Source organism: Bacillus sp. G402 (assembly GCF_051172515.1).
GTDB classification, from domain to species: Bacteria; Bacillota; Bacilli; order Bacillales; family Bacillaceae; genus Bacillus; species Bacillus altitudinis.
In genome coordinates, this window is sequence record NZ_JBPIZC010000005.1 from 115,344 (window position 1) to 228,754 (window position 113,411).

The following is a 113,411-nucleotide window of genomic DNA, read 5'->3' on the forward strand; positions in this document are numbered from 1 at the left end:
AGAGCCGCATCTTTAAACAATGTTTTCTTCATCCATATCCCCCTTTTCAAATAAAGAGAATGAGTCACTCACCCTCTCTGTCATTTTAAGACATAACAGGTTCAAATTAGAAGAAAAGTGACTCAAGGAATGTGGTTTTATGAGCTGATATTCCGAAAATAGTTGTATATCCGTTTTAATTTCACGTCATGCTTCCCTTTTGGACTTTCCATCATGCCAAATTCAAAGAACTTCACCGGTTTAATCCCGACATATTGTAAAAGAGCTCGTTTCATTAAGATTTTGTGGGCATTTTGCAAAAAGAAGAAAGGATAGTGGGTCGGTCCTTGCATTGTCGAAACACATACAGCCCTCTTTCCTTTTAACAAGCCTTCTGGAAGCAGCCCGCCTGTTTGACGATAAGCAAAATTCGCTGCAAACATGCGATCAATAAAACCAAGTAGCATGGCTGGCGGCCGCCCCCACCAAATCGGATAAACAAACACGATGTTGTCTGCCCATTTGATTTTCTCTTGATATTCTTGAATCTCAGGGTCCTTATGCATATCACGTCTTTTTTTCTCTTTATTAAAAATAAGTACAGGATCAAATTTGTCTTGGTATAAATCGATGCTTCTCACTTCTTGAACGTTTGGATTTTCTTCACTGCCCTTTAGGATTTCTTTAAAAAAAGCACCATTTAAACTATTGTGATGAGGGTGAGTATAAATAATGAGTACATTCATGGTTTGTCTCCTTTAGTTATCATTTGATAATCAAAAGCATACACCCCTCTTTTTTAGTTGTCAAATGATAATTGTTTTTTGATAATAAATTTGGTATGGTACGTAGGAGGTGAAACATGATGAAAAACCCACATTTTTTCAAAGAGTTTGTCACATTTGCTTCTACTTTTTCTGAGCTGAAACATGCTATGATGAGCAAGATCAAACCATCTGATCTAACCACTCTACAATATTTGATTCTGGAGCAGTTAGCCGTCAGTGAGCCGCTAACACCTAGCGAAATCGCCGATTGTCAGCACATGTCTCTTCCGAATGTCAGCAGAGAATTGAAAAAGCTTCACGAAAAACAATTCATTGATAGACAAGAAGATAAAGATGACAAGCGAAAACATGTCATTATGCTGTCTAAAAAAGGCCGCGAGTGTATGGACAAAGCATTTCAACAAATTGAATCCATGCTCATGGACAGCCTTTCTTCCTCTGACCAAAATCAAATGGATGATATCGTACAAGCTCTCCGTCTATTAAATCAAACCATCTTCAAAAAATGATCGAATGAAAAAAGCATGAGCGTATCGCTCATGCAAATGATTTTTGAACACATTAGTAAAGAGATGCTAAAAGATACGTGATGAAACCTACTATGTTTTATTCGTATTCTTATATAAATTCCACAGCAAAACTGGTACACCAAACGTCAATGTATCAAAGACAGCAAGCACTGCCCCTTTATGCTGTTCTTTATGAGCCATTTAAAACCTCTAAATTACATTTTTATAATGTAGCATAGATCCTATTTTGATCATTTCCTACAGGTAATTGAACCGTCAGCATGTCTGATAAAAATGAACAGGATGTAACTGAAGCTTCTCCCGAAATAGTAGTCAACAAAAAAGCGCCAGATGTTTTCCATCCAACGCTTTTTCCCATGACATGTTCAGCACTCATTTTCATGCATCACGTCTCTTTTGCTCTATGTATCCTTTATCCAATAAGCTGATAGGCGATATATAATGCAACCAGCCAGATCATGACGGCTGATGCTTTATTGATCCGGTTCATCCACTTGCCGTTTGTATCTAGCTTTCCTAACATTTTCCCGAGAAGGGCAAGACCCATAAACCATAACCACGAGACAATGATACAGGCTGCGGTAAATGCCACCTTTTCCGCCCCATGATATTGAAGAGAGTTCGTCCCTATCACTCCTATTGTATCGAGAATCGCGTGAGGGTTTAAAAGTGAAACGGAACAGGCAAATATGATTTGTTTTCTCATAGGCATCAAGTCCACCTTTTCTTGATTACCTGATGCACAGCTCGTGTTCCAAACTGACCACCCCATATAAAGTAAAAAGAAAAATCCAATGATAAAAAGAGCTATTTGCAAGATCGGAATGGTGAGAACAACAACCGAAACCCCAATGACAGCTAAAGTGATTAAAAGTGTGTCGCAGAGGGCGGCTGTGATGACCACAGGCAGCACGCGATATAATCGAGGCTGAAGGGCTCCTTGCTGAAATACAAATACATTTTGCGCGCCCAAAGGTAAAATAAGACCAAAGGCAAGCACAATTCCATGAATAATCGCAATCGACATCTTCAGAACATTCTCCTTTTCAAGTCATCCTTACACATTTTAACATAAAACATCATGAACGAATTTTACATATTTGATTTGTCCAATAAAAAAAGCGCTGGATGATTTTCCATCCAGACGCTTATTGTTTCTACTGTTATGATGATTTTCGTGCAAGCTCTCTTTCTCTCAGCTCGACACGTCGAATTTTCGCTGACGGAGTTTTTGGTAGCTCGTCAATGAATTCGATTTCTCTTGGATATTTGTACGGTGCTGTTGTATTTTTCACGTGTGTTTGCAGTTCTTTAATCAGCTCATCGCTTTGTGTAGATGCATCACGCAGGACGACGTATGCTTTCACGATTGATCCTCTGATTTCATCTGGACTTGCCACGACCGCACATTCTTTCACTGCTGGGTGTTTAATCAGTGCATCTTCGACTTCAAACGGGCCAATTGTATAACCTGAGCTGACGATGATGTCATCCCTGCGGCTTTCAAACCAAAAATACCCGTCTTCATCTTTTTTCGCACGGTCACCGGTAATAAAGTAATCCCCGCGGCGCTGCGCCTTTGTACGCTCTGCATCTTTGTAGTATTCCTTGAATAAAGCCGGCGTTTCAAGATGAACGGCAATGTCACCTATTTCTCCTGGAGCACAGATCTGGCCATTCTCATCAATGATCTCTACTTCATTGCCAGGTGTTGGTTTGCCCATGCTACCTGGCTTGATGTCCATTCCTTTCAGCACCCCGACTAGCAGCGTGCTTTCTGTTTGCCCGTAACCATCTCGCACTTCGATATCGAAATGTTTTTTGAACGTATCGATAACTTCACGGTTAAGCGGCTCTCCCGCAGAAACAGCACTATGCAATTTCGGCAGCTCGTACTGACTGAGGTCATCTACTTTTGCCATAAACCGATATTCCGTTGGTGTACAACATAAAACATTGATTTCATTTTTTTGAAGCAGCTCTAAGTACGTATCCGGATTAAATTTCCCTCCATAAACAAAACCTTCTGCTCCACTTCCTAAAACAGATAAGAGAGGACTCCACACCCATTTTTGCCAGCCTGGTCCTGCTGTTGCCCATACTTTATCCCCTTCATTAATGGAGAGCCATGCTTTGGCCGCAGTACGTAAATGTGCATACGCCCAGCCGTGTGTATGAACAACCCCTTTTGGGTTACCTGTTGTGCCTGATGTATAAGATAGAAACGCCATGTCCGTACGTGTTGTGTCTGCCAATTTCAACTCGCTTGACTGCTCTTCCTTTTGCGCAACAATGTTTGTCCAGCCATGATCATTCTCACCAATCGAGAATGTTTTAAAATCTTTTGGCTGGTTGGTTCCTTCAAACGATTGAATGAATGATGCGTAAACAATCGCTCCTTTTGCTTCTGCATGTTCAATTCGGTAATCTATATCTTTAGCGCGAAGCATTTCTGAACAAGGAATTACAACCATCCCTGTTTTTAAAATCGCTAAATAAATGCTGTATGCCTCTAGCATACGCGGCACCATCACAATGATTTTATCGCCTTTTTTAAAGCCTGCATTTAATAGAACATGACCAATTTTATTCGCCTCTTCTACTAATGCTGCATATGTCACGTGCGCTTCCTGACCATTTCCGTCCTGCCAGTGCAGGGCGATTTTCTCCTGGTCATGACTGAATGCTTCAATCTCACTGACTAAGTTATATTGTTCTGGTGCAATTAAGTCTTCTCTTTTCATGGTACAGCTCCTTTTAGCCTCTTTCTATGAAACGAATCATGTTTCAATTTACCTATTCTAACACTCATAACTGAAAAATGCTTGAATTAGGACCTACTCCTAGTATTATGCCATAATTTTTTCATTTCGTCTTCTTTTTTAAAAATATTCTAACAATTTATGTACAAAAAAAAGAGCGGGAATAAACCCGCTCATAAGCCATAGCTTTTTAATTGTGTGTCTTAGAAAGATCCGCCACCCATATGTTGTTGAGCGTAAGATACAAGACGCTTAGTGATTTCTCCACCAACTGATCCGTTAGCGCGAGCTGTTGTTTCTGGTCCAAGGTTTACGCCAAATTCTGAAGCGATTTCGTACTTCATTTGGTCGATCGCTTGTGCAGCGCCTGGAACGACTAATTGATTAGAACTGCTTTGTCTGTTTTGTTGAGCCATGTGTTCTCACCTCCTTGTGAATATAGAATGTGTAGAAACACATGACTTCATGCGATTGATTTTATGGTAATTATTATGAAATTTTTTATTTAGAATAAATCAGCGAATTTGTCAGCTGCTTTCTTTTCATTTGTGACAACGATTGTTTCGATCTGCTCCACTGCCTCATCAAGCATTGGCTCGAATTCAGCAAAGCTTTCGTAGCGTTCTACTTTTTCAAGCTTTGGTTTTGTTTTTGGAGATGGCGGCGTAAAGATCGTGCAGCAATCCTCAAATGGCTGAATGCTTGTCTCATATGTGCCAATTCGTCTCGCTTCTTCGATAATGTCATTCTTATCCACGGCAATCAGTGGGCGAATGATCGGTGTGTTTGTGACATGATTAATGGCATACATGCTTTCAAGTGTCTGACTTGCCACTTGACCAAGGCTTTCACCTGTAATAATGGCAAGCGCATCACGCTTGGCTCTTATTTTATCTGCAATTTTGAGCATCATTCTTCTCGTTGAAGTCATCGTATAGTTTTCTGGTACTTGTTTGTGAATGAGCTCTTGGATTTTTGTAAAAGGAACGATGTGAAGCTTGACTTCGCCTCCATAGGCAGCTAAGCATTCCGCTAGATCAATGACCTTTTGCTTAGCACGTTCACTTGTATAAGGTGGGCTAAAGAAATGAACAGCTTCAATTTGAATGCCTCGTTTCATTGCCTGATAGCCGGCCACTGGGCTGTCAAAGCCGCCAGAGAGCATCAGCATCGCTCTTCCGCTTGAACCAACTGGCAGTCCGCCTGCACCTTTTACATCTTTAAATGTAATGTACGTCGCGTGTTCTCTTATTTCAATTCGCAAGTGAACATCTGGCTGTTTCACATTAACGGTTAAGTTGTCTGTATTCCTTAAAACATGTCCACCAATTTCTCGGTTCATTTCATTTGAATCAAGCTCAAATTGTTTATAAGAGCGTTTCGTTGAGACCTTAAATGTATTTCCTTGTTCATACACTTCCTGAACCGCTGAGAGTGCCGCTTCTTTGATGGCATCAAGATTTGTCTCACATTTTACAGCCAGGCTAAAGCTTTGAATGCCAAATACACCTTTAAGCTGTTCTGAAATCGGTTCAGGGTCTTCTCCGTTTAGCATGATCGTAATGCGGTCTCTATCAGATGCATACTTTAATGCTTCAAAGTCTTTTAATACAAACCGGATATGCTGTCTTAGTTTTTCGATAAATTTCTTTCTATTTTTCCCTTTTGTTGAAATCTCACCAAAACGGACTAAAATATGGTCATACTTCATGTTGTTATCTCATTCCTTTTAATTTTTTCACACTTTGTGCGATCGATGTGATGATTTGCGGCGCTAGCTCTGGTCCTTGTCCATATGTCAAACTGATTCTCATGCTGCTTTTGGCTGCTTCTTCTGATTTCCCCATCGCCAGCAGGACACGGCTTGGTTCCTTTTTCTTTGCAGAACAAGCAGACGTTGTCGAAACGTAAATGCCTTCTTTTTCGAGCATATGCAGAAGGACTTCAATTTGAATACCTGGCACTGAAAAATTCACAATGTGCGGTGCGCTATGCGTCAGCGGTGTGTTTATAACGACGCCTTCTATCTTTCCAAGCTGCTGCTCTAGCTCCGTTTTTAAAGCGATCATCTCGTCATGATGCTTGTTTAAATGTTCAAATGATTGCTTGATGGCTTTTGCTAAGCTGACAGCTCCAGCAGGATTCTCAGTCCCTGAGCGAAGGCCAAGTTCTTGCTCTCCTCCTGTGATAAAAGGCGCAAGCACGATCTCTTTCTTTAAAAAGAGGGCACCTGTTCCCTTCAAGCCGTGAATCTTGTGGCCTGACATCGTTAAAAGATCAATATCCATCTCTTTAGGCAGCGGAACCTTGCCAATTCCTTGTACGCCGTCGACATGAAAAATCGCCTCTTTGGCATACGTCCGAATGATGCTTGCCGCTTCCTCTATCGGCTGAATCGCGCCTGTTTCATTGTTTACATGCATGAGACTGACAAGCACTGTATCAGGGCGAAGCACTTCTTTTAAATGCGTCATATCTGCACGGCCATGCTCATTTACTTGAATATAGGAAATATCAAAGCCAAATAATGTTTTCAGCTGTTCAAACGATTCGATGACAGATGGATGCTCAATCGCTGTTGTGACAATATGTCTGCCTCGGTTCATCTTGGCAAGAGCAGCCCCTTTGATGGCTATGTTATTTGCTTCTGTTGCACCTGAAGTAAAAATAATCTCATATTGTGTAAAGCCTGTATAGTGAAGGATTTGTTTTCGCGTTTCACTTAATAGACGGCTCGCATCAATTCCAAGTTGATGCAGCGAAGACGGATTCCCAAAAAAACGCTCACTCACTTGCTGATGTACTTGTAAAACCTCTGGATAAGGCTTTGTTGTGGCACTATTATCAAGATAAATCATATCTTAAACTCCTTACAAAAAAACTTTAAAAATAAATGCATTTATATGTTACCATAATGAAGTCAGACAGAGAATTTTCTGAAAATGGCAGTTGACAACTTTTCATTTTCACTATATCATCCATAGTGCAATTGTCATATAAACACCTAAATTGTCAGAATATTTAAATTTGACACAATACACTGATTGAGGAGGGACTATTTTGAAAAATAGTTTAAGTATAAAAGAAACATTGGCTATTGGACTAATGCTTTTTGCATTATTCTTTGGCGCAGGAAATATGATTTTCCCGCCTGTTCTTGGACAATATGCTGGTGAAAACGTATGGCTTGCCATCGGCGGATTCCTACTTACAGGCGTAGGTCTTCCACTATTAGGGGTTATTGCTGTCGCCCTTACTGGTACCGGAGCCAAAGGCCTTGCCGATAAAGCACACCCTAAATTCGGGACTATCTTCACCGTGATTCTGTATTTATCCATTGGACCATTTTTCGCCATTCCGCGAACTGGTACGGTTTCGTATGAGATAGGATTAGCTCCATTTCTCTCAGGTGCCCAAGCCACTTCATGGGTACCACTATTCATCTTTACCGTAGTGTTTTTCACTATTTCATACTTGCTTGCGTTAAATCCTTCAAAGCTGGTTGATCGTATTGGTAAAATTTTGACACCGATCTTATTAACTGTTATTGCTATTATTGTCATTAAAGCCATTGCTACGCCAATGGGAATGATCGGTGCTCCAGATAAAACATATGAGGCAAATCCGCTTTTCACTGGATTTTTAGAAGGCTATAAAACAATGGATGCACTTGCTTCTATCGTATTTGGAATCGTCGTGGTGACAGCTGTTAAGGACAGAGGCATCACAGAGCGAAAATCTCTTGCAGCAGCTTGTATTAAGGCAGGACTCGTAGCAGCTGTTGGACTGGCACTCGTGTACATTTCACTTGCTTATGTGGGTGCTTCAAGCCCTAATGCCACGGGAATGGTTGGAGCAAATGAAGGAGGAAAACTACTTTCACTTTCTGCCAACTTTTTATTCGGTTCTGCTGGTAACATTGTTCTTGGCGCAGCCATTTTATTCGCTTGTTTAACGACTAGTGTTGGACTTATTTCATCTTGTGGAGAATATTTTTCAAAGCTCTTCCCAGCACTTTCTTATCGTACCGTCATTCTAATTGTTTCTTTGTTTAGCACATTCGTTGCAAACCTCGGACTCGCACAAATCATTTCTCTGTCGGTGCCTGTACTCGTAGCGATCTATCCACTGGCCATTGTCATTATTTTATTATCGTTCCTTGACCGCTGGATTAACGGCAGAAGAATCATTTATATCACTTCTCTCATCTTTACTGGTTTCTTTGCCATCATTGATGGATTATTAGCTGCTGAAGTGAATCTAGGCGGATTGCCTGGCATCTTGAAATCAATTGTTCCGTTTTACGATTTAGGCATTGGCTGGATCATACCAGCTATTATCGGTGCTTTGATTGGTGTACTTATTTCCATGTTTACCAGCCCACCAAAGCAACTTGCCTCATAATCATCGCAAATCAAAACATCCCCTTCCAAAGAAGAAGGGGATGTTTTTTTATTGTTCTTCATATACTAAAATAGAAAAATTCATGACTTTTGTACGAAAACACATGTTGACATCAGGCGTACATCCTTTATAATTAGTGATTGTTAATGATGAACGGTTACCTAGCAACTAATTAACAGAATATTTCAACATAATAATGGAGGCTTTAAATGCAATGAAGGCAACTTTGTCGACGAAAGATACGGTTATCATAGGTTTTATGCTGTTTGCTCTATTCTTCGGCGCCGGTAATATGATTTATCCACCAGAGCTTGGGCAATATGCTGGGCAAAATGTGTGGAAAGCAATGGGCGGATTTTTATTAACAGGTGTCGGTTTACCTCTTCTAGGGATTATTGCAATCGCTTTGACAGGTCGAGATGCGAAAGGATTAGCTGATAAAGCTCACCCAGCTTTTGGAACAGCATTTACCGTCATTTTATATTTATCTATCGGGCCACTTTTCGCTATTCCTCGTACAGGAACGGTTTCATATGAAATTGGTGCACTACCCTTTTTAGCTGGTGTACCAGCTTGGCTCTCACTTTTTTTATTTACACTGGCCTTTTTTGGTATTACGTATTATCTTGCGCTAAATCCAACGAAAATTGTGGATCGTGTAGGGAAAGTGTTAACACCGATTAAATTTACGATCATTTTGATTATTATCGTCAAAGCCATTTTGACACCGATGGGCGTCATTGGCACACCTGATGTGTCCTATAGCAATGGATCATTTTTCAAAGGGTTTTTAGAAGGCTATAAAACCATGGACGCTCTTGCATCTATTGTGTTTGGGGTTGTTGTCATCAACGCCATTAAAGGACGTGGTGTAACAAGTAAAAAGGCACTCACTTCTGCTTGTATCAAAGCAGGTCTAATTGCAGCTTGCGGATTAACATTTGTTTATCTATCACTTGCTTATTTAGGTGCTTCAAGTACACACGCCATTGGTTTTGTTGGAGATGGTAGTAAAATCTTGGCTCAGTCTTCACAATTTCTTTTTGGCAGTTTAGGTAATATTGTGTTAGGCGCGGCGATTACGGTTGCCTGTTTAACCACAAGTATCGGTCTTGTGACATCGTGCGGAGAGTATTTCTCAAATTTATTACCTAAACTTTCTTATAAAATGGTCGTTACACTCGTCACATTATTCAGTTTTATCATTTCAAATTTTGGACTTGCTCATATTATCGCTTTTTCAGTACCTGTGTTAACTGCGATTTACCCGTTAGCAATTGTGATTATCGTTTTATCACTTGCTGACAAATGGCTTGGTCATAGAAGACCTGTGTATGTCCTTACTTTGATTTTAACTGGCTGCGTCAGTCTGTTTGACGGTTTAGCAGCGGCTAAACTGCCTATCGGTCCTGTGAAAGATCTCTTTCAAACGATCTTGCCGCTATATGACCTTGGCATTGGCTGGATTGTACCTGCCATACTCGGAATCGTGATTGGATTTGTTATCTCTCTATTCACTTCTTCTGCTTCAGAAGAACGCCAAAAACAAGTTTCATAACATGGAAAAAGCTGAAGTCCTAAAATGGACTTCAGCTTTTTTATTGATGCTGATATTCTTTTTCTTGCTGAGTTAAAAGCTTCTGGACGGCTCCAGGTGATGCTTTTTCGACAGCTGCTGCTGCCACTTCAAATGAATCGTTATAATCATAGGCATAAAATCTTCGTTCTGCCTCTTTTAATTGCTCTGAAAGAATGTGGTTTTGACTTCTAAACCGGTTGCCGTATTGTATAATCCGTTCAATTTGATCCACTTTACGAAGCATGTCATGTGTTTCATCAACCACATGTCTGACTGTTTCAGAGGCTTCTTTTAATTGCTGGTTCACTGCTGGCATATTCAACGGCAAATTCTCTAGCTGCTCCTGCACTTGCTGAATCATCTCCTGCGCTTTTTCAGCACGATCTTTGATGTCAGCAGGTACACCTGGAATGTTGCTTTTGTGCAGCTGGCGCACTGTATCTGTCAACATGGTTTTAAGTTCAGCCAATGTTTCTCTTGCCTGTAATTCTTCTTTTCGTAACGATTGAAGGTGATCTTTAAACGCTTCATGAAGTGTTTTGGCATCCTCAATAAAGGTCTCAAGCTGATTGATTTCATCCATTAATAATGTGTATGCGACATGGTCACGATCAAGCTTCTCTCGTATTTGCTTCATAAGCTTTTCAATTTCTTCTAATCGTTTTTCGAATGCTTTCTGCTGATCCAGCTCTCCTGCTGTCAGCTTGTAGCTTTCTTTCACAAGAGCCGTTTCTGCCTTTGTCTGCGTGTGGTCTTGTTCAAGTTTTTCAAATGCTTCGGTCAGCTCAGGCATTTTGCTCTTGATTTCCTGACCTGCTTCTACTTCTGCTTCTAACTGATCATACAGCGTCTGAATCGCATCATCAATCATTTGCAGAATGCTTGATGCTTCATCTAAGTTGAGTTCATCAATCAGCAGCTTCTCCGCACGGGTCAGCTGTTTATTCAAGTTCTCCAGCTCTTTTGTGATCTGGATGTGCTCTAGCTTGTAGCCTTTGTCTGTCATTTCTTTATAACCGTCTTTCAGCTTCGTCAGCTGACCTGGCACAGTTTGTTTACAGTCTGCGATGAGCTTCGGTACATCATTGATATATAATTGCAGCTGATCGAGTCTGCGGTCTTGCTCAAGCAAAATTTTCCTTGCTGTCATGTAGTTTCCGTTTTCTGTCTCTTCTTCATACTGCTTGATCCCTTCCCAGGCCTCATCTAAGTCCTGCTCCATTTTGTCATAAAGGGTGCCATATAAATGGCTGTAAGCAAGTAGATTTTTTCGTACCGTTTGATATTGCTCTTTGACCTTCTCGATGTCTTTTCGGTTTTGCTCTTCACTTGTGACAAGGTCTGCAATCTCTTTTAAAATGTCTTCGATGTTTGAATCAGCAGCGGTGAGCAGATCTCCTATATGTGCAAGAACTTGCTTCGCTTTGGAGAATCGATATTTATCAGAATACTCCTCTGCATCATATAATAGCTCCTCTACCTTTGGAAGATGGGCTGTGACGATATCGTCCCACTCTGCACGCCATCTTTCAAAAAACTGCTCTGTTTCTCCGGTCATTTTTAAATGTTTGATTTTTGAAATTTCTTCTACAATTGATCTGTTTAAAATTTCAATTTTCCATGCTTCCAATCGGTCAATCTCTTTATATATATTTTTTCTGAGGAAATAACCGACTGAAAACAAAGCAAGCAAAATGACAATTAAACCGATGATAAACTCCATAATGAGCCCCCTTGTTGTGATCTAAGTGATGTCAGGGTAGTGTCCCGAGTAGACCTGAGAACCCTTTCGTGTCCGCTTTGCATTTGTTTTTTATAAGCAGGATTGTATTTTTGCCAATACGATCCATTCACGGTTTTATGTATGTTTTTTCAAGAAAGTCATTCAGGCTTTCTATCATTTGATCACATGTATTGATGTGACCTGTTTTTATGTATGCGGAAGCTGTCGTTTTCATTGTTATTATGATACCATGTAACCAGCATTTTTGGTCATGATTTTTCATTATTTTCGCTGATAAACATGACGTTTTTCAAAATATCGACAAGAGGTGACGACATGTTGAAACAAGATGCACATTTACATACGCCATTTTGCCCGCACGGTACGCTTGATCCTATTCATTCTTATATTGAAAAAGCAATGAAAAAGGGATTTGATTCCATCACCTTTACCGAGCATGCCCCGCTGCCTCCTTCGTTTCGAGATCCAACGCCTGAGCAGGATAGTGCCATGAAGCTTCAAGACCTTGAAGCCTATTTGACGAAGCTGGATCAGCTGAAACAGGAATACAAAGGACAGTTAATAGTAAAAACTGGGCTTGAGGTCGACTATATCAAAGAGTATGAAGAGGAAACAAGTGCCTTTTTAGACTGCTACGGCCCTGAACTAGACGATAGCATTTTATCTGTTCACTTTCTTCCTGCTGGCAATGATTATATTTGTCTTGATTTTGATGAGCACGCCTTCAAGCAGCTGATCAGCATCTATGGCAGCACCGAACACGTCTATCAAAGCTACTATGAACAAATTCATTCTTCTATTCTATCATCTTTAGGTCCATATAAGCCAAAGAGAATCGGTCATATCACCCTTGTCCAGAAATTCAAACAACTTTTCCCATACGAAATGTCGCCAGAACTATGTCAAAGGGTTACCCTTTGTCTTGAAGAAACGGCAAAAAAAGGCATGTCCTTAGATTTTAATACATCAGGTCTTCGTAAAACATATGCCAGAAGTATCTATTTAGATCAATGGATGATCGATCTTGCAAAACAGAAAAAAATTCCGCTCATATTCGGGTCTGATGCCCATCAAGCGGAAGATCTCGGATATGCGTATGATCAATTTGAAGACATCATGAGTTTCAGGTGAGGATCAAGTGCGGGTTCATTTGGTTCTAACAGATGATGAAGCGACCGGCTCAGTTCCTTATAGTACGTTTGATAAAAGTAAGGCTCGTTTGGGTTGATATAAAGCACCTCTGTTAAATATTGCGGCTGCAGATATGGCATCATCAGAAGTGATTTTAGCTGGATCATAAATGATGAGAGTGACAGCTGCTTACAAATCACATGGGTGCTTTTTCCTTTTTCAATGATGAGCTGAAACAAGTATTTTTCCTTTGTTAAATAGGTGGACATGATTTCCCTGATCAGCGTTGAATCGATGGTCACTTCTCGATAAACGAAACGGGTTAATTGACGATTTTCATGCTGATAAGATAAAATATCAAAAACCACATGAAGTAAACATTCTTTTGCATGACGGGTTTCCATGTGCTGGATGTGCGATTCAATCATCTGAATATAGCCTTCATAAAAATCGGATACGAGCTGCTCAAGCAGCCCTCCTTTTCCTTGAAAGTAATAAGATATATGGGCAACGTTGACGTTTGCTTCCTTCGCAATCTCACGGACAGAGGTTCCAGAAAATCCTTTTTGGTTAAAAAGTCTGATGGCAGCTTCAATAATACGGTCTTTTGTTTGCACGGTTGTTGATGTTTTCATCCGCTCACCCCTCTTCATGTGTACATACTTCAAGGTGAAGGCGGAAGTTCCTTTAATCATTGCTCGACAAATCCCACATGCGAAGCGCAAGTTATGTATTTTTGAGATAGAAAGTAGGAGATTTTCATGTTTCATGTCGAAAAACAGTCTGGCGATCCATCGAAAGACTATCAATTACTCATCAAGCAAGTAGAAGCGATTACGGATGGTGAACCTGATCTCATTGCCAACCTAGCCAATGCTGCGGCGCTGCTTTATCACTCGCTTCCTGAAGTCAATTGGGCTGGATTTTATTTAGCAAAAGACGGAGAGCTTGTGCTTGGTCCATTCAACGGACTGCCCGCATGTGTACGCATTCCTTCTGGAAAAGGGGTTTGCGGTACAGCATTTGCGACAGGTGATGTACAGCGTATCGCTGATGTGCATGCATTCCCTGGTCATATTGCATGTGATGCAGCATCGCAATCTGAAATTGTGATCCCACTTAAAGTAAATGGACAAATCATTGGGGTACTCGATATTGACAGTCCAGTGAAAGATCGTTTCAATGCAATAGATGAAACGTACTTAGTTCAATTTACAGAGGTTGTCCAAAATGCGTTATCAGCATCTACTGATGTGTCATGATACTTGAAAAGCAGACAATGCGTCTGCTTTTTTGTTTTGCTTTCTTCCCGAATGAATGCCGACCACGTTTGACCTTCTCCTCTTTAAATAGGTTGACTTCTCCTATCTGGCGTCATATAATAGAGTTTGTGTGAAATATGGCAGCCTTTTTGTTCGGCTTTTTTGTATCATTTTGTTCCTTCTATATGGAGGTGCATCTTGTAACTCCCTGCTGCTGGAGCGAGGATGCATGAAAACATAATGACGGAAAAGACAAAGAACAGACGGTTTTTATTTTTCACAAATAAAAACAATAAGGAGGAGTCACATTATGGCTCGCTATACAGGTCCAAGTTGGAAGATTTCCCGCCGTTTAGGCATTTCATTAAGCGGAACAGGTAAGGAACTTGAAAAACGCCCTTACGCTCCAGGCCCACATGGTCCAGGACAACGCAAAAAACTATCTGAATACGGTTTACAATTACAAGAGAAGCAAAAGCTTCGTCACATGTACGGTGTCAACGAACGTCAATTCCGTACTCTTTTTGACAGAGCTGCTAAACTTCCTGGTAAACAAGGTGAAAACTTCATGATCCTTCTTGAAACTCGCCTTGACAACCTAGTATACCGTCTTGGCCTTGCTCGTACGCGCCGCCAAGCTCGTCAGCTAGTAAACCATGGTCACATCCTTGTTGATGGAAGCCGTGTAGACATCCCATCTTTCTCTGTGAAACCAGGTCAAACGATTGCTCTTCGTGAGAAATCTCAAAACCTTGCAGTTGTGAAAGAATCAGTTGAAGTGAACAACTTCGTACCTGAATACCTTACTTTCGATGCTGAAAAGCTTGAAGGAACTTTCACTCGTCTTCCAGAGCGTTCTGAATTAGCGCCTGAAATCAGCGAACAACTAATCGTTGAGTTCTACTCTCGTTAATTTCATGACTCTCTCAGAGAGTGATCAAACAAACCCTAGAGACCTTGATTGTTCAAGGATTTCTAGGGTTTTTTGTTTGGTCTTTTGTACGATACTCTCTAGCTACAAATTTACACACAAGAAAATTAGAACACCGATTACTCTTTACTCTTTTTCGTTTTCCTCTTACAATTACATTTACTGGATAACTCACAACTTAAAACAATAATGTAAAGAACGTTAAGGAGGAAAGCAATTTGTCGATTATTTCATTTATGTTAGCACTTATGCTCATTTCAATTGTTATCTATGCGATTTTGAGAAAGACAAAAGTTGTCGATGAAGCGCCTGGAGCTATCGCTGAAATTCTCCTCATTTTACTCATCTTTTTTTCGATTAGTTTTGTCATCATCATTCCAAGTTCTGTACTTTATGTTGTTTCATTAGGAGTGAATTTTCTTTTTGGAGAATATATTACCTATGCATCATTTCTTTCATTATTGACCTTCTGTCTATTCGTCAGTGGGATTGTTCTTTTTTGGTCGATCTTTTTAGTATTCATTGGTAAAGGAATTTCCTCTTTGCTAAGATTTCCTCAATGGTTCACGTTTATCTTTGAATTTTTACTCTCATGGATCGTTGTGCATTTCTCAATTAAGTTTGTCCTTAATATGAACATAGTCAATGTCTCCATTTGGGAGCACGGCACACTCATTTTATCTTTCTTTGTCAGCTTCTTATTTATTGGAATTGATCTCATCTACTCAAGTATTGAACAACGAAAACAGCCGCTGGATGAACAAGCAAAAAGCTCCTAGAGATGATTCTAGGAGCTTTTGCTTGCCCAATTTGTGATCAGCTGCTCAGTTGTCAGGATAGTCGCAAATTCGTCATGCAGTGTTGCAAGTGAAAGGCGATGGATCGTTTCTGGATCATAGTATGTACCGGTTTGATCTGCGAGTCCAAAGGCGGCTGTTGCATCCGACATGAGGTATGTCTCAAAGCCTAGGTTTCCACTCATTCTTGTTGTGGTAGATACGCAGTGCGGTGTTGCAAGTCCAGCAATCACAACAGTGTCGATCTCGTTTGATCTTAGTTGTTCCTCTAAGTTTGTACCTATAAAGCTACTGTTGACTTTCTTTTGTATGACCGTTTCTTCATCTAGCGGTTTGGCGATCTCTTTGAAGGAGTGCCCTTCATTTGCTGGATGAAATAAGGAGTGCGGCTGATCCGATGTATGCTGAATATGAATGACTGTCCAGCCTTTTTCTCTCCAAAACGTCAATAGACGACTGATATTCTTCTCTGCATCTAGGTTATTCCGTTCTCCCCATTTTTCGTGCTCGAATGCTTTCTGTACATCAACCATAATCAAAGCCTTTTGATGTTGTTGCACAAATCCCCACCTCCAAAGAATCTGAATCATTACTTGTAGTGTAAGGAATGGTGGTTGATTTGTACATGTTTTTATTTGGCTATGTACGATGTTTTGTCTGTTTTTGCAGTAAAAAGACAAACCACACACTGGCTATTAAGTAATAGATACCAATGATGGATGTACAATTAGATATGACTTCTGCCCATTGCACTGATTTGACGATTGCCATCCAGATCATATAGATAATCAGAAATGAACATGGGAAATAGAGAAAGTAGCCTAAGAAATATTGTTTGAGTTTTTGCGTCATCTTTTATCCTCCTAAAAACCTTCTGCAACACCTAGTAGACCCTATATAACCATGACATCAAAAAAGACAGCACAAATCGCTGTCTTTTTCATTTTTTAATTCGTATTCTGTCCTCCGCCATTCAATCCTTCTTTCACATAGCCCTTGACTTGGCTTGAGGTTAATAGACCGATATGTCCAACGCCGTGGATGAGGACGTTTCTCGCGCCAATTAAGCGTGAGAGGCTGTTGACGACAATGAGATCGGCTGAGCTATAGACAGATGTGTAAAGAATTTTTTGATTTGGATCGGTGCCTGGTAATGCTCTGAGTGATACGAGTCCATTCGCTCCACCAAGTGTGACGACGTTTTCAATTTTATCTCCGCCGTCTAGGTTTTTAATATAGTATAACGTGTTCGCACCACCCATACTATGAGCCACAATATCTACTTTTTTGGCGCCCGTTTTGGCTAGTACATCTTTCACGAATCTAGAGAGCCTCGGGCCATTGTTCAGGTTATTGCCTGTTTTGTCTATGAAATCGATTGCAAAAAGTTGGTTTTGATCCCAGCCCTGTGATACTAAGTATCGTTTGATCGAAGCAAAGTTATAAGACGCACCGCCCATACCATGCACCATCACAACCGGATTATGCGCAGCCGCTTTGACTTCTTTCGGCTGGATGAAGGCCATTGAACCTAGCACTAAGGCAAGGGCAACAAGAATTTGCAAACTCTTTTTCTTAAATCGAATCACTTTCATTCCCCCTTATTCATCTTATTCGACTCTATTTTATACAAGAAAAATATGTCAGAAAAGTGAACAAGGTAATGTTTTATGAGATGATTTTACAGAAATATAAATAATCATAAAGCACCTTGGACTTTTTTAAATTAAAACAAAAAGACTACGAGCCTCTCTATCTTTCATATATAATGTGAATAGACAAAAGGAGGTTCTACTAGATGCTATTTACCCAAACACCTGCACCACCTTACTATGCAGTCATTTTCACATCAAAACGAACGAATGTTGAGCAGAAAGAATACGCTGCTGCTGCTCAAAGAATGGAACAATTAGCGAAAGACCTAGACGGGTTTCTTGGAATTGAGAGTGTACGAGATGAGCATGGTGTTGGGATCACTGTATCGTATTGGGATTCATTAGCAGCAATTAAAGAATGGAAAGCACATACAGCACATCAGCGTGTTCAAAAAAAAGGAAAAAAAGATTGGTATGAATCCTATACAACCCGAATTTGTAAGGTAGAACATGCTTATAAAAACGAAGATTCACTTCTTGAATAAGAAACAGACAAATGAGAGAAAACCGCTCTGTAAAAGCTTAATTCCTACTTCTGAATAAAAAAGAAAAGCACCTCAATGTATATGAACATTTGAGGTGCTTTTCATGATACTTACTGTTTCATAAGGATTTATTTATACGTTACAAGGAAGTATTTCTTTTTCCCTCTTCTTAAGACTGTAAATTGGTTTTCAATTCGGTCTTCAGCTGAAAGGACATAGTCTTTGTCGGTTTGTCTCTCTCCGTTGATGTAGATGGCACCGTTTGTGATATCTTCACGTGCTTGACGTTTTGATGGAGACAGTTTTGATTCGACAAGAACATCAACAAGTGTTAATTCTTCTGCACTGTCTTTCTCCATTGATGGCACATCTTTAAAGCCTACTTTCACTTCTTCTGCTGTAAGAGATTTGATCTCGCCTTTAAATAGCGCATTTGAGATGTTGACAGCCTGTTCTAGTGATTCACGGCCATGCACAAGTGTTGTGACTTCTTCTGCCAAACGGCGCTGTGCTTCACGCTTTTCAGGGGCTGTTTGCACTTTTTCTTCGTACGATGCGATCTCTTCTTTTGATAGGAACGTAAAGTATTTTAAGTATTTCACGACATCACGGTCATCTGTGTTAATCCAGAATTGGTAGAATTCATATGGTGATGTTTTTTCTTTATCTAACCAGATGGCACCACCTTCTGTTTTCCCAAACTTCGTGCCGTCTGCTTTTGTGACAAGCGGCATGGTGAGACCGAATGCTTTTGCGCCTTCTGCTTCAGACTTACGGATCAACTCAAGTCCAGATGTGATATTTCCCCACTGGTCACTTCCGCCGATTTGCAGCTTACAATTTTCATTTCTGTAAAGGTTCAAGAAGTCTAACGATTGTAGTATCACGTAGCTGAATTCTGTGTACGAAATCCCTGTTTCAATACGGGAGCTGACGATATCTTTTGCGAGCATGAAGTTGACACCGAAGTTCTTTCCAATATCACGAAGGAACGTGATGACATTCATTTGACTGATCCAGTCATAGTTATTCACGATGACAGCTGGGTTGTCACCTGCTTCAAAATCAAGGAATTGAGAGAGCTGGCCTTTGATTTTCTCTGACCACTGTTCGACGATTTCTGCTGGGTTTAGTGAACGTTCTGCTTTTTTGAAACTTGGGTCACCAATCAGTCCAGTTGCGCCGCCAACAAGTGCAATCGGATGATGACCTGCTTCTTGGAATCTGCGCAATGTTAAAATTGGCAGTAAGTGACCAATGTGCAAGCTGTCAGCTGTTGGATCAAAGCCGGAGTATAGCTTGATTTTTTCTTCTGCTAATAATTTTGTTAAACCTTCTTCATCTGTTTGCTGCTGAATTAATCCTCTGAACGATAAATCTTCCATCAATTGACTCATATCCAAATCTCCTTTTTTTACAATTCAACATAAAAAACGCCCCTTCGAATGAACGAAGGGACGATATATATCGCGGTACCACCCTGCTTAAAAGACAAAACAACACGTCTTTTCACTTACACTGATAACGGACAGATCCGTTCTTTCACTAATCAGATAGCATATGCTCCTTTTCGTAAAAGCGGTTCGTGAGGGTAATTCGAATATCTCTTTGTACTGACTCGCACCAGCCGTCAGCTCTCTTGGACAGGGAAAGATGATTCTACTGAATCTCAGTCAAAACCTTTTCATATTCAACTAAAGTCATTTTTAACATACTTTTGATATCAAGTCAACTGACGGAAGTGATTAATCTTCCATTGTCGAGAGATCGCCAGCAGGTAAATTCAGTTCCCACGCTTTTAGCACACGTCTCATAATTTTACCGCTGCGTGTTTTTGGCAGTTTGTCTTTAAACTCAATTTCTCTCGGTGCTGCATGTGCAGCGAGTCCTTTTTTCACAAACGTACGAATCTCTTCTTTTAGCTCATCTGTCGGTTCGTATCCGCTTCTAAGCGCTATAAATGCTTTAATAATTTCACCGCGCACAGGATCTGGTTTTCCGATGACACCAGCCTCTGCAATGGCCGGATGTTCCACCAGTTTACTTTCTACCTCAAATGGACCGACCCGCTCTCCTGACGTCATAATGACATCGTCGACACGTCCCTGGAACCAGAAGTATCCGTCTTCATCCATATAAGCTGAATCTCCTGAAACATACCAATCTCCCGGCATAAAGTAAGATTCATATTTTTCAGGATTGTTCCAGATCGTATGCATCATAGACGGCCAACCTTTTTTGATGGCAAGGTTCCCCATCCGGTATGGCGGAAGTTCATTTCCGGCATTATCTACAATCGCAGCTTCAACGCCTGGAATTGGTTTCCCCATTGACCCTGGTTTGATATCCATGCATGGATAGTTACAAATCAGCTGTGCACCTGTTTCTGTCATCCACCAAGTATCATGAATTCGTTTACCGAATACAGCGTCTCCCCAGCGGATCACTTCTGGATTAAGTGGCTCTCCTACACTTAACACATGACGGAGTGAGCTGAGATCATATTTTTGAATGAGATCGTCTCCTGCTCCCATCAACATTCTGAAGGCTGTCGGTGCACTGTACCAAACGGTCACACCAAGCGATTCAATGGTTTCGTACCACGTATCAGGGTTGAACCGGCCGCCTAAAATGACATTCGTCGCTCCATTCAGCCACGGAGAAAAAATACCGTACACCGTTCCTGTTACCCAGCCTGGATCAGCTGTACACCAGTAGACATCTTCTTCTTTCAAATCAAGTACCCATTTACCCGTCTGGCCTTGCTGCACCATTGCGCCATGAACATGGAGCACACCTTTTGGCGTACCAGTGGACCCTGACGTGTAATGAAGCAGATATCCATCTTTTTCATCCATCCACTCGATTTCAAGTTCCTTCGCTGCCTGCTCAAATGCTTCTTCAAAGTGAATCGTCCGCACACCACCTGCATCCTCTTTTTCACCACCGACAATGATGACGGATTCAAGCTTTGGAAGTTCTGCAAACGGAATCCGCTCAAGCAGATCAGGCGTTGTCACAATCACTTTTGCCTCACTATTTTCTAAACGATCTTTGACGGCACCTTCCATAAATGCCTCAAATAACGGACCGACGATCGCACCAATTTTGACAGCACCAAGCAGTAGAAAATAGAGCTCAGGTGATCTTGGCATAAAGATAAACACGCGATCCCCTTTTTGCACATGTGCCTGTTCTCTTAATAGATTTCCTGCTTTGTTTGTCTTGATTTTCATATCCCTGAACGTATACTTTTCATCCCGCTGTGAATCTTTGTAGTGAAGCGCCACCTTGTTTTTACGAAACGAGTCCGCATGTCTGTCAATCGCTTCATAAGCTGCATTTACTTTTCCTGTTTCATACCAAGAGAAATTTTTTCTCGCTTCCTCCCATGAAAATTCTTTGTATGCTTGCTCATAATCATTTAAATGATAGTCCCCTTTTACTGATGGTAGCGTTTCCACTTTCATCAAACAGTCCCCCTTTGCATACGTTTACAATGACCATTATAGTATAGATGACTTTTTTTCTCAATTTTTAAAAAACTTCCGATGAAACCGTTTTAATTATTGCAAGATTTAAGATAGAATAGAGACGACTCACTAGAATTTGAGGCGGTGGATACGTGGAGCATCCTAAAACTTATTATTCAAAAACCATTAAGCGAGAAACAGGCACCATCCTGATTGAAGGACCGGTACCTGCATCAGAGCTTGCGAACTATACGTTTCATGAAGGACTAACGGCATTTCGCACGCCTGAGGAACAGAAACAAGCACTTGTTGAAATAGCAGATCTTCCTGAAGGACGTATTATCATTGCTAGGGTGGATGAGCTTGTCGTAGGCTATGTCACGTATTTGTACCCTGATCCGCTTGAACGCTGGTCAGAAGGCAACATGGACAATTTAATTGAGCTCGGTGCCATTGAAGTCGCTCCTCCATTCAGAGGCTGTTCACTTGGCAAGCATTTACTGGATGTGAGCATGATGGATGAGCAAATGGAGAATTACATTATCATTACAACCGAATATTACTGGCATTGGGATTTAAAGGGGACGAAGAAAAACGTGTGGGAGTACCGCAAAATGATGGAGAAAATGATGAACGCCGGCGGTCTTGTCTGGTTTGCAACAGACGAGCCAGAGATTAGCTCACATCCAGCCAATTGTTTAATGGCACGGATCGGAAAAAATGTAAGTCCTGATTCGATCGAGCGTTTCGATCGTCTTCGCTTCCATCAGCGCTTTATGTATTAACGTTCAATTCGTTTTTTTGGCAAAGGGGATTGGTAAACATGATGATTGAACAAATTATGGAGCGTGATGTGATCACGCTGCGAAAAACCGATACGATTGAAGAAGCCATTCAAAAAATGAGTGCACATCACATTCGGCATATTCCCATCGTATCTGAGCAGGGATCTGTCATTGGGATGGTGACAGATCGGGATATTAAAAATGCCAGTCCAAGTATTTTTGAAACAGAGAAAAGGCAGCTTTTTATTCAGCGGCCGGTTGAAGACATCATGGTGCTAGAGACGATTACCGCTCATCCGCTTGATTTCGTTGAGGAGATTTCAAGTGTCTTTTTTGAACACGGAATTGGCTGTCTTCCCGTTGTGAGACGCGGCAAGCTTGTAGGGATCATCACAAAAACAGATTTACTTCGTACGTTTGTAAGACTAACAGGTGCAGATCAGCCTGGATCACATTTAGAGGTTGAAGTAGCGCAAGTGACAGAGGGTCTTGCAGACATTACGTCCATTTTAAAAGAGCAGCATATTCAAATGCTGAGTGTACTCGTGTACCCACATGCCAATGAATCCTCTAAAGTGCTCGTCTTCCGCCTTCAAACGATGCATGCTGATCATGTGACGAAGCTAATTCGTGCAAAAGGCTATAAGGTGCTATGGCCTATGGAGCAGACGATCAAATGAAGGAAGCGACCTTTGTTTTTTCACCATCTTTTCAAACGTACCAGTTTCACCAAGATCATCCCTTCAATCAGCTTCGCGTCTACTTAACTTATGATCTTCTTCAAAAAATGAAGGCGTTAACGGATGATGAGATTGTCGCACCTCGTATGGCGACGCTGGAGGAATTAAAGCTTGTCCATACAGCAGACTACATTCAAGCAGTACAGCGAGCAAGTGAAGGAAAACTGTCCACCGCAGAGGGGGAACGTTATGGTCTTGGCACTGAGGACACCCCGATGTTTGCAGGGATGCACGAGGCAGCTTCTCTCCTTGTTGGCGGGACATTAACAGCGGTTGATCAAGTGATGCTTGGGCATTCGCAGCATGCGCTCAATCTTGGCGGCGGGCTTCACCATGGATTTAAAGGGCGTGCTTCTGGCTTTTGTATTTATAATGACAGCTCTGTGGCCATTCAGTATATTCAAAAGACATATGGCGCTAGAATTTTATATATTGATACCGATGCTCATCATGGCGATGGTGTACAGTTTAGCTTCTATGATGATCCAGAGGTATGTACTGTTTCCATTCATGAAACAGGGCGCTATTTGTTCCCTGGAACTGGACAAGTACAGGAAAGGGGTCATGATAAAGGCTATGGCTATGCATATAATATCCCGCTTGACGCATTTACAGAAGACGAATCATTTTTAGAAGCCTATCGAACAGCAGTGACAGAGATTGCTGCTTTTTTTAAACCAGATGTCATTTTGACGCAAAATGGAGCAGATGCCCACTATTATGACCCTTTGACGCATTTATCTGCTACCATGAAAATATATGAGGAAATTCCTAGAATTGCCCATGAGCTGGCGCATCAATATTGTGATGGAAAATGGATCGCTGTGGGCGGAGGCGGCTATGATATTTGGCGTGTCGTCCCAAGAGCATGGAGCCACATTTGGCTTGAGATGAAAGGCATTACACCACCAGATGTGCTTCCTCTGGAATGGATTCGTGCATGGGAAAAACAATCACCTGTTCCGCTTCCATCCACATGGCTAGATCCTGACGATTTATATCCACCGATTCCAAGAAGAGCAGAAATTACAGAAAAAAATGCGCAAACGGTAGAAAAAGCACTCATGCCTGTTCGACGAGAAAAGAAAAAGGCATAAAAAAAGCAGGCGTCCACTGATCAAGTGAGCCTGCTTTCTTTTTTATTTCGTCGATTGTCTTTCTTCAATTCTATGTGGTAATTCAACAATTTGATCTTCTACTTGTTCTTTGTTCATGAGCTTTGTCAAAAGTCTCATCGCAACAGCGCCAATATCGTAAGTCGGCTGAACAACTGTTGTCAATTGAGGGCGCACCATGAGGGATAGTCTTGTGTTATCAAAGCCAATCACTTCTAAATCTTCAGGAATTGATACGCCTCTGTCCTGCGCTCCATGAATGACACCTAGCGCCATTTCGTCAGTCGCTGCAATCACAGCCGTCGGCTTGTCAGATTGCTCAAGCAGATTAGCGAGCGCTTCAATACCAGAGTCATATGAGTAGTCTCCTTCAGCAACAAGCGCTTCGTCAAACGCGATACCAGCTTCTTCAAGCGCACGCTTATAACCAGCAAGCTTTCTCATAGAGTTAATTGGTTCTGACATTGGTCCAGATACAAACGCAATTCGTTTATGTCCTTTTTCAACTAATAGCTGAACTGAATCATAAATGGCTTGTTCATAGTTAATGTTGACTGATGGTGTTTGTGCCTGCTCTTCAACAGATGCAGCAAGTACAATTGGTACAGGAGAGCGCTTAAATTCTTCCACATGCACATCTGTAATGTTTCCGCCCATAAAAACGATTCCATCTACTTGTTTGCCAAGCATTGTGTTTAACAAATGAAGTTCTTTATCAGTATTTTGGTCTGAGTTGCTCAAAATAATGTTGTACTTGTACATCGTCGCAATATCTTCAATTCCTCGTGCAAGCTCTGAATAGAAGATACTTGAAATATCAGGGATGATAACCCCAACTGTTGTAGTCTTTTTACTTGCAAGGCCTCGTGCGACTGCGTTCGGACGGTAGCCGAGACGATCAATTGCTTCAAGCACCTTTTTTCTTGTTGTTGGTTTTACGTTTGGATTACCATTAACAACGCGTGATACCGTTGCCATACTTACGTTTGCTTCTCTTGCTACATCATATATTGTAACATTATTCACATAAATCACTCCTTCAAATACACTTCATATCTATAGCATTCACCAATTGGATAGAGACATGTCAGATACGAGGAAAATAATATCCTATTTGTCATTAAAACGATGAAAAGAGACACATAATTTTTCAATCTACATCAAAATGACATTCTTTTATGAAATTATACACGTTTTTTCTTCATATGAAAACGTTCCCTTTCTTTTTATAACTAAATTAAACAAACTTTAATGAGCTTGTTACCTGTAAATTGAATCATATTTCACCAAAAATCGTCGCGAACGTCAGCTATGACAATGATCTTAGCAGATTCTATCGAATTTTAAAAATGAAAACATTGTGAACAAGCATATTTTTAGCTTGCAATGTGCTCTCTTCCTTTCATTGCCAATCTTAATCGTATTTTTTCATGAAAAAACCGCCGGGCTGTCATCCGGCGGCTTTTCTATTTATGATTATGCGTGAATGTTGACAAGTGGTCTTAACGCATCTAACCATTTTTCGAATTGTGGAATGTCCATTTGCTGCGCTGAGTCAGATAGGGCAACAGATGGATCTGGATGCACTTCTGCCATCACACCGTCTGCTCCAATCGCAAGAGCTGCTTTAGCTGTTGGAAGAAGTAGATCTCTGCGTCCTGTTGAGTGTGTCACGTCAACAAAGACTGGTAAATGTGTCTCTTGTTTCAAGATTGGCACAGCCGAGATATCTAGTGTATTTCTTGTGGCTGTTTCGTATGTGCGGATGCCTCGCTCGCAAAGGATGATTTGGTCATTTCCTTGTGCGATGATGTATTCAGCTGCATTGATGAATTCTGAAATTGTTGCTGCTAGACCGCGTTTTAAAAGAACTGGTTTGTTCACTGATCCAGCTTCTTTTAAAAGCTCGAAGTTCTGCATGTTACGTGCTCCAATTTGGATGACATCGATATGCTCAATCGCTTCTTCAATATGAGCAGGATTCACGATTTCACTAATAACTGCAAGACCGTATTCATCTGCTACACGTTTTAGAATTTTTAGACCGTCTACGCCAAGTCCTTGGAAGTCGTATGGACTTGTGCGAGGCTTAAATGCGCCGCCACGAAGAAGTTTTAGTCCCTGCTGTTTCGCTGCTGCCGCTACTTCTGCAACTTGCTCGTAGCTTTCAACGGCACATGGTCCAACGATGAAACGTTGTTTTCCGTCACCGATCGCTTCTCCATTGATATTTACAATTGTATTTTCAGGTTTTTTCTTACGAGAAACAAGAAGTGCTTTGCTGTGGTCATCTTCTTGAAGCTCTAAACCTGCTTTGAAAATTTCTTTGAAAATATGTTGAATCGTTGAATTTTCAAATGGGCCATCATTTTCTTCAAGAATTTGATTAAGCATTGTGCGCTCTCTGACAGGGTCATAACGGTTGACACCTTGCGCTTCTTTTGCCTTTCCAATTTCTTTTACAATGTTTCCTCTTTCATTGATCAGTTTTAAGATTTGAAGATTTAGTTCATCAGCTTGCTGTCTCAATTGTTCCAATTCATTGTTGCTCATTTTTGTCATCCTTTCCTCTGCCCGCTCTCGCTTTTTATTTTTGATCTCTTATAATAGGGTTTATTATAAACAAAGATTTCGGAATTGTCACGAAAAAATTCTTTATTACCCAAACGCTTTTAAGCGATAAAGTATTATGTGTAAGATTATAGCATACTTTTGATGCAAGTAAACCTTTTTTATAAAAAAAACGTCAGCTATCGCTGACGTTTCAGCGGGTAGACAAACCCTCGCATTCTTTGTCAGTCCTGCGCGCTGGTACTCACGAATGACAAATTCGCTCCGTGCCAGTGCTCGTCCTTCCTAGACTGCAAAGGTTTTCTATCACGCTGAAAAGAAGACAAAGGGCTAAAATAAAATTCATTTTAGCCCTTTGTCCACAATCTTGAACGTCAGCAATCGCTGACGTTTTTCTACATGTTATGTTCAAGCGCTTCTTTTGTAATGCTTGAGTGAGAAGCATGCCACTTTACTTTGCCATCGCTAAAGATGAGTGCCTGCGGGCTTTCGTGCTTGATCCCTGACTTTTCAGTCACATAGGATGAAAGCTCTCTTGTGTTTTGAATTTGCAAGAAATAAGCAGGAACATCCTCATGTTCTGACGCAAACGCTTCAAACTCTTGAAAAGCAGCTTGGCTAATTGGACATGTCAAACTGTGCTTAAAAAAGACAAAGGTTCCGTCTTGATTCGTTAGTTGATCAAACTGTTCTTCTGTTTCTATGAGTTGTTTAGACATGATGTGCTCCTTCCTAACTTAAGCAGCGAGTTAGCCTTTCGTAGATTGTTCTACTTTTGCTTTGACATCTTTGATGCCGTCTTCAATGTCTGCTTTTGCTTCTTGTGCTCTTACTTTTGCTTCATCTGCTACATCTGAAGCTTCATTTGCAATGTTTGCTGCAGCATCTTCTGCTTCGCTTTTTACTTGTTTAGCTTTTCCAGCTGTACGATCTTTTATGTCTTTTACTTTGTCTAAAATCTGGTTTGACTGCTCTGCTACGAGCTGAGACAATTCAGATGTTTTGTCTTTCGCAATCGTCACATATTCAGTGCCTTTTTCCTTTGCATCTGTTGTGAGACGATCTGTTTTTTCTTTTAGGGCATTCGCTTGGGTGTTCAAATCATCGCGAAGCTCTTTCCCTGACTTTGGTGCTAAAAATAATGCCGTTGTTGCACCGATAATGCCACCGATAAGTGTTCCGATCAAAAAGTCTTTGCTATTGATTCCGTCTTTGCTCATGATTATTCCTCCTATGCGAAAATGGTTGATTATTGTTGTTTACGCTGTTTCCATTTTTTATAGATTTCAAGTGCTGCGTTACTCCAGCTTACCACATCCGTGACTTTCTCTTGATTTCGTTCAACGGATGAAGAAACCGCACCAGCTGCCTGCTTTATGCTTGTATTAAATTGGTTGATCGAGCCACCAATTCCCTGCACCGCATCCACAACTGTGTTAAGTTTTGCCGATTTGTCTTGAATATCTTCAGCAAGCTGATTGGTCTTATGTAGCAACTGTGCTGTCTCTGTGGTGATGCCTTGCATCTGTCCTTCAAGACCTTCTAAAGTTGATGCGACATTCTTTAATGTCAGCTGTAAGGATTTCAATGTTTTGGACAAGTAGATGACAAGAATGAGGAAAGCGATTGCGATGAGTGCAACGCTTAAATAGAGAATAATAATCATCTGATACCTCCTTTGCTGCGGGCATATTCAATTCAATACCCTCTCGTTGTATCATTCAAACATCGCCTAGAATGACCGATTGAATAATAATTCTACACTTATTCGCCAATTCCTGTCCACAGCGAACGAAAAAAAGCGGCACATCTTGTCACATTTAGCCCCTTTGTCACATTTTATTCAAAATAAAAAAGCGCCGATTGAATCGGCACTTTTTGACAGGCAATTATACTGCGACTTTCTCATAAGCACGAAGATACTTTTGAATATCTCCTGCTCCCATAAAGACCAAGATCGCATTTTCATGTGTTTTCAGCACAGATGTCTCTTCTTCTTCAATCAATTGGGCTTGCGGAATTTTTTCCCGCAAATCTTCAATGCTTAGTTTCCCAATGTTTTCACGAGCTGAACCGAAAATATCACAGAGGTATACATAGTCTGCTTTTTTCAGACTGTCCGCAAATTCACTTAAAAATTGCTGTGTACGAGTGAAAGTGTGCGGCTGGAAGACTGCTACAATATCACGGTCTGGATACTTTTGGCGAGCTGCTTCGATCGTGACTTCAATTTCAGTCGGATGGTGCGCATAGTCGTCAATTAAGACTTGTTCACCGACTACTTTTTCATTAAAGCGTCGTTTCACACCGCCAAATGTCGTTAAAGCACCTTTGATGAGCTCTACATCAATGGCCTCATAGTGGCATAATGCAATGACCGCTAATGAGTTAAGGACATTGTGGTTTCCGTAAGCAGGAATGTAGAAGGTATCATAAAACGTATTACGTACAAATACATCAAATGTGGTGCCTTCTGTGTTTTTCACAACATTTCGTGCTTGGAAATCATTTTCTTCATTGAATCCGTAGTACACAACAGGTACTTTTGCTTGGATCTTGAGCAGATGCTCGTCATCACCGCAAGCGATGATGGCTTTTTTCACTTGAAGTGCCATGTTTTGAAACGCATCGAACACGTCATCAATATCCGTGAAATAATCAGGGTGATCAAAATCAATATTGGTCATGATCGCATAGTCTGGATGGTAGCTGAGGAAATGTCTGCGGTATTCGCACGCTTCAAATACAAAATACTCGCTGTTTTCTTTCCCCATTCCAGATCCATCACCGATTAAGTAGGAAGTTGGTTTTGCCGCTTGCATCACATGTGCAAGCAGACCTGTTGTCGATGTTTTACCATGAGCACCCGTAATTGCAACGTTTGTGAATGAATCCATGTATTCTCCAAGAAATTTATGATAACGAATAACAGGAATCCCTTCAGAAAGAGCACGCTCAATCTCAGGGTGTGTATCTGGGAATGCATTTCCTGCAATCACCGTCATCCCTGGCTGAATATTACCTGGGTCAAATGGAAGAATTTTAATATTTCGTTCTTCTAATGCTTTTTGTGTAAAGATATGTTTTTCGATATCCGATCCTTGGACAGTATACCCAGTATCATGAAGAATTTGGGCCAGTGGACTCATACCTGTCCCTTTTATTCCAACAAAATGATAAACAGTCATAATTGTACCTCCAACAAACGTCTATCTGACTTACAGTATATGACGCTCATTTCAATTTGCAACTTGTGATTTTTGTCTCTAGCTGATCACAAATCGCAGCTCCAAATAAAGATTTTTTTCCGATCTTCCTATTCTAATCAATATTAACTATGATTAGTATCCGACAACTTTCCCATTTCTAACACCTGCTTTCGCTCATTTTCATTAAAAAGCGTTCAGACAGGCATGCGAAAAGCGTCCAATTCAAAAATTGCACCTATGTGCTATCATACCATGTTTATCAAAAAAATGAAGTGGTTTGTTTAGATCAATTGTTCTAAGTCACTCAGTGTCATGAGGACCTCTCTTGGCTTACTGCCTTTTGCCCCAGAGATCATTCCTTCACGTTCCATCATATCAATCAATCTTGCTGCTCGATTGTAGCCAATTCTAAATCTTCTTTGCAAACTGGATGTACTTGCACTATTTTGCTCGATGGCGAACCGGCATGCGTCCATAAACAATTCATCTTCGTCTGTAATGGCAGAGCCTTGGAGCATCAATTCTTCCTGTTCAAAAAGGAACACAGGTTTGCGCTGTTTTCTCACATGCGCTACCACTTCATCAATCTCTCGATCTGATACAAAGTTTCCTTGTAGCCTTGTCGGTTTGCCAGAGCCATTTTCTAAGAACAGCATGTCTCCTTTTCCGAGAAGCTTTTCAGCACCTGCCATATCAATGATCGTTCTTGAATCCACTTGGCTTGAAACAGAGAAAGCAATTCTTGTTGGGATGTTTGCTTTAATAAGGCCTGTAATGACATCAACAGAAGGTCTTTGCGTCGCAATGAGTAAGTGAATCCCGCATGCTCTTGCTTTTTGGGCAATTCGGCAAATGCTTTCTTCGACTTCATTTGGTGCGACCATCATTAAATCAGCCAGCTCATCAATGACAACGACGAGATATGGCAGTTTTTCACCCATTTGTTTTTCTTTCACCAGTTCGTTAAATCGTTTGATTTCTCTCACACCAGAGTGTGCAAACAGTTCGTAGCGTCTTTCCATTTCATCTACTACCCATTTCAAGGCGGCTGTCGCTGTCTTGGCATCGGTAATGACTGGGCTCACAAGATGCGGAATGTGATTATACGGCGCCAGTTCAACCATTTTAGGGTCGATTAACAGCATTTTCACTTCATCAGGTGAGGCTTTAAACATCAGGCTTACGAGAATGGTATTAATACAGACACTTTTCCCTGAACCTGTTGCTCCGGCAATTAAGCCGTGCGGCATTTTTTGCAAATCAACCACAACGGGCTGACCGGAAATATCCAATCCGAGTGCCGCCGTTAATGGAGATGGATTGTCTCTGAAGGCACTGCTTCTGATCATTTCTCTTAAGAAAACCATTTTACTGTGAAGGTTCGGCACTTCGATTCCAATCGTGTTCTTCCCAGGAATTGGCGCTTCGATTCGAATATCTTTTGCAGACAAACTGAGTTTGATATCATCTGACAGGTTTGTAATTTTGTTCACTTTCACGCCTGGTTCAGGATGCACTTCAAATCTTGTAACAGAAGGACCTTGTGTCACATGAACAACACTTGCTCTGACATTGAAATTTTTCAGTGTGGCATTGAGCAGTTCTGCCCGTTCTTTCACCCATGTTCCGTCCTCTTCTTTTTGTGCTGGCGGAACGTCTAGAAGAGCTAAACTCGGAAATACATAGCCTTGTGCATCTGCCGTTTTCTTCTGTCCTTGCACGCGCTGATCACTTTTTAACATCATGACGTTAAAAGGAACGGTGGAGGTTTGACCGCTTGAGCGCTTTGGCTGTGGAGAAGACGGTTTTGGTTCTTCACGTTTTATTTCAGGCGTTTCTTTAGGTGTTTCCTCAAGCTCTTCTGCCATATCCCCGGCGATCTCTGCTTGTCCAGAGTCAGCAAATTCATCTGATGCTTCTTCAACTGGCATGACTTCATCATCTGTTAATTTTTCTTCCGGCAGGGAATCATCATCTTGCGAATCTTGTATGATCACCGGTTCTTCTTGTTCAAATGCTACCGCTGACACGTCTACTTGACTTTCTTCTATCCGTGCAGCCTCTGCTCTTTCCTCCATAGCCTCTATGTTCTTCTCTTCCAGCATCGCAGTTTCTTCTACTGGGCTTTCTATCTCCATGTCGAGTGCTGGTGATGGGCTTTCAGCTGTTTCAAATGTAAAGCTCTCTTTTTTCTGAGCATCATCTTCAAGCGGAATCATCGGCTCTTCTTGTTCAATGGTGACTGCCTGTTCTTGCTCCATCTCTAGAGGCTCGTTAGATGCTTCAGCTTGCTCCATATGTAAGAATGCTTCCCGATCGTCTTTGGTCTGTGACAAAGCTTGATCTTGATCCTCTGTCTCACTGAAAGGCTCGTCATATAAACGTTCCATCGTTGATTGAACGTGATCTTGATAAGCGAGTTCCTCTTGCAAAGTAAGCGGCGTCGTGACAGGTTGCTTCTCTCCTTGTTCTGCTGTTTGGGCTGACATCATGTCTTCCAACCGTTGTTCTTTTCGTATAGACGGGATGTTCATTTGCTGTCTTACATTCCGTTCACGCTCTGCTTCTTCTGATAACAGTGTGACACGCTGTGACGTTTCTTCTGCCGATTTCATTTTGACAGAAGATGTGTCTTCTTTGGCTGCTGCATGTTTTGGACGCATATCCTGGTGGTAGCCATAGATCGGTGAAGGGATTTGCTCTGGTTTAAAAGGCTTTTTATTGAGATCAGGCTGCACCGTTTGTTTTGGCTGATAGGTCGTCTGCTTTGCCTTTGGCTGACTTGGCCGCGTGCGCCTTCTTTCTTGCTGCTTTGCTGCCTCACGTGCAGGTTCATCTGGAACGAGAGGAAAGCGGAAATTGCCTTTTGGATATTCATAATACACTTTCGTATCTTCAACTTTTTTATATTCTTTATGCTGTTCAACAGCTGGCTGCTTTGGTGCAATCGGACCTGTTTCAGGCCTCTCAGCTTTTTCTTCTTTTTTTTCTTCTCCTAAAAATACACTAAAAAATTTATCTAACCAACTCATCATTTATCACTCACTTTAACTCCCCTTACGTTTTCTTGGGCGATTTTTAGTATACCATTGCTTTTTCATGCAGAAAAGCGAGAAAAGTGCTACGCTTTGCTGTTCATGCTGTCTGTAGATGAAAAAAAGTCACTAAGTACGTACTTAGTGACTTTTGGTATAACACATTCTTCGCTCATTTGTACCCGTTTATGGGAGGTTACGCTTCAAATGGTTCGCCAGCTTGGTGGCTTCCTTCTAGAACAAGGATTCCTTTTTCAGCAGGCGCATTCGGAAGATCTAATTCTTTTGCAGAACAAATCATTCCGCTTGAAGGAACACCTCTTAGTTCAGCATCTTTGATCACCAAACCGCTCGGCATCACAGCACCGACCTTTGCAACCACAACATATTGACCTTGATCAACGTTTGGTGCACCGCACACGATTTGTAAGGTTTCATCGCCAACATCTACTTGGCAAATGTTCAGTTTATCTGCATTCGGATGTTTTTCTTTTTCCTTCACATAACCGACCACAAACTTAGGTGATAGATCAACTGTTAATGTTTCACTGACACCGTTGCGGTTCAAAATTTCATTGATATCTTGAACAAGCGTTTCAGAAAGCGGTACAGATCCGTTTTCTTCAATTTTCATGTAAGTAGATGCATTGAAAATATTAAAACCTGTTGTTTCTTTTGTGTCTTGATTGAAGATTCTTACGACATCTCCAAACGTTTCATGACCTACTTCTTCTCTTGTTACATCTTTCAATGAAATAAGGAGTGTGTCGCCGACACCTTCTGCATTATAAAAAACGTTCATTCTTCAAAATTCCCTTCTACTGCTGTTTTGGTCTGCTTTTTGCAAGAATAAAGATCGGTTCAAGCTTGCCTTCGTCATATAAAAATGACAAGGCCGTAATCGGAACCGTGCCGCTGGCGAAGAAGCTCATCGACATTTGCCCTAAAATATCATAGCCTGATTCATTGCGTACATCTGCAATGATGAACACATCTTGATGGGGAACGGAAATAGCCATTTGCCCCTCTACTTTTTGCGCGTATTCTTGTAAAATCGATTCATTTAATATTCTGCTTGCATCGTACCCGTCGTTTGCACGGAAGAAATAAAAACGGTTGCCCGCCACTTCATCCATTTTCACGACAGTCTTTAGTGAACGGACGTTAAAACTTGCGGTTTCTCTGATTCGTTCTTTTGTCCAGTTTTCCTTTTGCAGCATCTTCTCGTCAATTAATCTGTAGGTGCTTCCAAGGTCAAGTGCATAGTAGATTCTTGTCTCTGCTGTATGCTCATCAAAAACGAGCGGAATCTCATCACTCGATGTTTCTGGAAAGGACGTTGAACGAATGACCGGATAAATATGCTTCTCTTTACCTGAGATGTGCTGCGCTTCACCTTTCATAGCGCTGAGCGCTTCTTTCACATAATAAACGATCTCATCCAGTGTTTCATCAGGCTTTACTTCCCACTTTGCAATAATCGGCGGGAGCTCAAGCGTGATGCCCTTTCCTGTATGTTTATCTTCCACACGAAGCGTATCTTTTTCCCTGTCAAACTGGTGGGTCCAGCTGTCGTTCGTCAGACGGCTTTTCAATTGATTGGCAAGCTGTCTTGATGTCATTTTCGCCATGATAAGACTCTCCTTTCGTTATTTAGAAAGAGAATCTGTTAAAAATGCTTCAATCTCTTCCTTTGTCTTACGATCTTTGCTGACAAAACGGTTGATCTCTTGTCCGTTTTTAAAGACTAAAAAGCTTGGAATTCCGTAAATTTCCCACTCTGCACAAGTGTCGATGAACTGATCTCTATCCACATAGAAGTATTCAAATTCTGGATAGTTTGCTTCAAGCTCTGGCAAAAACGGCTCAATAAATGTGCAGTCCGGGCACCAGTCAGCTGAAAATAGTAATACGGTTAAGTCTTCTTGAATCACTTTTTGTAATTCTTCGTTTGATTCAATTTTTTTCATGTTTGATTCCTCCAGTTTGTATACTTAAATCTCCGAATTGTATATAGCCTTTCTTTCTCATCCATTCTGATACTACCAAACTAATCACTGCCGGGCCAACGATATGCAAGAGAGCAATAGCGAGGAAAACGGAAGGATGAAATCCCATGACTGTGAGTGTCATGAGCTGGCCGACAAGACCGCTCGTTCCCATACCCGCTCCTGCCGCATTATTGACCATCCCAAAGCCAATGATACCAATTGGCGCAAGAATCAGTCCTGCAATCGTCGGCGGAATGAGAATGAGCGGATTTTTCACAATGTTCGACAGCTGTAGTTTTGATGTTCCAATGCCTACCGCAGCAAGACCGCCAAAACGATTTTCTCTAAATCCTGCAGCAGCAAAGCCGACCATCTGAGCGCAGCAGCCAATCGTTGCTGCACCAGCAGCAAGACCGCTTAAATCAAGCATCAGCGCAAGCGCAGCGCTTGAAATCGGTGAGCTAAGAGCAAGTCCAACAATGGTTGCAACCAGCATGCCCATGATGAGTGGACTTTGATCAGTCCCCCATACGATCAGCCTGCCGAGCCCTGTCATCACCGCCTGAATCCCAGGGCCGATGAAAGCAGCGGTGAGAAAACCTGTGATAATGGTCACAAGCGGCGTTAAAATAATATCAATTCTTGTCTCACCACTGAGCAGTTTGCCTAATTCCACACCAATGAGAGAAGCCACGAAGCTTCCAGCGGGTCCCCCAAGCTCTGCTCCAGCGGCACCTGAAACAACACTTGCGAAAATAATTAAAGGAGAAGCGTTTAAGCGATAAGCAACCGCTACGCCAATTGCTGGTCCCATCAGCCCCATAGCGAGCGTTCCCATTTCCACGATGAGAGGAAATGATAACAGGCCGCCTGCTGTTTTTAAAATCAGCCCTACCACTAATGTAGCAAATAGACCTAAAGCCATATAAGAGAGTGCATCAATAAAATACACCTTTGGCGAAAGGGAAATACCCTTTCTTTTTAAATAAGTCATCAACGTCGTCTTCCTGCTTTCTCATAGGAAAGACGAAGAGGCCTGTCCTTCCCATTATATGTAGTCTTCTTACGATGAAAAATAGTCTCTACCATGAATATCATAATCATATTTTTTTTGCTTTATCAAGCACTTCTTGTGTAACATGAAAAGAAACAGGGCAAACCTTTACTAAGTTTGTGCACAAGGAGGAGATTGTTATGCAATTAACGGTTTATTTAGCTGGAGAAATTCATAGCCAGTGGCGCGATGAAATTAAGGAAAAAAGCCAGTCGTTGAAACTACCAGTAACGTTTGTTGGTCCAATGGAGAATCATGACCGATCAGATAACATCGGAGAAGATATTTTAGGCGGGCAGCCAAATGCCATCTTGAAAGACGATGCGGCTTCTGATTTGAACAATTTCCGCACCGAACTATTATTAAATAAGGCAGACGTTGTCATCGCCCGCTTTGGTGAGAAATATAAACAGTGGAACACGGCAATGGATGCTTCTTCTGCCATCGCCAAAGGGAAACCCCTTATTTTGATTCGTCCTAAAGAATTACATCATCCCCTAAAGGAATTATCAAACAAAGCAAATATCACTGTCGAAACAGTGAATCAAGCGATTAAGGCGTTGTCATACGTGTTTGAACAGGAATAAGAAAAAGGCTGTGCTCTTAATGAGGCAGCCTTTTTCTTATCGTTTACACTTGTTGATAAATCGAATCCACCGTGCTTTGATCACAATTTTTCACAAGACGAACAATTAATTCTTTTGCCGCTGCATAATCATCCACATGCAAGACAGAGTGACTTGTATGAATGTAACGCGCACATACACCAATAACAGCAGACGGTACACCTTGATTTGAGATATGAACACGTCCAGCATCCGTACCGCCTGGCGATACGAAATATTGATATGGAATATTGTTTGTTTCGGCTGTATCGAGGACAAATTCTCTCATGCCTCGGTGCGTAATCATCGTGCGATCATAAATACGAAGAAGTGCACCTTTTCCAAGCTGGCCAAATTGTGATTTGTCTCCCGTCACATCATTTGCAGGACTCGCATCTAGAGCAAAGAACAGATCCGGTTTAATCATATTCGCAGCTACCTCAGCCCCTCTGAGCCCTACTTCCTCTTGGACGGTTGCGCCTGAATATAGCTGACATGAAAGAGCTTCGTCTTTTAATTCTTTCAATAATTCAATGGCAAGTCCGCACCCATAGCGGTTATCCCAAGCTTTGGCTAAAATCTTTTTCGGATTGGCCATTGGGGTAAAGACCGTTGCAGGAACGATTTGCTGCCCTGGGCGAACGCCAAGCTCTTTCGCTTCTTCTTCACTGTCTGCACCAATATCAATCAGCATATCTGACGGTTTTACTGGTTTGCTTTTTTGTTCTGGTGTCAGAAGGTGCGGAGGTGTGCTCGATACAACGCCCGGAATTGGCCCGTGATCCGTATGAACATCCACTCGCTGCGCAAGCATCACTTGACTCCACCAGCCGCCAAGTGTTTGAAAACGAATCATTCCATTTTTCGTAATGGATGACACCATAAAGCCGACTTCATCCATATGACCAGCCACCATAATCTTCGGCGCGTTCTCTGGGCCTTTGCGGACACCAAACACTCCGCCAAGACGATCCTGAATGAGTTCATCGGAATATTTCTCAAGTTCCTTTTTCATAAAAGCACGCACATGGTGCTCATTACCTGGAGTCCCTTGTAATTCTGTTAAATTTCGGAAAAGCGACATTGTTTCTTCGTTCATTTGACAGTTACCCTCATTTCTATGTAATGACCATATAAATTCCTATAAAAATAACACTCACTTTATACTATAAGAATTCTTTCGGTTTTCCAAGTATCTCTCCAGAAATTTTGAATATGCTTTCAAGTATTCGGATTTCTTAACATCGCTGGACAAGTTTTGTATAATGGAAAAAACAGCAATACGGAGGTGCAGCACGTTGAAGTTAAAACATGTTCTGATTGGTGCGAGTATTGGCGTAGCCGCTGCAATTGTTGCAAAGAAAGTCTTTTTCCCGACGTATATCTCGTCTGAAAAAGCGTTAAAAATTGTGAAATCTGCTTTTAAACAGCGCGGCCCGATTGATGGCTCTTGGATTTATACTGTACCAGAACCGTATACCGTAAATGGTGAAACGATTGATGTGTACAAATCTGGTATTACACGCTCCGCCTTTGGCGAGCTTGAACAGTATGAAGTCATGATTGATGCAAAAACAGGCATGATCGTTGATGTCATTGATTCTGTTGCTTAATAAGAAAGCTTCGCAAAGACAAGTCCTTGCGAAGCTTTTTTTAGATGGCTTTGATTTTTTTGTATACAGGGTGCCACATGGCGTCTTGCACAGCCTGAATGAGATCATCAGGGGTTTCTTCCGCAATTCCTTCGTCAATCGCTGCTTGTGCCACACGGACAGCCACTGTCGCTGAAACTGTTCTGAGCTGATCAACACTTGGAAGCATCGCAGCACCCGGTTTTCCGACATTGACCATGCTCGCAATCGCTTCAGCACTCGCAACAAACATGCTGTCTGTCATGAGGCGGGCTTTACACACAATCGTTCCAAGACCAAGCCCTGGAAACACAAGGGCATTATTTGCCTGCCCAATTTCATATGTCACACCGCCATATTCAACGGGATCAAACGGGCTTCCCGTTGTGACAAGCGCACGTCCTTCTGTCCACTCAATGAGATCTTCCGGCTTTGCCTCTGAAAGAGGTGTCGGGTTTGACATCGGTAAAATCGCTGGCCGCTCTACATGTGACGCCATTTCTTTCACTATTTCCTCTGTAAATGCCCCACCTACAGTTGAGGTACCAATTAAGATCGTAGGTTTCGCCTGCTTCACGACCTCTAACAAATCAATTGAATGCTTTGGACCATTACGTGCATAATCCTTCACTTCATCAGAACGTCTTGCATACGGCTTTTGGAATGGCTGAATGTCAGGTGAATCATCTGTGAGCAGTCCCGTTTTATCAATACACCAGAAATGATCATATGATTCCTCTTCTTTGACACCATCTCGCACGATGGCATCACGAATTTGCTCGGCTATACCAATCCCTGCTGTACCTGCTCCAAAGATCACGATTCGGTGATCTTTCAGCGGAACCTTCGATGCTTTTGCACAAGCCAGAACGGCAGCAAGTGAGACGGCTCCAGTTCCTTGAATATCATCATTAAATGTACAAATACGGTCCTTATATTTTTCCAAAATGGCGCGCGCATTTTTTGTACCGAAGTCTTCCCAGTGAAGAAGTGCATTTGGAAAAGTCGCACGGGCAAGCTCAACATATTGATCAATAAACTGATCATAGCGCTCTCCTCGAACGCGGGAGTGCTGATTTCCCACATAAAGCGGATCATTTAAAAGGCTTTCCTGGTTGGTTCCAGCATCAAGCACCACTGCCAGCACACGGCTAGGATCAATACCTGCTGCGGCTGTATAAACAGCCAGCTTCCCGACTGAAATGGCGATTCCGCCTACACCCCAGTCGCCGATGCCTAAAATTCCTTCTGCATCTGTTGCGACAATGAGATCAATTGATTCATCCACTCCGTAAGATGCAAAAATTTCTTTCATTCCTTCTAGGTCATCAATGGATAAATAAATTCCTCTTGGCTTTCTATACTCGTGGCTGTAACGCTGAATCGCTGTTCCTACGGTCGGTGTGTAAACAATCGGCAGCATTTCTGCCAAATGCTCATTTAATAATTTATAAAAGAGCACTTCATTTCTGTCATGAAGCGCAGTTAAATAAACATTTTTCCCAAGTGCGTCTGGCTGTGCTTTGAACTGTTCATATGCACGCTTTGCTTGATCTTCTAGTGTTAACACCTTCGGCGGCAGAAATCCCTTTAACCCAAGCTCTTCCCGCTCTTCCTTTGTAAATGCGACCCCTTTGTTTAAATAAGGGACAGACATGACTTCGATCCCTCTTAACGGTGTCTCGATGACATCACCATGTACACGATAAAATTGATTCACCTGCACTCTTCCTTTCACAAGTTCATTTTGTCGTTATTTTGTGTGAAAGGCGAAAAAACATACAGATGATCTTTTATCTTCCGGTTTCTCTTTTGATCTCATGGGTCATTGCCCCGTCTTCATCCCACTTTACAGCACGGTAGATGGCATCATGATAAAACAAGTACCATGCATTGTTTTCTTCGGCGAATGCCTGCCATTTTTGCTTCGCCGGGATCGAGGTCATTGGATAATCATCGTATGCCAAGACCCAAAGCGGGTTTTTATGTGCGTGTGTCGGCATGATATCCGCTAAATGAATAGCTGTTTCTCCCTGACTTGTGAGCGTTAAGATGCTATGCCCATCGCTATGTCCACCTGTATGATGCAGGCGAATGCCTTCTGTTACTTCAATGCTATCTTCAAATGTCATGACTTGATCGGCAACAGGCTCCCAATTTTCTTTCCAATATGTATTTCTTGAGCGGATGTTCGGCGCTCTCATTTCGTCCCATTCAATTTTGGACGTGATGATTTTTGCCTGTTGAAAAACAGACACGAGCTCTTCGCCTTCACGTTTTGTCAGCCCGCTTGCATGATCAAAATGCAGATGAGTCATTAAGACGTAATCTATATCAGATGGGCGCAAACCGAGAGCCGCAAGTGATTCTTCTATTTTCGTTTCCTCTGTGACGCCATAATTGCGTTTTTGTTTCTCTGTCAGCTTCCCTGATCCGATGCCGGAATCTACTAACAGATGAAGACCGTTCCACCGTATGAGCATTGGATCACACCGTAATTCAATTTGATTTCGATCATTCACAGGGTATTTTTTTGACCATAATGGCTTTGGCACCACGCCAAACATGGCACCGCCATCCATGTGTGTATCTCCCCCATTTAACCAGAACAGTTCCATTTCACCTATTTTCATTGTCTCCATTGCTGTCATCCCTCCTTTTTCTATCGTAGCAAATACAAAGGAAAATCGCATGTGCTAATCTTTTATCAAAAAAAGCTGACTGCAATCGTTCGTTGCAGCCAGCTTTGTTCGCATGTTATTCAGGGAATTTTACTTCTGATCGATAGATCGGTTGTCCCATGGAAGAGAATTTCTCTTCATATTCTGTCATGACATTTCCTTCGAGGCCATCATCATGTAAATCAAGGCTCACATACGTTAAAAGGAGTCCGTAAGACGAAAAGCTTTTCAAGGAATATTCAAATAGTCCGCGGTTATCGGTTTTGAAATGTAATTCACCGCCTGGACGGAGGATCTGTTCATATCGCTTTAAAAAAGCTTTAAATGTCAATCTCCGTTTTTCATGCCTTGATTTTGGCCACGGATCAGAGAAGTTCAAATACACCCGGTCAATCTCATTTTCCGCAAAGACATCTGTTAGTGTCTCTGCGTTGATGTTTAGAAGCTTTACGTTTTCTACATCTGTTTCTTTGATTTTATCGACTGCCGTCACAATGACACTTTTAAATAATTCAATGCCGATATAGTTTATCTCAGGATGAAGCTTGCCCATTCCGGCAATAAAGCTCCCTTTTCCTGTACCGACTTCGATATGGATTGGATGATCATTTTCAAACAGCTCATGCCATTTCCCTTTGTATTGTTCAGGGTTGGCTAAAGCAATATGAGCATTTTCAGCTAAGTAATCATCCGCCCACGGTTTATGTCGCATTCTCAATTTGATACACCTCTATTTTCTTTACATTTTATCAAGATACCATGAAACATAAAGAGCCGCAAGACAGCATCTTATCCGCACATATGAAAAAGACCAGCTGCTAATTGGGCTGGTCTGCTTCATGTATAAAATCAAAGCTGAATGCACAGTTTAACCACATAAATGACACGCTTGAAAGGAGCATACGTATGGGATTAAACCGCCAACATCAGCTTCAATTAATCAAAGATATTTTAACTGATCACCAGCTGGATTGCTGCGGGACTGTTGCAGAATATGAACAGGTGGGACGCGTGATTCAATTAATGCTGGCAAAAGAAGATTTGGATGCTGACGTTCGTCAGCTACTAACAGATATTTATGATTACAGCCAAAAAGGCACTTCTGTCAGTTCAATTGATGCACATATCGAAGCGCATCAATCTCATCTATCTAACTGGGTCGAGAACATTCCACTGTCTTAATGGATGTTTAACCGTTTTAAGAGTGCATGTAGCTCGGCTTGCACTTCTTTTTGCGCCTTTTCATTTCCTTTTCTTTTATGCCAAACGACAAACGAGACGGTTTCAGCCAGCACATACCATGCCATGCGTTTTCGCAAGTTGTCGGTCAGCGGAGCACCATACATAGAGAGCCAGCTTTCCCAGTTCTCTTCTTCAACATAATGGTATAAGAGCGGTCCAAGATCAATCGCTGGATCCGCAATCATTGCCCCGTCCCAATCAATTAAATAGAGCTGGTTTTCATCTGTCAGCAGCCAATTATTATGGTTGAGGTCACAATGGCATACGACCTTATCCTCGTAATGAACTGCCTCCACATGTTTCTCTAAATACTGGATGGCACGCGTGATATCATGTGAGTCAATCTGCTCTTTTAAGATCGATGCCTTGAGATGCATCAAGATCGATGCCGGGTCAAGCGAGTGCTTTTCTAATCGTTTCAGCATATCGAGCAGCTCTTTTGATGTATGAATTTTTCTTAGCTGCTCCGCTACAGGACGGTCATTCATGTCCTTTGGCTTCAGCTCTCTGCCGCTCAGCCAGTGCTGTGCAGTGATGACATCCCCATTTTCCATCCGTTTTGTCCAGACAAGCTTCGGCACAATGCCTTCAGCTGACAAAACCGCAAGAAACGGTGACGTATTGCGTTTTAAAAATAGCTTTTGGTCATTGTGTGTTGCGAAGTACGCATCTCCCGTAGCGCCTCCAGCAGGAGAGATGTGCCATTCGCTACCTAATATTTGTCCCAACCAGTTCATATCAATTTTCAACCCATCATTTCTTAAAATATTTTAAATCATGCTTTTTTAGTCGACAAAATTCAGCCGATTGAGATCAATTGGCTGTTTATTTTTTATTTATATGATCATAAAAACAAAAAGGACAGCTATTGAGAATGAGATGCTAAACAATAGCCGTCCTTTAGATTTTATCGCTACCTTCTTATACTCGTCAAGCAAAACTAGAAAAACAGGACAAGAACCTTATGTAAAGGGAAGTCTTTTTTCATGTTTCTTTTGCTCGTGCGCACACTGGCTGCTTCTTAGCCACGTAATTTTAACGATCGCTCACTTGCCTTAACAAACACTGGAGTGGCGCCAATCACTTCTCCATCGGCATGAAATAGGATTTTTTCATCTGCCTCCAAGTAGGCTTCTTCATGCTGAAAAAGGGTGACTCCCTCCATTACAAGGTGCTTTTTAAAAACCATTGCACTTAAAAATAAGAGAACTTTCAATGGATTCAAATCCGTGACAACGAGCGTTTGAAATCCTGATTGCCTCGCACTCGCTTCCGGCGCTGCTTCCAGCCCGCCCCCATAGTAAGGGTGATTACATACGATCACAAACCACACTTGGCGAAAAACTTTTCTCTCATTTTCAATAAAAAGAGCAAGGTCAAACGGTTTGAATGACCATAACGAATGTAGAAAAGACAGCGGGTAGATGATAAAACCGAGTTTGAGTCGGTTGAGCCACTTTTTCCCTCTAAAATGGACCGTTCTCTTCAAAACATGCGCATCAAACCCAACACCAATATGATTGAGAAAAAGAACAGATTGCGGACTTTCTGCATGATCTTGAAAGGAACCGAGAGAAAATGTTTTCGTCAGCATCCTCTTTTGTTTTCTCACTTCTTTGATCACATCATGACGCTGGATGCCCAGCCCCTTCGCAGCATCATTCCAATGACCTGCTGGGACAAAGCTTAGCTGCACATGATCGATTTCTTTTAAACCATTTAGCACTTCATGAATTGTGCCGTCACCGCCAATGACGATCAACCGTTTCAATCTGTCGTCTTGCATAGCGCTAATCTGTCTCGCCAAAACTTCGGCATGTCCTTCATGCTGGGTAAGAAAAGATCTGTATGAGATCTCTACCTTTTGTAATTCTTTCTCTATGCTTCTCCAAGTGCGAAGTCCTTTTCCTTGTCCTGCTGCTGGATTGACGATAAAGTACCATTCATTCATATATTAGCTCCACTCAGGTCTCATTTTTTTGGTGACCTTGATATGCCTTTAATCGAGCCATTCCTGCCTTCTCTTGCTGTCTGATTCACCATAAGCGAGCAATGCCTTTGTCGCCTTAAATTGCTGGTGCTTTGTCGGCGCGGTGTTTTTCCGCTGCTTGTCAAACCAATCCTCCGCTTTCTTCTTATCGACAACCTCCATCCCGAATGGAACTTCGGGTAAATCAATATACGAGGTGCGACTGATGAGGATTTTTTTCACAGGAAGCTCTACACCACTTTGCTGTAAAATTTTTGACACAACAGTTCCAGAGCGAAGAAGGCTTGTACAAGGGTTTAAAACGGATTGAACAGCTTTTCCCGTCGCCCGCTTTTCCCAAAAACGTTCCTTCGATCCAATATATACGCTGTCTGGCTCTGCTTCTAAGAAAGATAAACAGATGACTTCAAGCGGCGTAATGAGCACTGGACACAATTCCATCTCAGCTTTTTGAATGAGCAGCACCGGCTTGTACATCACAAAATAAGAATCTGGCAGCTGCCTTGCAAGCATCCGCAGCTTTTCATCATATCGAATGTGGTGAGAGACAGTTGAAATATGAGAAATCGTCGAGCTGGCCCATTTTAACTGAACATCGTAAAGATGATCTTTAAAAAAGTGAATCAGCTTCGTTTCATCGGTAGGAACGTTTGTAAAAACACCTTGTTCTATATCTGTTGGCTCGTTAAAAAGACTCAGGTCACGTTCCTTTTTCATATCGGCTTCTTTTTGCTTTCTTTTTAAGGAGAATTTCTTTCTCTTTTCTTCCTCTTGCTCAGGTGCTTGCTCGGTGGCTTGGTCAGCCTGCTTTTGCACCTGCTCTTTGGAAGCCTTTTTTAACTCGTCCCATCTTTGTTTTTTCAACCGAATAAACTGATTGATGTAATGATGCGGGTCTTGTTCATATCGTGATATATAATCTTGGATTTTAATAATTTGCGCCATCTGCTACTCACTCCAACCTCTAGAATCATTTATGTAGTGTAAATTGTTTGATCGCGTGATAACGTGGGGTTTCTTTTAGACGAATTTCAAATAAAGCGATACTAGAAACCTCCATCGAATATGGTTCTTTCCGTAAGGGCGCTTGTTCTATATAGGACTGTTCTCTATTCCATTTGCGCGCAATCGTCATATGTGGATGAAAGGGTCTCTTTTCGACAGGATGACCTGCTGTCAAAACGGCTGCTTTCACCTTTTCTCTTAGATCCATCAAAGGCTTACTTTCATTAGGCTTTGCAAAAAAGACTCTCGGGCGCTCCTTTTGACCAAATACCCCTACTTCATTCAGCTTCAGCGGGAAAGCAGACACCTCATGAGACAGCTGTGCAAGTAGCTCAGAAATCTTATTTAAACGATCCTCTGGAATCGCGCCTAAAAACACAAGGGTGACATGATAATCAATAGGTGCTGTCCATTTTTGAAAGGAAAGTCCGCTCCTCTTGTCTATATCCGCTTTTATTTGATGCGCAAGTTGTTCAGGGATTGGAATCCCGATAAAATAATGACGGCTTTCAGTCATATCTTCACCTGTCCTTTTTAACAAACTTTACGAATCCCCATTGATGATAGTATAACTAAAGTAATGCGGAATGAGAAGAAAGGGTGTCACATGATGAAGGTTGCACAAAATATAGCTGAATTAATAGGTCATACACCACTTGTAAAATTACAGCGCCTTCAGCCAGAACATGGCGCTGCTATTTATTTAAAATTGGAATCATTTAATCCTAGCGGAAGTGTAAAAGATCGGGCTGCTTACAATATGATCCTTGAGGCAGAAAAACAAGGAAAACTCACAAAAGGGGCAACGATTATTGAACCAACAAGCGGGAATACAGGAATTGGCTTAGCGATGAACGCTGCAGCAAGAGGCTACAAAGCCATTCTGATCATGCCTGATACGATGACCCAAGAAAGAATCAATATTTTAAAGGCATACGGCGCACAGGTCGTCTTAACCCCGGGGGAGGAAAAAATGCCAGGCTGTATTCGCAAGGCAGAAGAATTAGCTGCTCAAATTCCTAACAGCTTTATTCCCATGCAATTTGACAATGGTGCGAACCCCGATGCTCATAGAGGGACAACGGCTGTAGAAATTATCGATGCAGTGCAACAGATCGGGCAGCCGCTTGCCGCTTTTGTCGCAACTGCTGGAACGGGCGGAACCATTACAGGCACTGGAGAGGAACTCAAAAAAGCATTCCCGGAATTGACGATACATGTGGCAGAGCCAAAGGGGTCTCCTGTTTTATCAGGCGGGAAACCTGGCAAACATAAGCTTGTTGGCACAAGTCCAGGATTTATCCCACAAATTTTAAACGAACAGGTGTATGATGAGATTGTGCAAGTGAGTGATGAAGATGCTTACGACATCACACGAAAGCTCGCCCGTCTTGAAGGTATTTTAGTCGGTCCATCATCTGGCGCGGCATGCTATGCAGCCATTGAAGCAGCCAAGCAAATGCCAAAGGATCACATTGTCATTTGTATGACAGCAGACACGGGTGAACGTTATTTATCAAGTGATGTGTTTCAAGATTAAAAAAGGAACAGGGCATATGCTCCTGTTCCTTTTTCTTCGTTTCATATGAACAACTCCTACAAGACCGTCTTGACCTCAGTCTGTTCGCCTGTCACAAGCAAAACTTGTTCATCAGTGAGCGGGCATAAAGAGAGCGTATTTTGATCTTTCTCTATGATATGCTGCGCGGCTTCACCTAAATAAGGATTGTTTATATGCGGTACTGGATAGCTGCTAATCTCATTGAATCCTTCAAAGGAAGATAATTCTAGCGCTTTCTCCTGATCATCCATCAGTGAGATGTATTCAATGCTTGGCGCCATGATAATACTCCCCGCAGATTCTCCGATATACAGCTTGCCTTTGCCGATCTCTTCTTTCAATACACGATCGAGCCCGTGCTTTCTTAATTCTTGTAGCAAATAAAAGGTATTGCCGCCAGATACATACATGACATCATTCTTTCTAATGATCTGTGTGATCTCCTGAACCGTTTGCCCGGTCAGTTGAACAGTCTCTACACGCATTTCTAATTGATGAAAGGCTTCTTTTGCTGCATCGACATAGTGCGTGACTTCTTCCACTTCACTGGCTACCGGAATGAATGTCACACTTTTTCCTTTTAAGGTGTCGCCTGCAAAGTCAGACAAGAGAGAATAGCTGTCTTTGAATGAAGAGCATAAGAACATTTTTTTCACGGTGAATCCCCTCTTCTCTTTCCTTTTTTATTTCGCCAATTCATACATGGCTTGTGCATATAGCGCAGTTGCTCGTAGTAAATCATCGATTTCGATATATTCATCCTTTTGGTGTGCGCAATCAGGTCTTCCAGGGAATAGAGGGCCAAAGGCAACACCTGCTTCTAATGACCTTGCATACGTTCCTCCCCCAATCGCAATAAGATGGGCAGGATCTCCTGTTTGTTCTTCGTAGACACGCTGTAATGTTTTCACAAGTGGATGGTCTTTTGAGACATGATGAGGCGGACTGTCATCAAATTTCTCAATCGTTGCCCCTTTTATTCGTTCAATCCCTTTTTTGACTTCCTCACCGTCCGCTGTTACGGGATAGCGGACATTCAGTCCAAGCTTCGCTTCTTCGTTTTGCGAATAGCGGATTGTGCCAACATTCAAGGTCAAGTCACCACTAATATCATCTTTACAAGCGATGCCGAGTTTTTGTCCTCTTGTGTCTTGATCAAATAAGGCATTAATTTGTGATGTAAAAGCGAGCCCTCTTTCATCTAATTCATGCGCACATAAGAAATTCGCCATATGAATGCCCGCATTTGTGCCATTCGCCGGCTCCATTGCATGAACTGATACACCTTTTAATGTGAATGTAAGTCCATCTGCTGTATGGTTTGTCTCACCGGTTAACTGATTTTCCGCAAGATAGGCTGCAAAAGCCGTTTTTAAGGCTTCAGCATCGTGATCGTTTGCTGCTGCCACAATTGCGCGAGCCTCATCTGGGACCATATTGAGACGCATGCCTGATGTGAATTGCTTGAGGATGTAACGCTTGTTTTCTTCTGATTGTTCGTATGTAAAGGATACGATGGCATCTATGATCCCTTTTTCAGCATGAATAATTGGAAAATCAGCATCTGGTGCAAAGCCAATTTGCGGCATCGCCTCATGCTTGAAATAGTGATCGACGCATCTCCAATCGCTTTCTTCATCTGTGCCAATGATGATTCGAATCTTTTTCGACAGCGGCAGACCGGCATCTTTTAACATTTTCAATGCGTAAAACGCCGCCATGGTCGGCCCTTTATCATCAATGGCTCCTCTTGCAAAGATTTTATTTTCTCTTATGTCCGCTGAAAATGGCGGGGTTGTCCAGTCGTCTCCCGCAGGCACGACATCCACATGGCATAGCACACCGACGATATCTTCGCCTTCTCCATATTCAATATGACCAGCATAACCATCAACATTTTTCACTTTGAAGCCCTCGTCCTGCCCTTTTTTGAGCATATACTGAAGAGCCTCATCCACTTTTTCACCGAACGGTTTTCCTGCTGTGCCGCCTTCTTCATCCAAGACACTTTCAATTTGTAAAAAAGATTGTGTATCCTGAATCAAATTGTCTTTTTTTCGTATGACTTCTGCTTCCCAATTCATTTTTCCATTCCTCCTTGAAAAAAGGTTGCAATCCACCCTTAAAACGAATATTATATTAAGTGTTTTGTAATAATGTTCGTAAATGGAGGATTTTATGTTTCAGTTAAAAGAGAACCAAACCAATATAAAGAAAGAATTACTCGCTGGTATGACGACATTCTTTACGATGGTATATATTGTAGCCGTCAATCCAGGAATCCTTTCAGATGCAGGCATTCCTTTTGACCAAGTCTTTACTGCAACCATTATCGCTGCTGTTGTCGGTACCCTCTGGATGGCACTCTTTGCAAACTATCCGATTGCCATTGCACCAGGTATGGGGCTGAATGTCTATTTCACCGTCACTGTTGTCGGTGGCGGGGGTCTCAGCTATCAAACAGCATTTAGTGCGGTATTTGTTGCTGGAATACTCTTTATCATTTTATCGTTAACATCCCTTAGAAAACAACTCATTGAGGCGATTCCAGATAATTTAAAGTACGGGATTACAGCAGGTATCGGACTATTTATTGCATTCATTGGGCTAAGACAGTCTGGAATCATCACTGCTGATCCACAAAACCTTGTGAAGCTTGGCAATTTAAGCTCACCTGTTGTCATTTTGACACTCGTTGGTTTAATGATTTCTGTCATATTAATGGTTCTTCAAGTGAACGGAGCGCTGTTTATCGGCATGTTAGCAACCACGTTAATTGCACTTGCAACAGGTCAGCTTCATTTTCCTAAAGTGTTAGTGGATACCCCAGCACTGCCTGAAGGAATGCTGATTACAAATCCATTCGCTGCGTTTGGCGATGTATTTTCCCATCACTTGTATGCTGTTGTCTTCTCCTTTTTACTTGTAACAATTTTTGATACAACAGGAACAATGATAGGGGTTGCGGAACAAGCAGGTTTAATGAAAAATGGTCAGCTCCCAAAAGTACGCAGAGCCTTACTTGCTGACTCTGCTGCGACGACAATTGGCTCAATGTTTGGAACAAGCCCAACCACAGCTTACATTGAATCCTCATCAGGAGTTGCCGCTGGTGGAAGAACTGGACTGACCTCTTTAACTGTTGCTGCATTGTTTATTGTGGCCTTGTTTTTTGGTCCACTCATTAAAGTCATTTCGGCTTTACCGTCCATCACTTCACCTGTCTTAATCATTGTCGGCTGTTTGATGATGAATTCAGTGTCACGTATTCGCTGGAATGAGCTTGACGAAGCATTTCCTGCTTTTCTTGTGATTCTTTCCATGCCGCTGACATCTAGCATCTCTACAGGAATTTCACTAGGATTTATTTCATATCCACTTGTGAAGCTGGCAAAAGGAAAATGGAAAGAAGTGCATATTCTTGTGCTCATTTTTGCCGTCTTATTTTTCGTGCAGCTCTTTTTCTTAGAAGGATAACCAAAATAAAAAGACACATTTCTCATTTGAATGTGTCTTTTTTGTATGAATGATTTTTTATTTTGTAAATTTTCTGTGTTTATTTTTTGATCTTTCTCAAGTGGCAATTTTCTTTATACGCCTTGTGTTTATTGGGTTGTAACCGGATTCAAATCATGATATATACCATAATTTCATTCATGAAGACAAGTTTAAAAACACGTAAAGTTGACTTTTTGGTGGAACTAGATGCATAATAACGTGTATAATAGAATAAAACATTAAGAAACACGAACATTTACCATTGTTGCATGTCCTTATGTCGCAGTTTTAGTGTAGTAAGTTGTGGTTAGTCAAGTCCATCCGATCTTATTGATAGGGAGTGGTTTTTTGAAACCTTCAACAAACCGTATGATGACTCGAATAAAATCAGTTTATATGTTCATTCAAGAGAAAGGTCTTGTGACGACACAAGAACTGGTTGATGAATTCGGGATCACACCTAGAACCATCCAAAGAGACTTAAACGTGCTTGCCTATAACGATCTTGTTCATAGTCCAAGCAGAGGCAAATGGGAAACAACGAGAAAAAAAGTAAAAATATCATCATAAGCGAATAATGAACTTCCATATAACAAAAAGAACCGGCGGTCGCCGGTTCTTTTCATTTTCTCTATATTAATCACGATTGATTAAGCTGTCTAACTCTTCCTCCGTCAATTCACGGTATTCTCCGGGCGCCAAATCTTCGTCTAATGAAACAGCCCCCATCGAGAGCCGTTTTAAAAAGATCACTTCATTGCCCACTGCTTGTGCCATCAGCTTCACTTGATGGTACTTCCCTTCTGTAATCGTTAAACGGATTCGTGTATCTGCCTCTTGGTTGGCATCTACTTCAACCTTCGCCGGCTTCGTTCGGTAGTCGTCTAAAATCACAACTCCCTCTTCAAGACGAGTGATGTCTTGATCTCCAAGCGGGTATTTTAGATGAACTTCATACGTTTTCGGGACATGCTTTTTCGGAGATAACAATTGATGAGCAAGCTGACCGTCATTTGTAAGGAGGAGGAGACCAACTGTATCCTTATCCAGTCTCCCTACAGGGAATGGCTCCCTTGCAATATCCTCTGGCTCTAGTAGATCAACAACCGTCTCATCTCGCAGATCCTCCGTTGCTGAAATGACACCGTCTGGCTTGTTCATCATGAGATAAATGAATTCTTTATACTCTACACGCTCTCCATGCACGAGCACTTCATCATTTGTTGGATCGACATGATCTTTCACCTGCTTCGCCACTTCTCCATTCACTGTGACGGCCCGGGCCTTGACCAGCTTCTTTACATCTTTCCTTGAACCAAAGCCGGTATTGGCCAGCAATTTATCAAGCCTCATGCTTCTCCACCTCTTCTTAACTCTTTTTTCTTAAAAATGACGGCATCCGGCTGCCAAGTACACGCTCTAACAATCCAACTTTATAAGATAAGAACATATACACACCGCCGCCAGTGATCATTGAAATCAAAATAACAATACCAGCTTGTACGATTCCACCTTCATATGAAATGACTTGACTCACAAGCTGACATGTCACATAAGCCACTACAGCCATGATTGCCGTTAAAATACCAATTAAAATAAACCGTTTGAAAATCCTGCGGAACGAATAGCCTGCATGGCGTTTGATCATGATGAACATATACAAAATCGAGGCACTGTAGCCTAATGCCGTTGCAAGCACAGAACCGTTTCCTTGCAGCCAGCTAATCAGCGGGATATTGAGAACCGTTTTAATGATAATCCCTAACAAAAGACTGACGATCGCAAATTTTTGTTTGTTAATCCCTTGTAAAATCGCTGCGTTAATGGTGAATAAAGAAAACAGTAACGCAACAGGTGCATACCAAAACAAAATAGAAGTCCCAATCTCAGGATGCACAGACGGATAGAAAAACCAATAAACTGGTCCAGCCAATGCCGAAATACCAAATGAAGCAGGCAACACGAAGAATAAAATGACCTGCATCGTTTGATCAATTTGCCGATTCAGCAGCTTGTAATTTCGCGCTGTAAAGGATTCCGTTATGGTTGGAATCAATGTTAAACCAAATGCAGTTGCAAGTGACACAGGAATCATGACAAGCTTCGGTAAATATAACGTCACAATAGACAGAACCGCTGTACTAATATCCTGATGTCCTGATGCAATCATCGCTCTGTTAATTGTATTTGTATCAATATAAGAATAAATCGGAATGGCAAGTCCAACAAACACATAGGGTGCTGCATAACTGAAAAGCTCTGTAAACATTTGCTTATAAGATAATCCAGAATAGTCCCCTGTATTCGGCTGCATTGCCAAAAGCCGATCTTTCCGCTTCAGCCAATATAAATAAAGCGTAAATAGACCGCCAAACGCACCAATGAGTGCGGCAAATGTGGCATAACCAACCGCAATAACAAGACCGCCGTCAAGCACTTTTAAAATGATAAACGTCGCTGTTAATAGGAAGATGATTCTGACAAGTTGTTCGATGACTTGGGAAACAGCTGTCGGGCCCATCATCGAGTGGCCTTGGAAAAACCCTCGCACAAGACTCATAATGGGTACAACCAATAGACCCAAACTGACCATCCGAATCACATAAACCACTTGATCAACCGTCAAACCGCCAGTTTCATTCGATCCTCCAAGCTGAATCTTGGCAAAGATCGGTGCGGTCAAATATAAAATAGAAAAGGCGATAATACCGGTGACAAGCATGACCGACATACCCGCCCTGAACATTTTTCTTGTTGTCTCATAATCGCCGATTGCATTATATTTAGAGACGAATTTCGATACCGCTGTTGGAAAACCGAGCGTAGCAATACTTAAAAAGATCGTATACTGATTGTATCCATATTGGAATAGCGCACCACCAGTCGCTCCGACCATTGCGCTAAATGGAATTAAGTAAATCATACCAAGAATACGAGAGAGATAAGTCCCTATCGTTAAAACCAACGTACCACGAAGCAGTTTATTAGACATGCGCTTAACCACCATTTTTCTAATGAATATTCAACTTAACTATTTTAACACATCATTTCATCGCACAGGTAACAAATCCAATACAGAAGTCACAAAACCAATCAATTCATATTTCAGCCTTCCCCAATCTTCGTTATAATAGAGACATGACTGAAAGTAGAAAGAGGAATGTAACATGAAACATTATGATGTCATTGTCATTGGCGGTGGACCTTCTGGACTGATGGCCGCGATTGCATCGGCAGAACACGGTGCATCGGTTCTGTTAATTGACAAAGGAAACAAACTTGGCAGAAAGCTCGCCATTTCTGGCGGTGGACGCTGCAATGTGACCAATCGCCTTCCAGTAGAAGAAATCATCAAGCATATTCCCGGAAACGGCCGTTTTCTATATAGTGCATTTTCTGAGTTCAATAACGAGGATATTATTTCGTTCTTTGAAAATCTAGGTATTGAACTAAAAGAAGAAGACCATGGACGTATGTTCCCTGTCTCAAACAAAGCACAATCTGTTGTGGATGCCCTATTGGATAGGCTCCGCGTGCTCAATGTGACCATTCGAACGAATGAAAAGATTAAAACCGTTCTGTATCAAGACGGACAAGCTGCTGGAATTGTTACAAATAATGATGAAAAAATTTCAAGTCATGCCGTTGTCATTGCTGTTGGCGGGAAAAGTGTGCCGCATACAGGCTCTACTGGCGATGGCTATGCATGGGCAGAAGCCGCTGGTCATACCATTACAGAGCTCTTCCCAACAGAAGTACCCGTCACGTCTGACGAGCGTTTTATTAAGGACAAAGTGCTTCAAGGTCTTTCATTAAGAAGTGTGGCCGTGAGTGTTTTAAATAAAAAAGGAAAACCCGTCGTCACTCATGTCATGGATATGATCTTTACACACTTTGGCTTATCAGGTCCTGCCGTTCTGAGATGCAGCGGATTTGTTGTGAAGGAACTGAAAAAGCAACCGGCCGTCCGTCTTCAAATTGACTTATACCCAAAGCTCAATGACGAGGAGCTATTCCAAAAGCTTCATCGCGATCTAAAAGATGAACCAAAAAAAGCCATTAAAAATGTCCTGAAATCTTGGATGCAAGAGCGCTATTTATTGTTCCTTTTAGAACGAAATGGCATTGATCCGCAGGAGACATTTTCTGGTCTCGCTAAAGATAAACTACGCGCTTTTGCTCATGATTGTAAACATTTCATCGTCCATGCAAATGGGACGCTTTCTTTAGATAAAGCCTTTGTTACAGGAGGCGGCGTTTCTGTCAAAGAAATTGAACCGAAGAAAATGGCATCCAAAAAAATGAACGGTCTTTATTTCTGCGGAGAAATTTTAGATATTCACGGTTACACAGGCGGTTACAATATTACGTCAGCACTTGTGACAGGCAGATTAGCGGGCATGAATGCCGCACTAGAAGTAAAGGGGAGATTCCAATGATTAGACGCGCACTTCCGATTGTCCTTGCAGTTGTCATTAGTTTGACAGCCGCTTTCTTTATGAAGCTGTCCATTACCCCGTTAAAAGTCGCCATTGTTTTAGCGTTTACGATTTTCGCTGTTTGTTTAAAAGAATATGTCTACCGTCTGCGCAAACGAATTGAAGAAAAGTCATCTTCACATATCGATGGTTGATAAATGGAAGGAAAACATGTTACGGTAAAATAGAGGTCGAGTGAGAAACTCGCCTCTTTTTGTTTGAAAATAGTTGAGACAGGGGATATTAAATTAAATCCTCTGCTTAAACGTGTAGAACAACAGGAGAGTGAGATGGTGTGAAAAACGTATCAAGTGTATTTTGGATTGTGATTGCTATCACATTTATTGCCGTTCTATGGGGAGCCCTTTCTCCAGAAACGCTACAAAATGTGACAGATCAAATTCAAACATACATTACAAATGACTTTGGCTGGTATTATTTATTAGTCGTATCGCTGCTAGTCGGCTTTTGTCTATTCTTTATCTTTAGCCCTATCGGAAAAATTACGTTAGGAAAGCCAGGTGAAGAGCCTGAATTTGGTCTTTTTTCTTGGTTCGCCATGCTGTTTAGTGCTGGAATGGGCATTGGGCTTGTTTTTTACGGAGCCGCTGAACCGATCAGTCACTTTGCCATTCAATCCCCAACAGGCGAGACGGAAAATGCACAAGCCTTCCGTGATTCCCTTCGTTATACCTTTTTCCACTGGGGACTTCATGCATGGGCCATTTATGCAATTGTCGCCCTTTGCATTGCATACTTTAAATTTAGAAAAGATGCACCTGGATTAATCAGTTCCACCTTATACCCAGTATTCGGAAACAGAATTCATGGATGGATTGGAAAAACCATTGATTGCATCGCAGTATTTGCAACGGTGGTCGGTGTAGCTACTAGTTTAGGACTGGGTGCCGCACAAATTAATGGCGGATTAAACTATTTATTTGGAATTCCAAATAACTTCCTGACTCAGCTCATCATTATTGCAATCGTCACGGTCCTGTTCCTTCTCTCTGCTTGGAGCGGTATTGGTAAAGGGATTAAATATTTAAGTAACACAAACATGATTCTTGCTGCTTTACTCATGATCTTTTTACTCATTGTTGGACCAACTGTGTATATTTTAAATTCATTTACTGATTCAATCGGTCAATACTTATCAAATATTGTACAGATGAGCTTTAGATTATCACCAAATGATCCTGAAAAGAGAGAATGGATTAATGGATGGACCATCTTCTATTGGGCATGGTGGATCTCTTGGTCGCCATTTGTCGGTATTTTTATTGCAAGGGTTTCACGCGGGAGAACCATTCGAGAATTTTTAATTGGTGTCTTAGTGGCTCCTTCCATCCTCGTGTTCCTTTGGTTCTCAATCTTTGGTGTATCTGCGATGGACTTGCAACAGAACAATATCGTCGATGTTGCAAACATGTCTACTGAAACGATGCTGTTTGGTGTTTTAAATGAATACCCACTCGCCATGATTACATCCATTCTGGCACTGATTTTAATTGCGGTATTCTTTATCACATCAGCAGACTCAGCTACATTCGTTCTCGGAATGCAGACAACCTATGGATCATTAAATCCAGCGAATAGTGTAAAGATCAGCTGGGGTATTATCCAGTCAGCAGTAGCGGCAGTGCTCTTATTTTCAGGCGGTCTTCAGGCCTTGCAAAACACAGCCAAACTTGCTGCTTTACCGTTCTCTGTTGTCATCATTTTAATGATTGTATCCCTGTACAAATCATTAAATGAAGAACGAAGAGCGATTAAACAAGCAAATAAGTACAATAAACCAAGAAGTCCAAGAGTAAAAAAAGCATAATCATCACAAGAGAAAAGTCGTTCCTCATCCGAACGGCTTTTTTTCTCGTTGAAATAATTGAAGATTGTCATGACATCGTGTATTCCGATAAAATAGTGTTGAATCATCACTTTTCTACATAATGGAGGTTTATATGACGTTACCTACGTTCAAGTACAACCCAGACCCAGTTTCATTACATGTAATTAAAAAAGAGCAGACGATATGCCCCGTTTGTGAGAAAGAACGAGATTATGTATATCATGGTCCTTTTTATTCTGTTGAAGACGTTTCTGGCATTTGTCCTTGGTGCATTAAAGATGGATCAGCTGCTCAAACATATAATGGAATGTTTCAAGACGATGTGAGTTGTGATGACGTCGATCATGAAGAATATATAGATGAACTGATCTACAGAACGCCGGGTTACCGCGGATGGCAGCAGGAATATTGGTTAAGCCATTGCGGGGATTTTTGCGCGATTGTGCAGTATGTTGGTTGGAAAGAAATTGAGCATTTAGAGGAAGAACTCTCAGAGGATATTGAAGAGATTTGCAGTGGTGGACATTTCACAAAAGAGAACCTGAAACAATGGCTCGTGAACGGAGGAGACTTGCAAGGCTATCTCTTTCAATGCGTTCACTGCAAAAAGCATCGTTTACATATTGACGCTAGTTGATCATGTCAAAAAGGACCTTTATTTTAGCCCTTTTTCTTTTCAGCGTGATAGAAAACCTTTGCAGACTAGGAAGGACGAGTACTGGCGCGGAGCGAATTTCACATTCGTGAGCACCAGCACGCAGGACTGCGGGCGAATGCGAGGGTTTGTCTACACGCTGAAAGGACCTTTCAGCAGGTCCTTTTATTTTTTATATAAAATGAGCGCTGAAAAACAGTAGAGCTGCTCTCCTCCTTGCTCACATATCACCGCCACATTGTATTTAATGTCAATAATTTGGTCGTCGTCCATTCCTTTTAAAAAAAGATTGATTTCGCTTTGCAAATCTTTCTCGTGTTCTTCATCAAATACAGCTACCTTCAGCACATATGTCACTCTCCCTTCTCTTGCTACTCTATTTTTATGCAAATAGAGACGGACATATGAACAAAAAAAGCCTTCCATCTTGTCGATGAAAGGACTTCTTTTTACAGCTTCGGTTTTGTTTCTCCTGTCCATGCAAGCATGCCGCCAACGACATTGGTTGCTTGATAGCCTTGGTCTTCTAAGAAATAGCAGACATTCTCACTGCGTTTACCAGAACGGCAAATAATATAATACTCTTGCGTCTTATCAAACGCATCTAGCTTCTCAGGAATATCGCCCATTCGAATATGGACTGCCTCTGGAATCATGCCTTCTGCTACCTCTTCATCCTCACGCACATCGACGAGTTGAATGGCTTCTTCTTGCTCTAGCTTTTGCTTTAATTCTTCTATTGAAATTTCTTTTACTGACACGACTCTCATCTCTCCTTTTATTCACGGTGACACCATTATAGCAAATCATACACATCACTGCGTATTCACCCGCTTGGATTGAAGGAAAGACGGGAATCGTTTCTTCACATCAACTGCCGGCTGCTCGCTTTCAAACTCTATCTTTTTAAACACTTGATAGGCTAGCCACATGTGGCCATATGCGAGAATGCTGATGCTAAAAAACGGCACGATCCCTGGCAAATAAGCAAATAGGATAAAGAGAATAGCCGAGAAAACGAGCATAGAGAGCGTATATTGCAAATACGAGATGCCAAGCAGAAGGGAAAATTTCAAATAAAGACGCTTTTTCCAATCATAATGAGCCAGCAGCGGAAAGATATAAAACAAGCTGACAATAAACAGAAAACCAAAGATATAGATCGCAAAGCGAAGCACGTGTAAAAACCAACTCGTTGGATAAATATAAGCAAGGTCTACATAAATAATCGTCCCGATGGTGACCAGCACCACTCCAATGACATTAGAGCGTACAAATTCTTCGCGGTATACTTTCCAAAAGGTTTGAAAGACGCTGACTTGCTCATGCCCTTGTATCCACTTTCTCATCACAGAAAATAACGCTGTTGTTGCAGGCATGAAGCCAAAGATTCCAAGCCCAAGTAAAGTGAACAAAAGCCATAACAAATTCGTATAGGCGAGTCTCATCACCCACTCACACATACGCAGCATTCTGCTCATTGATCCATCATGATCCATCTCTCGTCCCTCCTCTCTTTCTCGTTACACCGTCTCTTTTTGAAACAATTCTTCTATTTCAATCGGGCGTTTTTCTGCAACTGAGCGCCACATGCCTTCGCCAAGTGCAATGGAATAAGCACCCGCCTCTGCTCCTGCTGAAATGTCATAAGGAATGAGCGGATCTTTTCCTAAAAATAAATCTGCTAATAATAGCGGATCTCCACCTCCATGACCACCTGATTGCTTCACAACTTCAATCGTTTCTTTTCCACCAAACATCGGGTAGTATGCAATTGTCTGTTCAGGGAATTGAAAAGGGATTCTCGATGGCACATGAAACTCATTTGTTTCAATCCGTCCCTTCGTCCCGTTAATCGCAAGCCGGTAGCCTTCATATGGCGCTGAAAATTGAATCGAGTAACTTAACAAAGCCCCCTGATCATAAGCCACTGACGCCACGTATGTATCCTCAATATCAATTTCTTGATCAAAAATACAGGCATCCGGGCGATAATTCGAGTATTGCTTTGACTGCTGCTCACCTGATTCAATATGGTCATCCTCCACCTTTGTGCGCTCTACCCGCGGATTCCACCTTGCTTCATAATGACAGGTATCTCTTACATGACAGGTTCCACAATATCGATTCTCTTCACCCTGCAAAGGATTCCAAGGACTTTCATCCCCATAATAATTCAGTGCGCCATAGGCAAATACTTGCTTCGGCTTTTGATCAATCCACCAGTTGACCAAGTCAAAGTGATGGGTCGATTTATGAATAGACAGACCGCCTGAATATTGACGCGAGCGGTTCCACCTTTTAAAATAACTGGCTCCGTGATACGTATCAATGAGCCAGCTTAACTCAACAGACGTGACCCTTCCAATCTTTCCATCTAAAATAAGCTCTTTTATCTTTCGGTGGAATGGATTGTAGCGATAATTAAAGGTGACGGTGACCTTCCCTTTGCTTTCTGCCTCTTTTTCCATCACCTGTTTGGCATCTTTTGCTGTTGTGACCATCGGCTTTTCCGTTATGACATCCAGATCATGATCCAGTGCCTGCAGGATATATGTGACATGTGTATCATCTCGCCCCGCCACAATGACGATATCTGGTCTTGCTTCCTTCACCATCTGACCAAATGCATCCTCATGAAAAAATGAGACTCCCCTTAGTGATGGAAAACGCTCCTGACAAAGTGTATACCGCTTCTCATCTACATCTAGGAGCCCTGTAATCCTGTAATGCTCATTGAAATCCTCGGTGAGCGGTTTGATAAACATATTGAAAGCACGGTGACTGAGCCCGCAAACGGCGACCCTTTTCACATTCCCCACCCCTTTTTCTATTGGTTTTCACGAAGCTGCTTCATGAGAGACAGTGCCTCTTTAGATTTCTCCGCATACACAGGTATGAAGGCGACCATATCTCGGTGTAATCGAAAGGTATAGCCATTTAGCTGCTTTGTTCCTTTCTTGATTTGGACCGCATAATCGACTGTATTTCCCGTCTTTGCATCTTCCACCGTATATGGTCCTTCCCCTTCGCCATCTACCCGCATCTCTTCAAGCAGCTGAAAGCTTTCAGGATCATCATATGTTCTAAACATTTCTTCCGGGACAAACATCACGTCCCCCTCTTTTGCAGTTATTTCAACAAGAAGTTTTTCAGGAATTGCAGGGAAGATGTGAACGTCGTATGTCTCCTGATTTGGTTGAAAAGCTTTCTCCACTAATTGGTCTTTCATTGCTTTTGACATGTCAGAAAAAATAAGGACATCAATCCCCTCTGTTTTCCCCTGACAGGCGGACAAATAAAAGGCAGCGATGAAGCTGAGGAGCCATGCCGCAGCCCTTTGATGCCGCCTCATACCTTTTGAAACACAGACAGCTTTTCTAGTTCAGTTAACGCCATAATAAAAGCGCCTGCTCCATGCAAATCATTCGTGCTCCGCTCTCTGCCAACGTAATAATCATAAAAACCCGCAGATGTTCCAATACAAATATCGTTCACTGTAAAATCGCCGTTGTCTTTTTCCTCCGTTTTATACTGAATCAACCCTTGATACGCTTTGACCACATGATCAACATATCGAAGACTGACATATCCTTCATTCATGGCTTTTGCCATCGCATATATGAATAGACATGACCCTGAGCTTTCAAGCCAGTTGTCGCTATGACTTCCTTTATCAATGATTTGATGCCATAGACCCGTTTCGTCGTCCTGATATTTTGCCACACTTTCCAGCATATCTGTCAGTGTGTCCTTCCACACTTTTCGTCCTTCATGTCCTTCTGGTAAATCTTCGATCATATCGGCTAACGCAAGGACATACCAGCCAAAGGATCTTGCCCAAAATTCTGGGGAACAGCCCGTCTGTTGATCAGCCCATGGCATCACTTTCCGCTCATCCCATGCGTGATAGTAAAGGCCCGTTTTTTCATCTTTGGTATGCTTTCTCATGAGATGCTCTTGATGGATGACCATGTCCACCAGCTCCGATTCTCCTGTCAACTGGGCATACTTTAAAGCAAAAGGCCCACCCATATAAAGACCATCTAGCCACATTTGATAAGCATAATTGTCTTTATGCCAGAAACCGCCCTCAGACGTGCGATTCAGCGTCCGGTAAAGCCCCCGAAGCTTTTCCGCTGCCTTCACATACCGCTTCTCTCCCGTTCTTTCAATCAGCGGGAATAAAATGAGCCCTGCTTGAATGGCATCAAGCTCGTCTCTGCGGAATAACAGATTCCCATGGTCATCAATGAGTGAGTCAGCATAATTTTTCACATAATCAAAGTACGCCTCGTTTTCTGTTGCTTCGTAAAGCTTCATCACTCCGCAAAGGAAAACCCCTTGATGATAGTGCCACCTTCCAGCTGGCGGAAGTTCAATCGGTGTATACGCTTTCATTATTGTTTGTGCTAATTTCTCTGCATGCTCAAGCGGTGATCCCTTTTCAATCGATAATGTCATTGGTCTTCATCTCCCCTTTTAATAAATCCCTTCTTCTCCAAACTTCTTCGCTAAACGGTTTGCCATCATGACCAAAATAAGTCCAACGGCTGCTTTAAATAAACCAACAGCAGTACTATAGCTGAATTGCCCTTGCTTCAGACCAGCTGTATACACATACGTATCAAAAATCTCTGCAACTTCCCTGTTGGTCGCATTGAGTAATAAATAGACATGTTCAAATCCAAGCTCTAATGTATCACCGATTTTTAAAATGAGCAGTACAACAATGACACTTTTAATCGCAGGAAGGGTGATGTGCCACATTTGTCTAAGTCTGCCGGCTCCATCCATTTTTGCTGCTTCATATAGCTGCGGATCCACTGCTGTAATCGCCGCAAGATAAATAATGGTTGACCAACCCGCTTCTCTCCAGATTACCTGCAAAATGTACATGGGTCTAAACCATTCTTGACTAAGAAGGAAGTTAATCTTTTCTCCTCCAAAGAAAGCAATCAATTCATTGATTAACCCGCCATCTACCGTTAACAAAACAAAAGATAAGGACACGACAATCACCCATGACATGAAGTGAGGAATATAAATCATTGTCTGAACAAATTTCTTAAACAGTGCCAATCTGACCTCGTTTAAAAGAAGGGCTAATAAGATCGGAATCGGAAAGAAAATCACGACATTCATGGCAAATAAAATGAGCGTATTTTTTAATAAGATGAAAAATGTTGGTTCTGTAAATAAGCGAATAAAGTGTTTGAAGCCAACCCACTCACTGCCAAGAATCCCGAGAAACGGCTGGTAATCTTGAAAGGCAATGATCAGCCCCCACATAGGGACATATTTAAAGACAAGAAAATAAAGGAGCCCTGGCAAAATCATTAAATACAGAAATTTTTGACTAAGTAATTGGTTAAGTAAGCGCTTTCTCTTTTCTTTTTTCAAAGCTGCCGCAGGCACACCCTTGGCAGTGACATCCTGTGTTTTCACAGATAAAGCCTCCCCTCATGCTGATGCATGTGTTAACTGTATCTTAAGGATGAAAAATCCGTCTACAATCATATCATCAGATCATATTTACTCAGGGGAAGCTACTCAAAACGTTACATAAAACATAAGAAAATGATCCTAATCTCAGAAAATGATTATTGACAAACCTACCAGATTTTTGGATTAATAAACTAAGGGGAAAAGATTGTTTCGTTTGAAATGGGGGGTTTTATGAAAAGAAAGCAGTATAAATTTTATTACAAGCTGGTGACGTTTTTTTTCGTGCTTAGTACAATTCCTGTTATTATTGTCGGTATTTTTTCTTATCAGCATTCGCAAAAAACTGCACTCGAAAATATTTCAAATGAAAAGCTGGACAGCGTCAAACAAACGCAATCCAATATTGAGCATATTCTAAAGACAGTAGATCATTCTCTCACTCACTATGTCAGTTCGCCGCCTCTCCTTCAAACACTGGCAGAACCTTTAAATCCAGACCAATTCCAACTTTATAATCAAGTCCAGCAAGAACTGAATTACCTACAAACCTTCGACACTGATCTCTCCAATATTACACTTGTTAGTAAAATGGAAGATTGGTATATGAACAATTCTGGTCTTTATCATGTCTCAAACGGGGATCAAGAGAAAGCGTTAACCTCTTACCTCAATATTCCGAGTCATTCCAGCTGGGCACTTGAAGAAAATAATCCACTTGTCTCAACAAAAGAAGGAAAGACATCCTTTTGCAAATACAATGTGAATTTAATCAAGCAGCTGCCGATGAATAGTGTCCAAAAAAAGGGGATCGCCGTCGCCAGCATTCCAAGCTGCGTGATTGCTGACAACATGCCTGACTTCTCTCAATCTGATAGTATGTTTGTCATTGATACAAACGGAAAAGTGCTGCTACATAATCGAAAAGAACAAATTGGTGACTCGTTAAAAAATCAAGATTTCGTCAAACATGTCCTGTCACTTGAAGAACGATCCGGACAATTTGATATGAAAATCGATGAACTAAACTATCAAATTACGTTTCAAAAATCAGATTATAACGAATGGACATACTTATCCTTTGTCTCCATTCCAGAACTAAAGCAGCAAACGAAATCAATCGGGTGGATCACCTTTATTATTTGCTTTATTTTGTTAGCGCTTTCATTATTATTTTCATGGTTTGGCTCTAGACACTTTTATAAACCGATTCGCTTATTATACGAATCCTTTGCACGTAATGAGTCGTTTTTGCATAAACAGCCTTTCCAAAATGAATTTGAGCTCATCGAATCGAGCATTAAACAAATGAAAGATCAAAACAATGATCTAGAGGAACGGATTGAACAGCAAGTAACACACTTACAGCAATACTTTATGGTGCGGCTGCTGCTTGGCAAGCTGACGGAAGAAGAGATTCACAACCGATTTCAAAGTCTAGGCTTTCCTCGTGACTGGTCCCATTTATCCATGCTTGTGACCCAAATCGATACACTAAAAGGAACGCCGTATGAAAAAAAGGATGCAGACTTGCTTTTATTTGCGATAAATGGACTGATTGAGCAGATTATTCCGCTAGAGGAGCACCTTCAGCCGACCGTTGTCAATCAGCATCAAACGACGATTGTCCTCAATCAATCGAAGTCAGAAGAGAAATTTACTGAATATTTAAATCAATTAGCCGAAACAATTCAGCAGCGGATTGAGGAAGAGCTGGGCTTGTCGATCAGCATTGGGATCAGTCGCTCATTTAAAGAGCTCTCTATGGCCAAACATGCTTATATTGAGGGAAAAGAAGCCTTAAAATACAGGCTCAAAGCAGAGAAAAAATCCATTCTTTTATACGAGCATATTCAGCAAGGAAAGACGTTTAAGACTCATTTCCCAAAACAACTGCAGCATGATTTATTTGATGCCATTAAAGCAGGCGATCAAGGCAAGGCAGATCACTATTTACATGTCCTTCTGCAATCCATTTTTTCTAAAAATGCGGGACCACATGAGTACCAGATTGCTCTCGCTCGTTTTTTAAACAATCTCATTGAGCTGATGCATTTGCTAGGCATTGAATTGTTTGAAGTCGAAGATAATAAAATGCTCTATGATACGATCTTTGAGTTTAAAACGTTTGAAGATACAGAAGCGTGGCTGAAACATGAGATCATTCGACCCATCATTAATCAGCTCGGCGCGCGTGAAGACTCTCAATATAAAAATATCTCAGAGAAAATCATTCATATCATTCATCAAGAATTTGACTCAGATCTGACATTGGATGAAATCGCTACACGCCTGCACTACAATCCAAATTATTTAAGTAGTATTTTTAGAAAAGAAATGGATATCTCCTTTAGTGAATATCTCTCGTCTTACCGACATCATGTCGCCAAAAACTGGTTGGTGGAAACGGATATGTCGGTGAAAGAAATTTCGGAAAAGCTAAAATATAAAAATCCGCAAAATTTCATCCGCTCCTTTAAAAAGCTGGAAGGCACGACGCCTGGGAAATACCGTGATCAGAAAAAAGGCACATAAAGAAAAGTCCCGCTCTCACAAGAAGCGGGACTTTTTTATTTAAACTGTTCATTTAGGATACTGTCTTCCAGCACTGAAAGCGGCTCGCCATACACTCGTTCAATATGGGCTGCCCCCCAATCACATAACGCATTTAAAATTCGCTCAAGTGACTGTCCGTATTCACTTAATTCATACTCCACTTTAGGCGGCACTTGTTCATATACAATGCGGTTAATCACACCGTCATTTTCAAGCTCTCGCAGCTGCTGTGTGAGCATTTTTTGCGTGATATTTGGCATGAGGCGCTTCAGTTCACTCGTCCGCTTTTTCCCATGTGTTAAATGACATAAAATGACACACTTCCATTTCCCGCCGATCACTTCAAGCGTTGCTTCCACAGAGATATTATATTTCTTCTTTTCCAACGTCTCTTCACTCCTTTTGATGCTGAACAGGCACTTTTTAGTACCTATATTACAAAAAAGTACGTACTTTTTTTTCTGTCATCTATGTTAGATAATAACTCTTGCCGATCGGCTTCGTCTATTAAAATGTCATGAAAGAAGGATGTGAATCACGATGCAAAACAAACAAAATCACTTTGCCCTTCTCGCACTAGCGATTAGTGCATTTGCTATAGGTACAACTGAATTTATCTCTGTAGGTCTCCTACCGATGATCTCAGAGGACTTTGGCGTGAGTGTCAGTCAGGCCGGCTGGACTGTTTCTTTATATGCGCTCGGTGTTACCTTTGGCGCACCAATTCTAACCTCCCTGACTTCCGCTATGAACAAAAAGACATTGCTTTTGCTCATTATGCTCGTCTTTTTGATCGGAAATACACTCGCCACGATTGCCCCAACTTTTTCTGTGCTCTTAATCGGACGAGTGATTTCAGCCCTATCACATGGCGTATTTATGTCGATTGGCTCAACCATTGCCGCAAGCCTTGTGGTGAAAGAAAAGCGGGCAAGCGCTATTGCCTTTATGTTCACTGGTTTAACAGTCGCTACTGTGACCGGTGTGCCATTCGGTACGTTTCTTGGTCATGAGCTCGGCTGGCGGACGTCATTTGGTGTGATTGTCATGATTGGCCTAATCGCACTGATTTCTAACTATTTCCTTGTTCCGTCTCAATTGAAACAGGGCGTGAAAACAACGTTTAAGGATCAAGCAGCCTTATTAAAGACGAAAAGAATTTTGCTTTTATTTGTCATTACTGCTACAGGGTATGGAGGAACTTTTGTCGTCTTCACCTATTTATCCCCTCTCTTGCAGCATGTGACAGGTCTTGCGCCTGAAACAGTTGCCTTGATCCTGCTGTTATACGGGATGACCATCGCCGCTGGGAATGTCATTGGCGGAAAAGCAGCGAATAAACAGCCAATGAAGGCACTGATTTATATGTTTATCATTCAAAGTCTCATCTTGTTTATCCTTAGCTTTACTGCTGGATTTATGACACTCGGGATTGGAACTGTGATGCTGATGGGACTGTTTGCTTTCATGAATGTACCCGGCCTTCAAGTTGCCGTCGTTGATTTTGCAGAAAGGTATACACCTGGAGCTGTCGACGTTGCTTCCGCTCTGAATATCGCTGCCTTTAATGCAGGTATCGCCATTGGTTCATTTTTAGGCGGCATCGTGACAGATACCCTTGGGCTTGTGCATACTGGCTGGGTTGGCGGCATCATGGTGCTCATGGCTGCCTTACTCACAATGGTGAGTCATCAAATCGAACAAAAAGAATACAAACAAACCATGTAAAGGAGTCTTTCATATGAACGATTTACAAAGTACAAAAACATTAAACAACGGCGTCCGCATGCCAGGATTTGGTCTTGGGGTCTTTCAGGTTGAAGAAGGAACGGAATTAATTGAAGCTGTTAAAACAGCCATTCAATTAGGATATCGCAGTATTGATACAGCTTCTATTTACGGCAATGAAGAAGGTGTTGGACGAGGCATACAACTTGGTCTAGCAGAAACAGGCCTTCGCCGCGAAGACATCTTTGTGACATCCAAAGTGTGGAATGCCGATTTAGGATATGAAGCGACACTAAAAGCATACGAAGACAGCCTGAAAAAACTTCAGCTTGATTATCTTGATCTGTATTTAATTCACTGGCCAGTTGAAGGGAAATACAAAGAAGCATGGCGCGCGCTTGAAACGCTATACCGTGAAGGAAAAGTCAGAGCCATCGGTGTGAGTAACTTTCAGCCGCATCATCTAGACGAATTATTGAAAGATGCGGACATCATTCCAGCAATTAATCAAGTCGAGTTTCATCCAAAACTCACGCAGGAAACGCTGTTTACGTATTTGAAAACACATGGCATCCAAATGGAAGCCTGGTCACCACTTATGCAGGGAGAGCTGCTGCACCACCCGCTGATCATGGAGCTTGCAGGCACATACAGCAAAACACCTGCTCAAATTATTTTGCGCTGGGATGTGCAAAAAGGCGTCATTACGATTCCTAAATCAACGAAAGCCCATCGTTTACAAGAAAATGCCGATATTTTTGATTTTGTCCTATCTGATGAGGATATGAAGCGCCTGTCTGACTTAAATGAAAATAAACGAATTGGTCCTGACCCAGACAACTTCGATTTTTAATGAAAACACCCCCGCTTTTTACTAAGCGGGGGTCTTCATGTTCATCATTTTGATTTTTTAAAGGAAGCTTCATATTCTTCTATGATTTTATTTCCACCATTTGATTTCCACTTCTCTACATCTTTCTTAAATTGTTCTTCGTTGATATCACCAAGAATGAACTTATAGGTCGCATCATCGATGATTTTCTTCAATTCATTTCCTCGCTCTGATGCTGTTTCTGAATACAGGCTTTCAGCAGGGTTAGCGACAATGATGTTTTTATTGTCTTCTTCCAGCTCTTCATATTTTGTACGAACTGCATCGCCTTTATTTTTCAAGTAACGTTTATCAATCCCTACGAGGCTGACAAGCGGCTGTACATCTGTCTGCCAGCTTTTCACTTGGCTTTCTTCCCTCACAAATGTATTTCCATCTTGTTTGTTATAATGCTTTCCATCAATCCCGTATGTCATGAGACCATACACGTCTTCTTCTGCAATGCGGTCAAAGAAAGCCAAAATTCTCTTTAACTCTGCTTCTGATTTGACGCTTGTTTTTGGGAAGGCGAAGATGCCATTATGGCCGCCTGATGCCCATACACGTTCTTTTCCATCTGGGCCTTTGATTCGGTTGATAATATCCACTTCCATGTTTTTATCTGTTGCATCATCTCTTAAGTTCACTGCATCTACCATATTTCCTACATAGATACCCGCTTTTCCTTGTGAGAACAATTCTTGCTGCTGCGTTTTGCTTGTGACTGGGAAGTCTTTGTTTATATAACCATTGTCACGCAGCTTTTTCATATATTTCATTGTATTCATATACTCATCTGTCATAAAGTCTGGCGTAAATTTGCCGTTTTCCTCTTTCCAATCTGTTGGCATTCCTTCATAAGAACCAAGCGTTTTAAATGCACCGTAAATCAAATCGTTACGGTCTGTAAAACCAATCGTATCGTCCTTGCCATTTTTGTTCGGATCTTTTTCAGTAAATGCCTTGGCTACTTCATAAAGGTCATCCAGCGTTTTTGGTGTATCCAAATTTAAATTTTCAAGCCAATCCTTTCGAATGACAATCCCTTGTCTTGAAAGTGGTCTCTCTCTATAAATGCCATAAAGCTTCCCATCGATTGAGGCATTTTTATTAATCAGTTCGTTCATCTTACTTAAATTTGGATAATCCTTTAAGTATGGACCGATTTCCCAGAACATGCCAGATCTGAACGCATTGATAGCAGATGAATTCTTAATGTCTTGAATCGTCACAATTTGCGGGAGGTTCCCTGCGGCAAGTGCTGAATTTAAACGGTCTTCTTTCACCGCATCAGGCACCCACGTAATATCAAGCTCTGTATTTGTGAGCTTCTCAATCTCTTCTAACACTGAATCTTTTGGCGGCTGCTGATGATACAAAATCGCCATCCATGTCAGTTTCACCTTTTTGTCTAAATCAACCTTTTCATCTGATGAGCTTGCTCCTTTACTTGAACAAGCTGACAGAATACCGCTTGCGGCAAATAACAAAACAAAGGCAATCAGCCATAATTTCTTTCTCCCCATAAGATCCCTCCGTTATTCCATCTTTTTAACCCTTTACAGAACCTAGTAATGCCCCTTTGTTGAAATGCTTTTGAATAAATGGATAGACAAGCAGAACGGGAATGGTCGCCACGACGATGACCGCCATTTTAATGGTTTGGTCTGGCGGCGGTGTTGATGAGCCCATATCTGACATATCTCCCTGCATACCGCTTGATACAATGACGATTTGTCTTAACAGGACCTGAATCGGCCATTTCACTGAATCGTTTAAATATAAAATGGCTGTCATGTACGTATTCCAATACGTCACGGCATAAAAAAGTGAAATCGTCGCAATAGCTGGCAAAGAAAGTGGCAGTACAATTTTAAAGAAGATCCCTAAGTCGTTACAGCCGTCCATCTTCGCTGATTCTTCAAGGCTTGCCGGAATGTTTTGAAAGAAGTTTTTCAAAATGATCAAATTGAATGCATTGATGGCCACTGGCAGAATGAGTGACCAGTAAGTATCAAGCAGCCCTAGTGTTTTCACGACAATAAACGTCGGAATCATCCCTCCGCTAAACAGCATCGTGAAGACAACGAGAAACATGAGGGTTCTTCGGCCCTTTAGCTCTTGACGAGACAGCCCATACGCCATGAGTGAGGATAAAAACATGCTGACCGCTGTTCCAACGAGTGTCACAAGAATGGATACAATCAGGCTGCGATACACAATATCTGTAGAAAAGATATAGCGATAGGCCTCTAGAGAAAACGTCGTTGGAAACAAAATAAACTTCTTTGAGATGACCTCTTCTACTGTCGCAAAAGAGGCGGCAATGACATGGATGAACGGGAGCACACATATTAATGCGAACATGAGTAGAAAAGAGTAATTAAATACATTGAACAATCGGCCTTTAATAGAACGATCTATGTTCATCACGCCCTTTCTTTGTAAGCGTTATCATTTCGTCTGAACATAAGCTGCAGCCTTTGACGATATCGTGATTAAAATGTAACAAACGGGGGAAGAAAGCGTCTATAATCATCATGACAGACCACAGAGATGATCATGCCATTCGTGCTTTTAGCCTCATCAATGAAAAGAAAAAGATCATGAGCTAATGTCATGATTATGCCCTATGCCTGATCGTTTTCTTTCAGAATTTCTGCCGTATTGACATCTGGCCTGTAGCCTAACTCCTGCTTCGTTTTCTCAGTAGACCAAGGTTTTCCTTCGTTTTCTGATACGGCATAATAAGTCCCGAATGGAACGTCCGTTTCGATGGCAGCCTTGATCATGCCGAAAAGGTCTTCATGTGAAAGAAGCGTTCGTTTCGTTCTTTTTTTGGTGTGCAATCCTTCCATCTCATCTGTCACGACGGTTCCAATTCTCAAATTGATGACAGACATACCTGTTTGATCGTGAAACAAACGCCCAAGCTGTTCGGAAGCAAATTTTAAAATGCCATACACATTTTTCGTTGCTGGTACATCATCAGTCGTAATTTCTCGCCCTAGTAAGGAGTGACCATCTTTTTCATATCGATCTGTCACATGATTACTGCTTGCAAAAATGACTTTTGGAATGCTTAACCGGGCCGCTGAACGAAACATATCATACGTGCTTTTCCAAAACACATCATTCATTTTTGCAAACTCCTTTTCATTCATCACATCATGCGTCATGTCTATGTTTAAAAGATGAATGATCACATCTGTATCTCTTGGAATGGCTTGAAACAACTCCTCTTCAATTGCCGCATTTGCCATGATGACTTCTTCTACACACCTTGTTTGATCAATGATGGTCAGGTCATACTCCAAAGAGAGCTCTTTAGTTAATAAACGTCCGATGACACCACATCCGCCAATCATGGTGATTTTTTTCATCTGTTTCCTCCTTCATCTTCTATCGGAGTAGTATGTCCATGCCGTCTATTGATTACAGCCACTTTTTCAAAAAACGTGTAGCCTCGTGGCGCATAGCAGCCGTTTCAAAATGACCTGCATGTAGACCTATAAGCTGATAACGTTCCTTTAAGGAAGCAGCTTGATAGGCTTGACTTAATGTCTGTTGAATTCGTCCAACACCTTCAGCAGGTGTAAGCTGATCATGCTTTCCAACTAAGCTTAAATGCGGTCTTGGGAAAATCATTTCTTGGATGTCAGCTGCTGTAAAGTGCTTAGCTAAGCTCGGTACATAATAGTAAAAACCGTGTCTATCTAAATGATTCTTTTCAATCAATGTGTGATGATCAACCTGTGCGCAAAGATCCACACACACACTGACCCTCTCATCAAGTGCTGCCGTCCACCATGAAAGAAGGCCGCCCATTGACATCCCAAAAACAGCTAAACGCTCTGGAAGCACATCAGAGCGGGACAGCAAATAATCAATTGCACACATGCTCTCATACAGCATCATGCCCCACATCACTTTTCCTGTTAACAGCATTTCTTTGAAAATTTCACTTTCTGTTCTCCCCCTTCTTTCACCAAATCCCGCATGATCAATCGCCAACACACTATAGCCTTTTGAAGTGAATTCTTTTGCGTATGAAGGCGCTTGCAAATAATGAGCCCCCTTCAATAACTCTTCTTTCCCATCCACATAATTCCCACCATGAGAATGCTGGAACAAGACAACAGGCCTTTTTTTCACTGTATCTTTCGGCTTCACAAAATAAGCCGGAACTTCCTCCACCCCATGAATAGAGAGAATGAGTGTTTCTACTAAGTACGATTCACGTTCCTCAATCTTTAACGTATACGCCTCTACACGATGGCGCTCCGGCATTTCCCCTAATAAACTGAGCAGTTGTTCACGTTTGCTTTCCTTTTCCATTGACGTCACTCCTCATTTTCTTGATCAACTTGTTAAATACGAGATTGATGGAGGAATCACCTTGTTTTCGACAAAATTATGTCCCGGGAAATAAACAACACCCATCGGCTGATACCGATGGGTGCGTTCATTAGTTTGCGACAATATTGACAAGTTTTCCAGGAACCGCAATCACTTTACGGATTGTTTTCCCTTCAAGCTGTTCTTTTATCCGTGCATCATTTTTCGCAAGCTCTTCTAGCTGCTCTTTTGTTGCATCAGCAGGAACCGTTAATTTTGCTTTCACTTTTCCATTTAGCTGTACGACAATTTCCACTTCATCATCGACAAGTTTTGACTCATCATATTGCGGCCATGCTTCATAAGAAATAGACCCTTCATGACCAAGTTTATTCCAAAGCTCTTCCGCTACATGCGGTGCAATCGGAGAAAGAAGTTTCACAAATCCTTCTGCATATTCTTTCGGCAGTGTGTCAGCCTTGTATGCATCGTTGATGAACACCATTAATTGTGAAATCCCAGTATTGAAACGTAAGCCTTCATAATGATCCGTTACCTTCATGACGGTTTCATGGTAGCTTCGCTCTAATGGCCCGCCAGATTGCTCTGTCACTTTATCACTGATGGAGCCATCTTCATTTGTAAACAGACGCCATACACGATCTAGGAAACGACGAGCACCATCAAGACCTGTTTCAGACCAAGCAATCGACGCATCTAAAGGTCCCATGAACATTTCGTACAGTCTTAATGTATCTGCACCATGAGATTCTACGATATCATCTGGGTTGACAACATTCCCTTTTGATTTACTCATTTTTTCATTATTTTCACCAAGAATCATTCCTTGGTTGAACAATTTCATGAACGGTTCTTTTGTTGGAACAACACCAATATCATACAAGAATTTATGCCAGAATCGTGCATATAGCAGATGAAGCACAGCATGTTCTGCTCCACCAATATACACATCAACAGGAAGCCATTTCTTCAGCTTTTCAGGCGATGCAAGTTCTTCTGTGTTATGTGGATCAATATAACGTAAGAAGTACCAGCAGCTACCTGCCCATTGTGGCATCGTATTCGTTTCACGGCGGCCTTTCTTACCTGTTACAGGATCTACAACCTCAACCCAGTCTTTAATATTGGCTAAAGGTGATTCACCTGTTCCGCTTGGCTTAATCTCAGTCGTCTTAGGCAAAATCAGTGGAAGCTCTTCCTCTGAAACAGCTGAAGATGTTCCGTCCTCCCAATGAATAATTGGAATTGGCTCTCCCCAGTAACGCTGACGGCTGAACAGCCAGTCTCTTAAACGATAAGTGACTTTCTTTTCACCTTTTTGATGTTCTTCCAGCCATGCAATCGCTTTTTCAATTGCTTCTTCTTTCCCTAAGCCGTTTAAGAAATCAGAGTTGATGTGCTTTCCATCACCTGTGTAGGCTTCTTTGTCAATGTCTCCACCTTCGACAACCTCTTTGATGGGAAGATCGAATGTTTTGGCGAATTCATAATCACGCTCATCATGAGCAGGAACTGCCATAATCGCTCCAGTGCCATATGTGGCTAACACATAATCTGCAATCCAGATCGGCATCTTTTCCCCATTCAATGGATTGATGGCATAAGCACCTGTGAAAATGCCCGTTTTCGTTTTAGCAAGATCTGTTCGCTCTAAGTCACTCTTAGATTGAATTTCTTTGATATATGCTTCAACTGCTTCTTTTTGAGCAGCTGTTGTAATTTTTTCAACTAGTGTATGCTCTGGTGCAAGAACGGCATATGTTGCACCAAATAGTGTATCAGGACGTGTTGTAAACACAGTAAACTGTTCGTCATGTCCTTCTACTTCGAAGTGAACATGTGCACCTTCAGAACGTCCAATCCAGTTGCGCTGCATGTCTTTGATGCTTTCAGGCCAATCAATGTCTTCTAAATCTTCTAATAGCCTGTCCGCATATGCTGTAATTTTTAGCATCCATTGCTTCATTGGACGTCTTTCAACAGGATGCCCTCCGCGCTCACTTTTCCCATCAATGACTTCTTCATTTGCAAGGACTGTACCAAGTGCTGGGCACCAGTTTACAGGTACTTCATCAATATACGCCAATCCTTTTTCGTACAATTTCAAGAAAATCCACTGCGTCCATTTATAATAATTCGGATCTGTCGTGTTAATTTCTCGATCCCAATCATACGAGAAGCCCAATGATTGAATTTGGCGGCGGAAATTATTAATGTTCTCTTCTGTAAATGCAGCTGGATCATTTCCTGTATCCAGCGCATATTGTTCCGCTGGAAGACCAAATGCGTCCCATCCCATTGGATGAAGAACATCGTATCCCTGCATACGTTTCATACGTGATAAAATATCCGTTGCTGTGTATCCTTCAGGATGCCCTACATGAAGCCCTGCTCCTGATGGATAAGGAAACATATCTAGCGCATAAAACTTTGGCTTATCTTCCGAGTCAGATGTGGCGAATGTTTTATGTGTCAGCCAATAATCCTGCCACTTCTTTTCAATTTCCCGATGCTGAAAACTCAATGTGAAAACCTCCTTTAATGTGTACGGCTTTATCTGCACAGATGACCACTGCAAGAATTCAGATTTTTCTAAAATCAACAAAAAACCCTCATCCCTAGAAAGGGACGAGAGATTTTTTGGTTCCCGCGGTACCACCCTTGTTAGCGTCATGAACTGTTCATACGCTCACTTAATATCTTTAACGCAGACATGCGACAGAAGCTTTAACGCAACTGCAACTCTGAGGCGAGTTCAGAAGCAGATTTGATTGACTTTCACCAGCCGTCAATTCTCTAAAGACAAATACTGCTTTCCTACTACTCCTCTTCACTGTTCTTATCGTAACCGTCATCTAAGTAGTATTTTATAGAATTATGATCATAAGTGCAAGCAGTTTTGTATACAATGGGAATGTACCCTAGACTAGGGTAAAGTGAGGATATTATTCGTGTGGAGATCGGTTATGACGGTTGGAGCCTGCATCCTGTGAACGTTCTTCTCTCACAAAATCGAAGCTTCGCAGAACTGCTTCTCCTCCGTAACCTGAAATAATGGATAAGATGATCAAGTGCAGACTAGATTCGGGATTTGAGGATAAGACAAGCAGTGTAGCAGCAATCATCCCAACGAGCCAATCTTCAATAAACCCTAGATAAATAAACTTCTTTGTCATTCTGGGCTTCTCTAGCCTGCCTTTTTTCTTTACGTGACCGAGAATGCCCATGACCCCTCCAATGGCGCAAGCAATAATGACTTGTTGCAGCATTTTCATCACCTTCCTAAAGCCCTTAGAATAGTAAAGCGACTTCAGGCTGTCCAGCCCCCTGTAATGCCATTCTGCTGTTCCGTCATAATCCATGTAAAAGGTCTATTCTCTCTAACGAAGAAAAAAAGCTTGTTTCTTCCATTATATGTGAATGACCCAAAAACAATCTTGATGCATTGGAATCATTTTTACCTAATCCATATTAACTATTTTTGTCATTTTATGAATTTTCCTCAAATGATCCCTTCTTTTTCTAATGAAAAGTCTCCTTACTTACTCTATTCTAATGGAGGACAAACTATGATGACAAATTTAACAAAACGATTGCAATCATTGAAACAGAACATATGTTATGTTACGTTTAAAAAGAATTCATTTGGTTTTAAAAAAACCATCTTAAATGTCTGATAGTAGCAGCAAAGGAGGGTAATATGGTCAGCTCGAACATCTTCGGCTTGCAAAAACAGCTTGAACTCATAAAAAAAGCGCTGGATCATGCGCGGATTGGTGTTGTCATTACAGACCCTTCTTTAGAGGATAACCCTATTGTTTATGTGAATCATGGCTTTACACAAATGACTGGATACAAACCAGATGAGATTCTTGGACGTAATTGTCGATTCCTCCAAGGAAAAGACACAAATCAAGAGCAACTTGACTTAATACGTCACGGAATTCAACACAAAACACCTATTACCACACAGCTCAAAAATTATAAAAAAGACGGTACTTTTTTTTGGAATGAACTCAATATAGATCCTCTATACATTGAACAAGATGACAAAACATTTTTTATTGGCTTTCAAAAGGACATTACAAAGCAGAAAGAATATGAACAACTCCTAGAAGATTCCTTACAGGAAGTCACCTCTCTGTCGACGCCAATTGTCCCAATCAAAAATGGTGTTTCCGCTCTTCCACTCATCGGAAAATTATCAGAAGAACGCTTTGATGCCATCGTCGCGAAGTTAACTTGTATATTAGAAGATTCAAAGGATGATTATTTAATTGTCGATCTTTCTGGTTTAATTGATGTCGATGATTCCGTTGCAGCGCGAATTTTCAAACTGCATCACCTGCTGAACTTAACTGGAACTGAACTCATCATCACTGGGATCAAACCACAGCTTGCGATGAAAATGAAAGACTTAGATACAGACTTCCAGAATACGATCACTTATTTAACAGTAAAAGAAGCAATCAAAGGATTGCCATTAGCTGAAAACCCTGTTTAAACAGGGTTTTTTTAATTGAACCGCTCCCCAAAATGGAAAAATGAGGTATGATAGGTATAAATAGCGATATAGGGGGGCTGCCAGATGATGATGTTACTCATCATAGGTCTTTTATGTATTTGTTTCGCCATAGGATATGCCGTCAATTTCTTATTACTTAAACACCAAAATCAACAAATCTTTTCAAAAAAACTCTTCTATCCTTTTTTGACCATTGGTCTTGTTTTTTCTATTATGTCATTACCGTTTGCCGGCACAGGTGCTCCGAAGGCACAAGCAGATCCATCTTCTGAACAGCTGCTGAAAGAGCAAAAACAATTAGCATCTGACATTTCTCGTCTAAAGGAAGACAAAGAAACGCTGACGGCCTCTTTAGAAGACGTGACCAAAGAAAAAGAAAAGCTATCCAAGAAATTAGAAAACATCACCTCCGAAAAGAAGACAGTCAAACAGCAAGAAAAAACCATCCATGAGCTTGAAGAGAAAATAGACAAGCTAACCTCTACAAACGAAACACTCAAAAAAGAACACCAGAAAGTAAACAAAGACACCACGTCATCGGCCCAGCGATCTGCTCCTAAAGATGATGGGTCGAATACTGGCGGTCATGAGTCACAAAAAGAAACAAAAAAAGAATCTGCCGCCTGTAATATTAAAGGAAGTGTCAACGGCATATATCACACACCAAGTAGCAGATACTACTCACGGACAAAAAACGTGACCAAAATGTTCTGCTCCGTAGAAGAAGCTGAGCGTGCAGGGTACCGGGCACCAAAGCAATAGACATCTTTTGACGATAAAAAACCTCCTGTCAGCCCAATATAGGTACAGGAGGTTCTTCTTTAAATTTCTCTTCTTAATGCTGTTAATACATTCGTTTTTGTCGCCTTACGTGCTGGATTGAGTCCAGAAATAATAGCGACTCCTGCACTAATCACTGTTGCTGTGACCACAAGGCTTAGCGGAATATAGGAGAAGGTGATCGAGAATTGATCACTGGATCCCCCTTCAGACATGGAAGACAAAATCGCTGGAATGATTAAATTCACTGCAAAACTAACGATGTACGAGATGATGATCCCGATGATCGATCCAATCACCCCAATATAAGCACTTTCCATGAGGAACATTCGCTTAATAATGGAAGGATTCGCACCGATGGCTTTCATGATCCCAATCTCTTGTGTCCGCTCTGTTACGGCCATTGTCATCGTATTGAAAATGCCGATCGCCGAAATAATCACCGCAATACATCCAACAAAGATGAGTCCAATTTTAAAGACTGTAAAGAACATATCCATTCCTTCAAGCTGATTCGTCACAGAGATGACTTGATAGCCGTCATCTGTCAGCTTATCTGTGAGCGCACCGACATTGTCGAACTTATCAGCATAGACAGACGTCATTTTTTCGACATTTCCTGCATCAGGAGACAGATCGAGCACTTGACTAAATTCTTTTTCATAAGCATTCGGAATAAGAATTTTATGATCCTGCTGCCACTCCAAATTCGGTTTCTTCAATACACCGACGACACGGAAATCGAACGTCTTTTCTTTCACCACTTCATTTTCTTCATTCAGTTTCGGCACCTTGATTTGAATGACTTTGTTTAAAATTTCCTTCGTATAGCCTTTTGGCTCTTCCGGTGTCTCTTCACCATTCGATGTCTGATTCATTTCTTTTTCATAGTCTTTTCGTTCTTTTTCCGTCCAAAGTTGTTCTGCCATTTGATACCCAACTACAATTTCATTCGCCGATGTTGGGACTTTTCCACGGTCTAGTTCAAGGCCTGCCTCTTTTTCTTCTTTCATATCTGTCAGTACAGCCTGCGTATCACTTGAGCGATTATCGAGCTCGACGTGAACCGATGGAATGATTGACGTTCTTGCAACGACAGATTTCGCATGATCATATTTCTTTAAATCGTCAACCTTGACGTCACCTTTTTCTTTGCCTAACACTTTAATTTCTGTGATAATTTGTTGTTTCATGATTTCATCTTGAGCCGATTTTTGCAGACCAAAACCAATTGACGCTAGAACGATTAAGAAAGAGCATGCCATTGTCGTTGCAAGTATGGTCATAAACACACGCAATCTATTTTTCTTCATATTTCTTCTGATGAATTTGACCTGATCTCTAAATTTCAATGGACTGATCCCCTTTCTTTAATACACCATCATGAAGCTGGAACGTTGTGTCTGCGATTGAAGCGACTTCATCGTCATGTGTAATGATGACAAATGTAATTCCTTTTTCACGATTAAGCTGCTGGATAAAGGCTAGAATTTCGCCTTCAGTTTCTGAATCCAGACTGCCTGTTGGCTCATCCGCTAAAATAATAGACGGATTAAGGATCAAGGCTCTTGCAATACTCACACGCTGCTGCTGTCCACCTGACAGTTCATTAGGATAATGTCCTGCGTGATGTTCAAGACCAACTCGTTTCAGCATTTCCTTTACTTTCACTTTTCGCTCAGACGGTTTCACACCTTTTAAAGTGAGCGGAAGTTCAACGTTCTCATATGTTGTTAAACTCCCGATCAATTGAAAGCTTTGAAAGATAAAGCCAAAATGATCTAACCGAAAGTCTGCCCATTCTTTCTCATTAAAGCCGGTCACATTGGTGCCATCAACCATAATTTGTCCGCTTGTTGGCGTAATATATCCCGATATTAAATTCAGTAAAGTTGATTTCCCCGAACCGCTTCGTCCGACGATACATGCAATTTCGCCTCTTTTAATAGACAAATCAATGTCTTTGAGCACAGGAATCTCGTTCTCCCTGCCCTTTTTCCCAATTTTAAACACATGATCTAACGATTGAATTTGAATCATCTCTACTCCCCTGCTCTCTGTTTATCTTTTTCGATAGATTAAGAAATAACTCGTCAGTGCGCCTACAGCTCCACCGATGCACATACCAACAAAATATCCAACTAATGAATCTGAGGAGAAACCAACCCAGCCAAACCCTAAGACGCCAAACACGATCACCATAATTTGAATTGGGCGATCCATTATTGAATAAAGGAAGAATCGGCCATTTCGTTCAATTGGATGTTTAATAAAGCTAAACAAGCCAATAAGGTAAAATAGCAACATCATGACAATTGGAACGATGTATTCTTCACCATTGAACCAAAGCGGATATTCCTGATAAAAACTGTTAGCTGTAATATAAGTAATGGGGGAAATGGGCGTGATCAAGAAATTAAAGATTTTATCCAGCCACATCCCGCTTGTTTTAAAGATAAAATCTAAATGAAGGATTGGTAAACCAATCACTAAGTAAGGTAAAATAGCTGTACTAAATCCAACGATTGCTTGAGAAATAGCACTCCCTGTTAAAGCACCTGCTGCAAAAAACAAACTATAGATCATCAAGGCTGACAACAGTGCAGAAACATAAAGACTGTTAAATCCAGGTGTCTCTATTGGCCCAAGACCTAATTTTAATAAATAAATGAGAAGGTATGAAACAGCATGAACACTTGCAATAATTCCAGCACCTAAGAAAAACTTTGTGTGAAAGATGGAACTTCTACTAAACGGCAAGGATACGGTAAAGTCCATCTGCCCTTTATTTCTTTCAAATCCTAGCTGAATCACAGCAAAAAATATGCCCATGACCCATGAAAGTGAGAGAAATGCGTCCGTCTTAAAAATATAAGTGAATGTTGTTGTATCCATTAGACAGTCTCGGTTATTCAAACAATCTTGAAAGGTTGAGTACTCCATTAAGAGGGATAATGGCGTCGCAAAGACCGCAACAAGCATCACTAAAATGAATGTCAGCTCAGACTGCTTCCATTCCTTATATAACAATTGCCGCTTTACCATCTGCGTTTCCCTCCAAACTTTGCAATGAATACTTCTTCTAAATTTACAGGCAGTTCATGCCAGACTTTTGGTTCAAGCGATTTCAAATACTCTTTTGCTTCTTCATCTGTTTTGAGTACAAGTGCTGTATAGAACACACCCGCTTGATCTAAAATGGCAACGCCTTTTTTTCTAATACTTAAGTTCATATCCTCTTCAAATGCCATCTGGATTTTGACGTAGTCATTCTTTAATTCATCTAAATCCATAACACTTGTGAGCTGATTTCCTTCCAAAAACCCGATTCGGTTACACATACGCTCAATATCCTCTAAACGGTGCGATGTAATTAAAATCGTTGTTTGTCGTTCTGCCACCTCGTCAATCATCAGCTGAAGAACGTCATTTCTTGTGACTGCATCAATCCCGTCTGTCGGCTCATCTAACAAAATGACTGCTGGTTTGATGGCAAAACTTAAAATGAGAGACAGCTGTTTCTTTAAACCTGTCGACAATTCACGGTATTTCACTTTTTCCGGAATCTCATACCGGTTCACAAGCTCATTGGCATATGTCACGTCAAACTTTGGATACAGTTGTTTTAACAGCTTCACAAGCTGTCCATAATTGTACCGGTCAAAGTAGGGATTTACGACTGGCATATACACAATATTTTGCTTCACTAACGGGTGGTCTTTTACGAGTACATCTTTAAAATAAATCTCTCCTTCATCTGGAAGAAGGATTTGCTGAATCAAGCGAAGAAGTGTTGTTTTACCAGAGCCATTCCGGCCAAGCAGACCAAAGATCTCTCCTTCGCCTATCTTGAAGGAAACGTTGCTGAGTACTTCACGTCCATTTAATTTCTTTGATACATTTCTGACCTCAATCAACTTGGTTTCCTCCTTTTAGACTTGAGCCGATCTCCTCCAACCACTCTTTGAGTTGATGAATATCAATACCGGCATAATGAGCTTCAATAATGAGTTGCCTTAATTGCTCCTTCATCTCTAACACCTTCCCTTCATTCAGCTTTAACTGTGCACCTTCTGTCACATACGTTCCACGGCCTCTTAATGTTTCAATAATTCCTTCCCGTTCAAGCTCTTTATACGCTTTGCTGACGGTGTTTGGATTCGCAATAATAATGGTGGCAAGCTCTCTCACAGAGGGCAGTTTGTCACCTGGTTTCATCACGCCTTTTAAGCACAAAATTTTTAACTGCTCAATGATTTGTTCATATATTGGTGCAGCTCTTCTTGGATCTATTTGAATCATGATGGCTCCCTCTTTTCTCATTCATGCTTTTGCAGTCCTATCGCTTGATCATGTCCTTGCATTAAAGGGACCGAATTTGGAATGAAATCTTTTTGAACTTCAAAACCAATGAAAACGAGAACGAAAAAAAATGTACATGCTAACGCAACAGCCAGCACCATCCACTTTAAATTGATTGGTTTTTTTTCTTTTTTCATGGTTAAACACCTTTCTTCACGTTTAAGTGTCTATAGTGTATTAGTTGATATAGTACACTTAATACAATATAGACACTTGATTGAAAAGTCAAGGGACTCTAGAAAAAAATAGGCAGACGAACCAGATAAAATTTACGAAACTACTCAAAAGCATTCGTGAAGTCAGGTTTGCTTCTGGTTTAGGGTGTTCAACACGTTCATCACTTTCATAATCGCCTGAAAAAGTGCATAATAAAAGACCCCGAATATTGAGGTCTCTACAATGTTTTAATTAGATACTATTCCTTTGTTTTTGGACTTGCTTTTGAACAGGATTAGCACCCACCATACTAATAAAAATATATAGCCTATAACTGTAAAGATAGACCAAACTGCCCCTTGTCGCAATTGACTAAATAAGTGTTCAAATTCATTCATTCCTTCTACTCTACCAATGCTATTTATCAGGCTAATCATCGGAATTGTAACAGTAAATACAATGGTTAGAATGGACAATCCCCTTTGTTTATTTTTCACAACACTGAATATTGCGGTTCCTAATGTTGCTAAGAAAAACAAGTAATATAATGCCCAAAACCAATCAGGAAGAGTCTCCCACATTTTTTCTACCCCCTTGAAGATATTTGCAATTTCTATATATAACATACTTTAACAGAACAAAAACCTATGACAAATATATATCCAAAAACAACAATCTTTGCGAAAACAGCCAAAAAATAAAACAGACCCTTAAAAGAAGGATCTGTTCATCATTCGTTCTCGTATGAAATACCTAAAATCATTTGGTTTTGCAGACTTTGAATTTGTACACGCGTTCTGTCTAAACGTTCTCTTTGCTGATCATTGGCGACATCTTTTAACTTTTCTAATTCATTCACTGCATCCTCTAGCATGAGCTGCGCTTTTGAAAATTCTTCCTCGTTATAATGTTCTTGGCGAGAGCTCAAATCAAACTGTTCGCTTGCAAACTCAAGAGTCTCAGTGCTTTTTTGGACAAATTCATCGATTGATTTTCTAGTTGCCATCTAGCCATCCCTCCATTTCATCATTTCTCTCGCCTATTTTGCCCACGTAAAGCTTTTTCACTAAAGAAAATGTTGGACAGATTCAATTGTCCTCTTTCGTGATTTTTGTTAAACTTTAAGGATGCCTATTATTATGCAAGGAGGTTACTGACTTGGATCAGCATAACCCTTTTTTATATTCAAACAGCGAAAAACGTTATCACACATGGAATTATCATTTGCGTGAGCACTTTGGTCATAAAGTATTTAAAGTCGCATTAGACGGCGGCTTTGATTGTCCAAACCGTGATGGTACTGTCGCACATGGAGGCTGCACATTTTGCAGCGCAGCAGGATCTGGTGATTTTGCAGGGAACCGGGCGGATGATCTCATTACTCAATTTAATGAAATCAAGGACCGGATGCATACAAAATGGAAAGATGGAAAATACATGGCGTATTTCCAAGCTTACACAAACACACATGCGCCGCTGCCTGTTTTAAAAGAAAAATACGAAACCGTTATGAATCTGGATGGAGTGGTTGGTTTATCGATTGCCACAAGACCAGATTGTCTACCAGATGACGTCGTGGAATATTTAGCTGAGTTAAATGAACGGACGTATCTATGGGTTGAACTTGGTCTACAAACTGTACATGAGCGGACAGCGATGCTCATCAACCGTGCTCATGATTATGAATGCTACGTAGAAGGTGTAGAAAAACTGAGAAAACATGGCATTCGAGTCTGTTCACATATCATCAACGGTCTTCCTCTTGAAAACCGAGATATGATGATGGAAACAGCAAAAGCTGTCGCTGATTTAGATGTACAAGGAATTAAAATTCATCTACTTCACCTGTTAAAAGGAACACCGATGGTGAAGCAATATGAGAAAGGCAAACTAGAATTTCTCAGCCAAGAGGAATATGTCCAGCTTGTCTGTGATCAGCTGGAGATCCTGCCCCCAGAAATGATTATTCATCGTATTACAGGCGATGGTCCCATTGAATTAATGGTAGGTCCAATGTGGAGTGTGAATAAATGGGAAGTGCTCAATGCCATTAATGCTGAGCTTGAAAGGCGTAACAGCTACCAGGGCAAACGCTTCATCAGATTGGAAGAAGCGGCAAAATGATTTTAAAACGGATGCTCCCTTTTAGTAAAGAACTGTTAGAACGTGCATGTCAAAAAGGCGATATTGTCATTGATGCAACGATGGGAAATGGCCATGATACACGCTATTTAGCTGACCTTGTCGGGAAGGATGGACAAGTTTTCGCATTCGATGTACAGAAGGAAGCCATTGAGCAAACAAGCAAAAGACTTGGTGATCACTACCCTTACGTTCACCTGATCCATGACGGACATGAACAACTTGCTGAGCATCTGCCAGCCGAAGCTTATGGTCACATATCTGGTGCAGTGTTCAATCTTGGGTACTTACCAGGAGGCGATAAAACCGTCACGACTCAGGCCCATACGACCATTGAAGCGATCAACCAGCTCATGGATTGGCTTAAGCCTGGAGGTCTGATCGTTCTTGTGATTTACCACGGTCATCCCGAAGGAAAAAAAGAGAAGGACATCCTTCTTGATTATTGCAAAACACTCCATCACGAAGAAGTACAGGTGATCTCTTATCAATACATGAATATTCAAAACGATCCGCCCTTTGTGGTAGCCATCGAAAAAAAACTCAAATCCTCTTAATGGATTTGAGTTTTTTTTATTTAATAAGCGTATTGGTCAATGATTTCTTCAAGCACTACTTCCAGCTCTTCTGCATCTGCAAGCTCTGATTGAGTAAAGCGGACACGTACAAGCTGTTCTCCGTCATTATACATTTCTTCCAGCCAGCCACGCAGCCCTCTTGCTCTACGGTCGACTTCAAAAATGATATCTAGCCCCTCTTCATCAATGAAGAAAATCACCTCTAACTCATCAAGCATTTGACGATAATAGTCGGAAGTCGGTATGAACTCAAACTCTTGAACAAAGGGAAGGCGGCGCCTGAAATAAGGTGCTTCTTCACAGTCTGCTTCATGTAGGTGAAAGCCTAAGTTTCCAACAGCCTCAAGCACACGTTTCACCCAAGGGTGCGCGCTTACGAAAATGCGGTCATGATCAAATTTATCAATACCACCTTGAATATCAAGGTCTGTCACAACAGCCACCTCTACTTTACCTACAGTCATTGGTGTATCAAGAGGAAGGTGAAATGAGAATGTAAACTGATGGGCTTCCCCAGGCTGAATCGTGAATGATTCAGTCACTCGGACAGAATGGATGGTTGTGTGTTTTCGCTGCTCTTCATCATCTTTTACAATGGTGTACCATGTTTTCAACTTTAAATCAATATAGCGAATATCTTGAGGCACTTTTCCGCCCTTCACATGGACTGTTCCCTTTACTTCTTCTCCCGGTTCATACGCATCTTTCTCCAAAATTGTATCCACTTTTGCTGCACCGATTCCTACACTTGCTGCAAACTTTTTAAAAAATGACATATTCGACCTTCCCCTTTTTTAAGTTTTTCAACAAATATACGTCATAAGGAGTAGATACGATTCATTCGATCCTTACTTTTCTCCTATTTTTCGTACACTAAGAATAATATCGGCAGCAAATAAGAGGATTGTAATGAAAAAAGAGGATACAAGCGAAACAGTTCAATACAAAAAAGCTTGTAGAAAAACATTTTCTACAAGCCGATGGGCTTATTTTATACGTTAAGAAGATTTCATCCAAGGCATTTTCTGATAGGTTCGATAGGCTCTGCCATTGATATAGAAAAAGAACGATGTTTTCCCGCTTGATTTGATCAACCGTTTTGCCAGCTTGTTCATCTCTTTTTGGGCTGTCACTTTTTCATCAGACAAATAGACCGCAAGTAACCCTCTATTGATTAGTTTGTGAAAATTCTCGTGTGGAATGCCTTTCAACTGTTCATCCGCTTTTTCAATAAAATGCTGTAGTCTATCCATCATCTCATGATGAGAGTTGTAGTACGAGCAAAAATTCAAATCGCCTTCCAGCCTGTCCTCTTCTTGGTCGATTAAATAGTCCAGTAAGATGTGCAGACCTTGAATATAAGGGAAATAGCTTTCGTAAATTTGCTTCGCCTGCTTCTCTGTAAAATCAGGCTGCAGTGCATAAGCCACAAGACAGAAAATGCCCAGCGTTGATCCTGCACATGCGGAAAACTCATACCACTCCATTTTCGGTAAATCCTTTTCATACTGGCGGAACCATGACTCTAATCGAGGTTCACGCTCATGAGGAACCACATGCTTATGTACTTGTAAATCACTATAATAATCACACAGCGTATGTAAATAGGGCTGAATGATCGGATAATGCGCTAGACGTGACAGCACATCTTGGCACGTCCTGACTAGCGCATGCAGGTACCCATGATCCTCTTGATCATCACGGAATTGATAATACGGCTTAAGCTCCGCATGAATATCGAGTGCATCTCTCATTGCCTGATGCAGCATATGAAAATCCTTTGGATCAAGTGATGTACTGCGGTCACACAAGTTATCTAAATAATCGCTAATCGTTTGGTACGCCACAATGAATTCAATACACGTTTCCTTCGCTTCACCTGCAAGCAGAGATAAAATTCCCCCGCCTTCACAGTGAAAGGTTTTACTGGATATGCTCGCTAGTGCCTGCGTTCTCAGTTCTTCATTTTCAATCATTTCTGCATGAGCCCGCCACTTTTTTAGCTCCTGATGAACTAGCGGAAAAATATCTTTATACACCTTCGTCATCAGTGCAAAAGGACGTTCTGGTACTGACAAATCAATCCACCCCCAACTTAAGCTCACAATTAAATATATTGATCAGTAAAGGCTCTTGCCGCCTTAAACACATCTTCTCGCTCGGGCTCATTAAAAATTTCATGATAAAGCCCTTCCCATTCACGGTATGATTTATTGGTTGATTCAATGCCATTGAACCATTTCATCACTCTTGTTTTATCTACTATCTTGTCATCGCCTGCCTGCATGAGCAGGAGCGGAATCGACCGAAAGACATTCGTTGGCTGCATCGCCGCATCGATATTTTTCACCAGTTCTCGATACCAGCGAACCGACACCTTCGTCACATAAAGCGAATCATTCGAATCTGCCTCTATCACATCTTGATTCCGTGTGGCAAGTTCGATCGACAGCCCAGATTCGACTTTAAAAGACGGCGCCAGCACATTTAGCCCTTTTGACGCAAAATCCATCAGCTTCTTTGGTTTAAATTGCAGACCTAAACAAGGTGATGATAAAATAAGGCCATCAATCTTCGTATGGGTATACTGCTTGAACCATTCAATCGAAATCAGTCCCCCCATACTATGTCCAAGTAAAAATGTCGGAAGTCTGAACGACTTCGCATGTTCAATCCATTCATCCACTGTATCAATGTATTCTTGAAAAGAACGAATGTGGCCTCTCGCACGTGTCGATGTCCCTTGCCCAGGCAGGTCACCCATGACGACGTGATAGCCTGCATTTCGCCACATTTCGATCAGCCATTTATATCGGCCATGATATTCACTAGCACCATGTACAATGACAATTGTACCAACCGGTCTTTCAGCATGCCAAGTCCACAAAGTAAACACCTCACAAATGTTGTATTAAGAAAGGAAGTCGAAAAAGTGATTTATCCATATCATCAGTTTACACCTGAGATTCATGAATCGGTCTTTGTTGCAGAAAACGCCACCATTACAGGTGATGTCACAATTGGAGAATATTCAAGCGTTTGGTTCCAAACGGTCATTAGAGGCGATGTAGCTCCTGTGAGAATTGGAAAAAACGTCAACATTCAAGACTTATCCTGTCTGCATCAAAGTCCTGGAAAAACACTTCTGATTGAAGATGGTGCTACCATTGGACACCAAGTCACATTACATAGCTCTATCATTCGAAAAAATGCCCTCATTGGCATGGGATCCATCATTCTCGATGGTGCGGAAATTGGCGAAGGAGCCTTTATTGGTGCAGGTAGCCTTGTCCCGCAAGGAAAAGTCATCCCAAAAGGTTCACTCGCTTTTGGCCGTCCAGCCAAAGTCGTTCGCCAGTTAACAGATGAAGATATCCAAGACATGGATCGTATCCGCAGAGAATATGTAGAAAAAGGACAATACTATCGTTCCCTTTTATCGCGTTAACATCATACATGTATCTTCACTTTATCATGTTTTTTTCAGGATATTAAGCAATAACTGTGTACCGCTTGTTATTTTACCCTTTTCCACTACTTTCTATCATGACAAAAAAGGTTTTCAGCACAAAGCTGAAAACCTTTTTCATTAGCTAAAAATAACTTCTTTCGGCTGGTGATTCAACTGCTCTGGATCAATGCTGCGCTCTACATAGATGCTATGCCAGATCATAAAGATCAGGACAGTCCAAATCTTACGGCTATGATCTGCTTTTCCAGCACAATGATCATTTAATAAATCAAGCACATATGCCTTGTTAATGTATTCATCTGTTTGACTGTTTTTAATGATATCTTTCGCCCAAGCGTTCATCTCATTTTTCAGCCAATGACGAATTGGAACAGGGAAACCTAGTTTTTTACGGTTTAACACATGGTCCGGCACAATGCCTTCTGCTGCTTTACGCAATAAATATTTCGTTGTGCCGTCTTTCGTTTTCAGCTCTTCTGGAATTTTAGAAGCTGCTTCAAATACGACCTTATCAAGGAATGGAACACGAAGCTCAAGAGAATTCGCCATTGTCATCTTATCTGCTTTCAGCAGGATATCCCCGCGCATCCACGTATGAATATCAACATATTGCATTTTGTTAATATCACTATAGCCTGCACTTTCCTCGAAGTATGTTTTTGTCACGTCACGATACGTGATGTTCGGATCATACTGCTTTAAGAGGTTTTTCTTCACTGGCTCTTCAAAGATTTTCGCATTGCCGATATAACGTTCCTCTAATGGCGTACAGCCGCGAACGATAAAGCTTTTCCCTTTCATTCCTTCTGGCATTAAACGAGCCAGACGAAGAAGAAGCTTTTTCAGCATGGATGGTACAGATTCAAAAGGCTTTAGAGATAGCGGTTCACGGTAAATATTATATCCACCGAATAGCTCGTCTGCTCCCTCACCTGAAAGAACAACTGTGACTTGTTTTTTCGCTTCTTTTGCTACGAAATACAATGGAATCGCCGCTGGATCAGCCAAAGGATCATCTAAATGCCAGACGATCTTCGGAAGCTCATTCATATATTCCTCAGGAGAAATCACAGCACTAAAGTTTTGCAATCCCAGCTTATCAGCTGTTTCTTTTGCTACATCCACTTCACTGAATCCATCCTGCTGGAAACCAACAGAGAATGTCTTCAGTTCAGGGTGAAATTCCTTTGCGACCGACACGATGAAAGAAGAATCGATCCCGCCTGATAGGAATGAACCAACAGGCACATCACTTCTCATATGGACTTTTACAGAATCATAGATAGCATCACGTACTTCTTCTACTAATTTCTGCTCTTGTGTTTGTTCAGGCTTGAATTGAACTTTCCAGTAAGTCTTAAATGCAATGTCTTGGCCTGGACGCAGTGTAAACTGATGACCTGGCTCAACTTTGTGCACTTTTTGATCAAGTGTATTTGGCTCAGGAACGAACTGAAAAGACATGTACTGCTGCAAAGCAGTCTCATCAAATAAGATGTTCTCATTCACAGCCATTAAGCTTTTGCGTTCAGAAGCAAAGTACACTTGGTCATCCATTTGTGTAAAATAGAGCGGTTTAATGCCGAAAGGATCTCTTGCGCCATATAATAACTGCGCTTCTTTATCCCAAATTAAAAAGGCAAACATGCCGCGAAGCTTCGATGCCGCTTCTTCTTTATAGTGGCGATATGTGGCAAGAAGGACTTCCGTATCAGAATCTGTGCTGAACGTATAGCCTTTTTTCACAAGCTCTTCTTTCAGCTCCACATAGTTATAAATTTCTCCGTTGAAAATAATCCAATATTTTTCATCTTCATAAGAAAGCGGCTGCTTTCCGTGTTCAACATCTATAATACTTAAACGTCTAAATCCAAATCCTACATGCTCATCATGAAAGTACCCCTCATCATCCGGACCTCGATGAACGATGAGACGATTCATTTGCTTAATTAACTCTTCCTGCTCAGTAGTTTCGGACAATGGACGGTGATTAAATACACCAACAAACCCACACATATTATTGCCTCCACGTTATGTTATTTCTTAAAAGTAGACCTATAATTAGACAGTATTTTGTCCAATTTTGTTTCACATTTTTACGCTTTTTGTAGAATTTTTTTTAATCAAAAGGAAAACCGCTTAAAATAAGCGGTTTTGTATGTTGTTATTCTCCTAATGCTTCCTTGCGAAGCGTGTCGGCTTTATCCGTTTTTTCCCATGGAAGATCCAAGTCATGACGGCCAAAGTGTCCGTATGCAGCGGTTTGTTTATAGATCGGACGACGTAAGTCAAGCATTTTAATAATGCCAGCTGGACGAAGATCAAAGTTTGCACGTACCACTTCAATTAATTTCTCTTCAGAGGCTTTTCCTGTTCCAAATGTATCAATTGAAATGGAAACAGGCTGTGCAACACCAATTGCATAAGCAAGCTGCACTTCACATGAATCTGCAAGACCAGCTGCTACGATGTTTTTCGCTACATAGCGAGCCGCATATGCTGCAGAACGGTCAACCTTCGTTGCATCCTTACCAGAGAAAGCACCGCCACCGTGACGAGCATACCCGCCATAAGTGTCAACGATGATTTTACGTCCAGTTAAACCAGCATCCCCTTGAGGTCCACCGATAACAAAGCGGCCTGTTGGGTTGATGAAGTATTTTGTTTCTTCATCGATCAGTTCACTTGGAACGACAGGGCGGATGACATGCTCTTTTAAGTCGCTTTGAATTTGTTCAAGCGTCACTTCTGGTGCATGCTGTGTAGAAATAACCACCGTATCAATACGAACTGGTTTGTTTTGTTCATCATATTCAACTGTTACCTGAGTTTTTCCGTCTGGACGAAGGTATGCAAGTGTTTCATTCTTGCGTACTTCTGTTAAACGGCGAGATAATTTATGTGCTAGAGAAATCGGCAGTGGCATAAGCTCTTCAGTTTCGTTATTTGCAAAACCAAACATCAGACCTTGGTCACCTGCACCGATCGCATCAATTTCTTCTTCAGTCATTGTTCCTTCACGTGCTTCAAGCGCTTTGTCTACACCTTGCGCAATATCAGCAGACTGTTCATCAATTGATGTAAGAACCGCACATGTTTCCGCATCAAAACCATATTTCGCACGTGTGTAGCCAATTTCCTTAATCGTGTCACGCACCGTCTTTGGAATGTCAACATAAGTAGACGTTGTAATCTCACCGCTTACTAATACGAGACCGGTTGTTACAGAAGTTTCACAGGCAACACGTGCATTTGGATCTTTCTTTAAAATTTCATCCAAAATGCTGTCTGAAATTTGATCACAGATTTTATCTGGATGTCCTTCGGTCACTGATTCTGAAGTAAATAAACGACGATTTTGACTCATAATGGCTATTTCCTCCTGTACAAGACCACATCATCCCAAGATGAGGCCTCCAATATGATACGGAACTCGTTCCCTCTTATATTTCAACATGTTTATATTAGAGATGTTATTGGCAATTTGTTCATATGATATCCCAAAAATAAAAAAACCATTTCCTTCATTGCGAGGAAAGGGTCTGAGATCGCATGCCTTTCACTCTTATCGCTCAAGGTGTTCTTGTACCTTGCATCAGGTTAGCACCTTGGTTTCTCAGCATGTTCATGCCTTTTTCATAAGAAACCGGTTGCTGGGCTTCATCGGGCCTGTCCCTCCACCAACTCGGGATAAGAGTATCCGTTCAATAAGATATCTTATCTTAAACCCTTGCGTCATGTCAATGGTTCATAGGAATTATCTCCCCTTTTTTTCACCTCATCATTAGCATCACCAAAAAGCATATTTTCATAGCAGAAATGAAAAAACACACACAAAAATATTTAAATAGTATAGACTATTATTATTAATGTGTTATACTAATCAAAACAAACAAATTCAACGGTAAAGGAAGGGTTTTTTTATGAACTCAGTGGATTTAAAAGAAGATTTGCAGTCATTGCTCTCATTAGAAAATACGCACCAAAATTTATCTGTTCCGAAACTTGTTGAAAAGATTTTGGCACGTAATGAAGGCGTTTTAACTTCAACTGGTGCTGTCCGCGCCACAACGGGTGCCTACACTGGACGTTCGCCTAAAGATAAATTCATCGTAAAAGAAGAAAACTCTGAACATAAAATTGATTGGGGTCAAGTCAATCAGCCGATCTCGAAAGAGGCATTTGATCGTTTATATACAAAGGTTGTGTCATACTTAAAAGAACGTGATGAACTATTTGTCTTTGATGGTTTTGCCGGTGCTGACGAAAAATACCGTATGCCCATTACAGTTGTAAATGAATTCGCTTGGCACAATCTCTTTGCAAAGCAGCTATTCATCAGACCTGATGGATCAACACCATCATCAAACGAAAAACCTTTCACCATCTTATCTGCACCTCACTTTAAAGCAGATCCTGAAACAGATGGCACAAACTCTGAAACGTTTATTATCGTTTCTTTTGAAAAACGGACGATTCTGATCGGTGGAACAGAATATGCAGGAGAGATGAAAAAATCCATTTTCTCTGTTATGAACTACCTGCTTCCTGAACAAGATATTTTATCAATGCACTGCTCTGCTAACGTCGGTCAAGAAGGCGATGTTGCTTTATTTTTCGGCCTTTCAGGTACTGGAAAAACGACGCTTTCTGCAAGTGCAAGCCGCAAGCTGATTGGAGACGATGAGCACGGCTGGTCTAACACAGGTGTGTTCAATATTGAAGGCGGATGCTATGCAAAATGCGTGAACTTAAGTGAAGAAAAAGAACCCCAAATTTACAAAGCCATCAGCTTCGGATCAGTGCTTGAAAATGTAGTACTTGATGAAGAAACACGTGAAGCAGATTATGATGACACATTCTTTACTGAAAATACACGTGCGGCTTACCCAATCGAAATGATTGATAACATCGTGAAACCAAGTATTGCAGGTCACCCATCTGCTATCGTCTTTTTAACAGCTGATGCATTCGGCGTTTTACCTCCAATCAGCCGTTTAACGAAAGAACAAGCGATGTACCACTTCTTGAGCGGTTACACAAGTAAATTAGCGGGAACTGAGCGTGGCGTGACGTCACCAGAAACAACGTTCTCTACTTGCTTTGGTTCACCATTCTTGCCACTTCCTGCTCATGTCTATGCTGAAATGCTTGGTAAAAAAATCGATGAGCACGGCGCAAAAGTATTCCTTGTGAATACAGGCTGGACTGGCGGCGGCTACGGTACGGGCAAACGAATGAATCTTGCTCATACAAGAGCAATGGTGCAGGCAGCGATCGAAGGCGATCTTGACAACGCTGAAATGATCACTGACGACATCTTCGGATTACACATCCCGCTTCATATTCCGGGAGTGCCAGATGAAGTGCTTCAGCCTGCTAAAACATGGGACGATCAAGAGGCTTACAAAGAAAAAGCAAACTTCCTTGCAAATGAATTTAAAAAGAACTTCAAAAAATTCAGCCATGCAGCAAGTGATATTGAAGCAAAAGGCGGACCACTCGTCTAATCAAAAGGAAAAAGCTGAGGGAATGAATCCCTCAGCTTTTTTAGTTCGTTGAATGCAATGACACAAGACGGTACGTCACCTTCGTGACATTGTCTGTGAGCTCCAGCTTTTCAACATGTGCTGTCCCTGTTTTTTCTCCGTCTTTCGTTTTACGCACCTCAAGCGGAATATTTAATGGATAAATGCGGTACCCTTCCTTCATGAGCTCAAACACATTTTCTTCAATTCTTGTCTCTTTTCCTTTTGTGACAATCATTGTATTAAATTCAACAGGCATTCCCATAATGAAAATCCCCCTACTTTCTATATTTCTTTCTACCGTTTATTTTACCACATTTCCGCCTTTTCGGCTGTGCATCCATGTCGTCAGCCGTCTGACAATCTCCCGGTTATGCTGTGGCGGGAAATAATGATGATATCCGTGAAAATACCATGTTTCCACAGACTTGCCATGCTGACGCAGGGCATCTTCTAATAAATACGCATGCTCAATGGATACATTCTCATCCAGCTCCCCATGAATGATTAGGACAGGTGCTTCAATTTGGTGCACATGATTCAAAGGCGTTCTAGCCTCATATGCTTCTGGTACCTTATGCGGAGGACCTCCTATCACACGCTTCATCATTCTTCTCATATCCACACGTTCTTCATAGGTGAGCTTCATATCACTTACGCCTCCCCATGTCACAAAGGAAGCGGCCTCATGCTTCATTTCAACAGCGGTCCATATGCCCATAATTCCGCCGCGGGAAAAACCAAAGATATGAATGCGCTCCTGCTTCACCTTTTGATGATGTTTCAACAGCTGAAATGCAGCAAATGCATCTTTCCGATCTTCTCCGGCAAAATCCTCGTTCCCTTCGCCTCCTTGATTCCCTCGGTAGAAGGGCGCAAAGACGACAAACCCTTGCGCAGCAAATTGCACAATTCGGCCAGGTCTAACCATTCCCACATTTTTAATGCCGCCGCGTAAATATAAAAAACCGTCATAGAGACCTTCTCCGGCCGGTTCAGCGAGCAGCCCCTTCATCCGAAGTCCATCGGCCTCATATGTCACTGTATATAAGTGAATATGCGGATGTGGCGACGGGAACCTTCTCTTTTCCACAATCACTTGAATTCTCTCCTTTTCATTCGGTGTTACGTCAAATGCTTGATAATGGCCTCTGCGACGAGCTGTCCTGATTTTGTCACCATCGGAGTGCCGCCGCCTGGATGACTTGTGCCGCCAACAAACCAAAGCCCTTCAATATCCTTTGATTGATTATTGATGCGAAAAAATGCCTGCTTGAATGAGTTTGACGACATGCCATAAATGGCCCCATGATACGCTCCCGTTTTTTGCTGTAAATCAAGCGGGGTTTGTACCGCTTCAAATTCTACAAGCTGGTCAAGATCAAAGAGACCCTTTTCCTTTAGTTTTGTTTTCATATGCTGGCCATATGTCTCCTTTAGCATGTCCCAATTTTGCTCTTTTGTCACATATGGCGCATTGGCCAATACAAACAAGTTACTTCTTCCTGGCCCTCCGTTTAAAGCTGGCTCTGAATGACCTGAATAACAGATGTAAAGCGTCGGATCATGAGGAAGCTGTTTTTTCTGAAAAATATCCTTGAATTCTTGTTCATAATTCTCTGGAAAAAACACGTTGTGATGAGACAATTGTTCATAGACTTTAGGGACGCCCAACAAAAGAACAAAACCTGATAACGATGGCTCAATGTTTGCCAGTTTTTGATTTCCAAAGCTCGGGCGGTCTTCTTCATCAATTAATTGGCGATAAACAGTCAGTGCATCTGCCCCCGCAATGACTTGATCTGCTTCATATAACTGCTGATCCGTTTCAACTCCTTGGATTCGCTTATTCTTCACATGAATCTTTTTGACTCGTTCATTGAGATGAATTTGGACACCCAATTCCTTTGCCAGTGTCTCAAATGCCTCAACTAAACGATACGTACCGCCCTTAATACCATAAATGCCTTTTTCTCCTTCTAAATAAGCCATCATATTAAAAATAGCAGGTGCCTCGTATGGAGAAGAGCCAATGTAAGTCGCATACCGGCCAAACATCGCCAATGTATGAGGATGACGAAAATATTGACGTAGCAAGCGCTGAACGGATGTAAAAGGTTTGACAGCAAGAAGGGCTTTCATTAACTTGATATCCGCTTTATCCTTCCAGCTCAATAATAAACGATTTAAAAACTGATCCTCTGCCATTTGAAAAAGCTTCTTCGATTCCTGTAAAAATGCCCGGTATCGCTTTGCATCCTCTGGACTAAAAACTGCAATTTGTGATTCCATTTGCTCAATATCTGGCGTAAACTCGACCGTATGTCCATCTGAAAAAACGTTTTTAGTAAGCGGGAAAATCGGATAAAACGTCACATAATCCTCCATTCGTCTATGACAGGAGGTAAATACTTCCTCAAAATACGCCTTCATTGTAATGGTACTCGGTCCTAAATCAAAAGAGTAGCCAGACGCTTGATGGCGTTGTAATTTCCCGCCTAAAGAAGCTTCTTTTTCTAAAATGGTGACCTGGAAACCGTGTGACTGTAAGCGAATCGCAGCCGATAACCCGCCAAGTCCGCCGCCAATAATGATCACTTTTTTCATTCGTACCTTCTTCCTTTCCATTCATAGCCTTCTTTTTTCAGCCCAATTTTCATGGAAGCAAAACCAATGGCCATCAGGCTTATGATACTGACAGGCAATAAAAAGGCCATCGTAGATGTTCTTCCATTTTCGATATCAATGACCGCTTTAATGGATACACCAAGCCCGTAGCAAAGAAGGGCTAAACAGAGATTGACCACATCAAAATGAATCAGTGCGATCATAAAGCAAATAACAGGAACTACATAAAGGACGGAGTATAAACAAAAGACACTGCTTAACAAAGCAATGTTTCGATTCACTCCCGGGAACAAATTTTTCCGATATCCTTCCCATACTTCCTGTCCACTCTCATACATTCTCATGTAGACAAAAGAATGAATACTTGCGAGTGTGAACGGAAAGCCCTTCGTTTTCACACGTTTAGCCAAAGCCATATCATCCACAAGAGAATCCTTGATCGCTTCATGACCACCTATTTCGTGATAACAGTTCTTTTCAATGGCAATAAAGCCGCCATGTGCTGCGGCAAAAGCAGGATGTTGAGATGTTCTGACCCACTTCACTGGCAGATGACAGCCAATCGTAAACATCATCATAGGAACGACAAGATGCTCAAAAGGCGTTCCCGTTTTTTGCTCTGGGAAACCTGAAAGCATGCCCGTTTTTTGTATGCATAACTGCTTGTACACCGCTTCAATAGCTCCTTGTTTTAAGCGGACATCTGCATCTAAAAATAACAGCCAATCAGAAGATGCTGCCTCAGCAAGCTGGGAACAAGCATATGATTTTCCAAGCCATCCTCGTTTCAGTACTTGACCTGACTGCACGCGAATCCATGGATATGTCTCTGCGAAGCCCTCTGCAATCATTCTCGTCTGATCTGTCGAGTGATCATCCAGCACGATCAACTCTTTCGGATGGAGACGCTGATCAACAATCGACTGAAGGCAGGCTTCCAGCCGTTTTTCTTCATTTCTCGCTGGAATGAGGATCGATAATGAAATGGGTTCATCAGGTGAAAGAGATGCCGGCTTGAGTACAGGAAATTGCTTCATATTCCAAATCGTAAACATCAATTGGCAGAGCAGCAAAACACTGATGACAATTAAGAAGACCGCCATGTTTTCACCCACTTTTTAAAGGAATCAAACGCATCACTAGTTGACCGGCTTGTCCTTGTCACCTGCCTAAATTGTTCGTTTGTTGAAAAATCTGGATCAGCAATAACCTGTGCTTGATGTGCGTTTAACTGTGTTTCAAGCAGGTCTCCGAGTAAACTTGTTACTTCCTTACTGCGAAGTGATCCGCAAGCTACTAGGACATCTTCTCCAAACTCAACCGATACCGTCGGTTTTTGAAATTGATTAAATGTATAATGTAGGGTCACAGGTTTGATGACGACCTGCTCAAATTGCCTGATTAAAAAAGAAGCTCCGCCTTCCAGTTCAAGCGGCCTTATGTCTTGGTGCATGATTTTCCCCTGCGGGAAGAGCCACACAGCCCCGCCAGCCTCCATCTTCTCCTTTGCGGTCATTAATGCCTGCTTGACACTTTTCAGCTTCTCTTTATGAACTGGAAATGCACCAAGTTTTTGAAAAAAAGCATATTGCTTCAACTGCTTCTCTTCCATCATCATGGCATGATCCAGCTCAGACATTTGTTCTATTAAAAGAAAAATGATCAGTCCATCCCACCATGAACTGTGATTGGCAAGATAAAGAACAGGATGCTTCTCCTTTGGGTCAACCGTACCTTTCATCATGACACAGCGAAAATGTTTGTTCAGTAAATATCGTTCAAGATAAAAATAAAAGAGTCGTCTAAACGATCGGTTTTTGTCGCTTTCTTTCAAATCGAACCCTTCCTTCACACAAGATGACAATGATCAGTGCTAAATAAAAAATGACATCCAGCCCGCCCTTTAATGCTAAAAGACCAAAGAAGAACACCATGGCCTGATAAATACGTCCATTCCAGCGCAATGCCTGCTGATCAATGGATACGAGCGGGAACAGAAATGAAAGTCCTGCTCCAATGATACCCCAGCTGACAAAATTCTCAAAAGGGATACCAAAGAAACCTCCGCCGTCATACCACACCCAAAACTTTCGTTCAGCCGCTACCGGATCTAATATGAGATCAAGCAGTACAATCCATATACCCGTTTCGACGGCTCGCTTCCACTTCGATTGTTGTCTTGATAAAAAAAGACTATTTAAAAACACACCAACCCATGCAAAAGCGATCGTCAAAGGCACTCCCGCCACAAGAAATCCAAGCGTCGGATAATAATCATAGGCCCCAAATGGAAAATCAGTTGTGATTCCCACCCATTCAACTGTAAATGTCAACACACCCACAATGGCTGCTCTTACGATTACAAAGCTCCATGCCCCGTAGATATTTCGGCCAATCTCAATGACGCAGCAGGCGTAAAGCACAAGAAAGATACCATTCGCAAACTGAAGCCATGCCGGCACTTCAAAAAAGACCATTAAAATAAGACCTACTACATACCAACCAACAAATATCCAACTCAATCTATACACGAAACCGCTCCTTTATTTCTACCAAATTCAAGAAAGCATTCATGCTTCTAGTATAGAAAAAAAGACACGTTCTATAAATAAACAATGCGCTTCTTATTTCATCTAGGCACTCACCAAAAATCCCTTTTGACATACTTTAATTAGTGACCTAGAACAAAGGAGGCGAATTACTCTTGAATCGTTCCATTAAAGTCAGACTGGCATTCATATTCGTTGTCCTGCTCTTTATTCCATTTGTCGCCTGTAAAAAAGACCAAGAGCAGACCGTACAAGTAGCCGAGGTGACCCATTCGGTCTTTTATGCACCGCTTTATGTCGCCCTATCCGAAGGATTTTTCAAAGATGAAGGCTTAGAGGTTGAATTAAAAACCACTTGGGGCGGCGATAAAACAATGACAGCTCTCTTATCCGGCGGCGCTGATATCGCTCTGACCGGATCTGAATCTTCTATTTATGTGGAAGCACAAGACACGAAAGACTCTGTCATGAACTTTGCACAGCTGACACAAACAGACGGTACATTTCTTGTTTCAAGGGAAAAAATCAATCAATTCTCTTGGGATCAATTGAAAGGAAAGGACTTTCTCGGACAACGGAAAGGCGGCATGCCGCAAATGGTCGGTGAATATGTCCTGAAAAAAGAAGGCATTGATTTGAAACAGGATCTTCGCATGATTCAAAATATTGATTTTGCCAACATTTCAGGTGCTTTTTCCTCTGGAACTGGCGATTTTGTGCAGTTATTCGAACCGACAGCTTCCTTAATTGAAAAAGAAGGCAAAGGGTACATTACCGCCTCCTTTGGTGAGGCTTCCGGCAAGGTGCCTTATACCACCTTTATGGCAAAGAAGAGTTACTTAGAGGAAAACAAAGAGACAGCTGAAGCCTTTACTCGTGCCATTTATAAAGCGCAAAAATGGGTCAAAGCAAAGAGCCCAGAGGAGATTGCCGAGACAATCCAATCTCAATTTCCTGATACAGACCTTGATGTCTTATCAACAGCTATCAAACGCTACAAACAGCAGAACTCCTATGCAACAGATCCCCTTCTAAATGAAGAGGAATGGAACAAATTACAGGAAATCATGAAGGCAAGTGGTGAACTGCCGGAATTTATCCCGTACAAACAACTTGTCGATTCATCCATTGCCAAGAAGGTCACAGATCACAAATAGAACAGGAGGTAGCACATGTCTTTCCTTCAAATTGACCATGTGACCCACACGTACTTCTCTTTAAAAGAAAAAACAACGGCCATACAGCACATCAATATGGAGATCACTCAAGGTGAATTCATCTCATTTATTGGTCCTAGCGGCTGCGGAAAAACAACCTTGCTTTCCATCATCGCAGGCATTACGCCACCCTCTGAAGGTCGAATTTTAATCGAAGGAAAAGAACCGAATCAACAGGAGCATCAAATCGGTTATATGCTCCAGCAAGATTATTTGTTCCCATGGAAAACGATCAAGGAAAATGTCATTCTCGGGTTGAAAATTGCAAAACAAGATTCACATGAAGCCACCTCAGCTGCCCTTAGCTTACTGCCAAAGCTTGGACTCAATGATGTCGAAGAAAAATACCCGAAGGAGCTATCAGGCGGGATGAGGCAGCGTGCGGCTCTCGCCCGAACGCTTGCAGTTGATCCCGGCCTGCTTCTGCTAGATGAGCCATTTTCAGCACTAGATTACCAGACGAAACTGACATTAGAAGACCTCGTCTTTCACACATTAAAAAACTACCAAAAAACGGCTGTTCTTGTCACGCATGACATCGGCGAAGCCATTGCGATGAGTGATCGCATTTTCTTATTCTCAAAGCATCCAGGCTCTATCCAGCGAATGTTTACCGTTCCAGATGATCTGAGGACGCTCTCTCCTTTTGAAGCGAGACAGACAGCAAGTTTCCAAGAGCTCTTTCAAACGATTTGGAAGGAGCTGAAGACAGTTGAAACACAGTGATCTTTTACATGAAGCCTATCGAAAAAAAATTCGAATGGAAAAACGCATGACGCGAGTCTACCAGTTGATCATTTTCGCCAGTTTCTTTTCGCTTTGGGAGCTTGCGAGCCATTTCAGACTGATTGACCCGCTCATTTTCAGTTCACCATCTGCTGTCTGCCAATTGTTTGTACAAAAATTATCAGATGGTTCATTAATTAATCATATGAGCATTACGCTATTTGAAACAGTGCTCGGCTTTCTACTTGGTACTTTTTGCGGCATTTTATTAGCCGCCGCCTTATGGTGGTCCACCCGTCTTGCAAATGTTCTAGATCCTTATTTGGTTATTTTAAATGCGATGCCGAAAGTCGCTCTCGCCCCCATTTTAATTGTTGCCCTTGGACCAGGCATGATCAGCATTGTCGCGATGGGTGCCATTATCAGTGTGATCATTACCACCATCGTCATTTATACAGCCTTTCAAGAAGTCGATGAGAATTATTTAAAAGTCATGAAAACCTTTGGCGCAAAAAAAAGAACGGTCTTCCGTGAGGTCATTTTGCCAGCAAGTATTCCAACGATGATCTCTGCCATTAAGGTCAATGTTGGTCTTTCTTGGGTTGGGGTCATTGTGGGAGAATTCCTTGTATCCTCAAAAGGACTCGGCTATATGATCATCTATGGCTTTCAAGTCTTCAACTTTACACTCGTGTTCTTAAGTCTTTTCATTATCGCCGTCTTCGCCACCATCATGTATCAGCTTGTTGAATGGCTGGAACGCCGTTTTCTGCAAAAATAAAAAGCGCAGGGTCATTTCCCTGCGCTTTTTTTAACGAATCAAACCGTTCTTTTCTAAATAAGCCAGACTTTGTCTTAAAACATCATCTTTCATAATAAAACTGAAATTTTTATTTTTTGCGATGGATCTTGGTAAGTCTGCGAAAAGAACGGGTCCTTTCGTTTCAAAATACGTGTCCTGCTTGACGAGCCTTTCAATATCAGCGAAATAAATATTTTTGACAATGACTTTCTCTCTGCCAAGCACCTGATATTGACCAATATACGTTAATTCACGAACAACAGCACCCGTCTCTTCGTGAATCTCTCGTATAGCGGCTTGATCTGCTTCTTCATTTGGCTCTACTTTCCCTCCTGGAAACTCGTAGCCTCGATCCTCATGTTCAGTAAGTAGCCATTTTCCTTGATAGCGGCAAATAGCCCAAACATGCTTAGGATGACTTGAAAAAGGCTGCTCTTCAAAAGAGAGCTTGACCGTATTATGATAATAGTCTTTAAATACATGCATGTGAAATCCCTCATATCCTGTCCTTGCTTCTTGTAAAACATCATACCACAGATCACATTTCTCTGAAGAATTTTTATGAAAAGTGAAACAAACAAGTGCTTCTATCTCGTCTGTATGTAAAATAAGTATTCTTGCTAAAACCTTTTTATCATCTCCATCCTCATCCCATTTTAATCATGAAACCTTTTGCCCATGACAACGTAAATCAATAAGTGTTTGTCCTACACAGACGAGGAGGAAACCACCATGAGCATCACAAATGGATCAAAACAAGAAAATAACAAAGCATGGCCAATGAGGCAACATGAGAAAGAAGACGCTTCTCTTGAGGCAGTGAAGAAACACCTCATGAAAGGACAAAAGTTAGATTTAACAAAAGACAATCCAAATGTAGATCAAATTCATATCGGACTTGGCTGGGACTTATCTGGTCAGCCAATTGATTTAGATACGCAAGTGTTTCTCTTAAATGAAGAGGACAAGCTTCTGTCTCCAAAACACCTGATCTATTATCATCAGCAGCAAAGCTTAGATGGAGCTGTTCGCCATCTAGGTGATCATCAGGTCGGTGGAGGCCATCGGGATAATGAGATCATCATTATGCAACTGAGCAGAGTCTCACCCGATATTCAGAAAATCGTCGTAACAGCCACGATACATGATGTACACGAGCGGGCACATCATTTTGGACAGGTGACCAATGCCTACTTGCGCCTTTCAGATCAAATCACACAACAGGAGATTTGTACCTTTCAGTTAACAGAAGATTATTCATTTTTTACATCCATCATTTGTGCTGAACTAACGAGAGTTGAGAACGAATGGAAAATCACCGCTACCGGACAAGGTACGACCCTTGATTTAAACGACCTATGCCGCATCTACGAATTCACATCTTGACAAAGGAAAGGAGCTGGCACAAATGGGATTTCATTTCAACACGATCGAAGAACTGACCTTACAAGCAGAAGGCAACGGGATCTTTTTTGCTAAAAAAGGCGCTATGATTGCCGATCAAGGTACATTTCAATACCGTAAACGATTACTTGGGACGAATAAAGGAAATATGGTCAGCCAAGTATTTAATCATATTAGCAGAAAATTAACAGGTGAAAACCTTGAGATGATGGAAGTGAGTGGACAAGGCACTTGCTACTTGGCTGATTCTAGCGAGCATGTGACCGTCATCAATCTTGAGCCGAACGGTCCTTGGCAACATGTTAGCGTGGAAAGTGAAGATTTACTTGCCTTTACTGAAGAATGTCACTATGGCGTGACACCAGTAGGCGTTGGGATTTTATCACAAAAAGGGCTATTTACTTCAAAGCTCTCGTATCAAGGTCACGGGGCGCAGGTTGCCATCAAAACAAATGGAAACCCGCTGATTTTAAAAGCACCTTGCCGTGTAGATCCTGACGCCATTGTCGCTTGGACGGGCAAAGCACCGAAAGTCAAATTAGATGTGAACTGGAAAACGTTCATTGGACAAACATCAGGCGAATCCTACTTGTTTGAATTTCATGAACAGGACCAAATTGTGATTATCCAGCCATCTGAACGAACATCTGGAATGCGGGTCGGGATAGATGATAACCGGTACAAACCCCAGAGTCAGAGTACCTCACACGAAATCACCAACTCACAGCAGGAAAATAGAGGCGGAATCAGTGATCTAATCGGCGGTATCTTACAGCCTCGAAAATAAAAGCATGTAGAATGTCTCTACATGCTTTTTCAATTCATCAGTCCATTGGTCTCAATAAAGTTCTTTGTCTCTTCATTACCGAGATCATGAATCATCGAGTAAATTTCTTTTCTTTTCCTATCCATTTCGTCGTTTGGACTATCATAATGATATTCAAGAAATGGAACATGCGCCCGAAAGAAACCTTTCCAATCTGTCATATACTGTTCATCAAAATACTCTCTTAACTGCAAGATTTGGTCATCATCTGCTTCTATCTGAAATTGCCAAGCAGCCGCGTCTCTGTGCTGTGAGATTGATCCGTCTTGAACGGATACATAGTATGTGTGTCTCGCCATCTGATTCATCCTTTTTCCTTTAGTATGACCAGATATGAAGAAATTACGGCTTTTTGCGCAATTTATTTTTAATCATGTCTAACACATCAATAAACAACTGTGGAATAGGAATTCCGAGAGCTCTGGCTGTTGAGACAATCTGGTACGATTCATAAATAATATAAAAGATGAGCGCTAAATCCTTAATTGTCCCCCCAGTCTTCAGCATGACATCGAAGAAATGTGCCATGGATATTAAAGAGATCGTCACAACCTTTCGAACAAGCCTGGTCAAAAAACGCTTCATCGTAAGTTGTCCAGTCACAGATTCTCTTAGGCTTGAACAAATTAATTCTATAGCCATGAGTGTCACTAATATCATGAGTAAATATCCTGCTCCACCAAACAGAAAGCCCATTGCCGACAAACTGACTGTAAACAACGAAAAGATGCCTAAATCCTTGCTCACTTGGCATCAACATCCTTTCATAGTGGAACTTCTTACCTCAATAGTATATGCCGCATTTGATGAATAGCTTGGACGACAAAAAATAAAGGCATGGTTAGCTGTTCAAAAAAATCGTGAAGCGCATAAAAAGAGCCGCCTGTGACGGCGGCTTTCTTGGTTAAACTCTGACATCAATAAACGTAGCGTCTGAATCTTTGGGCTGAACAGCTTGAGGCTGCTGCTGCACTTGATCGAGCATCACCATGGCTTGGGCTGTGTTCGTGGCAAGCTGTGAATTCAATAAACTGATATTAAGTGTTTTTTGAATACTCGCCACTTGCTGGCTCATCATTCCTGCAATTGAGGACATTTTCTCCCCTCCCTTCCCTTTTCTCTTCGGCTGAAAGCCCCATCAATTCAATGGGCTGTCTGTCACAAATCCACAAAAAAAGAATGCCGATCTGTTTAATGATCGACATTCCTTTCACATTCGCTTATCCTAAGTATGCTTTAAGCATCCAGTTGTGTTTTTCAATGGATTGATGAATCGCAAGCAGCATATCACCTGTTGTTTCATCGCCAACTTCTGCAGCCAGCTCCATGCCTCGCTTAAGTTCTTCTGCAATATTAGAGAAATCATCATACAGATTTTTCACCATTTGCTCGGCTGATTCATTGCCTTCCGCTTCTTGAATGCTAGAAATTTCTAAGCACTCTTTCATTGTCGCAACAGGTTGTCCATTTAATGCGAGCATACGCTCAGCCAAATCATCGATATAAGTGGCTGTTTCTGTATATAATTCTTCGAATTTTTCATGGAGTGTAAAGAAATCTTTTCCCTTTACATACCAGTGATAGTTATGTAATTTTACGTAAAGCACAGTCCAATCTGCTACTTGTTTATTGACGACGTTTAATAATTTTTCAGACATGTTGATTCCTCCTTATGTAGTTGCGTTTAGTATGGGATTACCCTTTTTTTATTATACTGAAACCTGCCATCATTTTCTTCTATTTTGACCGCATGAAATATATGTTAATATGGAAATAAGGAGGGAGTTAGATGCTGTTACTTGGGATTATCAGCTTTATCATTATCTCAATCGTTGTCTTTTTATCACTGTGGACGACATCAAAGGCTTATGATTACAAGCATAAAGTCGATTCACCACAGGATGCTGAACCAAACCAACGTCCTAACCCAAAATAAAACCACTTTCAATGATGTGAGGTATCTTCTTCTTCAGTAGATGAACTCTCTTTTTTCACATCACCTACATGGATGTTTGTCTTCGGCATATTATGCTGCTGTTTAGCTGTCACATGGACTTGTATGATATAAAGGCCATCTTGTTTGAAAGCTGTATGCAATTCATATACACCTTTCTCCTTTTTCTTTGGCTGAATCATCTTGCTGTTATCCTTGTCGCCATCTTTCCACACTTCAAATTCAACATCATCTGCATCATCAACAGGCGTATCACCATATGTGACAGCTGCTTTTACGATAACGTTTTCATTTTTCTCCACTTGCTCCGGCCCTGTTAGTTTGACTTCTAATAGCTCAGGCACTTCTCCCTTGTCATTGCTCGCTGCCGAGTTTCCACATGCACTAAGTAATACGAGCATCAAAATGATTCCTACCATTTTCCGCATTCGTGTATCCCCCTTTTTTTACTGACATGTCCATTTTAACAAATATCCCCTATTTTAACAGCTCTCATTTCATTTCATATAAAAAACCGGACATTCAATATGTCCGGTTCATCATATTACTGATTATCCAAATACTTTTAATAGCTCTTCTTGATCCTGAGACAGCCAGAAACGCATTAAACGTTTTGCTCCTTCAAGATCATGAAGCTTCGCTTGACCGCACTGCTCTTCATTTGCAGCAGGAATTTCTGTTACTTCCACTGCATCTTTGAATGTTGCATCAAGCAGTTCAACGATCTCTCTTGGTGTCGGTGCACCGCTGACAACTAAATAGTAGCCAGTCTGGCAACCCATTGGAGAAATATCAATGATATCAAAATGATCGTATTTCTCTGAGTGTGTTCTAATATTAAACGCAAGTAAATGCTCTAATGTATGAATCGTATCAGGTTTCATTGCCTGCTTGTTTGGCTGACAAAAACGGATATCAAATTTGTTCACTTCCCCATCTGATCCCACTTTATGAACGCCGCAATGACGAACGTAAGGTGCTTTTACAGCATTATGGTCAAGTTCAAAGCTTTCAACTGAAGGCATTAATCACCACTCCTATAATTGCAATTTCCTATATTATAACATATTGTTCCGACCAGTTTAGTTTATAAAACTTCCCTTCCTTGTCCTTTTTTCTTATACTGTGAAAAGACAGACAAGGAGGAACCTCTATGAAACAAATTTTTATCGGCATCATTCGCTTTTATCAAAAATGCATTTCCCCTCTAACACCGCCGAGCTGCAGGTTTTACCCCACTTGCTCAAACTACGGGCTAGAGGCGATCAAAACGCACGGCGCTTTAAAAGGCGGATGGCTCACGATTAAGCGAATTTTAAAATGTCACCCGCTGCATCCTGGAGGCATGGATCCAGTCCCACCTAAAAAGGAAAAATAACTTACTTTTCTTCATAACCGTTGACAACTAAGTCAAGCTTACCTGTTCCAGGATCAATGACAAGACCATGTACAGGTACATTAGATGGAAGAAGCGGATGATTTTTAACGACAGATACACTGTCTTTCACACTTTCTTCAACTGAGCTAAAGCTTTTGAGCCACTGTTTAAAATCGATTCCTGAGTATTCCAGTACTTCAATTCGTTTTTCGGGAATACCGCGCTCAACGGCTTTATTTAAGAGGGTTTGGCTGTCTATTTTACTCATACCACAATCGTGATGCCCAATGACGTACACCTCGTCAGCATTCAATTCATAAACAGCCACTAAAATGCTTCGCATAATACTTCCAAATGGGTGAGAAACAAGAGCGCCAGCACTTTTGACAATTTTAATATCGCCATTTTTCATGTTCATGGCGCGCGGAAGCAGTTCAACAAGTCTTGTATCCATACATGATAGAATGACAGCTTTTTTCTGTGGAAACTTCGTTGTTGTAAACTCTTCATATCGCTTCTCTTCAATAAATTGTTGGTTATATTCGATGATTTCGTCTAAAAGTTTCATAAGTTTGTCCATTCCTTTTTCTTTTTTTAAAAATAAATATAGCACAATGTTTTAAATTTCGTCACGTTTTGACGTCTATTTTTTTAGAGGAAACATCTTCTGATGAAAATTTTTTATTTTCCTCTTTTCAAATCGTAATTATTACGATACAATAACTCAGGACATTAAATCGTAATCATTTCTATCTAATAGGTTGAGAGGAGACATTCTTAGATGAAAAAAATCTTTTTTATTTTAACAGCTGCTTTATTAGCGGTCGGTCTTGCCGCTTGCTCAAGCAGTGCGGGGACAAATGCTTCAAAAGGAAAAGCAGACGGGAAATTAACCATTTACACGACGATCTTCCCTATTCAAGATTTCACTGAAAAAATTGGCGGCTCTCACGTGAACGCTCAAAGTGTCTATCCTGCCAATGCAGATGCACACAGCTTTGAACCAAGTTCAAAAACGATGGTTGAAATGGCTGAAGGAGATGCCTTTATTTACAGCGGAACAGGTGCTGAAGCATTTGCTGATAAAACGGCTTCTACGTTAAAAGACCAAGGCGTGAAAACAGTGAAAGCAGCCGAAGGCATCAAGCTATTATCAACACAAGAAGAACATGCTCATGAAGAAGGTGAGGACCATGATCACGATCATGAAGGTGAAGATCATGACCATGATGGACACGACCACGGGGATAAAGATCCCCATGCATGGCTAGACCCTGTTTATGCACAGCAAATGGCAAAAAACATTAAAGACACACTCGTTTCACTAGATCCAGATCATAAAGACGAATACACAAAAAACTATGAATCACTAAAAAAAGAATTACAATCGTTAGATCAGGAATTCAAAACAACGTTATCTAAAGCAGAACATAAAGAAATTCTTGTTTCTCACGCTGCATACGGCTACTGGGAAAAACGCTATGGCATTGAGCAAATCAGTGTACTAGGACTCTCTGCTTCTGAAGAGCCTTCCCAAAAACAGCTTGAAAATATCGTACAACAGGCAGAAAAGCATCACATCAAGTATGTCATTTTTGAAAATAACGTCAGCAGTAAAGTATCAGATACGATTCGCAGTGAAATTGGGGCAAAAAGCCTTACACTGAAAAATCTAGAATCCATTACAGAAGATGATGCTAAAAATGGCGAAAGCTATGTCAGCTTAATGAAACAAAATTTAAACACATTAAAAACAGCTTTAAATGTTGAATGAATTCATGAACCCCGTGCGATCAGCCGGGGTTTTTTACTGCACAAAAAAACACACCATGATCAGGTGTGTTTCTTTGTCTACATTTGGTATTTTTTCTTAAACTGCTCCGCTCTGCCGCCTTTTTCTCCGAATTTCTGGCGTCCTGTATAAAATGGATGCGTATCAGAGCTTGTCTCTACTTTAATGACAGGATAAGTCTTCCCATCTTCCCACTCTACGGTCTCATGTGATGTCTTTGTTGATCTACTTAAGAAGCGGTAACCGCTGTTTACGTCCATAAATACAACTTCATGTGAGGTTGGATGAATATCTCTTTTCAATGTCAAAACTCCCTTCATCATCAAAACGTAACGATTACGTTTTATAATTATATTCTACTCCCTCTTTTACAACTTGTCAAAAAACAAGCTTTCTTAGTCAGGAAGAATAATCTAAAAATGGTGGAGAATAATAAACACCATCAAAAGAGATGCGATAAGAAAGGCGGAGAAAAAATTGACTGATCTCGTTTTAGCTAGAAGTCTGTTCGGCACAACAATGGGCTTCCATATTATTTATGCCTCGCTTGGCGTAGGCATCCCGCTAATGATTTTGTTAGCTGAACTCATCTTTCAAAAAACGAAGGACCCGCATTATGCCATCATGGCCAAACGATGGACAAAAGCGCAGGCTGTTCTGTTAGGTGTTGCCATTCCAACCGGTACCATTGCTGGTACGCAGCTTGCCCTTCTATGGCCTGGTTTTATGGAGGTCATCGGAAAAGTCATGTCACTGCCATTTCAAATAGAAATTTATGCTTTCTTTATTGAAGCATTATTTATGTCTATTTATGTGTACGCAGCAGATCGTTTATCACCAGCCATGCGCATCATTACCGTTATTTTCGTTGTCATTGGTGCAGCAGCTTCAGCGATTCTCATTACAAACGTACATGCTTTTGAAGGAACACCCGCTGGCTTTCAAATGGTCAATGGAGAAATAACGAATATCGAACCTTGGAAGGCATTTTTCAATCCAAGTTTTGTTGTCACTGCTACACATGTAGTACTGTCTGCTTTTACAACAGGCGCTTTTGTCATTGCTTCTGTCGCTGCATTTAAAATGTTGAAAACTAGAAAAAACGAAAAGCTCTATACCTTTCATCGAAAAGCCCTTTTTCTTGGACTGATTGTTGGTGGACTTTTCTCTTTTCTCACAGCCTTAAACGGTCACGAATCAGCTCAGCTTCTATATGAATATCAGCCTGAAAAATTAGCGGGTGCTGAAGGTTTATTTGAAACGCAATCACATGCGCCTCTGGCCATTGGCGGTTTTACTGATGCCAATACGCAAGAAATCAAAGGAGCTATCGAAATCCCTTGGGCACTTAGTTTTCTTGCAGGAAATAGCTTTGATACTGTGGTTAAAGGGTTAAATGATTTTCCTAGGGACGAGTGGCCGCCTTTATTTATTCACACATTATTTAACGGAATGGTCATTATCGGCTCATTGCTCATTTTCTTTGCTGTGTTAGCACTGTTTTACCGCAAAATTTTAAAACGCGACCATTATCCAAAATGGCTGCTTGTCCTTTATTTATTTGGCGGGCCTCTTAGTCTTTTGGCGATTGAATTTGGCTGGATCTTTGCCTGTACAGGCCGTCAGCCATGGGTGATTTATCGAATGCTCAAAACCTCTGAAGTCGTCACATCATCAGGATCTATCGGTACACTTTTCATCCTTTTTGCCATTGTCTATCTCATTTTAGGCATCGCAACTGTGATTGTACTGACGTACTACTTTAAAAAACATTCAATTGAAGAAGACTTACGTTTAACAGAATCTTAAAAAGGGAGCGATCTTGATGCAAATGGATGTAACAACTGATGCACTCATTGCAATCACCATCTTATGGGGATTCGTGTTTATCTATGCAGTGATGGCATCAATGGATTTCGGTGCAGGATTTTGGTCAATGATTTACATGAACAAAGAGCAGACAAAGGCCGCAAATATCGCAAATAAGTATCTTTCTCCAACTTGGGAAGTAACAAACGTGTTCATTGTAGCCATCGTCGTTGCCTTGTTTAGCCTGTTTCCAGGTGCAACATTTGTGCTAGGCACTGTTCTATTAATACCCGGCAGCATTATTTTGTTGCTTCTTGCACTGCGAAGCGGATTTCTCGTCTTCTCTCATTCACTGCCTAAAAAATATAGAAAAGCCGTGACATATATTTCAGGAATTAGCGGCTTTATTATTCCGTCCATCCTCATCATGGTTCTCCCCATTACACATGGTGGATTCATCTTTCAGGAGAATAATGTCTACTCATTAGATTTAGGATTGGTCTTTACAAGCGCAAATGTCTATTCTTTCGTAGGTTTTGCGATTTTCAGTACCCTTTTCCTCTCATCTTTGCTTTTAGCTGATTTTTCTAATGTTGCAAACGAAGATGAGGCTTATAACATTTATAGAAGAGGAGCACTGATTACAGGTCCGCTTTCTCTCATGATGGCTTTCTTTATCATGCTCACACTGAGAAGTGAGGCCAATTGGCTGTTCACTAAAATGATGCAGAACATCCCGATCCTGCTTGTTTCTCTACTCATGTTTTTGCTTGCAGGTTTGGCTCTATTTTTACCAAACAGCCGCTTTAAACATCGGAAAGGGAGACCACGTTTAGCGGTTATCGCCATTACAATTCAATATTTCTTAGCAAGCTATGTGTATGGACATGCGCATTTGCCCTATATGGCTTATCCTGATATTACCATTATGTCTGGATTTACAGATCCCGTCACATTTAGGGCATTATTTATTACGTATATTGTAGGGTTTATCATCCTATTCCCTGGGTTCTACTTCTTCTGGAAATTGTTTATGAAAGATAAGCGTTATATTCGTCAGGAAGATTAACATGAATGAACGACCCGTGCTTCGGTTACATTATAGATGAAAGACATACTCAAAAGGAGGTCATCTGTATGAGTCAAAAAATCCTTTGTGAAGTAAACAACTGTTCCTACTGGAATACTGGAAATCGTTGTGGTGCAGATGCAATTTATGTCGTCAGCCATACAGGAAATACGGCTGAGAAAAGTGAAGAAACTGACTGTAAAACGTTTAAACCTCAAGACCTTTAAGTCTCATTAAAGGAGGCGCTTCGCTTTGAAAAACGATCGGCTTGCTCAAACGTTTCTTGAAGAAATTCAGGACGCGGACGAGGCTGCATTTTATCAAGCAGCTCACTCCTTTTTAAATCTTTGGGATTATGAATACGGACATGTTTCCGACATGCCCAATGACATGTATCAGTATATTGGACAGCTTGCTTACGACAGCGGGCTTGTAGAAGAGTAAGAAAGAGCGGATGACCGCTCTTTCTTTTTGTTCAGACAGGAAGGAAAAACTTTCCTCAACTATACAGTGGTTCTATGGATGGTGCAAATGGCGATTCATTTGTTTTCATTTCACAAAATCATGTTTTGTAAACACATCAATTTTATCTGAGAAAGAACGAAGCGCTTGATAATCAACTTCTACGCCCATACCTGGAGAACGAGGCACCTCAATAAACCCATTTTCAACTTTGATTTCAGGAAAAATGATATCCTGCTCCCAATATTTCGACGATGCTGAAATATCCCCAGGAATCGTAAATTGCGGAAGTGATGCAAGTGCCACGTTTTGCGCGCGAGAAATGCCTGTTTCAATCATTCCCCCGCACCATAACGGAATCTGCTGCTCCTTGCAGAACGCATGAATCTTAAGAGCTTCAGTCAGCCCTCCAACTCGTGAAGGCTTCACATTAATAATCTGACAGCTTCCAAGTTCTACAGCTTTTCTCGCATCATCTAAAGAACAAATACTTTCATCCAAACAGATTGGTGTTTTTAAATGCTTTTGCAAATGCCGATGATCGACAATGTCATCTGCAGCTAAAGGCTGTTCAATCATTAATAAACGAATATCGTCGAGCTGCTTCAGTTTGCTAATATCCTTTAATTCATACGCAGAGTTTGCATCCGCCATTAACGGAAGGTGAGGGAAAGACTCTCTTATCTTTTGTAGAAGTCCAATATCTTGTCCAGGCTTAATCTTCACTTTCACACGCTGATAGCCTTGATCAACAAACTGCTCTATTTGCTGAATCATATCATCTATTGGTCCTAACCCCGCAACGACACCAGATGGAATTCTATCTCTAGTACCGCCTAAGACGTCACGTAAGGACTTATTTTCTCGCTTCGCATAAATATCCCACACAGCTGCCTCAATTCCCGCTTTGGCCATTCTATTGCCTTTAAAATGGTACAAGCTGTCTGGTATGTCCGAAGGATGTGTAAAAGATCGGGTCAGCACGTTCGGGATAAAGAAAGCCCTCAGCATGTGATAGCAGGTCTCGATGGTTTCTTCTGTATACCACGGAGAAGAGAAGGCAGATACCTCTCCCCAT

123 protein-coding genes, 1 riboswitch and 2 other annotated features (2 of these 126 cut by a window edge) are annotated in these 113,411 nt (G+C 41.3%); of the genes, 42 read left to right on the plus strand and 81 right to left on the minus strand.

The features are described 5' to 3' along the window. Both ACSBQP_RS17640 and ACSBQP_RS17645 read right to left on the minus strand, forming a co-directional pair. Positions 1–32 carry the 5' end (the start) of an amidohydrolase family protein gene (locus ACSBQP_RS17640; protein ID WP_341021001.1) on the minus strand. The gene continues 1,321 nt to the left of window position 1, outside the view, so only the first 32 of its 1,353 coding nucleotides appear in the window; it begins with the start codon at positions 30–32; its stop codon lies off the left edge, out of view. 105 nt (positions 33–137) lie between these two features. Continuing rightward, positions 138–725, minus strand: a complete 588-nt coding sequence (locus ACSBQP_RS17645) for an NAD(P)H-dependent oxidoreductase (protein ID WP_435028676.1) — start codon at positions 723–725, stop codon at positions 138–140. A gap of 116 nt (positions 726–841) precedes the next feature. On the opposite strand from ACSBQP_RS17645, the gene ACSBQP_RS17650 reads away from it, so the two are divergent. Beyond that, positions 842–1,276, plus strand: a complete 435-nt coding sequence (locus ACSBQP_RS17650) for a MarR family winged helix-turn-helix transcriptional regulator (protein ID WP_223255648.1) — start codon at positions 842–844, stop codon at positions 1,274–1,276. 223 nt (positions 1,277–1,499) lie between these two features. Here the strand turns inward: ACSBQP_RS17650 and ACSBQP_RS17655 are convergent, their stop codons facing one another. From ACSBQP_RS17655 to ACSBQP_RS17680, 6 genes are all read right to left on the minus strand, one after another. After that, entirely contained in the window at positions 1,500–1,679 is a 180-nt protein-coding gene (locus tag ACSBQP_RS17655) for a hypothetical protein (protein WP_046344213.1), read from the minus strand. A gap of 30 nt (positions 1,680–1,709) precedes the next feature. Next, on the minus strand, positions 1,710–2,324 hold the full coding sequence (locus ACSBQP_RS17660; RefSeq protein ID WP_435028677.1) for a LysE/ArgO family amino acid transporter: 615 nt from the start codon (positions 2,322–2,324) through the stop codon (positions 1,710–1,712). A gap of 136 nt (positions 2,325–2,460) precedes the next feature. Beyond that, a complete protein-coding gene (gene mbcS / locus ACSBQP_RS17665; RefSeq protein WP_046344216.1) occupies positions 2,461–4,041 on the minus strand; it encodes an acyl-CoA synthetase MbcS in 1,581 nt (526 codons plus the stop codon). A 221-nt stretch (positions 4,042–4,262) separates the two neighbouring features. After that, positions 4,263–4,475, minus strand: coding sequence for an alpha/beta-type small acid-soluble spore protein (locus ACSBQP_RS17670; RefSeq protein ID WP_003216385.1), 213 nt, complete (start codon positions 4,473–4,475; stop codon positions 4,263–4,265). A gap of 89 nt (positions 4,476–4,564) precedes the next feature. Beyond that, positions 4,565–5,770 (minus strand): tRNA uracil 4-sulfurtransferase ThiI, encoded by a 1,206-nt coding sequence (thiI, locus tag ACSBQP_RS17675; RefSeq protein WP_007501769.1) that lies wholly within the window; start codon positions 5,768–5,770, stop codon positions 4,565–4,567. A 4-nt stretch (positions 5,771–5,774) separates the two neighbouring features. Continuing rightward, positions 5,775–6,917 carry a cysteine desulfurase family protein gene (locus tag ACSBQP_RS17680; protein WP_035702028.1) on the minus strand — a complete coding sequence of 381 codons (1,143 nt, stop codon included), beginning with the start codon at positions 6,915–6,917 and terminating at the stop codon, positions 5,775–5,777. 202 nt (positions 6,918–7,119) lie between these two features. Here ACSBQP_RS17680 and brnQ (ACSBQP_RS17685) point away from each other — a divergent pair, with 202 nt between their 5' ends. Continuing rightward, complete coding sequence (gene brnQ, locus ACSBQP_RS17685; RefSeq protein ID WP_125589970.1) at positions 7,120–8,463, plus strand: branched-chain amino acid transport system II carrier protein; 1,344 nt, start codon at positions 7,120–7,122, stop codon at positions 8,461–8,463. Between the two features lie 214 nt (positions 8,464–8,677). Then, positions 8,678–10,021, plus strand: a complete 1,344-nt coding sequence (gene brnQ / locus ACSBQP_RS17690; RefSeq protein WP_035391117.1) for a branched-chain amino acid transport system II carrier protein — start codon at positions 8,678–8,680, stop codon at positions 10,019–10,021. A 40-nt stretch (positions 10,022–10,061) separates the two neighbouring features. Here the strand turns inward: brnQ (ACSBQP_RS17690) and ezrA are convergent, their stop codons facing one another. After that, the gene (gene ezrA, locus ACSBQP_RS17695) at positions 10,062–11,765 is read right to left on the minus strand and encodes a septation ring formation regulator EzrA (protein ID WP_007501773.1); all 1,704 of its coding nucleotides are present in this window, start codon (positions 11,763–11,765) and stop codon (positions 10,062–10,064) included. 336 nt (positions 11,766–12,101) lie between these two features. Here ezrA and hisJ point away from each other — a divergent pair, with 336 nt between their 5' ends. Next, entirely contained in the window at positions 12,102–12,917 is an 816-nt protein-coding gene (gene hisJ, locus ACSBQP_RS17700; protein ID WP_125589972.1) for a histidinol-phosphatase HisJ, read from the plus strand. Here hisJ and refZ read toward each other — a convergent pair. Further along, a complete protein-coding gene (gene refZ, locus ACSBQP_RS17705) occupies positions 12,887–13,552 on the minus strand; it encodes a forespore capture DNA-binding protein RefZ (RefSeq protein ID WP_008343081.1) in 666 nt (221 codons plus the stop codon). The genes hisJ and refZ overlap by 31 nt on opposite strands. Before the next feature lie 126 nt (positions 13,553–13,678). Between refZ and ACSBQP_RS17710 the strand changes: the two genes are divergently transcribed. The 3 genes from ACSBQP_RS17710 to ACSBQP_RS17720 all read left to right on the plus strand — a co-directional run bounded on the left by ACSBQP_RS17710 (position 13,679) and on the right by ACSBQP_RS17720 (position 15,889). Next, positions 13,679–14,179, plus strand: coding sequence for a GAF domain-containing protein (locus ACSBQP_RS17710; protein ID WP_008343079.1), 501 nt, complete (start codon positions 13,679–13,681; stop codon positions 14,177–14,179). 310 nt (positions 14,180–14,489) lie between these two features. Then, positions 14,490–15,092 (plus strand): 30S ribosomal protein S4, encoded by a 603-nt coding sequence (gene rpsD, locus ACSBQP_RS17715; protein ID WP_007501777.1) that lies wholly within the window; start codon positions 14,490–14,492, stop codon positions 15,090–15,092. 236 nt (positions 15,093–15,328) lie between these two features. Then, positions 15,329–15,889: a hypothetical protein gene (locus ACSBQP_RS17720; protein ID WP_035702040.1), complete on the plus strand. Its 561-nt coding sequence runs from the start codon at positions 15,329–15,331 to the stop codon at positions 15,887–15,889. Positions 15,890–15,897: 8 nt separating this feature from the next. On the opposite strand, the gene ACSBQP_RS17725 is transcribed toward ACSBQP_RS17720, so the two are convergent. The 3 genes from ACSBQP_RS17725 to ACSBQP_RS17735 form a co-directional block, all read right to left on the minus strand. Then, positions 15,898–16,497 carry a cysteine hydrolase family protein gene (locus tag ACSBQP_RS17725; RefSeq protein ID WP_435028678.1) on the minus strand — a complete coding sequence of 200 codons (600 nt, stop codon included), beginning with the start codon at positions 16,495–16,497 and terminating at the stop codon, positions 15,898–15,900. A 49-nt stretch (positions 16,498–16,546) separates the two neighbouring features. Further along, positions 16,547–16,759, minus strand: a complete 213-nt coding sequence (locus ACSBQP_RS17730) for a hypothetical protein (protein ID WP_035702043.1) — start codon at positions 16,757–16,759, stop codon at positions 16,547–16,549. 95 nt (positions 16,760–16,854) lie between these two features. Continuing rightward, complete coding sequence (locus ACSBQP_RS17735) at positions 16,855–17,433, minus strand: esterase/lipase family protein (RefSeq protein ID WP_370648336.1); 579 nt, start codon at positions 17,431–17,433, stop codon at positions 16,855–16,857. A gap of 272 nt (positions 17,434–17,705) precedes the next feature. On the opposite strand from ACSBQP_RS17735, the gene ACSBQP_RS17740 reads away from it, so the two are divergent. Next, positions 17,706–18,047, plus strand: coding sequence for an antibiotic biosynthesis monooxygenase family protein (locus tag ACSBQP_RS17740; RefSeq protein WP_435028679.1), 342 nt, complete (start codon positions 17,706–17,708; stop codon positions 18,045–18,047). A 128-nt stretch (positions 18,048–18,175) separates the two neighbouring features. On the opposite strand, the gene tyrS is transcribed toward ACSBQP_RS17740, so the two are convergent. Both tyrS and acsA read right to left on the minus strand, forming a co-directional pair. After that, a complete protein-coding gene (gene tyrS / locus ACSBQP_RS17745; protein ID WP_435028680.1) occupies positions 18,176–19,444 on the minus strand; it encodes a tyrosine--tRNA ligase in 1,269 nt (422 codons plus the stop codon). A gap of 53 nt (positions 19,445–19,497) precedes the next feature. Next, positions 19,498–19,733 (minus strand) — a binding site (T-box leader). A 59-nt stretch (positions 19,734–19,792) separates the two neighbouring features. Beyond that, entirely contained in the window at positions 19,793–21,517 is a 1,725-nt protein-coding gene (acsA, locus tag ACSBQP_RS17750) for an acetate--CoA ligase (RefSeq protein ID WP_041507654.1), read from the minus strand. Between the two features lie 155 nt (positions 21,518–21,672). Here acsA and ACSBQP_RS17755 point away from each other — a divergent pair, with 155 nt between their 5' ends. From ACSBQP_RS17755 to ACSBQP_RS17765, 3 genes are read left to right on the plus strand one after another with little or no spacing between them, the layout of a single operon-like run. Further along, positions 21,673–22,305 (plus strand): GNAT family N-acetyltransferase, encoded by a 633-nt coding sequence (locus tag ACSBQP_RS17755; protein WP_046344236.1) that lies wholly within the window; start codon positions 21,673–21,675, stop codon positions 22,303–22,305. A gap of 38 nt (positions 22,306–22,343) precedes the next feature. Further along, entirely contained in the window at positions 22,344–22,985 is a 642-nt protein-coding gene (locus ACSBQP_RS17760) for a CBS and ACT domain-containing protein (protein WP_008343059.1), read from the plus strand. Further along, on the plus strand, positions 22,982–24,142 hold the full coding sequence (locus ACSBQP_RS17765) for an acetoin utilization protein AcuC (protein ID WP_046526505.1): 1,161 nt from the start codon (positions 22,982–22,984) through the stop codon (positions 24,140–24,142). The genes ACSBQP_RS17760 and ACSBQP_RS17765 overlap by 4 nt, the downstream gene beginning before the upstream one ends. A 42-nt stretch (positions 24,143–24,184) precedes the next feature. Here the strand turns inward: ACSBQP_RS17765 and ccpA are convergent, their stop codons facing one another. The 11 genes from ccpA to ACSBQP_RS17820 form a co-directional block, all read right to left on the minus strand. Beyond that, positions 24,185–25,186: a catabolite control protein A gene (gene ccpA / locus ACSBQP_RS17770; RefSeq protein WP_008343056.1), complete on the minus strand. Its 1,002-nt coding sequence runs from the start codon at positions 25,184–25,186 to the stop codon at positions 24,185–24,187. A 450-nt stretch (positions 25,187–25,636) separates the two neighbouring features. Next, complete coding sequence (locus ACSBQP_RS17775; RefSeq protein WP_017358315.1) at positions 25,637–26,713, minus strand: bifunctional 3-deoxy-7-phosphoheptulonate synthase/chorismate mutase; 1,077 nt, start codon at positions 26,711–26,713, stop codon at positions 25,637–25,639. Between the two features lie 413 nt (positions 26,714–27,126). Continuing rightward, positions 27,127–27,450: a bacillithiol system redox-active protein YtxJ gene (gene ytxJ / locus ACSBQP_RS17780; protein WP_041507651.1), complete on the minus strand. Its 324-nt coding sequence runs from the start codon at positions 27,448–27,450 to the stop codon at positions 27,127–27,129. Between the two features lie 30 nt (positions 27,451–27,480). Continuing rightward, positions 27,481–27,951 (minus strand): YtxH domain-containing protein, encoded by a 471-nt coding sequence (locus ACSBQP_RS17785; protein WP_017358316.1) that lies wholly within the window; start codon positions 27,949–27,951, stop codon positions 27,481–27,483. Positions 27,952–27,980: 29 nt separating this feature from the next. Next, entirely contained in the window at positions 27,981–28,397 is a 417-nt protein-coding gene (locus ACSBQP_RS17790; protein WP_017367864.1) for a DUF948 domain-containing protein, read from the minus strand. Positions 28,398–28,620: 223 nt separating this feature from the next. After that, entirely contained in the window at positions 28,621–29,919 is a 1,299-nt protein-coding gene (gene murC / locus ACSBQP_RS17795; RefSeq protein WP_076822439.1) for a UDP-N-acetylmuramate--L-alanine ligase, read from the minus strand. A 302-nt stretch (positions 29,920–30,221) separates the two neighbouring features. Next, on the minus strand, positions 30,222–32,975 hold the full coding sequence (locus tag ACSBQP_RS17800) for a DNA translocase FtsK (protein WP_435028681.1): 2,754 nt from the start codon (positions 32,973–32,975) through the stop codon (positions 30,222–30,224). A 196-nt stretch (positions 32,976–33,171) separates the two neighbouring features. Continuing rightward, positions 33,172–33,777, minus strand: a complete 606-nt coding sequence (gene ytpR / locus ACSBQP_RS17805) for a YtpR family tRNA-binding protein (RefSeq protein WP_035702057.1) — start codon at positions 33,775–33,777, stop codon at positions 33,172–33,174. Positions 33,778–33,793: 16 nt separating this feature from the next. Next, entirely contained in the window at positions 33,794–34,606 is an 813-nt protein-coding gene (locus ACSBQP_RS17810; RefSeq protein WP_008343044.1) for a DUF1444 domain-containing protein, read from the minus strand. An 18-nt stretch (positions 34,607–34,624) separates the two neighbouring features. Beyond that, the gene (locus tag ACSBQP_RS17815) at positions 34,625–34,945 is read right to left on the minus strand and encodes a thioredoxin family protein (protein ID WP_003217665.1); all 321 of its coding nucleotides are present in this window, start codon (positions 34,943–34,945) and stop codon (positions 34,625–34,627) included. Next, positions 34,932–35,960, minus strand: coding sequence for a PTS transporter subunit IIC (locus ACSBQP_RS17820; protein WP_435028682.1), 1,029 nt, complete (start codon positions 35,958–35,960; stop codon positions 34,932–34,934). The genes ACSBQP_RS17815 and ACSBQP_RS17820 overlap by 14 nt, the downstream gene beginning before the upstream one ends. Positions 35,961–36,160: 200 nt before the next feature. Between ACSBQP_RS17820 and ACSBQP_RS17825 the strand changes: the two genes are divergently transcribed. Further along, positions 36,161–36,607, plus strand: a complete 447-nt coding sequence (locus tag ACSBQP_RS17825; protein WP_007501817.1) for a YtoQ family protein — start codon at positions 36,161–36,163, stop codon at positions 36,605–36,607. A 43-nt stretch (positions 36,608–36,650) separates the two neighbouring features. Here the strand turns inward: ACSBQP_RS17825 and ACSBQP_RS17830 are convergent, their stop codons facing one another. Then, positions 36,651–37,724: a M42 family metallopeptidase gene (locus ACSBQP_RS17830; protein WP_035391095.1), complete on the minus strand. Its 1,074-nt coding sequence runs from the start codon at positions 37,722–37,724 to the stop codon at positions 36,651–36,653. Between the two features lie 199 nt (positions 37,725–37,923). On the opposite strand from ACSBQP_RS17830, the gene ACSBQP_RS17835 reads away from it, so the two are divergent. Then, complete coding sequence (locus ACSBQP_RS17835) at positions 37,924–38,238, plus strand: PepSY domain-containing protein (protein ID WP_003217759.1); 315 nt, start codon at positions 37,924–37,926, stop codon at positions 38,236–38,238. A gap of 40 nt (positions 38,239–38,278) precedes the next feature. Here ACSBQP_RS17835 and ACSBQP_RS17840 read toward each other — a convergent pair whose 3' ends face one another. The 3 genes from ACSBQP_RS17840 to trmB all read right to left on the minus strand — a co-directional run bounded on the left by ACSBQP_RS17840 (position 38,279) and on the right by trmB (position 41,655). Next, positions 38,279–39,976 carry an NAD-dependent malic enzyme gene (locus ACSBQP_RS17840; protein WP_435028684.1) on the minus strand — a complete coding sequence of 566 codons (1,698 nt, stop codon included), beginning with the start codon at positions 39,974–39,976 and terminating at the stop codon, positions 38,279–38,281. Positions 39,977–40,049: 73 nt separating this feature from the next. Continuing rightward, on the minus strand, positions 40,050–40,898 hold the full coding sequence (locus ACSBQP_RS17845; RefSeq protein WP_394157553.1) for a YtnP family quorum-quenching lactonase: 849 nt from the start codon (positions 40,896–40,898) through the stop codon (positions 40,050–40,052). Positions 40,899–41,013: 115 nt separating this feature from the next. Next, positions 41,014–41,655: a tRNA (guanosine(46)-N7)-methyltransferase TrmB gene (gene trmB / locus ACSBQP_RS17850; RefSeq protein WP_255835800.1), complete on the minus strand. Its 642-nt coding sequence runs from the start codon at positions 41,653–41,655 to the stop codon at positions 41,014–41,016. A gap of 188 nt (positions 41,656–41,843) precedes the next feature. On the opposite strand from trmB, the gene ACSBQP_RS17855 reads away from it, so the two are divergent. Further along, positions 41,844–42,119 carry a YtzH-like family protein gene (locus tag ACSBQP_RS17855; protein ID WP_017358323.1) on the plus strand — a complete coding sequence of 92 codons (276 nt, stop codon included), beginning with the start codon at positions 41,844–41,846 and terminating at the stop codon, positions 42,117–42,119. Here the strand turns inward: ACSBQP_RS17855 and ACSBQP_RS17860 are convergent. The 4 genes from ACSBQP_RS17860 to thpR all read right to left on the minus strand — a co-directional run bounded on the left by ACSBQP_RS17860 (position 42,116) and on the right by thpR (position 45,691). Further along, positions 42,116–42,916: a phosphotransferase family protein gene (locus ACSBQP_RS17860; protein WP_170916852.1), complete on the minus strand. Its 801-nt coding sequence runs from the start codon at positions 42,914–42,916 to the stop codon at positions 42,116–42,118. The genes ACSBQP_RS17855 and ACSBQP_RS17860 overlap by 4 nt on opposite strands. A gap of 284 nt (positions 42,917–43,200) precedes the next feature. Then, a complete protein-coding gene (locus ACSBQP_RS17865; protein ID WP_019743712.1) occupies positions 43,201–44,130 on the minus strand; it encodes a YegS/Rv2252/BmrU family lipid kinase in 930 nt (309 codons plus the stop codon). A gap of 48 nt (positions 44,131–44,178) precedes the next feature. After that, entirely contained in the window at positions 44,179–45,114 is a 936-nt protein-coding gene (locus tag ACSBQP_RS17870) for a hypothetical protein (RefSeq protein WP_156060264.1), read from the minus strand. A 25-nt stretch (positions 45,115–45,139) separates the two neighbouring features. Beyond that, positions 45,140–45,691 (minus strand): RNA 2',3'-cyclic phosphodiesterase, encoded by a 552-nt coding sequence (gene thpR / locus ACSBQP_RS17875; protein ID WP_156060413.1) that lies wholly within the window; start codon positions 45,689–45,691, stop codon positions 45,140–45,142. A gap of 93 nt (positions 45,692–45,784) precedes the next feature. On the opposite strand from thpR, the gene cysK reads away from it, so the two are divergent. After that, on the plus strand, positions 45,785–46,714 hold the full coding sequence (gene cysK, locus ACSBQP_RS17880; RefSeq protein ID WP_039964135.1) for a cysteine synthase A: 930 nt from the start codon (positions 45,785–45,787) through the stop codon (positions 46,712–46,714). A gap of 56 nt (positions 46,715–46,770) precedes the next feature. On the opposite strand, the gene ACSBQP_RS17885 is transcribed toward cysK, so the two are convergent. Next, positions 46,771–47,391 carry a Type 1 glutamine amidotransferase-like domain-containing protein gene (locus tag ACSBQP_RS17885; RefSeq protein WP_046344245.1) on the minus strand — a complete coding sequence of 207 codons (621 nt, stop codon included), beginning with the start codon at positions 47,389–47,391 and terminating at the stop codon, positions 46,771–46,773. Positions 47,392–47,418: 27 nt separating this feature from the next. After that, positions 47,419–48,819, minus strand: a complete 1,401-nt coding sequence (gene pepV / locus ACSBQP_RS17890; protein WP_148780133.1) for a dipeptidase PepV — start codon at positions 48,817–48,819, stop codon at positions 47,419–47,421. 94 nt (positions 48,820–48,913) lie between these two features. Between pepV and ACSBQP_RS17895 the strand changes: the two genes are divergently transcribed. Together ACSBQP_RS17895 and ACSBQP_RS17900 are read left to right on the plus strand one after the other, a co-directional pair. Then, a complete protein-coding gene (locus ACSBQP_RS17895; protein ID WP_035391080.1) occupies positions 48,914–50,212 on the plus strand; it encodes an NCS2 family permease in 1,299 nt (432 codons plus the stop codon). A gap of 369 nt (positions 50,213–50,581) precedes the next feature. Further along, the gene (locus ACSBQP_RS17900; RefSeq protein WP_008356419.1) at positions 50,582–50,803 is read left to right on the plus strand and encodes a DeoR family transcriptional regulator; all 222 of its coding nucleotides are present in this window, start codon (positions 50,582–50,584) and stop codon (positions 50,801–50,803) included. Between the two features lie 66 nt (positions 50,804–50,869). Here ACSBQP_RS17900 and ACSBQP_RS17905 read toward each other — a convergent pair whose 3' ends face one another. Continuing rightward, complete coding sequence (locus tag ACSBQP_RS17905; RefSeq protein ID WP_017367874.1) at positions 50,870–51,586, minus strand: pseudouridine synthase; 717 nt, start codon at positions 51,584–51,586, stop codon at positions 50,870–50,872. Positions 51,587–51,602: 16 nt separating this feature from the next. Beyond that, on the minus strand, positions 51,603–53,225 hold the full coding sequence (locus ACSBQP_RS17910; protein WP_019743707.1) for a putative polysaccharide biosynthesis protein: 1,623 nt from the start codon (positions 53,223–53,225) through the stop codon (positions 51,603–51,605). A gap of 175 nt (positions 53,226–53,400) precedes the next feature. On the opposite strand from ACSBQP_RS17910, the gene ACSBQP_RS17915 reads away from it, so the two are divergent. The 4 genes from ACSBQP_RS17915 to ACSBQP_RS17930 all read left to right on the plus strand — a co-directional run bounded on the left by ACSBQP_RS17915 (position 53,401) and on the right by ACSBQP_RS17930 (position 57,197). Beyond that, complete coding sequence (locus tag ACSBQP_RS17915; protein WP_435028685.1) at positions 53,401–54,672, plus strand: NAD(P)/FAD-dependent oxidoreductase; 1,272 nt, start codon at positions 53,401–53,403, stop codon at positions 54,670–54,672. Next, positions 54,669–54,866 carry a hypothetical protein gene (locus ACSBQP_RS17920; RefSeq protein WP_019743705.1) on the plus strand — a complete coding sequence of 66 codons (198 nt, stop codon included), beginning with the start codon at positions 54,669–54,671 and terminating at the stop codon, positions 54,864–54,866. The genes ACSBQP_RS17915 and ACSBQP_RS17920 overlap by 4 nt, the downstream gene beginning before the upstream one ends. Before the next feature lie 140 nt (positions 54,867–55,006). Next, on the plus strand, positions 55,007–56,539 hold the full coding sequence (opuD, locus tag ACSBQP_RS17925) for a glycine betaine transporter OpuD (protein WP_217816475.1): 1,533 nt from the start codon (positions 55,007–55,009) through the stop codon (positions 56,537–56,539). A 133-nt stretch (positions 56,540–56,672) separates the two neighbouring features. Beyond that, positions 56,673–57,197, plus strand: a complete 525-nt coding sequence (locus ACSBQP_RS17930) for a CbrC family protein (protein WP_017358334.1) — start codon at positions 56,673–56,675, stop codon at positions 57,195–57,197. Between the two features lie 183 nt (positions 57,198–57,380). On the opposite strand, the gene ACSBQP_RS17935 is transcribed toward ACSBQP_RS17930, so the two are convergent. The 7 genes from ACSBQP_RS17935 to ACSBQP_RS17965 all read right to left on the minus strand — a co-directional run bounded on the left by ACSBQP_RS17935 (position 57,381) and on the right by ACSBQP_RS17965 (position 62,663). After that, the gene (locus ACSBQP_RS17935) at positions 57,381–57,563 is read right to left on the minus strand and encodes a sporulation protein Cse60 (RefSeq protein ID WP_003217582.1); all 183 of its coding nucleotides are present in this window, start codon (positions 57,561–57,563) and stop codon (positions 57,381–57,383) included. Positions 57,564–57,664: 101 nt separating this feature from the next. Continuing rightward, on the minus strand, positions 57,665–57,976 hold the full coding sequence (locus ACSBQP_RS17940; protein WP_017358336.1) for a rhodanese-like domain-containing protein: 312 nt from the start codon (positions 57,974–57,976) through the stop codon (positions 57,665–57,667). 54 nt (positions 57,977–58,030) lie between these two features. After that, positions 58,031–58,714, minus strand: a complete 684-nt coding sequence (locus ACSBQP_RS17945; RefSeq protein WP_046527550.1) for a YesL family protein — start codon at positions 58,712–58,714, stop codon at positions 58,031–58,033. A gap of 24 nt (positions 58,715–58,738) precedes the next feature. After that, on the minus strand, positions 58,739–60,028 hold the full coding sequence (locus ACSBQP_RS17950) for a Gfo/Idh/MocA family protein (protein ID WP_045034175.1): 1,290 nt from the start codon (positions 60,026–60,028) through the stop codon (positions 58,739–58,741). A 17-nt stretch (positions 60,029–60,045) separates the two neighbouring features. After that, complete coding sequence (locus tag ACSBQP_RS17955) at positions 60,046–60,570, minus strand: hypothetical protein (protein WP_052320999.1); 525 nt, start codon at positions 60,568–60,570, stop codon at positions 60,046–60,048. Further along, positions 60,567–61,679 carry a glycoside hydrolase family 88/105 protein gene (locus ACSBQP_RS17960; RefSeq protein WP_039168377.1) on the minus strand — a complete coding sequence of 371 codons (1,113 nt, stop codon included), beginning with the start codon at positions 61,677–61,679 and terminating at the stop codon, positions 60,567–60,569. The genes ACSBQP_RS17955 and ACSBQP_RS17960 overlap by 4 nt, the downstream gene beginning before the upstream one ends. Positions 61,680–61,697: 18 nt before the next feature. Continuing rightward, on the minus strand, positions 61,698–62,663 hold the full coding sequence (locus tag ACSBQP_RS17965; RefSeq protein ID WP_008343019.1) for an ABC transporter permease: 966 nt from the start codon (positions 62,661–62,663) through the stop codon (positions 61,698–61,700). 231 nt (positions 62,664–62,894) lie between these two features. Between ACSBQP_RS17965 and ACSBQP_RS17970 the strand changes: the two genes are divergently transcribed. Next, positions 62,895–65,195 (plus strand): helix-turn-helix domain-containing protein, encoded by a 2,301-nt coding sequence (locus ACSBQP_RS17970; protein WP_435028686.1) that lies wholly within the window; start codon positions 62,895–62,897, stop codon positions 65,193–65,195. 35 nt (positions 65,196–65,230) lie between these two features. On the opposite strand, the gene ACSBQP_RS17975 is transcribed toward ACSBQP_RS17970, so the two are convergent. Continuing rightward, positions 65,231–65,602, minus strand: coding sequence for a winged helix-turn-helix transcriptional regulator (locus tag ACSBQP_RS17975; RefSeq protein WP_008343017.1), 372 nt, complete (start codon positions 65,600–65,602; stop codon positions 65,231–65,233). 154 nt (positions 65,603–65,756) lie between these two features. Between ACSBQP_RS17975 and ACSBQP_RS17980 the strand changes: the two genes are divergently transcribed. After that, positions 65,757–66,944: an MFS transporter gene (locus tag ACSBQP_RS17980; RefSeq protein WP_048003495.1), complete on the plus strand. Its 1,188-nt coding sequence runs from the start codon at positions 65,757–65,759 to the stop codon at positions 66,942–66,944. 13 nt (positions 66,945–66,957) lie between these two features. Further along, entirely contained in the window at positions 66,958–67,797 is an 840-nt protein-coding gene (locus tag ACSBQP_RS17985; protein WP_048001441.1) for an aldo/keto reductase, read from the plus strand. Between the two features lie 44 nt (positions 67,798–67,841). On the opposite strand, the gene ACSBQP_RS17990 is transcribed toward ACSBQP_RS17985, so the two are convergent. The 6 genes from ACSBQP_RS17990 to ACSBQP_RS18015 form a co-directional block, all read right to left on the minus strand. Beyond that, entirely contained in the window at positions 67,842–69,341 is a 1,500-nt protein-coding gene (locus tag ACSBQP_RS17990) for an extracellular solute-binding protein (protein WP_008343015.1), read from the minus strand. A 25-nt stretch (positions 69,342–69,366) separates the two neighbouring features. Next, complete coding sequence (locus tag ACSBQP_RS17995; protein ID WP_098680761.1) at positions 69,367–70,227, minus strand: carbohydrate ABC transporter permease; 861 nt, start codon at positions 70,225–70,227, stop codon at positions 69,367–69,369. Positions 70,228–70,445: 218 nt separating this feature from the next. Beyond that, entirely contained in the window at positions 70,446–71,198 is a 753-nt protein-coding gene (locus ACSBQP_RS18000; protein WP_435028687.1) for an NAD-dependent epimerase/dehydratase family protein, read from the minus strand. Between the two features lie 52 nt (positions 71,199–71,250). Beyond that, the gene (locus ACSBQP_RS18005) at positions 71,251–72,153 is read right to left on the minus strand and encodes a dienelactone hydrolase family protein (RefSeq protein WP_007501875.1); all 903 of its coding nucleotides are present in this window, start codon (positions 72,151–72,153) and stop codon (positions 71,251–71,253) included. Positions 72,154–72,283: 130 nt separating this feature from the next. Next, the gene (leuS, locus tag ACSBQP_RS18010) at positions 72,284–74,698 is read right to left on the minus strand and encodes a leucine--tRNA ligase (RefSeq protein ID WP_048001444.1); all 2,415 of its coding nucleotides are present in this window, start codon (positions 74,696–74,698) and stop codon (positions 72,284–72,286) included. Positions 74,699–74,795: 97 nt separating this feature from the next. Further along, positions 74,796–75,017: a binding site (T-box leader), on the minus strand. 102 nt (positions 75,018–75,119) lie between these two features. Further along, positions 75,120–75,449: a DUF4257 domain-containing protein gene (locus tag ACSBQP_RS18015; RefSeq protein WP_008343006.1), complete on the minus strand. Its 330-nt coding sequence runs from the start codon at positions 75,447–75,449 to the stop codon at positions 75,120–75,122. Positions 75,450–75,874: 425 nt separating this feature from the next. Here ACSBQP_RS18015 and ACSBQP_RS18020 point away from each other — a divergent pair, with 425 nt between their 5' ends. Both ACSBQP_RS18020 and ACSBQP_RS18025 read left to right on the plus strand, forming a co-directional pair. Further along, positions 75,875–76,678, plus strand: coding sequence for a PAS domain-containing protein (locus ACSBQP_RS18020; RefSeq protein WP_050827596.1), 804 nt, complete (start codon positions 75,875–75,877; stop codon positions 76,676–76,678). A gap of 84 nt (positions 76,679–76,762) precedes the next feature. Next, on the plus strand, positions 76,763–77,461 hold the full coding sequence (locus ACSBQP_RS18025; RefSeq protein WP_045034181.1) for a sunset domain-containing protein: 699 nt from the start codon (positions 76,763–76,765) through the stop codon (positions 77,459–77,461). 59 nt (positions 77,462–77,520) lie between these two features. Here the strand turns inward: ACSBQP_RS18025 and ACSBQP_RS18030 are convergent, their stop codons facing one another. From ACSBQP_RS18030 to ACSBQP_RS18065, 8 genes are all read right to left on the minus strand, one after another. After that, on the minus strand, positions 77,521–78,831 hold the full coding sequence (locus tag ACSBQP_RS18030; RefSeq protein WP_058213935.1) for an ABC transporter permease: 1,311 nt from the start codon (positions 78,829–78,831) through the stop codon (positions 77,521–77,523). Next, the gene (locus ACSBQP_RS18035) at positions 78,821–79,519 is read right to left on the minus strand and encodes an ABC transporter ATP-binding protein (protein ID WP_007501890.1); all 699 of its coding nucleotides are present in this window, start codon (positions 79,517–79,519) and stop codon (positions 78,821–78,823) included. Before ACSBQP_RS18035 ends, ACSBQP_RS18030 begins: the two co-directional genes overlap by 11 nt. Before the next feature lie 21 nt (positions 79,520–79,540). After that, a complete protein-coding gene (locus tag ACSBQP_RS18040) occupies positions 79,541–80,524 on the minus strand; it encodes an ABC transporter ATP-binding protein (RefSeq protein ID WP_156060250.1) in 984 nt (327 codons plus the stop codon). Next, on the minus strand, positions 80,518–81,396 hold the full coding sequence (locus ACSBQP_RS18045) for an ATP-binding cassette domain-containing protein (protein WP_007501894.1): 879 nt from the start codon (positions 81,394–81,396) through the stop codon (positions 80,518–80,520). The genes ACSBQP_RS18040 and ACSBQP_RS18045 overlap by 7 nt, the downstream gene beginning before the upstream one ends. Further along, positions 81,389–81,781, minus strand: a complete 393-nt coding sequence (locus tag ACSBQP_RS18050) for a GntR family transcriptional regulator (RefSeq protein ID WP_435028688.1) — start codon at positions 81,779–81,781, stop codon at positions 81,389–81,391. The genes ACSBQP_RS18045 and ACSBQP_RS18050 overlap by 8 nt, the downstream gene beginning before the upstream one ends. 17 nt (positions 81,782–81,798) lie before the next feature. Next, positions 81,799–81,978, minus strand: coding sequence for a hypothetical protein (locus ACSBQP_RS18055; protein ID WP_008342991.1), 180 nt, complete (start codon positions 81,976–81,978; stop codon positions 81,799–81,801). Positions 81,979–82,245: 267 nt separating this feature from the next. Beyond that, a complete protein-coding gene (locus ACSBQP_RS18060) occupies positions 82,246–82,578 on the minus strand; it encodes a hypothetical protein (RefSeq protein WP_268358098.1) in 333 nt (110 codons plus the stop codon). 149 nt (positions 82,579–82,727) lie between these two features. After that, positions 82,728–83,003, minus strand: coding sequence for a YtzC family protein (locus tag ACSBQP_RS18065; RefSeq protein WP_019743687.1), 276 nt, complete (start codon positions 83,001–83,003; stop codon positions 82,728–82,730). A 152-nt stretch (positions 83,004–83,155) separates the two neighbouring features. Here ACSBQP_RS18065 and ACSBQP_RS18070 point away from each other — a divergent pair, with 152 nt between their 5' ends. Next, complete coding sequence (locus ACSBQP_RS18070) at positions 83,156–84,121, plus strand: TIGR01212 family radical SAM protein (protein ID WP_007501900.1); 966 nt, start codon at positions 83,156–83,158, stop codon at positions 84,119–84,121. Next, positions 84,118–84,696 (plus strand): class I SAM-dependent methyltransferase, encoded by a 579-nt coding sequence (locus ACSBQP_RS18075; RefSeq protein WP_435028689.1) that lies wholly within the window; start codon positions 84,118–84,120, stop codon positions 84,694–84,696. The genes ACSBQP_RS18070 and ACSBQP_RS18075 overlap by 4 nt, the downstream gene beginning before the upstream one ends. A 20-nt stretch (positions 84,697–84,716) precedes the next feature. On the opposite strand, the gene ACSBQP_RS18080 is transcribed toward ACSBQP_RS18075, so the two are convergent. The 3 genes from ACSBQP_RS18080 to ACSBQP_RS18090 all read right to left on the minus strand — a co-directional run bounded on the left by ACSBQP_RS18080 (position 84,717) and on the right by ACSBQP_RS18090 (position 87,604). Next, positions 84,717–85,493: a sporulation protein gene (locus ACSBQP_RS18080; RefSeq protein WP_254505681.1), complete on the minus strand. Its 777-nt coding sequence runs from the start codon at positions 85,491–85,493 to the stop codon at positions 84,717–84,719. Positions 85,494–85,715: 222 nt separating this feature from the next. Next, on the minus strand, positions 85,716–86,795 hold the full coding sequence (locus tag ACSBQP_RS18085; RefSeq protein WP_017358359.1) for a tetraprenyl-beta-curcumene synthase family protein: 1,080 nt from the start codon (positions 86,793–86,795) through the stop codon (positions 85,716–85,718). Between the two features lie 29 nt (positions 86,796–86,824). Continuing rightward, positions 86,825–87,604 (minus strand): alpha/beta hydrolase, encoded by a 780-nt coding sequence (locus ACSBQP_RS18090; RefSeq protein WP_019743683.1) that lies wholly within the window; start codon positions 87,602–87,604, stop codon positions 86,825–86,827. 45 nt (positions 87,605–87,649) lie between these two features. On the opposite strand from ACSBQP_RS18090, the gene ACSBQP_RS18095 reads away from it, so the two are divergent. Beyond that, positions 87,650–88,165: a gamma carbonic anhydrase gene (locus tag ACSBQP_RS18095; protein WP_008342977.1), complete on the plus strand. Its 516-nt coding sequence runs from the start codon at positions 87,650–87,652 to the stop codon at positions 88,163–88,165. A gap of 141 nt (positions 88,166–88,306) precedes the next feature. Here the strand turns inward: ACSBQP_RS18095 and asnB are convergent, their stop codons facing one another. Together asnB and metK are read right to left on the minus strand one after the other, a co-directional pair. After that, a complete protein-coding gene (gene asnB / locus ACSBQP_RS18100; protein WP_008342976.1) occupies positions 88,307–90,205 on the minus strand; it encodes an asparagine synthase (glutamine-hydrolyzing) in 1,899 nt (632 codons plus the stop codon). 148 nt (positions 90,206–90,353) lie between these two features. Next, complete coding sequence (metK, locus tag ACSBQP_RS18105; RefSeq protein WP_008342973.1) at positions 90,354–91,556, minus strand: methionine adenosyltransferase; 1,203 nt, start codon at positions 91,554–91,556, stop codon at positions 90,354–90,356. 195 nt (positions 91,557–91,751) lie between these two features. Then, a riboswitch (SAM riboswitch) is annotated at positions 91,752–91,886 on the minus strand. A 226-nt stretch (positions 91,887–92,112) separates the two neighbouring features. On the opposite strand from metK, the gene pckA reads away from it, so the two are divergent. Beyond that, positions 92,113–93,699, plus strand: a complete 1,587-nt coding sequence (gene pckA / locus ACSBQP_RS18110) for a phosphoenolpyruvate carboxykinase (ATP) (RefSeq protein ID WP_007501908.1) — start codon at positions 92,113–92,115, stop codon at positions 93,697–93,699. Positions 93,700–93,739: 40 nt separating this feature from the next. Here the strand turns inward: pckA and ACSBQP_RS18115 are convergent, their stop codons facing one another. The 6 genes from ACSBQP_RS18115 to ACSBQP_RS18140 are packed head-to-tail and all read right to left on the minus strand — an operon-like array spanning position 93,740 to position 98,876. Then, positions 93,740–93,982 carry a DUF2584 domain-containing protein gene (locus tag ACSBQP_RS18115; protein ID WP_003217584.1) on the minus strand — a complete coding sequence of 81 codons (243 nt, stop codon included), beginning with the start codon at positions 93,980–93,982 and terminating at the stop codon, positions 93,740–93,742. A gap of 39 nt (positions 93,983–94,021) precedes the next feature. After that, entirely contained in the window at positions 94,022–94,816 is a 795-nt protein-coding gene (locus tag ACSBQP_RS18120; protein ID WP_017367901.1) for an alpha/beta hydrolase family protein, read from the minus strand. Positions 94,817–94,842: 26 nt separating this feature from the next. Further along, positions 94,843–96,324 (minus strand): phytoene desaturase family protein, encoded by a 1,482-nt coding sequence (locus tag ACSBQP_RS18125; protein WP_366963370.1) that lies wholly within the window; start codon positions 96,322–96,324, stop codon positions 94,843–94,845. Further along, entirely contained in the window at positions 96,321–97,448 is a 1,128-nt protein-coding gene (locus ACSBQP_RS18130; RefSeq protein WP_366963369.1) for a glycosyltransferase, read from the minus strand. The genes ACSBQP_RS18125 and ACSBQP_RS18130 overlap by 4 nt, the downstream gene beginning before the upstream one ends. After that, positions 97,433–98,179 carry a lysophospholipid acyltransferase family protein gene (locus ACSBQP_RS18135; protein ID WP_366963368.1) on the minus strand — a complete coding sequence of 249 codons (747 nt, stop codon included), beginning with the start codon at positions 98,177–98,179 and terminating at the stop codon, positions 97,433–97,435. The genes ACSBQP_RS18130 and ACSBQP_RS18135 overlap by 16 nt, the downstream gene beginning before the upstream one ends. Next, positions 98,148–98,876 carry a carotenoid biosynthesis protein gene (locus ACSBQP_RS18140; RefSeq protein WP_052320820.1) on the minus strand — a complete coding sequence of 243 codons (729 nt, stop codon included), beginning with the start codon at positions 98,874–98,876 and terminating at the stop codon, positions 98,148–98,150. Before ACSBQP_RS18140 ends, ACSBQP_RS18135 begins: the two co-directional genes overlap by 32 nt. 173 nt (positions 98,877–99,049) lie before the next feature. Between ACSBQP_RS18140 and ACSBQP_RS18145 the strand changes: the two genes are divergently transcribed. From ACSBQP_RS18145 to ACSBQP_RS18155, 3 genes are read left to right on the plus strand one after another with little or no spacing between them, the layout of a single operon-like run. Continuing rightward, positions 99,050–100,051 (plus strand): ABC transporter substrate-binding protein, encoded by a 1,002-nt coding sequence (locus ACSBQP_RS18145; protein ID WP_144610514.1) that lies wholly within the window; start codon positions 99,050–99,052, stop codon positions 100,049–100,051. A 15-nt stretch (positions 100,052–100,066) separates the two neighbouring features. Next, positions 100,067–100,837: an ABC transporter ATP-binding protein gene (locus tag ACSBQP_RS18150; protein WP_008342956.1), complete on the plus strand. Its 771-nt coding sequence runs from the start codon at positions 100,067–100,069 to the stop codon at positions 100,835–100,837. A 34-nt stretch (positions 100,838–100,871) separates the two neighbouring features. Then, positions 100,872–101,618 (plus strand): ABC transporter permease, encoded by a 747-nt coding sequence (locus tag ACSBQP_RS18155; RefSeq protein WP_370529235.1) that lies wholly within the window; start codon positions 100,872–100,874, stop codon positions 101,616–101,618. Positions 101,619–101,648: 30 nt separating this feature from the next. Here ACSBQP_RS18155 and ytkD read toward each other — a convergent pair whose 3' ends face one another. After that, positions 101,649–102,125 carry an RNA deprotection pyrophosphohydrolase gene (gene ytkD / locus ACSBQP_RS18160; RefSeq protein WP_008342951.1) on the minus strand — a complete coding sequence of 159 codons (477 nt, stop codon included), beginning with the start codon at positions 102,123–102,125 and terminating at the stop codon, positions 101,649–101,651. Positions 102,126–102,371: 246 nt separating this feature from the next. On the opposite strand from ytkD, the gene ACSBQP_RS18165 reads away from it, so the two are divergent. Together ACSBQP_RS18165 and ACSBQP_RS18170 are read left to right on the plus strand one after the other, a co-directional pair. Next, on the plus strand, positions 102,372–103,025 hold the full coding sequence (locus ACSBQP_RS18165) for a TerD family protein (protein ID WP_435028690.1): 654 nt from the start codon (positions 102,372–102,374) through the stop codon (positions 103,023–103,025). Between the two features lie 22 nt (positions 103,026–103,047). Further along, positions 103,048–103,830, plus strand: coding sequence for an AIM24 family protein (locus tag ACSBQP_RS18170; protein ID WP_008342947.1), 783 nt, complete (start codon positions 103,048–103,050; stop codon positions 103,828–103,830). 29 nt (positions 103,831–103,859) lie between these two features. Here ACSBQP_RS18170 and ACSBQP_RS18175 read toward each other — a convergent pair whose 3' ends face one another. From ACSBQP_RS18175 to ACSBQP_RS18190, 4 genes are all read right to left on the minus strand, one after another. Beyond that, positions 103,860–104,168, minus strand: coding sequence for a hypothetical protein (locus ACSBQP_RS18175; RefSeq protein WP_008342945.1), 309 nt, complete (start codon positions 104,166–104,168; stop codon positions 103,860–103,862). A 43-nt stretch (positions 104,169–104,211) separates the two neighbouring features. Beyond that, positions 104,212–104,616 carry a phage holin family protein gene (locus ACSBQP_RS18180; RefSeq protein ID WP_008342944.1) on the minus strand — a complete coding sequence of 135 codons (405 nt, stop codon included), beginning with the start codon at positions 104,614–104,616 and terminating at the stop codon, positions 104,212–104,214. 157 nt (positions 104,617–104,773) lie between these two features. Continuing rightward, a complete protein-coding gene (locus tag ACSBQP_RS18185; protein WP_008342942.1) occupies positions 104,774–104,965 on the minus strand; it encodes a hypothetical protein in 192 nt (63 codons plus the stop codon). 124 nt (positions 104,966–105,089) lie between these two features. Next, positions 105,090–105,527, minus strand: coding sequence for a Dps family protein (locus ACSBQP_RS18190; protein WP_007501934.1), 438 nt, complete (start codon positions 105,525–105,527; stop codon positions 105,090–105,092). A gap of 131 nt (positions 105,528–105,658) precedes the next feature. Between ACSBQP_RS18190 and ytzI the strand changes: the two genes are divergently transcribed. Then, positions 105,659–105,805 (plus strand): YtzI protein, encoded by a 147-nt coding sequence (gene ytzI, locus ACSBQP_RS18195; RefSeq protein ID WP_017358370.1) that lies wholly within the window; start codon positions 105,659–105,661, stop codon positions 105,803–105,805. A gap of 8 nt (positions 105,806–105,813) precedes the next feature. On the opposite strand, the gene ACSBQP_RS18200 is transcribed toward ytzI, so the two are convergent. Together ACSBQP_RS18200 and ACSBQP_RS18205 are read right to left on the minus strand one after the other, a co-directional pair. Further along, a complete protein-coding gene (locus ACSBQP_RS18200) occupies positions 105,814–106,251 on the minus strand; it encodes a FixH family protein (RefSeq protein WP_017367907.1) in 438 nt (145 codons plus the stop codon). Positions 106,252–106,374: 123 nt separating this feature from the next. Further along, positions 106,375–106,848, minus strand: a complete 474-nt coding sequence (locus ACSBQP_RS18205; protein ID WP_008342935.1) for an S-ribosylhomocysteine lyase — start codon at positions 106,846–106,848, stop codon at positions 106,375–106,377. A 128-nt stretch (positions 106,849–106,976) separates the two neighbouring features. Between ACSBQP_RS18205 and yidD the strand changes: the two genes are divergently transcribed. After that, positions 106,977–107,201: a membrane protein insertion efficiency factor YidD gene (gene yidD / locus ACSBQP_RS18210; RefSeq protein WP_008342933.1), complete on the plus strand. Its 225-nt coding sequence runs from the start codon at positions 106,977–106,979 to the stop codon at positions 107,199–107,201. Position 107,202: 1 nt separating this feature from the next. Here the strand turns inward: yidD and ACSBQP_RS18215 are convergent, their stop codons facing one another. Next, a complete protein-coding gene (locus ACSBQP_RS18215) occupies positions 107,203–107,769 on the minus strand; it encodes a beta-class carbonic anhydrase (RefSeq protein ID WP_345911063.1) in 567 nt (188 codons plus the stop codon). 213 nt (positions 107,770–107,982) lie between these two features. Here ACSBQP_RS18215 and ACSBQP_RS18220 point away from each other — a divergent pair, with 213 nt between their 5' ends. Next, positions 107,983–108,975 carry a metal ABC transporter solute-binding protein, Zn/Mn family gene (locus tag ACSBQP_RS18220; RefSeq protein ID WP_024719324.1) on the plus strand — a complete coding sequence of 331 codons (993 nt, stop codon included), beginning with the start codon at positions 107,983–107,985 and terminating at the stop codon, positions 108,973–108,975. Between the two features lie 77 nt (positions 108,976–109,052). Here the strand turns inward: ACSBQP_RS18220 and ACSBQP_RS18225 are convergent, their stop codons facing one another. Then, a complete protein-coding gene (locus tag ACSBQP_RS18225; RefSeq protein WP_017358374.1) occupies positions 109,053–109,295 on the minus strand; it encodes a type B 50S ribosomal protein L31 in 243 nt (80 codons plus the stop codon). A gap of 175 nt (positions 109,296–109,470) precedes the next feature. On the opposite strand from ACSBQP_RS18225, the gene ACSBQP_RS18230 reads away from it, so the two are divergent. The 4 genes from ACSBQP_RS18230 to ACSBQP_RS18245 all read left to right on the plus strand — a co-directional run bounded on the left by ACSBQP_RS18230 (position 109,471) and on the right by ACSBQP_RS18245 (position 112,315). Continuing rightward, on the plus strand, positions 109,471–110,802 hold the full coding sequence (locus ACSBQP_RS18230; protein ID WP_046344298.1) for a cytochrome ubiquinol oxidase subunit I: 1,332 nt from the start codon (positions 109,471–109,473) through the stop codon (positions 110,800–110,802). A gap of 22 nt (positions 110,803–110,824) precedes the next feature. Continuing rightward, the gene (locus ACSBQP_RS18235; protein WP_169476099.1) at positions 110,825–111,871 is read left to right on the plus strand and encodes a cytochrome d ubiquinol oxidase subunit II; all 1,047 of its coding nucleotides are present in this window, start codon (positions 110,825–110,827) and stop codon (positions 111,869–111,871) included. A gap of 68 nt (positions 111,872–111,939) precedes the next feature. Beyond that, entirely contained in the window at positions 111,940–112,098 is a 159-nt protein-coding gene (locus tag ACSBQP_RS18240) for a DUF1540 domain-containing protein (protein WP_008342921.1), read from the plus strand. A gap of 25 nt (positions 112,099–112,123) precedes the next feature. Further along, a complete protein-coding gene (locus ACSBQP_RS18245) occupies positions 112,124–112,315 on the plus strand; it encodes a hypothetical protein (RefSeq protein WP_008342920.1) in 192 nt (63 codons plus the stop codon). Positions 112,316–112,420: 105 nt separating this feature from the next. Here the strand turns inward: ACSBQP_RS18245 and menC are convergent, their stop codons facing one another. Further along, a protein-coding gene (gene menC, locus ACSBQP_RS18250) for an o-succinylbenzoate synthase (RefSeq protein WP_008342917.1) crosses the window boundary here: on the minus strand, positions 112,421–113,411 show its 3' portion. It continues 134 nt past the right edge of the window; only the last 991 of its 1,125 coding nucleotides appear in the window; the start codon falls outside the window, past its right edge — the gene reads right to left on this strand; the stop codon is at positions 112,421–112,423.

What these genes read in the sequence shown, in the direction of transcription:
- ACSBQP_RS17945 (WP_046527550.1), bottom strand. Translation starts at nt 58,714, where the DNA reads ATGGATCATGATGGATCAATGAGCAGAATGCTGCGTATGTGTGAGTGG.
- ACSBQP_RS17825 (WP_007501817.1), top strand. Translation starts at nt 36,161, where the DNA reads ATGCAATTAACGGTTTATTTAGCTGGAGAAATTCATAGCCAGTGGCGC.
- ACSBQP_RS18220 (WP_024719324.1), top strand. Translation starts at nt 107,983, where the DNA reads ATGAAAAAAATCTTTTTTATTTTAACAGCTGCTTTATTAGCGGTCGGT.
- asnB (WP_008342976.1), bottom strand. Translation starts at nt 90,205, where the DNA reads ATGTGTGGGTTTGTTGGTGTATTTAATCACCGTCCATTGTCCGAAACT.
- ACSBQP_RS17855 (WP_017358323.1), top strand. Translation starts at nt 41,844, where the DNA reads ATGGGATTAAACCGCCAACATCAGCTTCAATTAATCAAAGATATTTTA.
- ACSBQP_RS18190 (WP_007501934.1), bottom strand. Translation starts at nt 105,527, where the DNA reads ATGTCTGAAAAATTATTAAACGTCGTCAATAAACAAGTAGCAGATTGG.
- pckA (WP_007501908.1), top strand. Translation starts at nt 92,113, where the DNA reads ATGAACTCAGTGGATTTAAAAGAAGATTTGCAGTCATTGCTCTCATTA.
- ACSBQP_RS17650 (WP_223255648.1), top strand. Translation starts at nt 842, where the DNA reads ATGATGAAAAACCCACATTTTTTCAAAGAGTTTGTCACATTTGCTTCT.
- ytzI (WP_017358370.1), top strand. Translation starts at nt 105,659, where the DNA reads ATGCTGTTACTTGGGATTATCAGCTTTATCATTATCTCAATCGTTGTC.
- ACSBQP_RS18015 (WP_008343006.1), bottom strand. Translation starts at nt 75,449, where the DNA reads ATGAAAATGCTGCAACAAGTCATTATTGCTTGCGCCATTGGAGGGGTC.
- ACSBQP_RS17730 (WP_035702043.1), bottom strand. Translation starts at nt 16,759, where the DNA reads ATGACGCAAAAACTCAAACAATATTTCTTAGGCTACTTTCTCTATTTC.
- ACSBQP_RS18055 (WP_008342991.1), bottom strand. Translation starts at nt 81,978, where the DNA reads ATGAAAAAAGAAAAAAAACCAATCAATTTAAAGTGGATGGTGCTGGCT.
- pepV (WP_148780133.1), bottom strand. Translation starts at nt 48,819, where the DNA reads ATGAATTGGGAAGCAGAAGTCATACGAAAAAAAGACAATTTGATTCAG.
- yidD (WP_008342933.1), top strand. Translation starts at nt 106,977, where the DNA reads ATGAAACAAATTTTTATCGGCATCATTCGCTTTTATCAAAAATGCATT.
- ACSBQP_RS17785 (WP_017358316.1), bottom strand. Translation starts at nt 27,951, where the DNA reads ATGAGCAAAGACGGAATCAATAGCAAAGACTTTTTGATCGGAACACTT.
- ACSBQP_RS17905 (WP_017367874.1), bottom strand. Translation starts at nt 51,586, where the DNA reads ATGAGGCTTGATAAATTGCTGGCCAATACCGGCTTTGGTTCAAGGAAA.
- ACSBQP_RS17910 (WP_019743707.1), bottom strand. Translation starts at nt 53,225, where the DNA reads ATGTCTAATAAACTGCTTCGTGGTACGTTGGTTTTAACGATAGGGACT.
- ACSBQP_RS17980 (WP_048003495.1), top strand. Translation starts at nt 65,757, where the DNA reads ATGCAAAACAAACAAAATCACTTTGCCCTTCTCGCACTAGCGATTAGT.
- ytxJ (WP_041507651.1), bottom strand. Translation starts at nt 27,450, where the DNA reads ATGTCTAAACAACTCATAGAAACAGAAGAACAGTTTGATCAACTAACG.
- murC (WP_076822439.1), bottom strand. Translation starts at nt 29,919, where the DNA reads ATGACTGTTTATCATTTTGTTGGAATAAAAGGGACAGGTATGAGTCCA.
- ACSBQP_RS18185 (WP_008342942.1), bottom strand. Translation starts at nt 104,965, where the DNA reads ATGTCCTCAATTGCAGGAATGATGAGCCAGCAAGTGGCGAGTATTCAA.
- ACSBQP_RS17810 (WP_008343044.1), bottom strand. Translation starts at nt 34,606, where the DNA reads ATGGCGAAAATGACATCAAGACAGCTTGCCAATCAATTGAAAAGCCGT.
- ACSBQP_RS17820 (WP_435028682.1), bottom strand. Translation starts at nt 35,960, where the DNA reads ATGACTTATTTAAAAAGAAAGGGTATTTCCCTTTCGCCAAAGGTGTAT.
- ACSBQP_RS17725 (WP_435028678.1), bottom strand. Translation starts at nt 16,497, where the DNA reads ATGATTCAGATTCTTTGGAGGTGGGGATTTGTGCAACAACATCAAAAG.
- ACSBQP_RS17830 (WP_035391095.1), bottom strand. Translation starts at nt 37,724, where the DNA reads ATGAACGAAGAAACAATGTCGCTTTTCCGAAATTTAACAGAATTACAA.
- mbcS (WP_046344216.1), bottom strand. Translation starts at nt 4,041, where the DNA reads ATGAAAAGAGAAGACTTAATTGCACCAGAACAATATAACTTAGTCAGT.
- ACSBQP_RS18240 (WP_008342921.1), top strand. Translation starts at nt 111,940, where the DNA reads ATGAGTCAAAAAATCCTTTGTGAAGTAAACAACTGTTCCTACTGGAAT.
- hisJ (WP_125589972.1), top strand. Translation starts at nt 12,102, where the DNA reads ATGTTGAAACAAGATGCACATTTACATACGCCATTTTGCCCGCACGGT.
- ACSBQP_RS18115 (WP_003217584.1), bottom strand. Translation starts at nt 93,982, where the DNA reads ATGGGAATGCCTGTTGAATTTAATACAATGATTGTCACAAAAGGAAAA.
- ACSBQP_RS17920 (WP_019743705.1), top strand. Translation starts at nt 54,669, where the DNA reads ATGATTAGACGCGCACTTCCGATTGTCCTTGCAGTTGTCATTAGTTTG.
- ACSBQP_RS18025 (WP_045034181.1), top strand. Translation starts at nt 76,763, where the DNA reads ATGATGATGTTACTCATCATAGGTCTTTTATGTATTTGTTTCGCCATA.
- ACSBQP_RS17680 (WP_035702028.1), bottom strand. Translation starts at nt 6,917, where the DNA reads ATGATTTATCTTGATAATAGTGCCACAACAAAGCCTTATCCAGAGGTT.
- ACSBQP_RS17815 (WP_003217665.1), bottom strand. Translation starts at nt 34,945, where the DNA reads ATGAAAAAAATTGAATCAAACGAAGAATTACAAAAAGTGATTCAAGAA.
- ACSBQP_RS18170 (WP_008342947.1), top strand. Translation starts at nt 103,048, where the DNA reads ATGGGATTTCATTTCAACACGATCGAAGAACTGACCTTACAAGCAGAA.
- ACSBQP_RS18065 (WP_019743687.1), bottom strand. Translation starts at nt 83,003, where the DNA reads ATGGCAACTAGAAAATCAATCGATGAATTTGTCCAAAAAAGCACTGAG.
- acsA (WP_041507654.1), bottom strand. Translation starts at nt 21,517, where the DNA reads ATGAAAGTGGAAACGCTACCATCAGTAAAAGGGGACTATCATTTAAAT.
- ACSBQP_RS18205 (WP_008342935.1), bottom strand. Translation starts at nt 106,848, where the DNA reads ATGCCTTCAGTTGAAAGCTTTGAACTTGACCATAATGCTGTAAAAGCA.
- ACSBQP_RS18080 (WP_254505681.1), bottom strand. Translation starts at nt 85,493, where the DNA reads ATGTCATTTTTTAAAAAGTTTGCAGCAAGTGTAGGAATCGGTGCAGCA.
- ACSBQP_RS17870 (WP_156060264.1), bottom strand. Translation starts at nt 45,114, where the DNA reads ATGGCGCAAATTATTAAAATCCAAGATTATATATCACGATATGAACAA.
- ACSBQP_RS17645 (WP_435028676.1), bottom strand. Translation starts at nt 725, where the DNA reads ATGAATGTACTCATTATTTATACTCACCCTCATCACAATAGTTTAAAT.
- ACSBQP_RS18215 (WP_345911063.1), bottom strand. Translation starts at nt 107,769, where the DNA reads ATGAAACTTTTAGACGAAATCATCGAATATAACCAACAATTTATTGAA.
- ACSBQP_RS17660 (WP_435028677.1), bottom strand. Translation starts at nt 2,324, where the DNA reads ATGTCGATTGCGATTATTCATGGAATTGTGCTTGCCTTTGGTCTTATT.
- ACSBQP_RS18150 (WP_008342956.1), top strand. Translation starts at nt 100,067, where the DNA reads ATGTCTTTCCTTCAAATTGACCATGTGACCCACACGTACTTCTCTTTA.
- ezrA (WP_007501773.1), bottom strand. Translation starts at nt 11,765, where the DNA reads ATGGAGTTTATCATCGGTTTAATTGTCATTTTGCTTGCTTTGTTTTCA.
- ACSBQP_RS17895 (WP_035391080.1), top strand. Translation starts at nt 48,914, where the DNA reads ATGTTTCAGTTAAAAGAGAACCAAACCAATATAAAGAAAGAATTACTC.
- ACSBQP_RS18035 (WP_007501890.1), bottom strand. Translation starts at nt 79,519, where the DNA reads ATGATTCAAATTCAATCGTTAGATCATGTGTTTAAAATTGGGAAAAAG.
- ACSBQP_RS18005 (WP_007501875.1), bottom strand. Translation starts at nt 72,153, where the DNA reads ATGGAAAAGGAAAGCAAACGTGAACAACTGCTCAGTTTATTAGGGGAA.
- refZ (WP_008343081.1), bottom strand. Translation starts at nt 13,552, where the DNA reads ATGAAAACATCAACAACCGTGCAAACAAAAGACCGTATTATTGAAGCT.
- ACSBQP_RS17710 (WP_008343079.1), top strand. Translation starts at nt 13,679, where the DNA reads ATGTTTCATGTCGAAAAACAGTCTGGCGATCCATCGAAAGACTATCAA.
- ytpR (WP_035702057.1), bottom strand. Translation starts at nt 33,777, where the DNA reads ATGAACGTTTTTTATAATGCAGAAGGTGTCGGCGACACACTCCTTATT.
- ACSBQP_RS18175 (WP_008342945.1), bottom strand. Translation starts at nt 104,168, where the DNA reads ATGGCGAGACACACATACTATGTATCCGTTCAAGACGGATCAATCTCA.
- ACSBQP_RS18165 (WP_435028690.1), top strand. Translation starts at nt 102,372, where the DNA reads ATGAGCATCACAAATGGATCAAAACAAGAAAATAACAAAGCATGGCCA.
- ACSBQP_RS18200 (WP_017367907.1), bottom strand. Translation starts at nt 106,251, where the DNA reads ATGCGGAAAATGGTAGGAATCATTTTGATGCTCGTATTACTTAGTGCA.
- ACSBQP_RS17670 (WP_003216385.1), bottom strand. Translation starts at nt 4,475, where the DNA reads ATGGCTCAACAAAACAGACAAAGCAGTTCTAATCAATTAGTCGTTCCA.
- ACSBQP_RS17955 (WP_052320999.1), bottom strand. Translation starts at nt 60,570, where the DNA reads ATGAGGCGGCATCAAAGGGCTGCGGCATGGCTCCTCAGCTTCATCGCT.
- ACSBQP_RS18040 (WP_156060250.1), bottom strand. Translation starts at nt 80,524, where the DNA reads ATGGTAAAGCGGCAATTGTTATATAAGGAATGGAAGCAGTCTGAGCTG.
- ACSBQP_RS17740 (WP_435028679.1), top strand. Translation starts at nt 17,706, where the DNA reads ATGCTATTTACCCAAACACCTGCACCACCTTACTATGCAGTCATTTTC.
- thpR (WP_156060413.1), bottom strand. Translation starts at nt 45,691, where the DNA reads ATGACTGAAAGCCGTCATTATTTTATCGGGATTCCAATCCCTGAACAA.
- ACSBQP_RS18000 (WP_435028687.1), bottom strand. Translation starts at nt 71,198, where the DNA reads ATGAAAAAAATCACCATGATTGGCGGATGTGGTGTCATCGGACGTTTA.
- ACSBQP_RS18125 (WP_366963370.1), bottom strand. Translation starts at nt 96,324, where the DNA reads ATGAAAAAAGTGATCATTATTGGCGGCGGACTTGGCGGGTTATCGGCT.
- ACSBQP_RS18060 (WP_268358098.1), bottom strand. Translation starts at nt 82,578, where the DNA reads ATGTGGGAGACTCTTCCTGATTGGTTTTGGGCATTATATTACTTGTTT.
- cysK (WP_039964135.1), top strand. Translation starts at nt 45,785, where the DNA reads ATGAAGGTTGCACAAAATATAGCTGAATTAATAGGTCATACACCACTT.
- ACSBQP_RS17760 (WP_008343059.1), top strand. Translation starts at nt 22,344, where the DNA reads ATGATGATTGAACAAATTATGGAGCGTGATGTGATCACGCTGCGAAAA.
- ACSBQP_RS18050 (WP_435028688.1), bottom strand. Translation starts at nt 81,781, where the DNA reads ATGATTCAAATAGATCCAAGAAGAGCTGCACCAATATATGAACAAATC.
- ACSBQP_RS17655 (WP_046344213.1), bottom strand. Translation starts at nt 1,679, where the DNA reads ATGAAAATGAGTGCTGAACATGTCATGGGAAAAAGCGTTGGATGGAAA.
- ACSBQP_RS17790 (WP_017367864.1), bottom strand. Translation starts at nt 28,397, where the DNA reads ATGATTATTATTCTCTATTTAAGCGTTGCACTCATCGCAATCGCTTTC.
- thiI (WP_007501769.1), bottom strand. Translation starts at nt 5,770, where the DNA reads ATGAAGTATGACCATATTTTAGTCCGTTTTGGTGAGATTTCAACAAAA.
- ACSBQP_RS17735 (WP_370648336.1), bottom strand. Translation starts at nt 17,433, where the DNA reads ATGGCCTTCATCCAGCCGAAAGAAGTCAAAGCGGCTGCGCATAATCCG.
- metK (WP_008342973.1), bottom strand. Translation starts at nt 91,556, where the DNA reads ATGAGTCAAAATCGTCGTTTATTTACTTCAGAATCAGTGACCGAAGGA.
- ACSBQP_RS17915 (WP_435028685.1), top strand. Translation starts at nt 53,401, where the DNA reads ATGAAACATTATGATGTCATTGTCATTGGCGGTGGACCTTCTGGACTG.
- ACSBQP_RS17990 (WP_008343015.1), bottom strand. Translation starts at nt 69,341, where the DNA reads ATGGGGAGAAAGAAATTATGGCTGATTGCCTTTGTTTTGTTATTTGCC.
- rpsD (WP_007501777.1), top strand. Translation starts at nt 14,490, where the DNA reads ATGGCTCGCTATACAGGTCCAAGTTGGAAGATTTCCCGCCGTTTAGGC.
- ACSBQP_RS17970 (WP_435028686.1), top strand. Translation starts at nt 62,895, where the DNA reads ATGAAAAGAAAGCAGTATAAATTTTATTACAAGCTGGTGACGTTTTTT.
- tyrS (WP_435028680.1), bottom strand. Translation starts at nt 19,444, where the DNA reads ATGAGTCAATTGATGGAAGATTTATCGTTCAGAGGATTAATTCAGCAG.
- ACSBQP_RS18020 (WP_050827596.1), top strand. Translation starts at nt 75,875, where the DNA reads ATGGTCAGCTCGAACATCTTCGGCTTGCAAAAACAGCTTGAACTCATA.
- ACSBQP_RS17960 (WP_039168377.1), bottom strand. Translation starts at nt 61,679, where the DNA reads ATGACATTATCGATTGAAAAGGGATCACCGCTTGAGCATGCAGAGAAA.
- ACSBQP_RS17775 (WP_017358315.1), bottom strand. Translation starts at nt 26,713, where the DNA reads ATGAGCAACAATGAATTGGAACAATTGAGACAGCAAGCTGATGAACTA.
- ACSBQP_RS18155 (WP_370529235.1), top strand. Translation starts at nt 100,872, where the DNA reads ATGGAAAAACGCATGACGCGAGTCTACCAGTTGATCATTTTCGCCAGT.
- ACSBQP_RS17860 (WP_170916852.1), bottom strand. Translation starts at nt 42,916, where the DNA reads ATGAACTGGTTGGGACAAATATTAGGTAGCGAATGGCACATCTCTCCT.
- ACSBQP_RS17930 (WP_017358334.1), top strand. Translation starts at nt 56,673, where the DNA reads ATGACGTTACCTACGTTCAAGTACAACCCAGACCCAGTTTCATTACAT.
- ytkD (WP_008342951.1), bottom strand. Translation starts at nt 102,125, where the DNA reads ATGCATGTATTTAAAGACTATTATCATAATACGGTCAAGCTCTCTTTT.
- ACSBQP_RS17800 (WP_435028681.1), bottom strand. Translation starts at nt 32,975, where the DNA reads ATGATGAGTTGGTTAGATAAATTTTTTAGTGTATTTTTAGGAGAAGAA.
- ACSBQP_RS17985 (WP_048001441.1), top strand. Translation starts at nt 66,958, where the DNA reads ATGAACGATTTACAAAGTACAAAAACATTAAACAACGGCGTCCGCATG.
- brnQ (WP_035391117.1), top strand. Translation starts at nt 8,678, where the DNA reads ATGAAGGCAACTTTGTCGACGAAAGATACGGTTATCATAGGTTTTATG.
- ACSBQP_RS18075 (WP_435028689.1), top strand. Translation starts at nt 84,118, where the DNA reads ATGATTTTAAAACGGATGCTCCCTTTTAGTAAAGAACTGTTAGAACGT.
- ACSBQP_RS17845 (WP_394157553.1), bottom strand. Translation starts at nt 40,898, where the DNA reads ATGGAGACAATGAAAATAGGTGAAATGGAACTGTTCTGGTTAAATGGG.
- ACSBQP_RS18130 (WP_366963369.1), bottom strand. Translation starts at nt 97,448, where the DNA reads ATGGCGGTCTTCTTAATTGTCATCAGTGTTTTGCTGCTCTGCCAATTG.
- ACSBQP_RS17865 (WP_019743712.1), bottom strand. Translation starts at nt 44,130, where the DNA reads ATGAATGAATGGTACTTTATCGTCAATCCAGCAGCAGGACAAGGAAAA.
- ACSBQP_RS17765 (WP_046526505.1), top strand. Translation starts at nt 22,982, where the DNA reads ATGAAGGAAGCGACCTTTGTTTTTTCACCATCTTTTCAAACGTACCAG.
- ACSBQP_RS18235 (WP_169476099.1), top strand. Translation starts at nt 110,825, where the DNA reads ATGGATGTAACAACTGATGCACTCATTGCAATCACCATCTTATGGGGA.